Genomic DNA, 115,343 nt, shown 5'->3' with positions numbered 1-115,343 from the left:
ATTTGTTCTGTAGAAACAAATTTTATACTTTCGTGTAATCGATTACATAATTATCGTCAATTTATTGGCTCAAACCATATAAAACTGCGTAAATGATTACAAATAAGTCTTTAGCGTTAAAATCAATCTTATTTTCAGGTATCTTTTCTGTTGTAATTTTATCTTGCGGAAAACAAGTTTCAGGAGTTTCTGAAGCAGATCCTTGGAAAAAGATGGAGTTAATTATAAAAAGTATTCCCGAAGCACATTTTGTAAACAAAACCTATAATATAAATGATTTTGGCGCTATAGCTGATGGGAAGACAATGAATACGCTTGCTTTTGAAAAAGCGATTAAGGAATGTGCGGCAAATGGTGGAGGAAAAGTTTTAGTGCCAAATGGAAAATATTTGACAGGTCCAATTCATTTGGAAAGCAATGTCAATTTGCATTTAGAAGATCAAGCAGAAATTCTTTTTAGCACAAATTCAAAAGATTATCCATTGGTTCACACTTCTTGGGAAGGAACAGAATTGATGAATCATTCACCATTGATTTCTGCAAAGGGTAAAACCAATGTTGCAATCACGGGAAAAGGGATTTTAAATGGACAGGCTAATAATACAAATTGGTGGCCTTGGTGTGGCGACAAAAGATATGGTTGGGACAAAGGACAACCATCACAGCACGACCCATTAAATCGTGATAATTTGGTTGAAATGGTTGAAAAGGGCGTTCCGGTTGCCGAACGTGTTTTTGGTGAAGGACATTATTTGCGTCCTAATTTTATTGAGTTTTTTGAATGTAACACGGTTTTGATAAAAGACATTACAGTAATTAACGCACCGTTTTGGATTTTACATCCTTTAAAATCAAATAATGTAATTGTTGATGGTGTTACTGTAAATAGCCACGGACCAAATAATGATGGTCGCGATCCTGAATATTCACAAAATGTAATTATCAAAAATTGTACTTTCAATACGGGCGATGATTGTATTGCAATTAAATCTGGAAGAGATGCCGATGGAAGAAGAGTCGGAATTCCGAGTAAAAATATTATCGTTCAAAACTGCAAAATGATTGATGGTCATGGCGGTGTTGTAATGGGAAGCGAGATTACAGCTGGCGTCAATAATGTTTATGTTGAAAATTGTGTGATGGATAGTCCAGAACTAGATCGCGCGATCAGAATCAAAACGAATTCGAAACGTGGAGGAACTACAGAAGATATTTATGTACGAAATATTGAAGTTGGAACCGTTAAAGAATGCGTCTTGAGAGTGACAATGTTTTATGATATTTATGGAAGCCAGGTTGGGAATTTTATTCCAGCGATAAAAAATATAAGCCTTGAAAATGTTAAGGTGAAAAATGGAGGAAAATTTGGGATTTTAGCAGATGGCTACAAAGAATCTCCAATTGAAAACATTACATTTAAAAATGTTACAATAGCAAAAGTTGATTCTGTTTATTCGCTGAAAAATGTGAAAACGGTAAATTTTATAAATACCTACATTAACGGTAAAAAAATAGAATCCATTAAAAATTAAACCACTTAATTTACTTTATAACCAAACCAATTGTGAACTTTCAACTAATTATCAAAAAGAAATAAAAAGCAATTTTGTGTTTTTATTTTTCAAAAATCTTGGTTAGTAATAATTTGATGATTTTTTAAGAAAGTTGTTTTTTGAAGTTGTTAAAAAAGGAGTTTGATCGAGAATTGAACTCCTTTCTTAACTAAAAATTAGAAGCGCTGAAATGAAAAGAAAAGTTCTGTTTTTATTGTTGCTTTTAACTGCTGTAAGGGCGCAAAGTCAGTACAGTATTGATACTTCGTATACGGTAAAGAGTACTTACAATAAACTCATTAAAAAATATCCTTTTATTACGATTGTAAAAGAAAAAAGGATTTGAATGTAGGTCAAAGTAATGATTTGATTTATAATACTATCGGAGATAGGAAATTGCATCTTGACGCTTACTTTTATAATAAGAAAAAAGCAAATCCGGTGGTAGTTATGATTCATGGCGGTGGATGGAGATCCGGAAACAAAAGCCAAATGCAGATTCTTGCACAAGAAATTGCTTCAAAAGGTTATTCTTGTTTTCCAGTTGAGTACAGATTGTCATTGGAAGCAAAATATCCAGAAGCAGTTTATGATATTAAAAATGCAATAAAGTTTATAAAAGATAACGCCAAAAGATTCCATGTAGATCCAAATAAAATTACAGTTTTAGGATGTTCTTCGGGAGGGCAAATGGCGGCGCTGATTGGCACGACTAATGGAAATTCGGCTTTTGAGGATTCAAGTTTTAAAAGTAAATCTTCTTCAAAAGTACATGCGATTATTGATGTCGATGGAATTTTAGCTTTTAAGCATCCAGAATCCCAAGAAGGAGAAATGGCATCGTTTTGGTTAAAAGGATCTTATGAAGAGAATCCTGAAAATTGGAGGAATGCTTCGGCTTTAAGTCATACAGATAAAAATACGCCTCCAATTCTTTTTATAAACAGCAGTTTTGACCGATTTCATGCCGGGAGGGATGATATGATTACGATTTTAAATGGGTACAAAATTTACAATGAAGTAAAAACAATCAAGGATTCGCCTCATTCATTTTGGTTTTTTGAACCTTGGTTTACAGAGATGGAAGGATATATTACGCAATTTTTAGATAAGATTTTTAAATAATTTCGAAACAAAGCAAAACTTAAAATATATTTTAAAATGAAAAATAAAAGAAAACTTGGGTATTTCGCATCGGTCGCAATAACTTGTTTGATTGCTTTTACAAGCTCTAAGGCAATTTCTCAAGAAAAAGAGATCGTTGTTCCAAAGAACTCAAAATGGTCAGATAAAATGGCTTTGACTTTAATGAAACGCCATCCAGAAGCTTATATGATTGACGATTCAAAAGCGCCAAAATGGGATTATGTTCATGGATTGGTTTTGCATGGTTTTGAAGAATTATACAAAAAGAATCCTGATCCGAGATATCCAGTTTATGTAAAAGGATATGTTGATGCTTTGGTTCAGAATGATGGAACTATTAAGTCTTATGAATTGGAGAAATACAATATTGATATGATTGTTTCTGGTCGTTTGCTTTTTGATATTTATGCAAAAACCAAAGAAGAAAAATATTTAAAAGCAATGCAATTGTTGCGCAAACAATTATCAGAACAACCAAGAACACCAGAAGGCGGATTTTGGCATAAAAATATTTATCCAAATCAAATGTGGCTAGATGGTTTGTACATGGGTGAGCCATTTTATGCGCAATACACTGTTACTTTTGAAAACGGAAAATATCTAGATGATGTAGCAAAACAATTTGAAGAAATTCAACTTCATGCAACCGATCCCAAAACGGGTTTATTGTATCATGGTTGGGATTCAAGCAAGCAAATGCCGTGGGCAAATAAAGAAACAGGAAATTCGCCAAATTTTTGGTCAAGAGCTTTAGGATGGTATGTTATGGCGCTTGTTGATGTTTTGGATTACATGCCAAAAGAACATCCAAAACAAAAGGAATTAGTAAAATATCTAAACAGTGCTTGCGAGGCTTTAGCTAAATATCAAGATAAATCAGGTTTGTGGTATCAAGTAACGGACAAAGGTGGTAAAGAAGGAAATTATTTAGAAGCTTCAGGATCTTCAATGTTTGCTTATGCTTTCGCAAAAGGAGCAAATAAAGGATATTTGCCTGCGAAATTTAAAAAATTGGCGAACAAAGCTTTTGATGGCTTGACTACAAAATTGATGAAAGTGGATGCTGACGGTACTATTACATTAACTCAAGCGTGTCAAGTTGCTGGTTTGGGCGGGACTCCATACAGAGATGGTTCTTACGAATATTATGTGAAAGAGAAAAAGAAAGACAATGATCCTAAAGCAACTGGACCATTTATTTTAGCCGCTTTAGAATTGAATCGATAATTTATAGATAGAAACCCGATAAGTTTTAAAAAACCTGTCGGGTTGATTATATATGGAAATTGTTATTAAAATGAAAAACATAAAAATCATCCTTTTTATTTCTTCGATTTTTTTCTTTCAAAAAAATACAGCACAAGTTTGGGTACCAGATAATGGAGACGGAACTTATACAAACCCAATCATCCATGCCGATTATTCAGATCCAGATGTTGTTCGCGTAGGCGATGATTTTTACATGACAGCATCGTCTTTTAATTGTATTCCGGGGCTTCCAATTTTGCATTCTAAAGACCTTGTAAACTGGAAAATTTTAAGTTATGCTCTTCCAAAACAGCCTCCATTTGAAACCTTTGATAAAGTACAGCATGGAAACGGAGTTTGGGCACCAAGTATCAATTTCCATAACAATGAATTTTATATTTATTACCCAGATCCAGATTTTGGAATTTATATGATTAAAGCCCAAAAAGCAGAAGGACCTTGGTCAGAACCTGTTTTGGTAAAAGCAGGAAGCGGTCTTATAGATCCTAGTCCGTTATGGGATAATGATGGCAAAGTGTATTTAGTTCATGCTTTTGCAGGAAGTCGCGCAAAAATCAAAAGTTTGCTAGTGGTTTGTAGTATGAATCCAGAAGGAACTGCTACTAACAATGATGAAGTTATGGTAATTGATGGTCATGATGGAGAAGGAACTATTGAAGGGCCAAAGTTTTATAAAAGAAACGGCTTCTATTATATTTTTGCTCCGGCAGGTGGAGTTTCTACGGGCTGGCAAACCGTTCTTAGATCTAAAAATGTTTTTGGACCTTATGAAAAGAAAAAAGTTTTAGAACAAGGAAAAACAAATATTAATGGTCCGCATCAAGGCGCTTGGGTGCAAACTCAAACTGGCGAAGATTGGTTTATACATTTTCAGGATAAAGGAGCTTATGGAAGAATTGTTCATCTTCAGCCAATGAAATGGGAAAATGATTGGCCGGTTATGGGGCAGGATTTTGACAAAAACGGAATTGGAGAGCCAGTAACCACTTTCAAAAAGCCAAACGTCGGCAAGAAATATTCAATTGAAAATCCTGCAACTTCAGATGAATTTAATGAACCAAAACTTGGACTGCAATGGCAATGGCAGGCAAATGCGCAGAATAATTGGGGATTTCCGACAAGTTTAGGTTATTTGAATTTATATTGTCTGCCAACAATTAAAGACAGCAAGAAAATTTTTGAAGCGCCAAATTTGCTTCTTCAAAAATTCCCAGCTGAAGAGTTCACTGCAACTGCAAAAATAACTTTCAATGCCAGATTAAATGGAGAAAGTACAGGTTTGATTATAATGGGATTAGATTATAGTTATTTGAATTTAAAAAATGATAACGGAAAATTATATCTGAATCAGAAAACTGGAACTTTTGATAAAAAGATGGAAGAAACTGAAACTAGTCCGGTTTCGATTTCTAATAACACAATTTATTTGCGAGTGAAAATCAAAAAAGGCGGAATATGTAGTTTCTATTATAGTTTAGATGATAAAAAATATCAGCCAATTGGAAATGACTTTATTTCAAAAGAAGGAAAATGGATTGGCGCCAAAGTCGGTCTTTTTGCTTTGAGCGAAAAAATTACAAATGATTCTGGAAATGTAGCGGTCGATTGGTTTAGATTAACGAAATAAAAAGTCATAAAATACATTTTTTCAGATTTTCAAAAAAACGACTTCTGTAAATTGTTTTTAAGAAAAGAACTTTAAAAAATAATATCAGAACATATTTTGTAAGAAAAAGATTTATTTTAATAACCTTAAAATGATTTTTAGATTTTTTTGTTCTTCAAAAATTAATATTTAGGCATTTCGAATAAAATAATTAAGAGTTAAAACGGATTAACATGATTCAAATAAAAAAATAATTTTGTTTTTTGCGATGGTGTTTAGCATTGGTATGAATGCGCAAAATACCTATAAAAACTGGCCAGATATTATTCGTAAAAATGAATCATCTTGGTTTAGTTCTGATGATGCAAAAAGAATTGCAGAAAATGTTTTGCTTTATCAGAGAAATATTGGCGGATGGCCAAAAAATATTCAAATGCAAAGTGAACTAAATCCAAGTCAAAAAAAGGATTTGATTGCACTTAAAAAAACAGCTATTGAAACTACAACAGATAATGGAGCAACTTGCCAAGAAATGCTTTTTATGTCTAGAATGTATGCACAGGTAAAAGATGAGCGATACAAAGAATCATTTTTAAAAGGCGTGAATTATTTGTTGGAAGCGCAATACGCAAACGGTGGCTGGCCTCAATTTTATCCACTAAAAAAAGGATATTATACACATATCACATACAATGACGATTCGATGGTGAATATCATGAATGTCATGAAACAAATTAGTGAAGAAACTGATTTTTATAGCATTAAGCCATCAAAAGAAATTGTTGAAAAATGTAAAAAAGCATTCGAAAAAGGGATTGATTGTATTTTAAAAACGCAATACAAGCAAAACGGTGTTTTAACGGCTTGGTGCGCGCAACATGATGAAGTGACGCTTGCGCCAGCAAATGCAAGAGCTTTTGAATTAGCATCATTGAGTGGTTACGAATCAACTAAAATTGTATTGCTTTTAATGTCGATTGAAAAACCTTCGAGAGAAATTTTGATTGCTGTAAAAAGTGCAGAGGAATGGTTTGAAAAAACGAAAATCACCAATTTAGAAGAAAAAAGGGTTTTGAATGATCAGGGAAAAATTATTGATAAAAAAATGCTTCCAGCGGTAAATGCAGGACCAATTTGGGCTAGATTTATGGATTTAGAAACCAATGAACCTTTCTTTTGTGACCGCGACGGAATCAAGAAAAAATCATTGGATCAAATAGGTTCTGAAAGACGAAATGGTTACTCTTGGTATTCTGATGCACCAAAAGAAGTACTGAAAAAATATCCAGCATGGGCGATCAAAAATGGAACAAAAGTTTCATCTGCAGATAAAAAAATGTAACCTTAATTACTGTCGCTCAAGATGGTTCGGGAGATTTTACCAAAATTCAGGATGCTGTTTATGCTTGTCCCGCATTTCCTTACGAAAAAGTGACAATTTCAGTAAAAAACGGAATTTATAATGAAAAAGTTAGAATTCCAGAGTGGAATACAAATGTAGTTTTACAAGGAGAAAGCAAGGAAAAAACCATTATTACTTTTGATGACAATTTTTCAAAAATCAATTTAGGAAGAAACAGCACTTTTTATACTTATACAGTTTTGGTTGAAGGTGATGATTTTTCGGCATCAAATCTTACAATAAAAAATGCTTCGGGAGATAACGGACAAGGAATTGCACTTTCGGTTGTAGCAAATCGTGCTAAAATTTCGAATTGCAATATTCTCGGAAATCAAGATACTTTGTATTTATCAGGAAAGGAAGCAAAGCAGTATTTTGTAAATTGTTATATAGAAGGTACAACAGATTTTATTTTTGGAAGCGCAACAGCATTATTTGAAAACTGCGAAATTCATAGTATTAAAAACTCTTATATAACAGTCGCGTCAACGCCAGAAGGAACTTCTTTTGGATTTGTTTTTAAGAATTGTAAGTTAACGGCAGAACCGTCTGCAGATGCAGTTTATTTAGGAAGACCTTGGCGTATTTATGCCAAAACAGTTTTTTTGAATTGTGAATTAGGTAAACAAATCAGAGCAGAAGGTTGGGAAAACTGGTCAAAACCAGAAGCCGAAAGGAATACTTTTTATGCTGAATATAATTGCAGTGGAGAAGGTTTTCGGCCTGCAAAAAGAGTTTCATGGTCACATCAATTAAAAAAGAATGAAGCGGAGAAATATACCATAGAAAATATTCTGAAAGATGATTTATCTGGTTGGTATTCAAAATAAAATATGATTTTTAAATGTAATTGCGATGAATTTAAAGTACCTTATATTTTTACTGATCTCTACATTTTCTTTTGCTCAAAAAGAAAAGTTTCCATCTGAAAGAGTTGACTCGATTATCAAGAGAATTCAATTGCCAATTATTCCTGCTTATCAAGTTAATGTAGTGAAACTTGGTGCAAAAGGAGACTCAGTTTCAAACAACAAACCTGCATTTGACAAAGCAATGGCATTGTGTAAAAAGAATAATGGTGGGACGATTATAGTGCCAAAAGGTACTTATAAACTAAACGGCCCAATCCATTTTGAGAGCAATATTAATCTTAAGATTGAAAAAGGTGCAAAAATAAAATTCAGCGATAATCCAAAAGATTATCCAATGGTTTTGACAAGTTGGGAAGGTACAATGCTGTACAATTACAGTCCGCTTATATATGCTTATGAATGTTCGAATATTGCGATCACAGGAGAAGGAACAATTGATGGGGAAGGTGGAAATGTTTGGAAAAGTTTTAAGAAAAAAGAAGAAGCAGGTAAAAACAGAAGTCGAGACATGAATCATAATAATGTTGCATTGACTGAAAGAAAGTTTGGTGATGGTTATTTTTTGCGTCCGCAGATGATTCAGTTTTTTAACTGCAAAAATATCTTGGTAGAAAACATCAGAATTGAGAATTCTCCATTTTGGTGTCTTCATTTGTTGAAGTCTCAAAGCGTTACAATTAGAGGAATAAGTTATAAATCATTGAATTTTAATAACGACGGAATTGATCCAGAATACTCGAAAGATGTTTTGATTGAAAACGTTGCCTTCAATAATGGAGACGACAATGTGGCTATAAAAGCCGGAAGAGATCATGAAGGAAGAGCTAATGCTAAAACACCAAGCGAAAACATCGTCATAAGGAACTGTAATTTTAAAGGACTACATGGTGTAGTAATAGGAAGTGAAATGTCGGCTGGAGTTCAAAACGTCTTTGTTGAAAATTGCAAAACAATTGGATATTTAAAAAGAGGTATTTATTTGAAGACCAATGCAGATAGAGGCGGTTTTATTAAAAATGTTTTTGTTCGAAATATTGCTTTGGATGAAGTAGAAGATTGCTTGTACATAACTGCAAATTACCATGGAGAAGGAAAGGGCTATCAATCAGAAATATCTAATATTTATTTTTCAGATATCAGCCGCAATAAAGCTTCTGAATCAGGAATTGTTATTCAGGGATTTTCAGATAAAAAAATTCAAAACCTATTTTTTAAAAATATCGAAATAAAAGAGGCAAAAAATGCACTATCAAACGAGAATGCTGAAAATGTTTTGATGACCGATGTTTTTATTGGTAAGCGTGCAACTGTTCCTTCTGCGGCAAAATAATGTAGAGCCGCACCGCAGTGCGTCTAACTTGGTACAAAAATGACAAATCTTTTTTGATTGATAAATATAATATAACAACAACTCAAAATGAAAAAATATATCTTCTTTGCTTTATTACTATCATCAATTTGTTTTGGACAAAAAACAACCCTATACACAATTGGCGATTCAACAATGGCAAATAAAAAAGACCCAGACCGTAATCCAGAACATGGTTGGGCTCAGGTTTTACAGCCTTTTTTTACTGATAATATCACTGTTGTAAATAAAGCTGTAAACGGTAGGAGCACAAAAAGTTTTATTAATGAGAATCGTTGGGATTCTATTTATAAAAAGCTAAAAAAAGGAGATTATGTTTTTATAGAATTTGGGCACAATGACGAGAAAATAGAAGATTCAACCCGTTACACGAATCCGCATACTACATATAGGTATAATTTAATTCGTTTTGTAAATGAAACCCGAGAGAAAGGCGCGATCCCAATATTACTTACTTCTATTGCAAGACGCAATTTTAATGAGAAAGGTGTTTTGGTTCCCACGCATGGAGATTATCCTTTAGAAACTAGATTAGTTGCACAAGAATATAAAGTACCTTTTATAGATTTAGAATATTATACAGAGCTTTTGGAGCAATCTTATGGTCCAGAAAAATCCAAACAACTTCATTTGCATTTCAAAGTTGGAGAAGTACCTTATTATAAGGATGAAAAAAAGACGATACACATCTCTCTTTATTAGGGGCAAATAAAATCGCACAAATTGTAATAAATCAGATTAAAGTTTTAAAAGATTCTTCTCTCAATACACTTCAAAAAGGAATAAAATAATATTCATTCTTTTTACTTTTCTAAAAATTAATAAATTGTTTTGTGATAATTTGCTGGTTTTTAGTAATCTTAATAGGTATGCGGTTTTTTTCTGAATTAAATTTTTCTATCTGCTTATAAACAAACTGTTTTTTTATAAAGAACAGCAATTGGCTATATTCTTTTATAAGCCCGTTTATTTTGTGTCTTTATGAAACAAGATATTTCAATTACTTGTTTTCATTACTAATTGCCTTTATTTTCATTTGAGTTTTAAATAATCAAAAAGTGCTTTCAAAGTTGATTTGATTAGCGATTTTTAAGGTCTAAATTTTACTATTTATAATTTTCAAATAAGTAGTATATGCAAACCCCATCGCAATAAGACCTAATGTATCGTTATTATTAAGTTTCTAATCCATTAAAAACACTTAATGAATAAAGACTGAACTCTTTTCGTATAAATCCAAAACGGCAATTTTGAATCAAAAAATACTTTTAGTTTTGATTTTTCTATATTTTTTCTAATGTTTTGCCCAACAGCAATCGCAGTATCCACAAATATATGTATAATACCATGAGTATAAATCCTGGTTATATAGGCATACGTGGAGTACCAGGTGTGTTTGCAATGTATAGGGCATAATGGGTAAGATTAGATGGGGCGCCTGTAACAGCAAATTTTTCAATCGAGAGTCCCATTGCCCAAAATGGTCAAGGAGTTGGATTATCCGTTATTAATGATCAAATAGGACCATCTTCTGATACAATTTTATCGTTAGGGTATTCTCGTCCTATACAATTATTCGAATCACTTATTATGTCCTTAGGTGTGAGCTTTTCAATTGATTTCATGCAAGTTGATTTTAACAAACTCAATATTTATGATCCAGATGATCCTTATTTTATCGGAGTTTTAAGCGAAGTTTCTCCTAATATAGGAGCTGGAGTTTATTTTCATTCAGTTCACTGGTATTTTGGTGTATCAATTCCTCAAATTATAGAAACAAAGTTTTATGATGATGTGAAGGTCTCTATTGCTTTACAAAATATGCATTTTTATGCTATGGCCGGTTATGTGTTTAAATTGAATGAAAACATTCAATTCAAACCGGCGACAACGGTAAAAGCGGTAAAAGGTCCACTAATAGCGGTAGATTTATCAGCAAACTTTCTTTTTATAGATAAGTTAACATTGGAATTGGCATACAGATGGGATGCTACAGTGAGCGGAATGGCCGGGTTTCAAATTAACCAAGGTCTTACTATTAGGATATGCTTTCGATTATGATGTTACTAACATTGGAAATTATAATGGAGGATCCCATGAAATTTTTCTTCGTTTTGATTTGTTTGCTAAAACAAAGTACAGAATAATAACACCACGATTTTTTTAATTAAAAGCGCCATAAGTTTTATTTATTTCAAAAGCATTCTTAGAATAGTTTTTTATTCAATTGATAAACATTTTTTTCTTTTTTTCTTTCATATGGTTTTAAGTTGTTGATAATAAGTTGTTTGTGAGTGTCAAATCATATATACCCTAATCTATAAGTTTAAAAACTTTTACAGGCAAAAATAAACTCATTTTCAGAGGAACTTTGCACTTTGAAATCTAGTCGTTTGGATTTTAAATACTTAAGAAAATAATTAACACATAAGACTAAAGGTTATGAAAAATAGATTACTCCCTTTATTCATGGTTTTAGGAACTATATCAGCTTATTCTCAGGTTGGTATAGGAACAAAAACTCCCCATGGATCGGCTCAATTAGAGGTCACTACCGAAATTAAAGATAAGGATGGTGGTGATATAAGAGGTGTTTTAATACCTAGGGTTAGATTGACAAACACGGCTACTTATGCACCAATTGTAATTGATCCTCTAAAAGGAAAGGCTGAAAGTTTATTGGTTTTTGCTACTGAGACACTTGGAGACATTGTACCAGGTTACTACTATTGGTATAACAATAAATGGAATAGAATGGCTGTTTCTGGTGAATCAGGTTCTGGGTCAGGAAAAGATGGAAAAGATGGAAAAGATGGAAAAGATGGAAAAGTTGGTGTTGCTGGTGGTGATGGAGCTCCAGGGCCAAAAGGGACTTCTACATATCCTGGTGATGATATAAATATTTATACTGATTATCAGTCTGGTATAGTCTATATTCAAAATGTAGATGGAACTTGGACACCAATTAATGGAAAAAACGGGAAAGACGGAGCAGTTGGTTTGGATGCAGGCCCTAGCGATCCAGGAAAAGACGGAGAGCCGGGCTATCCAGGAAAAGACGTGAACATCTATACCAATACGACTACTGGCGATGTTTTTGTTCAGAACTCCGATGGAACATGGACAAAGATCAACGGCAAGAACGGAAAAGACGGGGTTGACGGGAAAGACGGAGCGGTTGGTCTGGATGCAGGCCCTAGCGATCCAGGAAAAGACGGAGAGCCGGGCTATCCAGGAAAAGACGTGAACATCTACACCAATACGACTACTGGCGATGTTTTTGTTCAGAATTCCGATGGAACATGGACAAAGATCAACGGCAAGAACGGAAAAGACGGGGTTGACGGGAAAGACGGAGCGGTTGGTCTGGATGCAGGCCCTAGCGATCCAGGAAAAGACGGGGAACCGGGCTATCCAGGAAAAGACGTGAACATCTACACCAATACGACTACTGGCGATGTTTTTGTTCAGAATTCCGATGGAACATGGACAAAGATCAACGGCAAGAACGGAAAAGACGGGGTTGACGGGAAAGACGGAGCGGTTGGTCTGGATGCAGGCCCTAGCGATCCAGGAAAAGACGGGGAACCGGGCTATCCAGGAAAAGACGTGAACATCTATACCAATACGACTACTGGCGATGTTTTTGTTCAGAATTCCGATGGAACATGGACAAAGATCAACGGCAAGAACGGAAAAGACGGGGTTGACGGGAAAGACGGAGCGGTTGGTCTGGATGCAGGTCCTAGCGATCCAGGAAAAGACGGAGAGCCGGGCTATCCAGGAAAAGACGTGAACATCTATACCAATACGACTACTGGCGATGTTTTTGTTCAGAATTCCGACGGAACATGGACAAAGATCAACGGCAAGAACGGAAAAGACGGGGTTGACGGGAAAGACGGAGCGGTTGGTCTGGATGCAGGCCCTAGCGATCCAGGAAAAGACGGAGAGCCGGGCTATCCAGGAAAAGACGTGAACATCTATACCAATACGACTACTGGCGATGTTTTTGTTCAGAATTCTGATGGAACATGGACAAAGATCAACGGCAAGAACGGAAAAGACGGGGTTGACGGGAAAGACGGAGCAGTTGGTCTGGATGCAGGCCCTAGCGATCCAGGAAAAGACGGAGAGCCGGGCTATCCAGGAAAAGACGTGAACATCTATACCAATACGACTACTGGCGATGTTTTTGTTCAGAATTCTGATGGAACATGGACAAAGATCAACGGCAAGAACGGAAAAGACGGGGTTGACGGGAAAGACGGAGCGGTTGGTCTGGATGCAGGCCCTAGCGATCCAGGAAAAGACGGAGAGCCGGGCTATCCAGGAAAAGACGTGAACATCTATACCAATACGACTACTGGCGATGTTTTTGTTCAGAATTCTGATGGAACATGGACAAAGATCAACGGCAAGAACGGAAAAGACGGGGTTGACGGGAAAGACGGAGCGGTTGGTCTGGATGCAGGCCCTAGCGATCCAGGAAAAGACGGAGAGCCGGGCTATCCAGGAAAAGACGTGAACATCTATACCAATACGACTACTGGCGATGTTTTTGTTCAGAATTCTGATGGAACATGGACAAAGATCAACGGCAAGAACGGAAAAGACGGGGTTGACGGGAAAGACGGAGCGGTTGGTCTGGATGCAGGCCCTAGCGATCCAGGAAAAGACGGAGAGCCGGGCTATCCAGGAAAAGACGTGAACATCTATACCAATACGACTACTGGCGATGTTTTTGTTCAGAATTCTGATGGAACATGGACAAAGATCAACGGCAAGAACGGAAAAGACGGGGTTGACGGGAAAGACGGAGCGGTTGGTCTGGATGCAGGCCCTAGCGATCCAGGAAAAGACGGAGAGCCGGGCTATCCAGGAAAAGACGTGAACATCTATACCAATACGACTACTGGCGATGTTTTTGTTCAGAATTCTGATGGAACATGGACAAAGATCAACGGCAAGAACGGAAAAGACGGGGTTGACGGGAAAGACGGAGAGGTTGGTCTGGATGCAGGCCCTAGCGATCCAGGAAAAGACGGAGAACCGGGCTATCCAGGAAAAGACGTGAACATCTATACCAATACGACTACTGGCGATGTTTTTGTTCAGAATTCCGACGGAACATGGACAAAGATCAACGGCAAGAACGGAAAAGACGGGGTTGACGGGAAAGACGGAGCGGTTGGTCTGGATGCAGGCCCTAGCGATCCAGGAAAAGACGGAGAACCGGGCTATCCAGGAAAAGACGTGAACATCTATACCAATACGACTACTGGCGATGTTTTTGTTCAGAATTCTGATGGAACATGGACAAAGATCAACGGCAAGAACGGAAAAGACGGAGTTGACGGGAAAGACGGAGCAGTTGGTTTGGATGCAGGTCCTAGCGATCCAGGAAAAGACGGAGAGCCGGGCTATCCAGGAAAAGACGTGAACATCTATACCAATACGACTACTGGCGATGTTTTTGTTCAGAATTCTGATGGAACATGGACAAAGATCAACGGCAAGAACGGAAAAGACGGGGTTGATGGGAAAGACGGAGCAGTTGGTCTGGATGCAGGCCCTAGCGATCCAGGAAAAGACGGAGAACCGGGCTATCCAGGAAAAGACGTGAACATCTACACCAATACGACTACTGGCGATGTTTTTGTTCAGAATTCTGATGGAACATGGACAAAGATCAACGGCAAGAACGGAAAAGACGGGGTTGACGGAGTAGCAGGTCCAGAGGGTCCACAAGGTCCAGCAGGAGCGGCACCAACATCTGGTGCGGGTACAATGACAGGTACAAACTTAATTTCTATTTCTGACGGTGTAAATAATGCATTTAAGGATACAAATATTGGCTTAACACCAGGTACTGATAAACAGATATTACAAACTGTTGGAACAACACCAACATGGGTAGATGCTAAAGATGTTTCTGCAGTTGGAAATCAACAAGTGATAGATGAGATTCCGGTAACAACTGATAATCAAACTATTTTTAATTTAAGCAATACTCCTTCAGATATATCCAAGGTAAAAATGTATATCAATGGAGTTAGAATTAACAAAAATGCATATACAATATCAGGGACTACAGTAAACTACATTCCTGCATCAAATGGTAATTTTGCATTGATGGTAATTGCGGATACTAATTTAGTAACATTTGATTATTCAAAATAATATTAAAAAAAGAAAGGCTGTAAAGTCGCTAATAAATACAGTAAGCGACCTTTCTCTAATATTTTGATTTAAATCTAGTTCGTTGATCCTTAAAAAAATGATTAAGAAATGAAAAAAATAATATGCATGCTGTTATTAATCCAAGGAGGATATATGATGGCGCAAACAGAAACTGTTGTCACTCCAAATGGTAAAAAGGTTCAAGTAGATGCTACTCCTACAACCGCAGATAATGGTTTAACAAAAACAGGAGGCAATATTCAATTAGGAGGTGCTCTTTTACATGCTTCTACAATTGTAGCCACTCCAACAAATACTTTAGCAATAAAAGGATTAGAGGCTGGTGCTTCTACTGATAAAATTTTAGTCGCTGATGCAAGCGGAGTTTTAAAATTAATTGACGGATCTGGAATAGGTGCTGGTGATAACTTAGGTAATCATACTGCGACTGAGGATTTAAAAATGAGTGGTTTTAATATTGTTGGTGCTCGCTAACATAACAGCAAGCGGAACAGTAACAGTTGGAAATGTTATAACCTCTACTGCTCAAATTACAACAGGTGCTGGAGCTGGAAAAATAGCAGTTTCTGATGCAACAGGAAATGTAATATGGACAAATGTGGCGCCAATAATTAGTACAATGAATATTGTACGTAAAACTAGTGCTTATACTTTAAGTGATGTAACAGATAATGTAGTGTTAGTAGATCTTGCTTCTGGAAACGTAGCGATAACAATTCCGTCAGGAGTTGCGAGCAGGTAGAGTATTTACAGTGAAACGTGTAGATAATTCTACCAATACAGTAACAATTGGGTTTTCTGGAGGTACTGTAGATGAAACAGATGCTACTATTACTGTAGGAAACAGAGTTACTTATCAACTTATTACAGAAGGTAGTAATAAATGGCAAACAATTTCAAGATTTTAAAATTTACTTAGTAAAAATTGATACGCTAAAAACATACAGTAATTGTGTTAGCTGAGTAAAATTTTAATAATAAAACAAATTTAAGGAGGCTTTGGCCTCCTTTTTTATGCTAAACAACTTTTAATAGTTTTTTGATGCCGAATATTCTGTGATCGTTCGTTTTGTTAAAACTTTAGGGTTAAAATCTTCAATGACCTATATGTGATCTAAGTGAAAAAAAATTAACAAAAAAAATATTTAATTGATTTACAGTGTTTTGTGATTGTTTTAAGTTGGTGTATTCTGACTTATTTTAATATACTTAAAACTTTTAGAAGACATTTCAGCATTATGCTTGCTATAATTTTGCACTGTTATTTAGTACAATTTGTAAAGTAAATAAAATGATGAAAAAGAATACAATTTTATATAAAATGCATGGAGAAATAGAAAGAACAGAAAATGTTTTGAATTTCAGAAGCAAGTTTTTTTATTGTGCTGGTCGCCTCGCCGCATTCCTTTATTCTGCAAATAGTTATGCTCAATTTGTAAATAGTGGGGATGTAAAGGTTGAAAACGGAACGATATTATCAATCTACATGGATTATGATAATAAGGATACTGGGAATTTCATTAATGACGGTCTAGTACACATTTTTGAAAATTGGACAAATGACGGAGTGGTAAGTTTTACTAGTACCGGTATTGGCAAAACTTTTTTTATTGGAGAAAAAGCGCAACGACTTTTTGGATCTAAAACTTCAAATTTTCAAAATGTTCTTTTTGAAAACTACAGTACGTTAATACCTTTTCGTTTATCGACAGTTATCTCAGTAAATAAAAAAGCAGAATTTTTAAGTGGTATTATTGATGGAGATTCTGACAACGGATTAGTGGTTTTTAATGAAAATGCTACCCATTCTGATGCAAGCGATTTAAGTTTTGTTGATGGTAAAGTCCAAAAGAAAGGGAATGAAATGTTTGAATTTCCTGTGGGAGATGAACTTTATTTTAGACCATCTTACAATGCGACAGGAGGTGAATTAGGAGATATTTATACGACACAATACTTTTTAAAAAATTCTAATCCAACATATCCTCATACTAGTAAAGAGGAAACGATTCAGTTGATAGATAATGCTGAGTATTGGAATGTTACTCGTGATCAAGGTGCAAGCAAAATTGTTTTAAGCCTTACTCTTGATGCAAGAACGACGCCTTCGGAATTTTTTAATCTTAATGATGATACTACAATTGCAATCGTACGTTGGGATCCTGTGTCGTCTAAATGGATAAAAGAAGGAGGGGTGGTTAGTGAGAGAACAAATGAAGGAAGCAAAGGTGCAAGCTATACACAGCTGGTTACAGGAGTGGTAAGTGGTTATGGGATATTTACAGTAGCCCTTGTTAAGAAAGATCTTCCACCACCAGACGACTTGATTGTATATAATGCAGTTTCTCCTAATGATGATGGTATCAATGATACTTTCCATATTAAAGGAATTGATAAGTATCCAGATAATACGGTTGAGATATATAACAGATGGGGTGTGAAAGTATATGAAGCAAAATCATACAATGAAAGTGATGTTATGTTTAGAGGCTATTCAGATGGTCGTGTCACAATCAACAGAAATGAAAAACTTCCTACAGGAACCTATTTTTATATCCTAAAATATAATAATGGCAAAAAAGTAGTTGAGAAAGCAGGTTATCTGTATATCAATAATCAATAATCTTCTTTTCTAAGAATTTAAATCAATTTAGAAGTAATGAAAAATATTTTTCACATAGTAATCATATTGTGTGCAGGGATTTTTAGTGCATCAGCGCAACAGGAGTCACAATATTCACAATATATGTATAATACCATGACTTTTAATCCTGGGTATACTGGATCAAGAGAGGTGTTAAGTGCAATGGCACTTTATAGAACGCAATGGGTAGGTCTTGAAGGAGCGCCAAAAACAATGAATTTTTCAATTCAAAGTCCACTAGGAAGCAGAAATGCTTTAGGATTGAATGTCGTAAGTGATCAGATTGGGCCTGCAAAAACTACGGGCGCAACACTTAATTATTCTTATACAATTTTAGGAAGTACAGATGTTAAGTATTCATTTGGAGTATCTGCGGGCATTGATAATTTTGATGTTGACTATACTAAATTAAATGTAGAAAATCCAGATCAATATTTTAGTGGACAAATATCGCAGTTTTCTCCTAATGTTGGGGTTGGTTTTTATGTTCATTCGTATAATTGGTACGTAGGTTTGTCTAGTCCAAAAATATTAAGAACAAGTTATTTTGATGATGTTAAAGCTACAACGTATTCAACTAGATCACATATTTACTTAATAGGAGGTTATGTTTTTGATCTTAATCCATATCTTAAATTTAAGCCTGCGGCTTTAATTAAAGCAGTTCCGGGTGCGCCAATTGCTGTAGATATCTCTGGAAATTTCTTGATTAATGATAAGCTTACTTTAGGAGCGACGTACCGTTGGGATGCGGCTGTTAGCGGACTGGCAGGTTTCCAGGTTTCAGATGGTATTCAGGTTGGATATGCATATGATTATGATACTACTCACATTGGAAATTACAACTCAGGATCTCATGAACTTTTTTTAAGATTTGAATTAGTAAGTAAATCTAAATCTAGATTAGTTACTCCAAGATTTTTCTAATACTATTTTAATAAAAAACTATAACGATGTACAAAAATATACAGAATGCTTTTATTTTACTGATAGTATGTTTAGCTAGTATTAGTAATGTAATGGGGCAGGATACTAGATTAGAGAAAGCTAATGAAGCTTATAAAAAATTTGCTTTTATTGAAGCTATCAAATTGTATAATGAACAAATTAAGAAAGGAAATAATTCAGTAGAATTATATACTAAATTGGGTGATTCGTATTATTTCAATAGTAATTACCCTGAAGCGGCAAATTGTTATGCTAAAGTTTTAGCAAATTCAAATGACTCTCATTTAGAATATTATTTCAGATATGCACAGGCTTTAAATAATAGCCAAAAATATAAAGAATCAGAAGCTGTAATGAAAGAATATTACAAGAAATCTGGTAAGAAGGATTTAAGCGAAGACTGGAATGAGATAAAATTAATGGAAGGTATTAAAAAGCAATCTGGCCGTTATACTTTTAAACCAGTAGAAATAAATACTCCATTTTCAGACTTTGGCGGAACATTTTACGGTGCAGATAAAGTTATTTATTCATCTGCAAAAGATACTGGTGTAATCATTAAAAGAAAACATAGTTGGAACGAGAAGTCTTTCTTAAAATTATATACTGCAGATATCACTACTGATGGAGGATTACAAAACCCAGTTGCGGTAAAAGGAGATGTAAATACTAGATATCATCAAAGTTCTCCAGCAATTACAAAAGATGGTAAAATTATGTTTTTTACCAGAAACAATTACGTTGATGGAAAATTAGGAGAAGATAAGAATGGTACAACCTATTTAAAAATTTACGTTGCTCATAATATTAATGGAGAATGGAAAGATGTAAAAGAATTAGCATATCCTATTAATAGTGACGGATTTTCTTCTGCGCACCCGGCTTTAAGTCCTGATGAAAGTGAGCTTTATTTTGTCTCTGACAGAGGAAATTCTTTTGGTAATTCTGATATTTACGTAGTGAGCTTAAAGAAAGGTGGATATGTAGGAAATGATGTTACTAAATTAAGTGATGAAATTAATACATTAGGAAGGGAAACATATCCTTTTATGGATTCATCTGGAGTTTTATATTTTTCTTCAGATGGGCATCCGGGACTTGGAGGATTGGACGTCTTTGCGGCAATTAAAGATCTTTCAGGAGTTTACCATGTGGTAACTCTTGGTGATGGAGTTAACAGTAGCAATGATGATTTTGCTTATGCAATTAATGGAAAAAACAAAAAAGGATATTTTTCATCTGACAGAGGTGGTAATGATGATATTTATAGTTTTACTGAAAACAGCCCTCCAATTTTTGATTTTGACATAAATCCAATTGTATTTGGAACTTTAAAATTCACATCAGGAGGTCCAATTGAAGGAGTAGCAGTTGATATTTTTAATGATAAGGATGAGTTAGTGAAAACTGTTTATACAGATGCTCAAGGTAAATATAAAGCAGACTTAGAACCGTTTATTGATTATAAACTGGTATATAAAAAATCTGGAATAGCAGAAAAAATCCAGATCGCACCTCCTTTTAAACCTATGGAAAAAAGAGAATATTCATTTGAGTTTGTAAATGAAATGGAAGTTGTTGTTGACAATGAAACAAAAACAATGAAACCTGGTGATGATTTAAATAAAGTTCTGGATTTAAAACCTATCTATTTTGATTATAACGGATATAATATTCGTGAATCTTCAAAAGTTGAATTGAATAAAATTGTTGATTTGTTAATGACTAGACCTAGCATTTCTTTACAGGTTAACTCTCATACAGATAGTAGAGGACGTGATGAATTTAATATGAAGTTATCTCAGAATAGAGCTAAAGCTACTGTAGATTATATTGTTAAACATGGTATTGCGGCTGATCGTGTTAATGGTACAGGATATGGGGAAACTCGTTTGATCAATAGATGCTCAAATGGTGTACCTTGTAGTGAAGCAGAGCATCAGCAAAACAGACGTTCTGAGTTTATTATAATTGTTAAATAGTTTTAGAAAACTATAATTCAAAGAAAAGGGATTCAAAATTTGAGTCCCTTTTTTATGTTTAATTATTTGCTTGAATATAATTTATTTTTTATGGTGTGGTTTCTTTATAAAATCTTCCATAGGTTTTTTTCCAATAATTTCGAAATATTTAGAGGAAAAATAGCTTAATTTGCTGTAGTTTAATTCGTATATGACTTCAGTAATAGAACTGTATTCTCCGCTTTGTAAAATTTGTTGGGCCAGTTTCATTTTTTCGTGTATGAAGAAATTATTAGGGGTAGTATCATTACATTTTTTAAAAGCCATTTTATATTTTGATTCAGACATTCCAGCCATTGTCGCTAAAAATGTTACAGAAGGGAACGGGCTATGTAAATTGGATAGAAGGAAATTTTTAGTTTTGTCAATTGCATCATTTTCAGCCTCAGTTAGAATGTTTTTTTTATTTTCACTATCATAAAACCTATTAAAAAAATTACCTAAAAGTTTTAAGCTAACACCTTTTATATAGGGGGCAAATGATACGTCACGTATTGATTTTGTTTTAAGTGATTTTAAAAGTAATATACTATTGCTGTCAATATTACCATAATGATAAAACGCATCTTTTTTTTGTATTTTTCCGCTTGATTCTATTTTATGTTTGTATTTTTCTATAAAATCGTTTAGAAGTTTTTTGTCGACGAGTATTCTCAAAGCAAAAGTTCTTTCATTGAGAGTAGGTTTGTATGAGCTTTCAATCTGATTATCAATAATAGCAAGATCTAGTTTGTCATAAGATCCAATCTGATAATCTTCATTGTCAATTTTGATTAAATTAATATGTTCGCTTAAGTCAAAATGAAAAATATACAATTCATGTTCTGATTTTTGACGGCACAATTTTATTGCCTGATGGATTGATATATCAACAAAATAGACAGATATTCCAGCTGTAACTTCTGTAAAATAAGAGTGCCCATGTCCAAATTTTTCCGGAAATACAATTATTTTGTCATCCTCTACGCTAGTGTCTAATTGTTTTGCAAATGGGATTTGCCATTCTGGTGTCAAACTATAATAATGTAAAATTTTTTTCATCCTTAGTTAGATTTTATTACAATGTGAATTATATATTTTACAAATCTTTTACATAAGTCTTAGGTGATAATCCAAAATGCTCTTTAAATTTTGAGGCAAAGTATGAATTGTTGGTAAAATGCAATTTATCAGAGACTTGAGAGATAGATAATTGTTTAGTATCAAGTAAATCTTTAGCTTCTAATAGTTTATTTTCCATAAAAAAAACATTAGGCGTGTCTCCAGTAATTTTATGAAATAGATTTTTGAATTTAGACTCAGACATATTTGCCTTTTCTGCTAATAATTTGATACTCGGAAAGTGATTTTCGATGTTTTCAATAAGATACTTCTGAATGGAAATTATTGAAGCTAAATCATGTTGATTTACCGTTTGTATAATTATTCGTTTTGTCGACATTTTTTTTAAGTAATTTGCAATCAGCATATGTACAGTTGCTGTAAGATTTAGATCAAATATTGGCCCACCAACTTTTAGTTTTTTTAAATCTGCAAGTAAATGAAAACTATCATTTCCCATGCGGTCAAATCGAATTATGGTATTTTTTTGAGGATCAATTATTTCGTCAATATTATTAAATAAGATATTATTCTTTTTAAGATATTCTTTGATAATGGTTTTTTTAATAAAAATACATAGCGCATAGGTTTTACTCCCAACTGTTACGTTATATTCTGACTCTAAAGAGCTGTCTATTGCAGATACATTGTATTGCCATCTGCTCACGTCGTACATAAGATTGTTAACTGAAAGAGTGGCTTCACCATCAGTAAGATTGTAATAAAGTCCTACGAAATCATCTTCAAGATTTTTTTGTATAAGACGAAAGTTTTTCTTGTATTCGACATTGATGTAATATGCCATAATACCTTCTCCGCAGTTAAGAAAATATCTTGTGCCTATTTGTATATCCTCAGGGACAATTATGAAATTGCCTTCAACTTTTCCTCCAAATTGCTTTGCTAAATTTTCTATCCAGTCGAAGTTAGCGCTATAATGATGCTGAATTGTTTTCACAGTAGATGTTTTTTCGTATTAAAGTTACTACTTTTTTTGTTAATGTATTGGTAGTTAGTTTGTTTGGTTGTTTTTTGTTTTTTTTAATAACCACATCAGCTTAATAGTATTTGGTTTTTGATGTATTTTTGAATAAATAATTAAAACATATTTTATTATTTATTTGCCTTGTTGTAGGCAAACAATATGCCTAAATCTGCTTATTTTTGTGGTAACTATTGATATTCAGTGTATTATTTTTTTAAAACTAAAACTGTTCTTTTTTTGGGTAGAAATTTATACTCAATAAAGGAATAATTACTCACTTTTCTTTAAGTTGTGATTACTTTCATTCTTTAAAAAAAAGACAAGATTTTCTCTTCTTTAGGTTTTTTTATGAATATTATTTTGAGAACTAATCAGTGATTTTTTGATTTAAAGTTTTGCGATCTATTTTTAAAATTTTAGCGGCTTTGCTTTTATTATTGTTGACTGCATTTAATATTTTTAAAATATGTTCTTTTTCAAATTCCTTTAATGATTTGTAAAAGTCAGTTGATGCAGGTATTTGATATTTTAAATAGTCGGGCACATTTTGAAGTGTAATGATTTCATCACTCATAATGATCATTCGCTGTATTATGTTTTCTAGTTCTCTGATATTTCCTGGCCAAGAATAACGTGTTAGTATGTTGAATACCTTCTCGTCCATTGTTATATTTGGCTTATTGTATTCGGTCGCATACTTTTTGATGAATTTTTTTGCAAGCAGTACTATATCTTCTTTTTTCGCGCAAAGGCGTAGTGTGAATGTTTATAACATTTATGCGAAAGTATAAATCTTCTCTAAAAGTACCTTTTAAAACCATATCTTGTAAGTTGTAATTAGTGGCGCAAATTATTCTTACGTCTATCTTTTCAGAAGTTCTGCTACCAACTCTAGTGATTTCTTTTTCTTGTATAACTCTCAAAAGTCTGGTTTGAACAGTTAAGGGAGCATTTCCAATTTCGTCCAGAAAAATTGTACCACCAGAAGCGACTTGAAATAACCCGATTTTTGATTCTGTAGCGCCAGTAAAAGATCCTTTAGTATATCCAAACAATTCAGATTCTAATAAATTTTCAGGTAGCCCTCCACAATTTACGGTTACAAATGGCATTTTCGATAATATGCCCTCATAATGGATTGCTTTTGCAATTAATTCTTTACCAGTACCGCTTTCACCTTCAATTAATACATTTACCTTGTTATTTTGTACTCTTTTTATGATGTCCATTAAATTTTTGAACTGCGCTGATTGGCCAATTATTGTAGTGCTATTGTTTGTTTTTTCAGGGATATAGACAGGTGTATTTGTTTTTTTATAAGTGAATTTTTAATGGCTTTAGAAAGCTCCTCACTAGTAAAAGGTTTTATAAGATATTCTAAAGCGCCCGATTTAATTGCATCGACAGCATTATCAATAGAAGGCATTCCTGTTACGACTAATTTTGATATTTCTGGAAAATGTTCCTCAGTATATTTTATTAATTCGATGCCATTAATTTCAGGCATATTCAAATCTGTGATTAATAAGTTGATTGAATTATTTTTTAGAACTTCAATTGCTTCATTGACAGATGAGGCTTTATAGGTTTGATAATTTAGTGCTTTTATGGTGCGTTGAAAAAGAGTCAGCATTTCGTAATTATCATCGACAATAAGTATGTTTTCTTTTAGTGAGTTCATTTATATATTAACTAATTGGTAGACTGATTGTAAAAATGGTACCACGAGGATTATTATTTGTGACGGTTATTTTTCCATTATGATTTTTGACAATTCCGTAAACAACACTTAGTCCTAGGCCTGCTCCGTTTTTTAAGGTTTTCGTTGTAAAAAATGGATCAAATATCTTTTGTTTTGTTTCATCAGGTATTCCGTGCCCTTGATCTTCGATTCTTATGAGAAGATTTTTGTCGTCGTTCTCAATAATGGTTTTAATGGTGCTTTTTTTGGGCGACGCATGGACAGCATTTATTAGTAAATTAAAAAGGAGTTGTGTTATTTGTACGGCATCAACTCTTATAATTGAGATTGCATTATTAAAAATCACTTCACTTTTTATTTCTTTTTTTGAATATTTTGCTTTAAAATTGAAAATGTAAAGTTTATTATAGGATTAATTTCTTGAGCTTTTGATTGATGGGGCATTTCACAAGAAAAAAACATTAGTTTTTTTACAATTTCTCGGGTATAAATTACTGAGTTGATAATTGTTGTGATATCAGGATCAATTTGAGGATCCTTATTGGCAAGTTTGACAAATTCAGCATATCCTAAAATGTTTCCTAGAGGGTTATTAAGTTCGTGTGCTATTCCCGCGATTGTTTCGCTGAGAATTGTCAATCGATCAACATGTTCAAGGGTTCTTCTTAAGGAAGCTTTTCTTTCAAGAATTTGAAATTTTTCGATATAAAAGCTGATTTCAACTGCGGCAGTATCGAGAAGTTTTTGCTCATCGCTTAAAAAATGATTGTGTTTGAATTTGTCGGCGGGATAGTAAACTTTTATAAATCCCGGTTCTGTATAAGGAAGTTTGATTTTGCTTGTTTGAAATATATTATTTTCTGGTATTTGAGATGTTGTGAAGTAATGATTCCCGACTTGTATTTCGACAACAGCATCATCATTGAATTGCCAAGCCTTCTTTATGCTGTGAATTATTTTTTTAAAACTTTCTCTTCAAAGAAATATGATTTTGAAATTGTTTTTGAAATTTCAAAAAGACACGTTAATTCTTTTATCCTCTCTTTAAGTTTTTTTCGACTTGCTCGGGCTTCATTTTATAAGAAATTATTTATGATAAAGTTTTAATGGAGGCCAAAAATAAATAAATTTTCATGAATAAAATATAAAGATTTGTTATAGTTAACTATTTGAAAATAAAATAAATAAGCTTTATTTTTTATGTCTTATTCTGTTGTTTTTAAATCTTTTAAAGGTTTTTGTTTAATAAAAGTTTACTTAATAAATTTTGTGTTTTTTTTAATCACTGTATTATTAAAAATGTCTTATTCTGGTATTTTAATGACTTAATGATTTTAGTTACCAATTAGTGTTGATTTACTTTTGCTAATTCTAATATTGAATCAAAAACAAAAAAATCCTTTATCACTTTTAATTTAGGTCGATATGAATGATACTCAATTTTCTCTTGAATTTGAATTAAATCCCGTTGAAATACGTAAGCTTAATAAAATGTATTTTAAAGCTTTATGGGAGAAAAGAATCCGTCTTCTTGCTGGATTGGCTTTGATAATCGCAGTTTTTTTTAATTTTTTAGTTCTGAATCAAAATACAGATATTTTAATATGGATAATTCAGAATTTAATACTTATAATATTTTTTTTCTGTTTCAATATTCGTTTGTAAAAACAGTCAGTGATCTCATTTTTAGGTTGATAAAAAAACTTCTCAAGTTTGATAAATTTATTTCAAAATATAAACTAAACTTCACCAATTCCTTTATTTATGTGCGTTCGCCAATAGGAGAAGTAAGTCATAAATGGAGTCATATTGAAAAAGCAATTTTGACTAAAGATTTTTTGCTTCTTTATATAAAAGAAAAAAATGGATATATAATATCAATATCCAATAAATACAATACAAATAGAAATTTGGGAAAGCTAATTGCTTTTGTAGAAAGCAATGGTACTCACATCACCAAATTTTGCTAAACATACAAATTTTGTAATAAGAGTAATGAAGCTTTAATGTCATTTTAGCTTGCATATTACTCTTTTTAATATCTGTTTAGATGATTAAATAAAATATATATCCTGATTTAATTATAAAAATATGTTTAAAATAATATTGACATGAATACCATTTTTTCCGACACGAGAAGCTACATTATAGACAAGAAAAGAAGAAAATTTAATTCGGGTCAAAAATTTAGGATTTATAATGATAGGCGAGAGTGTATTGGATTTATTACTCATGAAAGGACTTTTTTCAAAAACTTATCGGATTAAATTCTTTTCCTTTTGCATTTGGAATTAGAAATGTAAATGGCGTTATGACAGTGTTGTTAACTCGAAAACAAGGGGTTTTTTGCACTGAGATTGTTATTAAAGATGCCAGCGGAAAAAAGTTGGAAGTATTGAAAGAAACTGTTCTTTGTTTAGAAGAAATATTAAAATTTTAAATGCGGCTGATAATGTAATAGCTAAAATTTATGGAAATAAAAAAGATTTATGTTTTGATATAACCAATAGTGCAGAAAACAAGATTGGAGAGATAAAACAAAGAGAAGATTCGATCAGATCACGCATTAAATACGATTCGATAATTGATGAAATCTACAGTGAGGTTGATGATAAAATAGCCATTTTAGCAAGTGTTTTTGCTATTAATATGTTTTTCTAGAAAATTTCAATGTTTTTTGAGGAAATTGAAGTGTTTAAATTTAAGTCTTATAATGATTGTTTTTTGTCCTATAGTGTAAATCGCCGTTCTTTTCTGTATTTACCTTTGTAATGTTGTTTAGGTGTTTGATTAATAATTTGATATGTGCTATTGCGGTAGCTAGAAATTACAGAAACAAAATTTTATTGCATTATGGAAAGGGAAAAAGTTTTAGTGCGCGATAATAAGGGCATTTTTTTAAAAATGTTCAAACGAAAGTTTAAGGAAGAATTCGATTTTTCAGAAGAATCATTTTTGCTAAAAAATGAAAATGATTTAAAAATGTATGATCGCTCGATATTTGTTGTTTATGAAAAGAATGAATTATTAGAGTTTTTGAAGCTAGAAAAAAAGGAAGAAATGTTTTAGTTTGTCTGTTTAACAAACAACTGTACAGCAGTTTGTCGTTTTTAGATGAAATCAATAGTTTGATTGTTTTGGATAATGCCAAAACAAGACCAGAAATAGTTAATGAATTGAAACGTCATCTTGCTGGTCGCACTGATGTTAGAGAGAAAAATAAAACTGAAAATTTTGTAAACAGTTCTATTTTTCATACACAATTTCAAAATTTTTATAAAGGAATGTTTTTCTTAATGTAATTTAGAAAAGTAAGTATTAATTCATTTTTAAAAGCAGGATATCGGTTGCTCAATATCCTGCTTTTTTATTTAAAAGAATTATTGTTTTTTTAAGGTATTAATTTCTTCGGCCGAAATTTTTATAACTGTTACGTGACGAGTTCCTGAGGGAAAACTAACTTGTTCTGAAATATCTACCCAGCCTTTGGAAGTTTCTTTTACTGCTCCATATTTTTTTTGTGTGTATTTATCAAAATAAACAACCCAATTTCCGTCAATTTGAATTGCTGTAGGACCTTCTGCCCAATAATCGCCCGTAATCGCTTTGCTTGCTGGACTGTAAGGGCCGGTTAGATTTTTACTATAGGCAACTTTTAGATTTTTCTGAACTGGATTTCGTGTTTCATCTTTTAAATACATAGCAAATTGATTTTCTTGTTTTACTATAGAAGCGTCAATTACATTAAAACCTGGTTCATATAATAATTTTGTTTTGGCAAACTTTTTAAAATCTTTGGTTGTGGTATAATAAATTCGATGGTTATATCCTTTTTCCTCTTCTGATTTTGTTTCAGGAAATTTGCCGTCAATTGTTGAAGCCCAGTAAATCATGTATGTTTTTGATTTTTCGTCATAAGTGATTTCTGGTGCCCAAGTATTTCTGGCTTTTTCTTTATGTGCCATGACCGGAATAAATTCTTGTTTTGACCAATGAATTAAATCTTTTGATGAAGCATAGCCAATTCCTTTATCTGTCCAGCTTACTGTCCAGACCATGTGATACAATCCGTCTCCACCTTTGATAACACAAGGATCACGCATCAATTTGTCTTTTCCAACCTCTGGTGTTAAAAAGGATGTGTCGTTTTTTAAAGTTGTCCATTTATAGCCATCTTCACTGTATGCCAAATGTAGTCCGTCTTCACCATTTCCTTTAAAATAGGTAAAAACATACCCATCTGGTTTTAAAGTATAATTGTTTGCTGTCAACCATTTTTCACAATCTTTTGGCCAGTTTGCATTTGTTCCTTTTACGCCTAATCCAAAACCATGACCTCCATTTTCGTATAAATGCATTTCAGCGAGAACCTTTTCTTTTTTCAACGCCAAATAATAATTGATGCTGTTTTCAACTGGTACCGCTTTATCATCAGTTGCATGAACTAAAAATGTTTTTGGTGTAGATGAAGTTATTTGTTTTTCATTAGAATATTTATCGGTCAATTCAGTGCTCGCATTTTTTCCTAACAAATTATCTTTAGAACCTTGATGCGTAATTCCTTCCTGCATTGAAATTACAGGATAAATCAAAATTGAAAAATTAGGCTTAGCACTTGTTGTATCCGAAGGTGTGTAAACTTTATCGTTATAATGTGTTGAAAGAGTAGAAGCCAAGTGTCCTCCTGCCGAAAATCCCATGATGCCAATTTTATTTGGATTCAGTTTCCATTTTAAAGCATTTCTTCTCACAAGTCTAACAGCTTCCTGCGCATCTTGAAGAGGTGCAACGGTTTTATTTTTCATGATTAGATCACTCGGTAATCTGTATTTCAAGACAAAAGCATTTATTCCTAAACTATTAAACCATTCAGCAACTTTGTAGCCTTCTTTATTAATTGCCAGCATTCCGTAACCGCCTCCGGGACAAATGATAACTGATGTTCCGTTTGATTTTTCTGGATCTGCTAAATAAACAGTTAATGTTGGCAAAGTTACTTTTCGAACTCCTTCAGAAAGTTCATTTTTGTGATCTACTTCTTCAAAATATTCTTTTGATACTATTTCGTCTGGAATTTTATCCCATAATGGAATTTCTTTTTTCTGCGAAAGCGCCGGAATTGCCAACGACAATGAAATGAAAAGCAATGAAGCTTTCAGACGGTTTAAATTATTTGATTTTTTCATAAAATTCTATTTCAACGATGCGCAATTGGCCGGCCGCATCAACCGAGGTTTTATCTTTATATAAATCTAATTCTTTTGTTGGATCTACTTCAACAATTTTCGAAAATCCATCTTTTTCAGTATTAGCTCCAATTAATTCGATCGTAATCTTTTCTGCCAAAACGGGCTCCAATGGAATAGTGATATAACCTAAACTTTGAGTTGTATTGCCTTTAAAAACCTCTTTTCCATCAGCTAAAATTCGGATTGGATAAATTTTTGTTCTCCAGCCAGTAAATTTTATGACAGCTTCATTGACAATTGAAGGCTTTGAAAGCATGTAAGTTATAGACCCGGTTGTGATATTTCCATCATTTCTCCATTCTGTTAATTCATTATCGTCGTAACTTTTGTAAGTATCATTATTATTTGATGGTGAAGCCGCATTTAAAATATTTACTGGAATTCTTTTTTGTGTATAAGAAGGCGTTTTGGGAGTTAATCCGCGTTCTAAATTAGAAGGCAGATTTTTCCCCGGCAATTCTTCAGAAAGACCATTTACAGAATGTATAGCTTTAGTTTCAAAAGATAATTCAGCCGACTTTAGTCCATTTGATGTTGCAGAAATTTTTATTTTTCCTGCTTTCGCCAAAGACTGAATCATCACTCTATTAATGCCATTTTCAACCGGAATTTCTTTTGAAAGAATATAATTTTTGGACCTTGAGCGATTCCGCCAAGCCATAATGCCGAGCCATTTAAATTAAACGAAATCATGTTATTACTAACGGGACAACGATTGCCATCTTTATCAATTACTTCGACTTCGATAAGAGCGGTATCTGCACCATCGGCAATTAACCCTTGTGGTTGTGTTATTAATTTGAGTTTGATTTGATATGGTTCTCCAGCAGTTTTCTTTTCGTCTTGACTTAAAACAGTTCCGTTTTCATCATAACCAATTGCTTTTATAGAACCAGATTTCCAAGCAATATTTTCAAAAGTGAACAAAAAATCACTGCTTCTTTTTCCAAAACCTTGCGAAATTCCGTTTATATAAAGTTCCACTTTTGGTGCTGTAGAAACTACGTAGATATTTTTGACAACAGTGTCAGTATAGTTCCAATGTCCCATAATGTGCGTGCGATGTTTTTCAATATCAACCCAGCCATCCCACATAACTTGATGCGCCCAGTAACCATCTTTAGGAATTCGCATCGCATCGACTTCACCGCTGGTTCTGTAATTTGATTCGCCTCGATGGTGTGTATTTGAATCAGAAAAAATAATATTTACTCCACCAGAATTTACTCGTTTTCCTGTTCCGGGTCTTTCCCTGTAATAATCATACCAGCGAACCACATTCTCAATCGCGTGACGATCTTGATTATGATTGTAATCAGAAGCTGGATTTCCTCGGTATAAAGGACCGTCGCCTTCTTTATGAAATGGAGGAGAAAACTCGTCCCAATATTTACGCATGCCTTCGTCTCTGGAATATTCAGTTGCCCATAATGGTTTTCTAGCACTTTTGTTAATGTAAAGCATTTCTCCACCGTATTCAGCTTCTTGGCTGTCCAGCATTTCGCGAGAACCAATTGCACGTCCGCCAAAAGGATCATAAGTATCTCTCAGGCTTTTCATCTCGTGCATATGTGCTTCGCTTATTGATTCATTACCACTTTCATAAAAAATAATACTAGGATTGTTTCTGTTGTAAATAATGGCGTCTCGCATTAAATTTACACGTTGTTTCCAAGTATCACCTTGTGCGTCTTTTTCGGCATCTCCGGCCGGCATGGCTTGCAACAAGCCAACTCGATCACAAGATTCAATATCTTGTTTCCAAGGCGTAACATGCATCCATCGCACTAAATTTCCATTGCCTCCAACAATTAATTTATTGCTGAAATCACTCATCCAAGCAGGAACAGACATTCCAATTGCCGGCCATTCGTTGCTGGTTCTTTGTGCGTAACCTTTTACTTGTAAAACTCTATCATTCAGCCAAAATTGCCCTTCGGCGAAAGCTGTTTTTCTAAAACCGGTTTTAGTTGAAACTTCATCAATAATTTTCCCGTCAATTTTTAAAGTGGTTTTTACGGTATATAAATAACCATATCCCCAACTCCAAAAATGAAGATTTTTTATTAAAGAATTTGCTTTCAGAATTTTAGTTTCGTTTGGAGCAATTGTTGTTTTTTCGCCAGAAAAAGAAGCAATTTTTTTGCCATCCAAATCTTCTACAATTATATCATATTCAATTGTTTTTGAGGATTCAAATTCGTTTTTTATTTCTGTTTCAGCATTGATAACGGCACTTTCAGCCAGAATGTCAATTTGAGAGGGATAAATATAAACTCCAGTAGTTTTTAAATTGGAATAAAGTGGAAGCGTCTGATATAATTTGCTGGTTATATGAAGAAACACATTTTTAGGAATGCCTCCATAATTTGCATTGAAGTTGATATTATTCCATTGATATGGCGCTCCCGTCAATTGTTCTTTGTATTTCCAGTCATTGTCAATTCTTAGCGCGACAATATTTTCTTGCGGAAAAGGTTTGATTAAATTTGAAATGTCAAAGCCAAAAGCCATTACGCCGTTTTCATGCATTCCAACTTTTTGTCCGTTGACATAAATTATTCCAGCTTGTCGAATGCCCTCAAATTCTAGGAATATTTTTTTGTCTTTAATTCCTTTTGGAAGTTTGAATTTCTTGCGATACCAAACAATTCCAGTAGTGAGATGTTCAATATCTTTTTCAAAAGCTTCTTCCTGATTGTAGGCGTGCGGAAGTGTGACTTTTTTCCACGAATTATCATTAAAACCAAGAGACTCTGCATTTTTAGAGTCTCCTGCTTTTAGTTTCCAATCGGAATTGAAGTTGTATTTTTCTCTCTTAAATTCCTGAGAAAATATCGGGGTTTTAAAAAGAATTAAAACAAGAAATAAGAGTGTTTTTTTCATTATTTCATTTTATAGATTTCTGAACCTGCAAGTAAGAAACAGCCTAATCCGTAATCTTCAAAATCAGGGAATTTATCGTATGAAAGTGGTTGGCCATCTTTTGGTTCTTTTCCTGTTGATTGTAAAAATCCTAATGCACCATTAGTATGCAAACTTTCTTTGATGATCGCATCCCAAGCTTTTTGAACAACTGGTAAGTAGGTTTCTTTTTCAAAATACCGCTGTTGATTCCGTACGCCATTCCATAAATAAATAAAGCTGTTCCAGAAGTTTCTTTCTCACCAAAGTTTGTTGGATCATGCAAACTTACATTCCAGAATCCGTCAGGTCTTTGAATTGGGACTAAAGCCACGCCATTGCTTTTAAATCTTTTACGTATTGCTCTCTGTGTGGTGCGTTTTCCGGAATAATCGTAAGTACTTTTGCCAAAGCTCCAATAACCCAACCATTTCCACGGCTCCAGTAGCAATTTTTTCCATTTGGTTCTTTGTAAGGCGGATCAAAATCAGCATCACGCCACCATAAACCTTCTTTTGCATTAAAAAGTCCGTTGTCGCCATGTTTGTTTCTTGAGTACATGTACATTTCATACATTTTTTCGAAATAGCGATTGTCTTTTTCTAAGACTCCCATTTTTGCAAAAACCGGCATTCCCATTTGAATTGCATCAATCCAAGACCAATCGTCTAATTGAGGCGTATTCAAAAGCATGTTGATATTTGCTTTTGTGTTTTTTAGTTTTTTAGCATCTGGCTCTAAATTGTACAAATCAATATAGGTTTGAGCAACCGCAGTAATTATCGGCATTTCGAGTTGTATTTCCTCCGTTGAATCCCCATTTGTGGAATTCTGACCATGAATAGGCATAATCATAATAAGCTTCTTTTGGGAAAATTTCGTGCAATGCCATTAATCCTTCATAATAGACACCACGTGTCCAAATATTACTTGGACGTTCTTTATTTGTGATGATTGTTTTGCCTGTTTCTGGCCATTTTTGCATGAAATAATCATTGGCCAAAATCATTTGTTTCAAGACTAATTTTTTATCAAATGGCTGTTGCGCGCTTATTGTGCAGGTGTACAAAAAGCATATTGAGAAGAATAGAGATAATTTTTTCATTTTTTATATTCTTAGTTAATAGTTAGTTTTGCTGTTTTAATGGTGTAATAGTGATTGGGCCTAAAAGTCCTGACGGCATTGGAGCCCATTTTGTAGCGTCGAATTTTTTATAATCTTTATCTACCATATTAATTTCATAAAAAATCTTCCATTCTTCGCCATTTAATTCTTTGTTGCGAATGCGGTTTGCAGAAAGATTAGTAACCTGAATTTTTAAGGTGTTTTTTCCTGATTTTAGTTTTCCAATATTTAATTGATAGGGAACTGACCAAGCAGTGCCAATGAATTCCCCATTTAACCAAACTTTTGCGCTTTCGCGGACATCACCCAAGTTTAAACTGCAATTTTCAATTTTAGCATTTGGATTGTCAAATTGCAAAGTATAAGTTGCTGATCCCGAAAATGCTTCGGCTTCTGGACTTAATTTTGTCCAAGATTCTAGATTTGAAACTGTTGCACTTGGAGGCAATTGTGGTCCGCCTTTGTCGAAATTGATTTTCCAGTTTCCTTTTAATGGAACTGCATCAGCGATTGGTTCGTAATAATTCCATTTTTTTGCGAAGCTGTATTTTCTGTTTTCAAGAAATAAGATTCTCCCGGTACAATTTTAATTTTTACCAATGTTGTATTGGCAGATTTTTGTACAATAGCATTTCCAAATTCTTTTGTAAGCGGATTTAAAATGATTACTTCTTTATTTCCTGCTTGAATTGGTACAAATCCATCAATTGTTTTTGTGGTGTGATTTACCAAATAATAGATTTTTTCTCCATCAACATTTCTTCTTGTAAATTTTAAGCCAGTGTTTACAAGTGTTTCAGGGTAGATTTGAGTACTTTCCAAAGTTCTTAAAACATCTGAAGTTGGTTTTACCAATTCATTATTTGCAGATAAAAGATTTTGAAGTTCTTTTTCCTGATTTTTATAGTCATTAAAACCTGGAACAGATTCCGGTAGGCTTTCAAAAATGATGTTTGCTCCCGCTTTTTTCAATTCGATTAATTTCTGCAAAGTAGCAAGAGGCATTTTTTGAGTTGGAGGAATTACTAAAGCTTTAAAAGCAGTTCCGTTAAGGATGATTTTTCCGTCAACAACTTTTGCATCGGCAATAAAATTATCAGAAATAAAATCAACGCCATAACCTTTATTCATTAGCTTTTTGGTAGAAGCATAAAAAGAAGTTGGGTGAAGCCATTCTTGAAGTGAATGTATTTTGAATTCAAAGAATAAAGTTCCTTTTTGGTATTTGTCCCAAGTATCAAAAATTGGCCAATAAAGCAAAAGTTCATTATCTGATTTTCCTTGCCGCAATAGGGATTGGCAGTTTGAAATATAAGAGAATAGAGAAGGAGCATCTTCCCAAATACTGTTATTAGCATTGAAATTTACTGACGCATAAAACTGCCAGCCCGGCCACGCCGCTCTGTCTGGCGAATAAGTAGAACCATGAAGAAAAATATGATTGATGCCACTCAACATCAAATCCTCAGCTTCTGGTTTGCATTGCGATAAAGTCGCTTTGAAATGCTCACGAAGCCAAGTAAAAGTCTCCGATGAAACTAGATTTTTTCCTGAAATATGTGTCGCTGATGATGAAAATTTCAACATAACTGGATCGGCATCGCCTTCGCGAATATCTTCTTTTTCTCTTCTGAATCCCGGAATATCAAATGGCATAGAACCAAAAGTTTCGCATTCAGGAATATCTGCGGCGAGCATATAAATCAATCAGATTTCCTGGAGATCCATGCGCTTGAAGTTTTGTTTTGAAATTTTTCGAATGCGCCCATTCTGTCCATGGTTTGTCGAATTTATTCAATAACAAATCACCAATTGTCTGGCGATAATCACTTCTGATGCGGTTCCCAATTTCACCATCAGTTTCATTTAATAGTATTGGCAATTGCTTTTTTAAGTCGTAACCTCTTAAATTTTGAAATTCTTCGAAAAATTTAGGCGTAAAATCGGTGCCGTAAACTTCGTAACTGTCATTAAAAATGGCTCTAATTTTTCCTTCACGGCCTTTAAATGCATTGTTAAACGGAACTACATAAGCATTTAATGCCTCTGTTGAATAATGATCTAGTGTAAAACCGCTTCCGCCTGGCGCCGCTTCTTTTACCTGCTGTCCCGTTTTTCCGCTAAAAACGGCATATAAAGTATAATCAGTTTTTTTGGCTTTCCATTTTAATTTATTCGGTTCCGTTTGGTTTGGAATTTCAACAGTTTTTCCGTCAATACCTTTATCTTTTGTTTTGGTTTGATTCTTTTTTAACTGATCTGTCAAATTGATGTATGAACCGTCTTTTCCATAAGCGACTACATATAATAGTTCGGCTGGATTTTTTCTTTTTTATTTTCAAGCGAAATATTTCGGTCAAATGTTTCGTCTTTTTTCAGTGGATATTTTTCAATAATTAGTTTTGTTGCCGCATTAGCGACTGTAACATGTGATCCGCCGTAAGGCCAACCTGTCCCTAAAACCATATCGACCTGCATGTGAAGACTGTCTGCTACATGAACGGTATAATCCAACATTTCCATCCATTTTGGAGAAAGATAATCGATGAAATTAGCTTCTTCACCTTTTACACCATATATAGGAGTAATTTCTACACCACCAATTCCCACATTATGAAAATCGATTAGGCTTCTCTTTAAATTGGGTTTGTCAACCGCGCTTCCCATCCACCACCAGCGTGCCCAAGGCTGATTTGTATTAGTTGATTTTGGCCAAGGTGAATTTTTTTCCTGAGCTGTAGTATTAATAATCCAACAAACGGATAATATAATAAGGAAATTTGATTTGGTTATTTTCATTGGTTAAGGTTCAATAGTTTTATGTAGCGGTTACTAATTTACTTACTTCATATAAGTATAGAATCATGCAATAGTAACTTTTTTAATAGTTGCAATAAGGTAAAAGTATATGTAGAAACTCAATTTGCTATCCTGTAGCGTCCTGTTTTATATCTTTTTATTAAAAATCAAATGAGTAATAATTTGTGGTATTTTTTCTCAATTCGCATTTTTGTATTCGAATTACTATGAATTACAAAAAAATATTTCAATAAAATTTTTGATATAATATTTTTGGATTCCACACTTATTCGCCCTTGTAAATCAAGGAGTTGAAACTTTTTAAAGTTAAATAAATTTTAAAAAATGTTATAAAAACCTGAAAGTTAACAGGATACTACAGGATGCTGTGCCATACCGTTCTGGATAAATTTGGATAAACTAATTAATTAACCAAATTTAACTTTTATGAAAAATAGACTTAGTCTTTTGCTTATTTTGGCCTTGTTTGCATTACTGCAGACAACAGGTTATGCGCAAAACAAAGTGGTTAAAGGTACAATCACTGATGCGGCCGGATTACCTATTCCAGGAGCAAATGTACTTATTAAAGGAACAAAGCAGGGAACTAGTACTGATTTTGATGGAAAATATTCTATCAGCGCTAATACTGGACAAGTATTGGTTTTCTCATCAACTGGTTCTAAAACTGTTGAAAGAACTGTGAGTACTTCTTCAGAAATTAATGTAAAACTTGTTGAAGAAGTGTCTCAGCTTAATGAGATTGTAGTTGTTGGTTATGGAACTGCAAAAAAATCTGATGTAACGGGATCAGTTTCTACTATATCTGCTGAGAAATTAATGAATAGACCTGTTGCAAGTGCGACTGAAGCTTTACAAGGTAAAATTGCCGGAGTTGATGTAACAACAAACGAGCGTCCGGGAAGTGTTGGTACCGTACGTATTCGTGGTAACAGATCTTTGACTGCAAGTAATGATCCTTTGTATGTTGTTGATGGAGTGCCATTAATGTCTGCATCTGCAATTGAAACTTTAAATCCAAGAGATATTGAATTCATGGATATTCTTAAAGATGCTTCAGCAACAGCTATTTATGGATCTCGTGGTGCAAATGGGGTTATTATCGTAACAACTAAACAAGGAAAATCTGGTAGATTTACTTTGAATTATACTGGTACGGTAACTACTTCTGAAATTGTTGATAGATCACCATCAATGAGTGCTGAAGATTTTATTACTTACAGACGTTGGGCCGCATACAATCTTGACCCAACTAAATATGCTAATCCAGCAACACCTACGCTTGCAAATGATAAATTGATTTTTGACAGTGCATTAGACGGTCAAACATCAAGAGATAATGTATTGAAAGGATGGGCAAGCGGTACATGGGATGCTTCTAAAGTAACTAACACAGATTGGACTAAATATGTAACTCAAGGTGGAGTTAGTACAGAACATGTTATTAGTGCAAGTGGTGGTTCTGAAAAAGTGAATACATATGGTTCTGTTGGATATTTAGACAATCAAGGTACTCAAAAAGGACAATGGTACAAGCGCTATACTGCAAAATTGACTTCAAATATTACTCCAGTTGATTGGTTTAAAATGACTGCTTCTTTTAATGTTTCATGGAGTGAGCAAGATTATGGTATGTCAACTTTAAGTGCAAGAAGTGGTACAGCACCAGATGCAATTTATGGTGTCGCTAAACAAATTTACAACATTGCTGTTCCTTATGATGCAAATGGCAATTTGATTATCAATCCAGGTGGTGAGTCAGGTGTTTACACGATCATGGATGAGTGGAATAAAAGTACACAACAATCTCAAACAATGCGTGTCTTAGGTAATTTTTCTGCTAATTTAGATTTTGGCAAAATGACAAAATCATTAGAAGGACTTACTTATAAATTAAACTTTGGACCAGATTTCCGTAGCTGGAGAGAAGGTGTTTACATAGATGGAACATCATCTTTGAAAGTGAATTCAAATGGTAGTGCAGGTACAAATTTTGCCCGCCTTTCAAACCGTCGTGATTTTTCATGGACTGTAGATAACATCATTAACTATGATCGTACATTTGCCGCAAAGCATAAAGTTGGTATGACTTTATTGCAGACTGCATCATCTTGGAATATAGAAAACTCTCAAATGAGTGCTAATAATATTCCTAAGCCTTCGTTTTTATGGAATGCAATGGGTTCAGTAGATGCTACAAATGCGGCTAATAATGCACGTATGAGTTCAGGTCTTACAGAACGTGCTATTAGTTCTTATATGGCTCGTGCAAATTATGGTTATGACAATCGTTATTTATTGACAGTATCAGGACGTTGGGATGGAGTTACGCAATTATCTGAAGGACACAAATGGGACTTTTTCCCTTCTGCGGCATTAGCTTGGCGTATCAACAATGAGGAATTCTTGAAAAATGTTGATTGGATTAAAAACTTAAAACTTCGTTTAGGTTTTGGTACTTCTGGTAACTCTTCTGTTGATCCTTATGGAACTTTAGGGAATATTAGCCAAATTTTCCTTCCTTTTAATGGTCAAAGCAATGCTATAGGTTTTACTACTAATGAACCTTATTATACAGCTAATCAAACTGGAATGCCAAATAAAAACTTAGGTTGGGAAAAAACTACTCAATACAATCTTGGTCTTGATTTTAGTTTCTTGAATAACAGAATTAGCGGTGTAATTGATGCATATAAATCTGATACTAAAGATTTATTATTAAGAGTAGATATACCACCAGTATCAGGTTACCCATATATTGTTTCGAACATTGGTGAAACAAAAAATCATGGGGTTGAAGTAACACTTAATCTTATTCCAATTCAAACTGCTACAGGATTTACTTGGGAGACTAATTTGAATGCCGCATTCCAAAAAGATGAAATCGTTTCATTGGCAAATGGTGCACAAGACATGGTAAGCAACTCTTGGTTTATTGGACAATCTATCGCTGTTCGTTACGGTTACGATAATGATGGTCTTTGGCAAAACACACCAGAAGATCTTGCTGAGATGGCTAAATGGAATGCTAACGGTTATAAATTTACACCAGGTAACGTAAGACCTAAAGATCAAAATGGCGATTACAAAATGGATGCTACTGATCGTGTAGTTGTTGGTAACAGCAATCCTCGTTGGACAGGAGGATGGAACAACAGTTTCACTTATAAAGGATTTGATTTAGGAATCAATATTATCGGACGTACAGGTTACACGGCGTCTTTAGGAGGAGAAGCTTTGACAGCACATGCTAACCAACGTGAAACGGATTACTGGACTCCAGATAATCCAGATGCTGAATTCAAAAACCAATTTTAGGTCAGGCAACTTCAGGTTCAGCAGATCCTTTTTCTGGACTACTTGGTTTCCAAAAAGCATCATTCGTGAAAATTCGTAATATTTCTTTGGGTTATAATTTATCTAAAGATGTTGCAAATAAAATTGGATTGGCAAACATGAAATTTTATGTTCAAGCTGTAAATCCAGGAAGTATCTATCAATCTTTGAAGTGGTATGATTTTGATACTGAAAGAACGTATTTCAATCGCGACTATGTAATGGGCATTGAAGTTGGTTTCTAATAAATTATGGCGAATTGAATTATAACATTTAAAAGTAACAAAATGAATAATATAAAAAATATCGGAATCGGTCTTTTGATAATGGCAGGGATAACCTTCTCATCATGTTCAAAAGATTTCTTGGACGAAGAACAAACAAATGCATATTCGACAGCATATTTTGATACGCCTGAAGGTCTTGAGGCATTAACAGTATCTCTATATGGTAATATTCGTTGGCATTTTGGTTTTGAATGGTCTTATGGAACTACATTGTATGGTACAGATGAGTTTACCAATGCAAATGACCTTACAAATGAAATGTGGAATACCTACGACAATCGTTTTGGTCCAGTAGGTGCCTCAACTTCAACAGGAGCGACAAATGGAAATGCAACTAACCCAAATGCGGTTTGGGATGAAATGTATTATGGTATTGCATCTGCTAATACGATAATTGCTAAAGCTGAAAAAGTAATTCCAGATTTAAAAACTAGAAATCGTATTTTGGCTCACGCTTACTTTTTAAGAGGATTCAACTATTATAAACTTGTTGCTCAGTACGGAGGTGTTGTTCTTCAAACTAAACCTATTGAAGGAGTAGTTCGTAACTACGAGCGTGCTACAGAAGAAAAATGTTGGGAACAAGTAATATCTGATTTCCGCGAGGCTTACAAGCTTTTTGAAGGTGAAGTTTTTACTTATGGAAAAGGAGTTACTTGGACAAAAGCAACTGCGGCTCACTTTTTAGCAAAAGCTTTATTGTTCCGTTCATCTGAGCGCAACGATTCTTGGAATGCTTCTTATAAAGATGCTGACCTTAAAGAGGCTATCGATGCTTGTTCTTATGCAATTACAGCTCGCGGTCCTTTAACTGCAAATTATAGTGATTTATATGCAAACTGGACAGGAATTGACTGTCCAAATGAGCAGTTGAATGAAATTTTGATGGCCGCAGGTCACAATGGTGATGCATCTACAGTAGGTCGTTTTGGAAACCGTACTTACAACTATTTTGCTCCTCAGTTTTCAAGTTTTTCTGGTGGATGGGTAAGACGTGGAGTTTGGATCGGAAGCATGGACTTTCAACGTTGTCGTCCAACTGAATATACATACGCAATTTTTGATCACGTAAATGATGCACGTATGTGGAAAACTTTTAGAACTGTTTATGGCGCAAATACTGTTGTTGCTCCTAATCCTTCGGGGGTAAAAGTTGGAGATCCTGGTATTGTGATGATTTTGAATACTAAAAATGACAATACTTATAATGGTGCTAAATTTGGTGCTAGTGCACAGGCGCCAACTTGGACAGATGTGAACGGTCGTCTTCCAGAATGGAATACAGGGGCAAGACAAACTGCTACTACTGGAACTTTAGCGGTTAAAAAGGGACAATTTGTTCCGAACTCTTTAGTGTTGTATCAAAATGGAACTTATGTTGCGCCAACATTCAAAAATCAGCCAATTTGTAACTTCTTTGCTGGTATCAACAAAACCGATGACGGTTCTCGTACAGCTGAAAGAGGTGATGCACACCGTGACGTAATTATGGCTCGTCTTGCTGAAACCTATTTAATACGTGCAGAATGTTATGCTCGTCTTAGCCAATATGGAAATGCAATGACAGATATCAACGTAGTAAGAGCGAGAGCGCAATGGAAAGCTGGAGAAAATAGATCTTATTATAATGACGGTTCTCAAGCATTTAAAGTTAATCCTTTAAATACGGGAACTTCGGCTACAGCCTTTACGGCTTCTAACTTAGATATGAATACGTATTATTTGTCTAATCCAACACTTGCGGTTACAACTGCGGCATCTGATTTAAGATTAACTTCATTCCCTAATAATTTGCCAGCAGAAGATGAGGCAGTTATGTCTAAAATTGGAGCTTCATCTGATAAAGAACGTGCAATCAACTTCATTCTTAACGAGTCTACTCGTGAGCTTTTAGGAGAATGGCAACGTTGGGAAACACTTTCTCGTACAGGAATGCTTATCAAGCGTGCTAAAGCATTTAATGCTGAAGCGACAACTAATATCACAGCGAATAAACATGAACTTCGTCCAATTCCTCAAACATTCATTGATGGATTGTTGAATGATGATGGTACTAATTTATCGCCTTCACAAAAAGCGACTTGGCAAAATCCAGGTTACTAAACTTTTTAAATTTTTGTTTTTGGAAACCGTCTCATTTTGAGGCGGTTTTTTTTTGTTTTTAAGTTCATGAATTAGTATAAAAAATGACACTAAAATGGAAGCTCAAAACATTTTTTTTAAAACAAAAATGCAATCGATTACATTTTTTTATTCAGATTGTCATAATTTTCAGATATTAATCTTATATTCGATAAAAATTTTTGAATAAAATTATGGTATCTGAAAAAAAAATAATGTTTAATTCGGATATTCACATTTAGAGGTTGTTTCTTCAATTCCCCTTGTAAATCAAGCGTTTGAAGGATTTTATGGTTAAAAAAATCTTAAAGAAATTTTGTAAAACTCTGTAGGTTAGAATAGTTATAAATTATTTTGCAGGACACTACAGGACAGTGCGAGATTAACTTCTAAATAAATTTGAGTAACTAATTAATTAACCAAATTTAACTTTTATGAAAAACAAATTGAATGTCTTCTTGCTCATAGCCATTTTTGCATTATTCCATGCATCTGGTTACGCGCAGAACAAAGTAGTCAAAGGTACCATTAAAGATGCTACAGGATTGCCAATTCCGGGTGTCAACGTACTTGTCAAAGGAAGCCAGAATGGTGTAAGTACAGATCTGGATGGAAGTTACTCAATTAATGTTGCCACTGGAAATGTTCTTGTTTACAGTTTTATCGGTTTTAAAAAACAAGAAGTTACTGTTGGCGCCGCAACTGTTTACAATGTGGTATTGAAGGAAGAAGACAATTCTCTTGAGGAGGTAGTCGTAGTAGGTTACGGTACAAAAAAGAAAAAGGATCTTACCGGATCAATTGTGAGTGTAAATGCTGACGAAATTGCATCAAGACCAGTTGTTAATGCAGTGCAAGCAATGCAAGGAAAAGTCGCCGGTGTTGATGTTGCTTCAAGTGAGCGTCCTGGAACTGTAGGGGCTATTACCATTCGTGGTGCTCGTTCTATTTCTGCTTCAAATGCGCCTCTTTATGTAGTTGATGGTATTCCATTAAATACAAGATTAGTGACAGACCCATCAACAGGAAAAATTAGTGTTGATGCCAACTCAGGAGGAATCGATTTCTTGAATCCAACTGATATTGAAACCATCGACGTTTTAAAAGATGCTTCGGCTACTGCGATTTATGGTTCACGTGGTGCAAATGGAGTTGTTATCGTAACGACGAAAAAAGGTAAAAACGGAAAATTTACTTTGAATTATGATACGTCATTGATGACGGAAACAATTCATGAAAATGCGCCTATGATGACGGCAGGTGAATATATTGAATTTCGTCGTTGGGGAAGATATTACTCTAATCCATCTGCTTTTCCAAAAGGAGATGCTCCTACCATTGAAAATGACAAATTGATTTTCTTGGCTTCTGCAGATCCTTCTGCGTGGGCAAATATTGAAAAAGGTTGGAGAGATGCTAACGGAAACCTTACTACAACTTGGGACGGCTCTAAAGTAGCCACTACAGATTGGACAAAATTTGTATCACGTACAGGAATCACGCAACAGCATACAATTGGTGTAAGTGGAGGAACTGAAAAAATGAAAGGTTACGGTTCATTTGGATATTTAGATAATACAGGAACTTTATTTGGGCAAAGTTATGTGCGTTACAGTGGGACTGCTAACGTGGATATTACACCAACAAAATGGTTTTCAATGGGGGTAAGCCTTAATACAAGTTATGGTATTAATGAATACGGACAGTCAAACGTGGGAAGAACTGCGGTTACAAGTTCAACTGGAATTTATGCAACCGCTCGTACAAACCTTCCTTATGCAGTTCCTTATGACAGCAACGGAAACAGAATTGATAGCCCAGGTGGAGATTCAACTATCAGAACTCCTGTTGATGAATATAAATTGTCTCAAGATCAGCGTATAACTTTGCGTGCTTTTGGTAGTTTGTATGCTCAGTTTGATTTAGGTGCAATTTCTTCAAAACTTGATGGATTTAAATACCGTATTAATTTTGGTCCAGATCTTACGTCATACCGTGATGGTGTTTATTTAGATGGTAAATCGGCTATTCGTTCTGGAACTAGTTTTGCTTCTCTAGCTAAAGAGCAAACAATTTCATATACATTGGATAACTTGCTTTTATATAATAAAACATTTGGAAATCATACTTTTGGAGGTACATTGTTAATGAGCCAGACAGAGTATCACAATGAGAATAGTTCAATGTCTGCAAATGACATTAAAAACCCTGAAAATAAATGGAATGCTTTAACGCCTGCAAATGTTACACTTGCCGGATATTCTTCTGGTTTGACAGATACAGGTTTGCTTTCTTATATGGGGCGCGTAAATTATTCATATGCTGACAAATATTTGTTTACTGCTTCTGGACGTTATGATGGAGCTTCACAATTAGCTTCTGAAAACAGATGGGCATTTTTCCCAAGTGCTTCTGCGGCATGGGTTATCAATAGAGAGAAATTCTTGGAAAACGTAACTTGGATCAACCAATTAAAAATGAGAATTGGATATGGTGAGACTGGTAACGCCGCAGTTCCGGCATATGCAACACAACCACCATTGGTAGGTATCGTTTATCCAAACGGTTCTGGAGTTGTAAACAATACTTCTTTAGGAAATGTTGATTTAGGATGGGAAAGAACTGCTCAATTTAACTATGGTATTGACTTTTCGATGTTCAATAACAGAGTTTCAGGTGCTTTGGATTATTTCACGAGCAAGACTACAGATTTATTATTAAAAAGTAGTGTGCCAACAGTTATTGGAGTAAAAGATACTTACCAAAACGTTGGAGAAACTGAAGGACATGGAGTTGAGCTTACATTGAATACCGTAAACGTTACTTCTAAAGATTTTGAATGGACAACGAATATCAGTGCTTCTTATCAGCAAAGCAAAATTGTTTCGCTTCAAAATGGAAAATTTGACGACATCAACAACAACTTGTTCATTGGAAATTCTCAAAACGTAATTTATGGTTTCCAATCTAATGGAATTTGGAAACCTGAAGATGCGACTGAAATGGCAAAATTCAATGCTGCAGACAGGTTCAAATATTTTTTCTTTTGGTAATGCAAGACCAGTAGATCAAAATGGAGATTATAAAATCGATGCAAATAATGACCGTGTAATTATAGGCTCAAAAGATCCAAAATATATTTTTGGTATGACTAATAATTTCAATTACAAAAATTTCGAATTAACATTCTTCGTTTACGGAAAAATGGGCTATTTATATGATACAGGCGGTGAAAATGAAGGAGCAAAAGGAAGCCAAAGATCTATAAATTATTATAATGATAACAACATTAATTCAGAATATCAAAAACCAATTTATTCTGCAGGTACAGGAGATGCTTACTATCCAATTTTAGGATACCGTAATGGTTCATTCTTGAAAATGAGAAATATTTCTCTAGGATATCATTTCGATAAAGATTTAGTACAAAATCTAGGACTTTCAAAATTGAGAATATATTTCCAAGTGAATAACCCAGGTATGGTTTTCACAAAAGTAAAATGGACTGATTTGGATACGCAAACAACAGCGTCAAACAGAGGTATAACTTTAGGGTTAAATGTAGGATTCTAAATTAATTAAAAAACATCATTATGAAAAATTATAAAAAACTATATATCAATTTAATGCTTGTTGCGGCGCTTACTGTAGGCGACTCATGCAACAAAGATTTTCTTGACGAAGAGTTGACAACTGCTTACAGCCAAGACTATTATAAAACCGAGGCAGGAATTCAGGCATTGGCTGTTGGAACATATTATCAAGTATTTGTCGCTGAATTTCAGGGTGAAGTACCGCTTTCGTCAACAGAATCAGGAACAGATGAATTCCATGCTGGAGGAGACCCCTCAAACTGGATTTGGAACTCTTATTCTACTGGTTTTAACGCCTTTGTTACAGTTTCGAATGCAAATACAGTTGCCGCAAATACGCATTGGGATAATTTATATATCGGAATCGGAAATGCAAATACACTAATTGAATCAGCTACAAACATTGTTTCTACAAATGATGCGATCAAGAAAACAGCTTTAGGCGAAGGTTATTTTATGAGAGCTTTCTGTTATCTTCAACTGGTAAGCCAGTATGGAGCAGTTCCTTTAAAATTGAAATCAAGCTCAACAGTGGAATTAGAGTTTACGCGTGCATCTCCGCAAGACGTTTTAAAACAAGTGATTGACGATTTTACTCAAGCTTACAATTTATTAGGAAATGCTGGAGCTCCTGCAAAAATTACAAAAGATCTTCATGACACATTATTTGGCAAAAGCTTATTTGACTCGTGCAAGTGAAATCAATGACAGCTGGAATGGAACCACAAAAACGGCCGATTTACAGCAAGTTGTTACTTTGTCAGATGAGGTAATTTCACACCACCCATTGGTCGCTAATTATGATAATTTATGGTCATACACAACAGCTGATGGAGCAAATGAAAAACTTCCAGAATTAATTTTGTCCGCTCAGTTCAATGCGAGCACATTGACAACTGGAGGAAATCAGCAACATTTGTATTTCCTTTCAACTTACGACCAATTGCCCCAAATGAAGCGTAACCTTGCCGGCGGAAGACCTTTTAGCCGTTTGGCGCCAACTTATTTTGTATATGATGTTTTTGATCACGTGAATGATTCTCGTTTTTGGAAAAGTTTCCAAACAAAAAGTATCGTAAATAACGCATCAGGTGCTGTTTACAAAAATGGAGATATGGGAATTATGTATGTTGTAAATACAGCTTCAGATACTCGTTTTGCAAAAACTAAAAATACAGATGTTATTATTTACCCGAAAACAGGAAAAACAATTCCAAGTGTTTATGTAGCTTATGTCGCTGATAAAGTGGGTTTAATGGCTGATGTAAGATTCCCGTCTTTAAGCAAATATATGGATGGAAACAGAATTGATTTGAGTAATATAAAAGGTTCGCGTGATGTTACTTTGGCTCGTTCTGCAGAAACGTATTTAATGGTCGCTGAGGCAAAAATTCGTTTAGCAAAAGCGGGTGGCGCTACATACGCAGATGCATTGCCTTACATTAATGTTGTTCGTGCACGTGCGGCTTATAAAACAGGTGAAAATCGTGCGGCTTATGCCGATGGTTCTGCTCGCTTATACTACTACAGGTCAAGCCGGAATCCCAATTTCATACATTCCGGAAAATTCATATTATGAATCAAATAATATTGCAGTTTCTACGACAGCAACAAGTTTAGCCATTAGCACAATTAATGCTTTGCCTGCTGAAGATATGGCGGTAATTTCAAAATTAGGATATGCAAGCGATTATGACAGAATGCTATGTTTGGTGCTAAACGAGCGTACTAGAGAATTGTGCGGAGAATTCCACCGTTGGGAAGATTTGAGCAGAACAAAAACTTTGATTGCGAGAGCTAAAGCTTATAATATTGAAGTCGCACCAAATATTCAGGAGTATCATAACCTGCGCCCAATTCCGCAAACTTTCCTTGATGGAGTATATGCAAGTGGAAAACCTTTGACGGCGACAGAAAAAGATGCAATGCAGAATCCAGGATATTAAAAAGAACTTATTTTTTGGTTTTTTCACGTTGGAAACCGTCTCATTTTTGAGACGGTTTTTTTTATAATTGAGCAGGGTACAACAGGATAGTTTTCAGTTATTTAATAAATATATTTGACTAATCATTTTAAGGATATTGGTTTTCGTTAATATGGTAAAGGTAAAATTAAGTGGTTTTGATTTTACGAAGGCAGTAACACTCGTTGTCGCCTTTTTTGTTTTTTATATTTCTGCAGTAAAACAGGGAAGCACAGGATACCGATATCGTTTTAGTGCTTTATCTTTAAAGTTTTAGTATTAAAATTATATTCCGAATGATTTATTTAAAGAAATTATTATTAATATTCATTGTTTTAGGATTAAAACTGACAGCTAGTGCTCAAGTAAAACTGCCTGCATTAGTGGGCGATAATATGGTTTTGCAACAAAATGCTAAAGTGAATTTATGGGGATGGGCCTTTCCAAATGAAAAAATAAAACTGCAGATTGGATGGCAGAATAATCCAGTCGAAATTACTGCAAATGCTGATGGAACTTGGAAAACTTCGGTACAAACCCCAGAAGGAAGTGAGAAACCATACAATATTACCATTGAAGCTTCAAATAAAATCATTCTTAAAAATATTTTAATTGGAGAAGTCTGGATTTGCTCTGGACAATCGAATATGTATTTTCCTGTTGGAAAAGAAGAAGGAACTTGGAAGACAGGAGTGAAAAATTATGAAGAAGAAATTCAAAATGCAAATTTCCCTGCAATTAGATTGTTTACAGTTCAGACAAAAGCGTCGCAAAAACCTTTAGATGATGTTACAGGAAAATGGAGCGAATGTTCTTCATCAACTATTAAAACTTTTTCTGCGGTTGCTTATTTCTTTGGAAGAGATTTGTACCAAAATCTTAAAGTGCCAATTGGATTAATTTCGACTTCTTGGGGAGGAACAAAAGCCGAAGCTTGGACAGCTCAAACTGTTTTAGAAGGAAATCCTGATTTTCTGCCTATTTTGGAAAAAGATGCTAAAAACGAAAAATTGTTTCAGGAAAAATTAGAAACGTATTATGCCGATTTGAAAAAAGAAAGACTTGCAAATAATAACGATCTTTCTAAAACTGAATTAAAAAAGCCTAAAAAAGAAGAAAACAAAACCTCTTATGTACTATATAATGCGATGCTTCATCCAGTAACGAATTATACAATGAAAGGCGTAATTTGGTATCAAGGTGAAAGTAATGCCGAAGGCGCCTTTTTGTACAGAAGTCTTTTTCCAGCGATGGTAAAAAGTTGGAGAAGCGAATGGAATCAAGGTGATTTTCCGTTTTATTTTGTTCAGATAGCACCACACAAAGGCCAAAATCCTGATATTAGAGAAGCACAATTAATAGCTTCAAAAATAATCCCAAACAGCGGAATGGTCGTTACAACTGATATAGGAAATGCAGAGAACATTCATCCAATTGACAAACAAACTGTTGGTTACCGCTTAGCTTTAATTGCAAAAGCCAAAACGTACGGAGAAAACAAATTAGTTTATTCCGGACCAACATATAATCACATGGAAATCAAAAAAGCAAATCAAACTGTTTTTTGATGACGTACAAAACGGATTTAAAAAGTCCAATGAAGATTTAAAAGAATTTGAAATAGCAGGAAATGATAAAGTTTTTTATCCGGCAAAAGCAAAAATCGAAGGTAAAACAATTGTAGTTTCTTCTGAAAAAGTAAAAGATCCAATTGCAGTTCGTTTTGCATGGAAAGCAGTTCCAGAACCAAATTTATTCAGCGCTGAGAATTTGCCTGCTTCGCCTTTTAGAACAGATGATTGGATAAATAAGAACTGAGAAATAAAAATAAAGAATCTGCTAAATCTGCAGAATCTGCGAGAAAAATATAAAATATCAAATGAAAATTAAACTAAAATATCTTCTTCTAAATCTTTCAGCAGTCTTGTTTACCCTAACAATGACAGCACAAAAAGAAACGAAAAAAGATCAAAAACATATCGCACCCAAACCCTTATATCGCGACCCAATTTATGACGGAGCCGCGGATCCCACAATTATTTGGAACGAAAAAGAAAAAAGTGGTTCATGTTTTACACCAATCGAAGAGCCAAAGATTCAACAGCAAAAGGAATTACATGGGTGCATGGAACAAAAATTGGCGTTGCAACTTCTGAAGATGGAGCAAAATGGACGTACAAAGATACTTGTAGCATTAACTATAAATTAAAAGATGTCACGTATTGGGCGCCAGATGTCATAAAATACAAAAATAAATATCACATGTATTTGACCATCGTTCCCGGAATTTTCAATGATTGGTATCACCCGCGTTCGATTATTCATCTGACAAGTTCAAATTTAATGGATTGGAAATTTGAATCGGAGTTGAAATTGGCTTCGGAACGATGTATTGATGCTTCGGTTTTTCAATTGCCAAACGGAACTTGGAGAATGTTTTACAATAATGAAAATGACGGAAAATCAATTTATTATGCAGACAGTAAAGATTTATACAATTGGACAGACAGCGGAACGAAAATTGTAAAAGATAGAGGGGAAGGTCCAAAAGTTTTTGTTTGGAAAGGAAAAAACTGGATGATTTCTGATTCATGGAGAGGTTTAAATGTTTATTCTTCAGAAGATTTTTTAAATTGGAAACGTCAGGAAAAAAATATTCTTCAAACTCCCGGAACTGGTCTTGATGATAAAGTAATTGGAGGTCATCCCGATGTGATTGTGAGCGGAGATAAAGCATATATCTATTATTTTACACATCCTGGAAGAACTCCTGAAAATAAAGGGGTAGATAGCTACGAAACAAAAAGAAGTTCGATACAAGTTGCCGAACTGGAATATATAAATGGTGAAATTGGTTGCAATAGAGACAAGCAGATTCAAGTTAATTTAAAACATTAAAAAATGGCAAATAAAAATACAATTCGAAACGCTTTCAAAATGAAATTAAAACCTGGTTTTGAAGCCGAATACAAAAAGAGACACGACGAAATCTGGCCTGAATTATCAGCTTTGCTTTCAGAAACGGGAATACAGGATTATAGTATTTTTTTAGATGAAGAAACGTTGATTTTATTTGCCGTGCAGAAAATCAGCCCAGATTTTGATTTCGATTATTTGCCAAATCATCCAATTGTAAAGAAATGGTGGGCCTATATGGGCGATATCATGGATACAAATCCAGATAATTCGCCTATATCAATTGGTTTAAAAGAAGTTTTTCACTTGGATTAAAGGATCGTTGTAAACCTGAAACCTGAAACAAAACAAAAATGAAAACAAAATATTATTTGTCAATAGCTTTTGCAACAGCAATTTTATCGGTTTGCAATGCACAAAAAGTTACTTTGAAAAACACTTCTAATCTAGCTGTGCCTCAAAAAGCAATCAGTATAAAAAGAAGTCAGATTGGGGCGAAATATGTTGCAAACAGTTTTCCAATTTTAATCAGTAAAAACGACACAATTCCGGCTCAGCTTAATGATTTAGATGGTGACGGAAAATGGGACGAACTTTTTTAGTAACTGATTTTACGGCTAACGAAAAGAAAACAGCATCATTAAGCTGGTCACTTAAAGATCCTAAATTTCCAATAAAAACAAGCGTTCGATTCGGAAAAAGAGAAGCAAAAGATTTGCCAGTTCAGCCAGCGACAGAAGAAGTTTTAATGGCGAATCAAGTCCATAAAAAATTAGGTTTTCAAAAATATCAAACTGACGGCCCAACTTGGGAAAATGACAAAGTTGGGTTCAGACATTATTTGGACGGAAGAAATTCAAAAGATGTTTTCGGAAAAAAATCCCCGCGATTACACCAGAAAATGTTGGAATAAACAGCAAAGGCGCCGTTGAAGATAATTACCACGTAATGTACGATTGGGGAAGAGATATTTTCCCTGTTGGAAATTCTGCTGGTTTGGGCGGTTATGCTTTATTAATCAATGATAAAATCAATCGTCTTGGAATTTTGACAAACGACACACTGAACAATGTCGAAAAAACAACTTTTAAAATTGTGAGCGAAGGTCCAGTTAATTCGGTTTTAAGTTATAAATATCAAAATTGGAAAGCTTCAGGAAATAATTATCAAGTTCAAGAAACGACTTCAATCTGGCCTGGAATGTATGGTTATGAAAATACGGTTTCAATCAGCGGACTTAAAGGCGGTGAAACATTTTTGGTCGCCATTTCAAACATAAACAATAAAAATCCGCTTAAGGTTGTTGAGGCCGGTGATTGGGTTTGTTTCATTCAGCATGATAATTTGACTTACAACCGAGAATGGATTTTAGGAACTGCAATTTTGGTTCCGAAAAAATCTACAAAGGATATATCGAAGCTCCAAAAACAGGGCAGTTGACAGATTCGTATTTGGCAAAATTATCAATTGAAAACAATAAAAAAATCAGTTACTACGCCATTGCAGGTTGGGAACTGAGTGCCGATAAAAATTTTAAAGACTCTGAATATTTCAGCAATTATGTAACCACTTTGGCCAAACAGCTTTCTGCCAAAATAACGATTGAAATCAGTAAATAAAACTAATACGTAAAACTAACACACTAACCATATGAACTATAAATCAACCCTTTTAGCAATGCTCGTGTTTGCATCATTTACAAATGCAAATGCGCAAAAAACAGATGCCACAGCACCATTGCATTTAATGCGACCTGATTATCCAACGCCGTATATTATTCCGCAAAAAGAAAACATAAAAGCAGTTTTGGACAGAGTTTATAATTTTTTGGATAAAAATTCGGCTTCAAAAATTGTTGATGCAAACACAAAAGCAGAGATCACAAATTATAAAAAAGGAAATCAGGATATTGTTTTTGAACCAGGTGCTTTCAGATTGACGAGTTATGAATGGGGTGTGACATATGCTGGAATGCTTTTGGCATCTAAAGCGACAGGCGAAAAATATTTTGCAGATTACTCGAACAAAAGAATTCAGTTAATCGCAGATATCGCCGAGAATTATAACGAAAAAAACATCAAGGATAAAGACATGCTGAAAACGCTTCACCCTGAAGCATTAGATTTTGCAGGAGCGCTTTGTGCGACATTTATCAAAGCTAAAAAAGAAGGTTTGAAAGCCAATATTGATCCTTTGGTAAACAATTATATCGACTTTATCAGCAACAAACAATTCCGCTTAAAAGATGGAACTCTGGCAAGAAACAGACCGCAGGACAATACACTATGGTTGGATGATATGTTTATGAGTGTTCCCGCTTTGGCACAAATGGGAAGTTATACCGGAAATGCAAAATATTACGATGATGCTGTAAAACAAGTCAATCAATTTTCTGAAAGAATGTTCAACAGCCAAAAAGGAATTTATATGCACGGTTGGGTAGAATCTATGACGGTTCATCCACAGTTTCATTGGGCAAGAGCAAATGGCTGGGCGGTAATGACAATGGTCGAATTGCTTGAAGTTTTGCCAAAAAATCATCCAGGTTACAATCAAGTTTTGACGCAGTTGCAAAAGCATATTGCTGGCTTAGTTCAATATCAAGACGGAACTGGATTTTGGCACCAATTATTAGACAGAAATGATTCTTATTTAGAAACTTCGGCAACGGCAATTTATGCCTATTCTATCGCCAGAGCAATCAATCGCGGTTATGTAGACAAAATGACTTATGCGCCAGCAGTTTTATTGGCTTGGAATGCTGTTTCAACAAAAGTAAATGATAAAGGCCAAGTAGAAGGAACCTGCGTAGGAACCGGAATGGGCTTCGATCCAGCGTTCTATTATTACCGTCCAATAAGTGTTTTTGCCGCGCACGGTTATGGCCCAGTTTTATTGGCTGGAGCCGAAGTGATTATGCTCTTAAAAGACAGTCAATTCCAGATAAATGACAGCTCTATTCAGTTAAAAATCGAAGGGAAAGATAATCTGCATAAATAAAATTATGAGTTATGAGTTTTGAATTATGAGTTTTGAAACACAATCATAACGTTCTGTTTGTCATCCTGACGAAGGAAGGATCACACAAGAAACTCGACAAAGATTGGCGATTCTGATTGCGGAATTTAGAGTGTGATCCTTCCTTCGTCAGGATGACAAAAAACAAAAAAACAGCTATGCCTTTGCGAGATTCATCCACAAAGCAATTCAAAAAAACCTTGTGTCTTAGCGCCTTCGTGGCAAAAACACCAACAACATATGAAATCAACAATCAACATACTTTTTTTATTACTGAGCACAATTGCTTTTGCCCAAATAGGAAAACGTTTTCCATCAGAAAAAAGATAATCAAAGATCCCGTTACAGGTATCGATTTGATCTTTTTAACGACAAAATCAGCAGGAGATTCGAAAACATATCCAACACATCCGCAATGGACAGCAGACGGCGAATGGCTTATTTTTAGAACCAAAAGAGCCAACGGAGAAGGTGTAGCAGTAAATGAAAAGTCGGGTGTTATGGTTCAAGTTACCGAAGGCGGTTATACAGGAACTTTATGCATGGCACAAAAATCAATGAAACTGTATTTTATGAGAAAAGGCGAAGCCGATAAAATGCAGATTATGGAAGTGAATTTAGAAGCTGTTTTTGCTGATAGTGAAAAAGGAAAAATGAAACCCGTCTCGGCTTATGAGCGTGTATGCGGGACAACAAATCCAGAAATGGGTGCTTCGGGAGATATGGCTTTAGATGCAAATGAAGACCGAGTTTATTTCAGAATTGGAAAAGAAGAAGCGGCAAGGCATTTAGATCCGAATATTAAAATTGAAAAAAGTTTCGGACCAAGAAATATGGGGGCTGGACCAGGCGGAATCGGCAGTATGAATATTAAAACAGGGGAATTGAAACATGTAATTTCAGTTCCGTTTCAAGTTGGACATATTCAGTCTAATATATGGAATCCGGGCGAATTGGTTTTTTGCTGGGAAACTGGAGGAAAATCTCCACAACGTACTTGGACAGTAATGGCCGATGGATCTGGTTTGAGGCCGTTATATCCAGAATCTGATTTTGAATGGGTGACGCACGAAGCCGTTATTTCTAAAGATGAGGTTGCGATGGCGATTATGGGGCATAGAAAAATTGATATTGAAAAAGAAACTCCAGTAGAAGTTACTGCTAGTACTGAAGTTAGAAATCCGCAAAATCCTGGGCAAGAAAGCAATTGGGGAAAAGCTGGAACGCGTGAAAAACCGACAGGCTTAGCTATTGTAAATTTAAGAACCAGAGAAATGATTATTGCAGGACAAACCAAAAGCGGTAGCGGTTTATGGCACGTTCACGGTTCTTCTGACGGAAGATGGGCTGTTGGTGATGACTTTTCAAGAAGTTTATATTTGATTGACAGAAAAACGAACGAAATGAAAATGCTGACAACAGGGCATAAAGAAACCGCAAGAGATCACGTTCATCCTACTTTCAACAGAGACGGAACTAAAATTCAGATTCAGTCGGCGATGCTTTCTGAGGATAATAGAACGCTTAATATCTGTATTGTAAATGTGCCGAAAGATTGGTTGAAGCGTAAATAGAGAAAAGTTAGATAAAAGAAGCAAGAAGAAAATAGAATGTTTACTAAGATTTATTCTGATTTAAAAAGTTTAATTATAGAAATGGCTTGTCTGTTTCTTTTGATGAATTCTGCTTTTGTATTTGCTCAACAAGCAGGAAAATATGATGCTATTAATTCTGGAACGCCTTGGCTTGATCAAAACGGAAATATTATAAGTGCGCACGGAGCAAACATTATAAAAGAAAAAGATAAGTTTTATTTATTTGGAGAAGCACACAGTGACACCAGTAATGCATTTGCTGGATTTAATTGTTATTCTTCAAAAGATTTATACAATTGGAAATTTGAAAACGTTGCGCTTCCAATACAGGAATCTGGAAAATTGGGGCCAAATCGTGTTGGAGAAAGGGTAAAAGTGATGAAATGTCCAAAAACCAATGAATTTGTAATGTACATGCATGCCGATACTTTGACTTATAAAGATCAGTTTGTAGGTTATGCCGTTTCAAAAAATATTGAAGGGCCATACACATTCAAAGGTCCAGTTTTATTTGACGGAAAACCTATAAAAAAATGGGATATGGGAACTTTTCAGGATACTGATGGTTCGGGATACATTTTGGTTCACGGAGGTGAAATTTACAAATTGAGTGATGATTATAAATCGGTTACCGAAAAAGTAAACGAGAACATCACAACCGGATTTGAATCGCCAACAATGTTGAAAAAAGATAATTTGTATTATTTTATCGGCTCGCATTTAACAAGTTGGGAGAAAAATGATAATTATTATTACACGTCAAATTCACTAAAAGGCCCTTGGGAATTTCAGGGTTTGATTGCGCCAAAAGAAACCTTGACATGGAATTCGCAATCAACTTTTATTTTGCCAATTAAAGGATCAAAAGAAACAACATACATGTTTATGGGTGATCGCTGGTCGTTTCCTAAGCAAGCTTCTTCTGCAACTTATGTTTGGCAACCTCTTGTAATTTCTGGAAAATCAGTTTCAATGACGGTTTATCAGGAAACTTGGAAAATTGATTTGGAAACCGGAATTGCATCTGTGCCAAAAAACACGAATAAAATTCTGAAAAGTAATAACAAAGAAATTAAATATTCGGGTAATTGGAGTCATACAGATAAAGAAAGCAAATCTGATGATAAAGACGCATCATTTTCAATAAAATTCAAAGGTCAACAAATAGGTTTTTCAAGTTTTGTTGGAACAGAAAATGGCTACGCTAAAGTTGTTTTGACAGATGAAAAAGGAAAAATTGTTACGACTGCAATTGTCGATTTGTACAGTAAAAGTGCAACAGAAACATTGGTTTATAAATCTCCGATTCTGAAAAATGGCAATTATACTTTAAAAGTTTCGACAACTGGAGAAAGACCAAATTGGTCCGATAAAAGAAAATCAAATTACGGAAGTACAGGATATTATATTTCTGTAACTAAGATTGAAATAAAGAAATAATTTGATAATTTATAGTTAATCAAATTTTAGCCACAGATTAAAAGGATTAACACATATTTAAAAAATCCTTAAAATCGTTTTAATCTGTGACTAAAAAAAATAGTCCGCAAAGGACAGTCATAAAAAAATAAAATTAAAATAATTTGCAATGAAAAAGTTTTTCACTTTGATTGTATGTGTTTTGGGAATTTCTCAAAGCACATTTTCACAAAAATACAGTAATGACAAATTTCCTGATGGAACCGAAATTCCAGTTTGGTTTAAAACTTACACAAAACTTGAATTAAAAGATTTAGGAAAAAATACACGATTACTGATTTTGGCGTAAGCAAAGACAGTACAAAAGTTCAAACTAAAGCAATTCAAAAAGTAATTGACAAAGCGGTACGCAAACGGCGGTGGCGTTATTATTATTCCAAAAGGAGTTTTCCTCAGCGGAGCTTTATTTTTTAAGCCAAAAACAGCTTTGTACGTAAGTGAAGGCGGCGTCTTAAAAGGATCTGATAATATTGCCGATTTCCCAATTATGCCATCGAGAATGGAAGGCCAAAATCTGGATTATTTTCCAGCTGTGGTTAATGCTTATGGCGTTGATAATTTTTCGATTTCAGGAAAAGGAACCATCAACGGTAACGGAAGAAAATATTGGGATGCTTTCTGGGCACGCCGTAAAGAAAATCCGAAATGCACCAACCTTGAAGTTTCAAGACCAAGATTGGTTTTTGTTTGGAATTCAAATAATGTGCAATTTCAGGATGTGAAATTCATTAATTCAGGCTTTTGGACGAATCATTTTTATAAATGCAACAACATAAAAATACTAGATGCTTATATCTATTCTCCTCACAAAAAAGGTGACGCTCCAAGTACAGATGCAATTGATCTTGATATTTGTAACAATGTCCTTATAAAAGGATCTAACATGTCTGTAAATGATGATGCTATAGCGCTAAAAGGCGGTAAAGGCCCTTATGCAGACCAAGACAAAAACAATGGAGCGAACACCAATATTATTATTGAAGACTGCAAATTCGGATATTGTCATTCTTCATTGACTAACGGAAGTGAAGCGATTCATAACCGAAATATTATTATGCGCAATTGCGAAGTGGATGGGCCATCAATATTACTGCATCTTAAAATGCGACCTGATACACCGCAACTTTACGAATATATTAGACTAGAAGACATTAAAGGACAAACCAAAAATGGTTTGGCAATTTTAGCATGGAAACAATTCTTTGACATGAAAGGCCGTCCTGATATTCCGCTATCGTATGGAGATAATGTTACTTTAAAAAACATTGACCTTAAATGCGAAGTCTTTTATAAAGTCGAAAATGATCCAAATGTTCGTTTGTCAAATTTCACTTTTGAAAATTTAAAAGTTGAATCTACTAAAGCTGATATTGACAAAAGTTTGATTAAGAATGTGACTTTTAAAAATGTTTATGTGAATAATAAGGTTGTTGAGTAAGCTCAAAGATACAAAGTTACAAAGTTACAGAGTTGCAAAGGTTGATTCTTAGGTTTTGAAGTTTAAGTTCCGAAGGAACGAAATATATTGTAGAGATAGATTTTAATCCATCATTAGCAATTAGAACCCAATCTTGTCATTCCGAGGAACGAGGAATCACACTAGTAACTCCGCAAAGAATATCGCCAATCTTTGTCGATTCTCTGGTGTGATTCCTCGTTCCTCGGAATGACAAAACCAACGGAAACCAGTTTAATCAGTAAAATCCGTGCGCCATCAAATTATGCACAATATAATCCGAAAATGAAAAAAATACTGCTATTAATTTTCTCGATTTCATCCATAAATGTTTTCTGCCAAAACAAAAACGCAAGTGATTTTGTAATCGCAGATTCAAATCATGCAGTAAATATTTTTATTGACAAAAACACAGATCCATTAATCGTCTGGGCGGTAAATGAATTGGCAGATGATGTTAAAGAATTAACAGGAAATCGACCAGAAATACTTCAAGCAAATTCATTTTCAAAAAAGGAATTTACATTGGAAAAGTTTCTGATGCCTTGTTTAAAACCAGAAAAGAGCAAAAAGAACTTTCCAATCAATGGGAAAAATTTTCAATCCAAAAAGAAAAAGAAAATCTTGTAATAGCAGGTTCAGATGTTCGCGGAACCGTTTATGCCATTTTTGAAATATCAGATCGTTTGGGGATTTCTCCTTGGAAATGGTGGGCAGATGTTCATCCCATAAAACAAGAAAAACTTTCATTAGAATTTTCAGATAAAAATATAACTACATCGCCTTCGGTTCAATATCGTGGTATTTTTTTAAACGATGAAGATTGGGCACTTCAGCCTTGGGTCGCCAAAACATTTGAACCAGAAACGGGAGATATCGGTCCAAAGACATATGAGAAAATCTTCCAATTATTATTACGTTTAAAAGCTAATACCATTTGGCCTGCCATGCACCCGTCAACAAAAGGATTTTTTACGATAGCTGGGAATAAAGAAATAGCGCAAAAGTATCATATCGTAATTGGTTCTTCGCATGCTGAACCGATGCTTCGAAATAATGTTGACGAATGGAAAACAAAAATCTACGGCGATTATAATTATTTTACGAATAAAACGCAGGTTGATAAATATTGGCAGGATCGTTTAGACGAACTAAAATCGGCTAAAAATGAAACGATTATGACTTTGGGAATGCGAGGCGTTCACGACAGTAAAATGGAAGGTGCAAAGGATTTGAACGAATCAATTTCTATGGTGGAGAAAATCATTCAAAATCAGCGGGAGATGCTTTCAAATACTTTCAAAAAACCTTTAAAAGACATTCCGCAGGCATTTGTTCCATACAAAGAAGTATTAGAGTTATACGATAACGGACTTAAAGTTCCGAGTGATATTACGCTAGTTTGGCCCGATGATAATTACGGATACATTCGCCGTTTGAGCAATGAAGAAGAGCAAAAAAGAGCAGGAGGAAGCGGTGTTTATTATCATATCAGTTATTGGGGAAGACCTCACGACTATCTTTGGCTGAGTACGATGCAACCGGGTTTGATTTGGTACGAAATGAATAAAGCGTACCAAAACGGAGCCAACAAAATGTGGATTGTAAATGTTGGCGATATAAAACCTGCCGAATATGATACGGAGTTGTTTCTGGACATGGCTTGGAACATCAATAGCATTAAATCTGACGGACTTAATCAGTATTTGAAAGATTGGTCAGCAAGAGAATTTTCGCCTAAAATAAGTGCTTGCCGTTAGTGCTGTTTTTGAAGAATATTATCGTTTGGCATTTCTAAGAAAACCAGAATATATGGGCTGGAGCCAAACGGAGCCAACAACTCAGGTTAAGCTTTCTGATTTTTCGAAGGAAGAAATTTGGAGAAGAATAAAAGCGTATGATTCTTTAATCGAAAAAGTGGACAGTCTTTCGGCATTTATTCCGCAAGAGCGAAAAGATGCTTGGTTTCAGTTGGCAGTTTATCCTATAAAAGGTTCGGCTTATATGAATCATAAGTTTTTGTACTGGAATTTGGCCGCAATGACTTCAGATGAAAAAGAAAAGACAAAATATGAACTTTTGGCTTCAGAAGCTTTTCATAAAATTGAAGTGCTCACAGATTTTTACAATACAAAATTAAGTAACGGAAAATGGAATAAAATGATGTCAATGCGTCCAAGAAACCTGCCTGTTTTTGATTCGGTTAAAAAGCCCGAATCAGTCAAAATTGAGCAAGAGGAAACAGAAAACAGAATCGCAATTCAGGCCAACCAATTTGTATCAAAAAAAGGCTTTAAAAACTACGAATGGAAAACAATCAACGGTTTAGGCTACAGCAACAATGCGATTACTTTATTTCCGTTGAAACAGCAATATTTCAAAACAGAAAAGCCTTTTGTAATATATGAGTTTGAAATTAAGACTTCGGGCGAATATGAAGTAGAAGTTCGTTTGCTTCCAACACATGCTAATAATTTTGATCACCAAATTGGTGTTCAATTGGATAAAAATACCTTACAAAATTTTAAAACAAATACGAGAGACAGAGATAAAACTTGGAAAGAAAATGTTTTAAGAAACGGTGCAATTGTAAAACTTCCTGCTCTGAATTTAGAAAAGGGAAAACACACAATCAAAGTTGAGGTGAACCAGACAGGCATTGTACTAGATCAGCTGGCAATTTATCCGTCAAGCGAAGGAAGTTCTTACGAAATACCTTTAAAATAAGTATTAATTGATGAGTATGAAGCAGTAAGATCTTCAAAAAGTAAAAAAAGTTTAAAAAAAATAAAACTTTAAATTTTTGTAATCCATTGATATAGAGAATTAAAGAAATGAGGTTAAATTATTATTAACTGAAATAGCCTAAACCGTTATAATTTTAACACTAAACGTGCGTTATAGTTCCAGCAAACTTCTATTTTTGCGCCTTAATTTAACAAGTATAAGCATGAAAGATCTATTAGTAAAAATCAACGCCGAAATTGACACATTCAAAGCAGAAGCTGAATCTTTAACTGAAAAAGGTATCAAAGTCGCTGGACCAAGAGCTAGAAAAGCTACTTTAGAAATTGAAAAACTTTTGAAAGAATTCAGAAAAGTTTCTATCGAAGAATCAAAAAAATAATACTTAGGTATTCAAAACAAAAACCTCGCTTATGTAATGTAAGCGAGGTTTTTTGTTTTTAGTCAAAAGTCAAAAGTCAAAAGTCAAAAGTCAAAAGTCGAAAGTCAAAAAGTGAAATTTATAATTAACAATTTACCATTAACCATTATTTTGGGGTTTCAATATAATCTTTCAAGTTGCAATCTTTTAGTTTTTTAAGGCTTTCTGCAACTGTAAGGGCATTAAATGCCGCGCCTTCTGCGCCCGTATGCGTATGATCTTTTGGGAAAAAAGGCTTAACTTTTTCTTTTCCTAAAGCTTCATATTTTGTAGCGACAATATCATTTAAATCTATAAAAGGAACTTTTTCTTGATCAGCGACGATTTTTGACCACGCGACATAAGTATCCGCTCTGCGTTCCGCTTTGTCATTTGGCCATTCGTTTCTTGGTGTTAGACTAATAACAATCGGAATAGCGCCTTTTTCTTTGGCTTCTTTGATGAATTTCACCATATACCACCCAAAAGTATGTACAATCTCTTTTGAGCCGTCTGGACGTGTTACTTCTTGCGTTTCGTCGCCATTTCCTTTTAAAGAACCTCTGAATTTTTCTTTGTCAATATCTCCAGCATCATTATGTCCAAACTGAATAATCACAAAATTTCCTGGTTGTAACTGGCTTTTTACTTCATCCCAAAGACCTTCATATACAAAAGTTCTGGTGCTTCTGCCACCGCGCGCTTTATTGATAACTTCAATTCTGGTTGTATCGCAATATTGCGGAAAAGGAACGCCCCAACCAACAGCATCCGGATTATTGTTGTTGTTCGCCATTGTTGAATCGCCAATTAAAAATAATTTTTTCTTTGGCGGAAGCACAATTTTTGGATTCGGTAAAATGTAATTTTTCAATGAATTTTTACTTGCTTTTAATTCATTTATAATTACAGAAGCCGATAAAACTGCGCCTTTTGCAGATGTATGCGTATGATCTTTTTTGTAGAAATAAGTTCCGGTTACTTTTGCTTCGCCGACTTTCTCCATTTCTACGGCCATTTTTTCATTCAAATTGATGAAAGTAACTTTTTCTTTTTCCGCAATTTGTTTGGCCCATAAACCGTATGATTTATCATTTCTTGGCACTTTTCCTTCTTTCCAATCGTTTCTCGGAATTGGCGAACAAATTATCGGAATAGCGCCTTTTGATTTGGCTTCGCGAACTACTTTCTGAATGTACCAGCCGTAACTGTGAACCGTTTCGTGTTTTTTGGTAATCAAATTATCGATTTCCTGGCTCTCATTTCCGATTCCTTTAATGGTTCCTCTTGCTCGAATGGTGTCATTAATTGGTCCGTCGTCATTATGTCCAAACTGAATCAAAACATAATCGCCTTTTTTTAGTTTGTTCAAAACCTCGATCCATAAACCTTTGTCATGAAAAGTTCGACTGCTGGTTCCTCCTAAAGCATGGTTTTCAATATTGACTTTTGTAGTGTCTAAAAACTGACCAATATAATCACCCCAGCCCCAAAGTCCGCCAGCGCCGTCGCCTTTCCCGTTTTTTACAGTAGAGTCGCCAACCATATAAACAGTTGGTTTGTTGTTTTTGGTGGATGTAAAATTGAAAAATAATATTGCTAAAAGTAATGCAAAAAGTATTTTGAATGATTTCATAATTTGTGAAATGTAAAATGTGTATTTAACCGCAAAGTTCGCAAAGGTTTACGCAAGGCACGCTAAGCTTTGCGAACTTTGCGATTTTTCAGCATAAAGAGATGAAAATCTTAGCGTGCTTTGCGGTTAAAAATGATATAGTTTTTCAACCTGAAACTTGAAACAAAGAAAACCTGAAACTAAATCTTATCTCTAAAATCAAACCACAAATTCATTTTAATTCCGTCGTCACCGCTTTTGATTCTGATATTTGTTGGCTGACTTTGTGGTCCTTGTTGTTCTAAAGGCTTGAAATCTCTCATCGCTGGAATTTCATACATAAACGAAATATCGCCTTCTGGAAATGCCGGTTGCGGATTACTTCCTGGGAAACCATTTTTAGGCAAATCAGGCGTGAATAATCTCAAAAATAAATTATCAGATTCGCTGAAAACTTTAAACGATGAAGTGCCTGCTTTTAAATTTGCTCCCAATAAATTGGCGTGATAACCTTTAAATTCTGGATAAACTAAGTTTTCGAAACTTTCTCCCGTAATCGTATTGTTATAGTCTTTCTCCCAAATGCCGTATGTTGTTCCTTTAATTCTGTTTTTCCAAACATGGTAAGGACCTCTTCCAAACCATTTAATGCCTTTCACATCTTTTTCAGGAAAACTGAAAGTGATTCCGAAAGAATTGATTTTATCCTCGAAAAAAGCACCGTCGAATCCGTCTGCACCGTTTGCTCTTTCATTTTTTAAAACTATCATTTCCATTTTAAATCTTCCATCAGGTTCCATAGTCCATTTGATCGAATAAATTCCACCAACGTATGAAACAGTACAAACAGCTTTATCACCTTCTTGAGAAACCTGAATATCTTTTAGTTTCGCTTTCATTCCAATTGGGCGTGGGCCATTTGTCAATGGAATTATTGAAGTTGCATTTTTAACCGATGTAATTTCTCCGTTTGCCGAATTTAAAATTACCGTAACATCGCCACCTTTTAAAGTTACTTCATTTGCAGTTTTTACAGCCGATGCTTTTGCTTTTGTATTTTGAACTGCTAAGAATTTATTAGCATAAAATAAAGCTTTATGAATAGGCCAAGTCCAAGTATAAATTTCTTTTCCAAACTGATCAAAAGCCGAAATCGATAAAACATCGCCTTCTGCAAAATTGCTCGGAACAGGAAATTTGATTTTATGGGTTTCTCCCGGATCAATACTCGGAATTTCAATTTTTCCTGAAGCAATTTCTTTAGCAGTTCCATTCGTATAAAGCACATTTTTATCCGATTGCAATACTTTGAATTCCATTTTGCAAGTATTCAGATTGCTAAAAAGATAATCATTTGTAATCAAGAAAGAACCGTCAAAATCTGGCGTAACTTGTTTTGGCTGAAACTGAATTGGCGCCCAAACTTCTTTTACAGTATAATAACTTCCTTCTCTTTCACGATGCGGACCTAAAATTCCGTCTGCGGCCAATGAACCTTTTGAATCAAATTTGGCATCTCCTTTCCAATCAGAACGTAAAACAGCTTCATCTAACATCGCCCACATAAATCCTCCTGCAAAAAGCGGACTTTCTTTATAACGATTCCAGAAATCTTCAAGCGCGAGCACCGTGTCCGTTGTCGTAGGTTCCGTGCATAAATTCCGTTGGGAAAAATACATTTTCTCCAGCATTGAAACGGTGCATTCCGGTCAAGTAAGTCGGGTAGTGGTGTGTGTCCCAGCCTTTGAAATCAGCCCAAGGATGAATTACAATTCTTTTTGCGGATCAAGATCTGCGAAGACTTTATCAGTATCATAATTCCATCCACCTTCATTTCCATTATCCCAAATAATTACTGACGGATGATTCACATCTCTAATAATCATTTCTGTTGCTAATTTTTTTCCAGTTTCGGTATCATACGAATTTTGCCATCCAGCCAATTCGTTCAAAACAAAAAGACCAAGAGAATCACAAACTTCCAAGAAATGCGTATCTGGCGGATAATGCCCGCGAACGGCATTCATGTTCATGTCTTTAATTAATTTTCCGTCCAACTCGCTGATGCGTTTGCTAGTACTTCTTCCGCCTTCTGGCCAAAATGAGTGACGGTTAATTCCTTTCATGACGATTTTTGTTCCGTTCATGTAAATTCCGTCTTGTTTTTTAAACTCTAAAGTTCTGAAACCAATTCGCTTGTCATAGTGATGAACTGCAGTTCCATTTTGCTTTAAAACCAATTGCAATTCGTATAAATTTGGATTTTCAGGATTCCACGGTTTTATGTTTTTCCATTGCGCCACAATAGTTTCTTTAGTTGCTTTTGCTTTTATTGGAAATGTAAAAGTTTGGAAATTTTCTCCGTTTAAACCTTTTAAAGTGGCTTCTAAAGTGGCATTTTTAGAAACGTTTTTCAGATTTACATCAACCGTAATAGAGCCATCCATTTTCGGATTTACGGCAATATTTTCAATATGCGTTTTAGGAGAAACTTCCAACCAAACCGGACGATAAATTCCTCCAAAAAGCCACCAATCCGCTCTTCTTTCGGCGGCGTTAACCGATTTGTTAGCTGAATGTTTCCATACATGAACTTCTAAAGTATTTTTTGAACCATATTTCAAAAGCGATGAAATATCGTATTTAAACTCATAAAAACCACCTTGGTGAATTGCTCCGGCCAGTTTTCCGTTTACTTTAACTTCAGTATCCGTCATGGCACCTCCAAAAGCGATTAAAACATCTTTGCCTTTGTAGTCTGCAGGGACTTCAAATTCATATTTGTATAAACCTTCTTCCTTGCTGGGTTCTTTTTGGTTCAATTCTTTGTACCAGCGTCCATAAGTATATTCGCCAAAACCTTCTAATTCCCATTGCGACGGAACATTTATTTTAGACCAAGTTTTGCTGTTGTTTCCATCGGTACAATAAAAATCCCATTGCACAGGATGTTCAAAATCTTTTCCTGAAAGATAGACTTTATCAGTTTGTTGTGCATGGCTGTTTTGGGTCAGAAAAAGTGCAAACGCCGCAAGTGAGAGATTTTGGATAGTGTTTTTTAGTAGCATAGTAAAGTGAATTCTTTGATGGTTAATTGCCATCTGGTTTAACAATTTCGAAGCGTGCGCTCATTGGCAAAGTCCAGCTTGAAATGAAATTTGGTTTCTTCGGATTATAATCTGGTGTTTCTTTTTTGATATTTTTCTTTAGCGGAATATCAAGTTCACGAATGCCTTTCAACACGCAAAGCGCAATTTCGTTGGCTCCAAATCCATTGAAGTGTGTGTTGTCGTCTAAAGCTTTTTCCTGTCCCGGAAAAGTATTGGCAGGATATTGTACAAAAGCTTTTCTTGAAGGTTCGTCGCCCCAAGTTTCATATAACTCAGTTGTCATTTTTGTAACGTCAATTAAAGCGATATTATTTTTTTGGCAACATCGCGCATGGCGGCGGGAAAATCACCGTGTGTTTCTTTTAAAGTTCCATTTTCATTAAAAAAACGGCGTTGTGTTGGCGTTACCAAAACCGGAATTGCACCTTTTTCTTTAGCAGAATTTACAAACTCAGTTAATAATGTCGAGTATGACCCCCACGCGCCATTTCCTTCACCTTTTATTTTTTCGTCATTATGTCCAAATTCCACAAATAAATAATCGCCTTTTTTGATTTCAGAAAGTATTTTTTTCAGACGATTTGCTCCTTTGAATGAACTTAAAGAAGAACCTGAGTAAGCATAATTTGCAACCACAATATTCGAATCAAAATAATTCGTAATAAATTGTCCCCATGATGCCCAAGGTTCTACATCCTGATCCGTAACGGTCGAATCTCCAGCCAGATAAACTACAGTTAAATCGTCTTTTTTTGTTATTTTAATACTTTGAATAGAAACTTCGCCCAAAAATTCAAGTGTCAGTTTGTTGTCCCAATTCAAAATTTCTTTTTCGCGGTCTTTTAAACTGATATTCGTCTGATCGTCTATTTTAGTACTTCGAACATTTACGTTAAAAGTCTGTGTTGTTTTTTGTCCTTTTTCCATAGCAAATTGATTAAGCATTAATCGTCGTGATTCTGCTTTTATTGTCACTTTTGAATCTTTTTCAGCGCTTCCCATTGTAACTTCAACTTGATAATTTCCTTCTGGAACAGCAACAGAAAAATAGGCTGGTTTGCTAACTGAAAAAGAATTTGAATTGATTTTTACATTAGAAGCCGAATTAAAATCAAAGCCGTAACCTTTTGCTTCAGAGTAAATTAATGCATTATTTATTAAGGCGTTTTTTTTGTCTTTTATGGCAGTTCCAAAAACAAAAAGCTGTGATTCGTTTTTGACTGCATCCTTATTTTTATTTTCTGAAGAAGAACAAACCGAATTATTTAAAGTCGTTTTGGAATGCATGGCAAAGAATTGACTTGGCATTGCCAAACAAATAACCATCGATAAGAAAGTACTGATTTTTACCAATTTTTTGAGATTTTAATTTTTTTATTTTCAAACTTAACGGTTCATTTTTGATATAGTATCCTGTACTATGATGTTAAAAAGAATTTAAAAACGCTAAAAATTAATATACTTTTTATATTTCGTAAATCAGGAAGGTACAGGATAGTATACCACAAAAAAACAAAGAAATTGCATCAGAATTATTGAATTGATAAAAAAAAGCGATTTTAATTTTATTTAATTCTTATTTAGTTTCAGCCTTTTTTATTGCTTTATGAACACAAAAAAACATTCTTTTACAACGCTTTTGAGTTTACTTTTTATTTGTTCAATTTCAGTTTTTGGACAAAGTAAAGAAGTGCGCAAACTGCATTATGCGCCAGAGGAAAATGCTTTTGTTTTAAAAAATGGAACACGAAAATTCAATCGTGCTTTATATGGTTCGAACACGGGATTTAGAGTTGAAACGGGCGATTTACCAGAATTCGCAATGTATATGCCGGGAATGGGAGGAAACTTCAAACTCGGAATTACAAATGGAAATGAAAGCAAATGGATTACTGAAGCTTCTAAAATCGAGACAAGATATGTTTTAGGAACGATGCATTATGCAATTGAAGATGCGATTTTAGGAAATGGAAAATTGTTTGTTGACGTTGTCGCTTTAAAAGAAAAAGAAGGTTTTATTGTGAAAGTTTATGGAAAAGGAGTTTCTAAAAACAGTAATATTATTTGGGCTTTTGGAGGCGCAACTGGAAAGAAATTCAGCCGAGATGGTGATATTGGTGCCGATCCGGAATCCGTTTTTTATTTGCGGCCAGAATATTGTCTTGGTAATAAATACACTTTACAAAAACAGTCTTTTTTATTAGAATATGGTTCTGAAAGCAACAAGCAAAAAACAGGAAATAATAAAAGTTTAAATGGATTTTTTCCTGAATCAAAAGTAATTTTGACGAATGCAAAAAATCAAAATTCACCTTTGGAATTGTATAATTCGAAAGTAGAAGAGTTGCCTATTATTTCAGGAAAAATAAAAAGCATTTCAGAAAAAGCTATTTATTGGTTATTTTCTCCAGAAGATTTAAAAATGGCTCTTCCTCAAAAAGAAATCGCACAGCTTTATGAAAAATCGGTTCAGGAAACACAGGTTTTAGCGAATCGAGTAAAAGTAAAAACGCCTGATCCTTATATCAATAATTTGGGTTTTGCACTTTCAATCGCTTCAGACGGAATTTGGGAAAATCCAGCGTATTTACACGGTGCAATTGCTTGGCGTATGTATTTGAATGCTTGGCGTGGCGCTTATACCGCAGATCCTTTGGGCTGGCACGATCGAGCAAAAACGCATTTTGCAAGTTATAGCAATTCGCAAGTAACATCTCCAGAAAGTGGTCCGATTGTTTTGGATGACGAAAAAACTTGGCACGTCAAAAAGAAGAAATTGGAACTTCAATGTTCAGTAGCGGTTATATCAGCCGAAATCCGAATAAAAATACAGTCGCGCATCATTATGACATGAATTTGGTTTTTATTGATCAAATGCTCGCGTCATTTTAAATGGACGGGCGATCTTGCTTTTTTGAAAGAAATGTGGCCCACAATTGAGAGGCATTTGAATTGGGAAAAAGAAACTTTGATCCAGACAACGACGGACTTTATGATGCTTATGCGACAATTTGGGCTAGCGACGCTTTGCAATACAGCGGTGGCGCCGTGATTCATTCTTCGGCGTATAATTATTATGCGAATAAAACGGTTGCTGAATTAGCTAAGAAAATTGGAAAAGATGCAACACCTTATGAAAAAGAAGCGACTAAAATTTTAAAAGCTTCAAATGAACAGCTTTGGATTTCAAAAAAGGAATTTTTGCTGAATACAAAGATGCTTTAGGAAATAAATTATTGCACGATTCTCCGGGAGTTTGGAGCATTTATCACACAGTTGATTCGGAATTGTCGAATCCGTTTGAGAGTTATCAAATGTTGAATTATGTTGATAAACAGATTCCACATATTCCAGTTTCGGCAGAAGGTTTGGATAAAAAAGATCTTTACGTTATTAGCACAACCAATTGGCAACCGTATACTTGGTCGATTAATAATGTGGCTTTGGCAGAACAATTGCATACGTCACTGGCTTTCTGGCAAGGCGGGCAATCCGAAAAAGCTTTTAAAATGTGGGAAAGCGTTTTGATAGAAAGTTTGTATTTGGGCGCTTCTCCAGGTGGTTTTGAACAGCTTTTGTACCAAGATGCCATACGTGGTGAATTGTACCGCGATTTTGCTGATCCGATCGGGATGGCATCGCGAACTTTAGTTGAAGGACTTTTCGGGATTCAGCCGGATGCCATTGCAGAAGTTTTGACGATTCAGCCGGGTTTTCCTAAAGAATGGGAAGAAGCTTCTTTAGAAGTTCCGGATATTTCGATTTCTTATAATAGAGATAATAGAAAAGATAGTTATCATATCGAAAATCGTTTTGCATCAAAAATGAATTTGAAATTGATTCTGAATGCCTATTATGAAGGAATTGAAAATATTACCATAAACGGAAAAAAGCGTCGTGGAAACCAATTCCTGAAAGTATTGGAAATCCAAAAATTAGCATTGAAGTACCGTACAATTCGGTTTATGATATTGTTATAAATTGGAAAGCAGTGACTTTTGCAACTATGTCGCATAAACCGTCATACAATTCTGGCGATGCTTTAAACATGTTGATTTGGAAAGGAGAAATTGTTTCAGTGTATGACCCACAAGCAGTTTTGGGTAAAATTATAAAGTCAGAGAAAGATTTTCAATCTACAGTAAACGGCGAGGGAAATAAAACCTTTTTTATCCAATTAAAACAAGGCGATTTTACTTGGTGGATACCCATTGAATTTGATTTAAAAAGCAAAAAAGAATCAGAAGTTACAAACTTGGATCTTCCATTGGAGAAGTCACAACGTGCAGAAACCATTTCACTTTCGTCTTATTTTAATGCAAAGGTTACAGATATTTTTAATGTTGAATATTTGTCTCCAAGACCGCAAACAGTGACACTACAGCTTCCAAAACAAGGAATTGGAAATTGGTGTTATCCCAATATTTCAGTAAAAATTGATGATAAAGGTTTACGCGAAAAAGCCAAGCAAACGGGAGAAATCAAAACACCAAATGGAATTCCGTTTAAAACACCTTCTGATGAAAATCAGAAAAATATCATCTTTACTTCGATGTGGGATAATTATCCGAAAAGCATTGATATTCCGTTAGATGGAAAATCTTCGCATGCTTATTTCATGCTTGCCGGAAGTACAAACCCAATGCAAAGCCGAATTAAAAATGGAGAAATTAAAGTGAATTATGCTGATGGAACCTCAGAAATTTTGGAATTAAAAAACCCTGAAAACTGGTGGCCAATCGAACAAGATTATTTTGTTGATGGTAAAGCTTTCACAACCGATGCGCCAAAACCGCAAAGAGTGTACCTGAAAACCGGAGAAATATCGAGCGATTTTAAAGATTTTACAACAATAAAAGGCTTTACAAATTATGGCGTTGACGGCGGTGCAGGAACCATTTTGGATTTGCCTTTGGATAAAAATAAAACATTAAAAAGTATGACTTTGAAAACAATTGCTAATGATGTAGTGATTGGTTTGATGAGTGTGACTTTAATTCGATAATAATATGAAACGGCTTGAGATTTAACCACAAAGCACGCAAGGTTTTTGTCATTGCATGATTGTAACAACGCAAAGTTCGCAAAGCTTTGTGTTGATAAAGCTTTGCGAGCTTTGCGTTTTTAAACGTATTGCTTAGTAAAAAAACTTGCGTGCTTTGCGGTTAAATTATCTCATTTCAAGCAAAAACCAAAAAATAACCAAATGAAAAAACAACTTTTAATCATTGCAATTCTATTTTCGGCATCGCTGTCCGCTCAAAAAATAGATCGAAAAGCATTAGTAACTCGTCATAATGTTCAAATTACGGCTATTGATACGTTAGCTTCTTTGACGGTTGGAAATGGCGCTTTTGCCTTTACGGTCGACGCTACAGGATTGCAGACTTTTCCGAAAACCTATCAAAACGGAATTCCATTAGGAACCGAGTCAGAATGGGGTTGGGACAGTTATAAAAATACGGAGAATTTTAAGTTTTCTGAAACCTTGAAAGACTATCAGCAATATGGCAGAAATGTTTCGTATACGGTTCAAATTAAAGAACCAAAGAGAAAAGTTGACGCTATTAATTGGTTCAGACAAAATCCGCATTTGGTGCAATTGGGGAATTTAGGTTTTGAAATTTTGAAGAAAGACGGAAGTTTGGCAAAACCTGCTGACATCAAATCAATTTCTCAAAAACTGAATTTATGGACTGGAGAAATCGAAAGTTATTTTGAAGTTGAAGGAATTCCAGTAACCGTATTAACTGCTTCGCACCAAGAAAAAGATGCGATTGGCGTAAAAGTAAAATCGGATTTATTACAGCAAAAACGACTAAAAATCAGTTTAAGAATTCCGTTTCCAACTGGAGACTGGGCCGATTTTGGAACCAAATATGAAGGAAAACAAAACTATACAAGTACGTTAACTCAAAAATCAAAAACAGAAGCTGTTGTAACACATGTTATGGACAGTATTTCATACAATATTGATTTTATGTGGAAAGGAAATGCTCAAATTAAAAAAACGGGAGATCATTATTTTGTTGTTGAGCCATCAAACACAAATACATTAGAATTAAGTACTCTTTTTGCTTTGACAAGTAATAAAAGTCAGAACGCTTCTTTTGCAGAAATTGAAAATAGCAGTGTAAAAGGATGGGAGCAATTTTGGTTAAGCGGTGCGGCAGTTGATTTTTCTGGAAGTACAGATCCGCGTGCGAAGGAATTGGAACGAAGAGTAATCTTGTCTCAATATTTAACGAAAGTACAATGTACCGGAAAAGTGCCACCACAAGAAACCGGATTAACATATAACAGTTGGTACGGAAAACCGCATTTAGAAATGCATTGGTGGCATGGCGTTCATTTTGCACTTTGGAACAGAGCTGACTTGCTTGAAAAAAGCCTTCCGTGGTACGAAAAAGTTTTTGATAAAGCCAAAAATATTGCCAAAAGACAAGGCTTTGAAGGCGCAAGATGGCAAAAAATGACAGATCCTGATGGTAATGAAAGTCCGTCATCTGTTGGTTCATTTTTGATTTGGCAACAACCACATTTTATTACGTATGCTGAATTGATTTATCGAGCAAAACCTACAGCTGTAGTTCTGAAAAAATACAGCGAGCGTGTTTTTGCAACCGCCGATTTTATTGCTTCGTTTGCAAATTATGATGCCAAAAACGATCGTTATGTTTTAGGCCCAGGCGTGATTCCAGCGCAAGAACGCTTTAAGGCGATGGAAACTTTTAATCCAACTTATGAGTTGGCATATTGGAATTGGGCATTAAAAACGGCAATTTCATGGAAACATGGGATGAACCAAGATGTGCCTGAAAAATGGGAGAAAGTTTTGGCTAAATTATCCAAACTTCCTGTTTCAGGAGATGTCTATCTAGCAACAGAAAGTGCCACAGATTCATACACAAATCCAGAATTCAAAACCGATCATCCATCTGTTTTAGGAACTTTTGGAATGCTTCCTGAGACTTCTCTTTTGGACAAAAAAATCGTGAAAAATACTTTTGATTTGGTTTGGAAAACGTGGTCTTGGGAAAAAACCTGGGGTTGGGATTTCCCGATGACGGCTATGTCGGCGACATGATTGAATATGCCAGAAAAAGCAATTGATGCTTTGTTCATGAACGTAACAACAAATACGTATTTAAAAAACGGACATAATTATCAAGCCGAAAGATTAACATTATATCTTCCTGGAAATGGCGGATTATTAACTGCTGTTGCTATGATGTGTGCCGGCTGGGACGGAACGACAGAAGAAAATCCGGGTTTCCCAAAAGATGGAACTTGGAAAGTGCAAAGCGAGGGATTTAATAAGATGTTTTGATCTCTAAGTTACTAAGATGCTAAGGTTCTAAGTTGCAAAGGTTTTTAGCCTAGTTTGTCATTCCGAGGAACGAGGAATCACACACGAAACTCGACAAAGATTGGTGATTTACTGAATGAAAGTTCAGTTTGTCATTCCGAGGAACGAGGAATCTCCGCAAGAAGCTCGACAAAGATTGAACTCTCGTTGCGGAGTTACTCGTGGAGATTCCTCGTTCCTCGGAATGACAAGAAGACGTGAAAATCAGTGTCAACCCGTCAAAACCCGTATCATCAGTGTTCCACTAACAATCCAAAATAAAAAATAACCAATCATGAAAAAAATAACTCTATTAATATTATCACTTTTATCAGTTTCCATTTTTGCACAAAGGCAAATGGAAAATCTCGACCGAGGCCTTATCGCCGTAAAAGAAAAAGGTCAGTTTTTTATTGGCTGGCGCGTTTTAGGGACTGATCCTGATAATCTTGCTTTTAATTTATATCGAAAAAGCGGTACTAAAAAAGCGGTCAAATTAAATGATAAACCAATTTCTGGAGCGACTAATTTTGCAGATACAAAAGCAAATCCGCAAGAAGAAAACACTTGGTTTGTAAAAACAGTTTTGAAAGGAAAAGAATCAGATGCCAAAGGAAGTTTTACGATTCCAGCTTCAAGTCCTGATAAAGATTATTTAGCGATTCAATTAAAACAAATTGAAGGATATACGGCAAATGATCTTTCAGTTGGAGATTTGGATGGCGACGGAAAATACGATTTGATTGTGCATATGACTGGAAAAGCGCATGATAATTCGCATACGGGAATTACAGATCCACCTATTTTTCAGGCTTATACGTTAGAAGGAAAGTTTCTTTGGCAAATCAATTTAGGGAAAAACATTCGCGAAGGCGCACATTATACACAGTTTATGGTGTACGATCTGGACGGCGACGGAATTGCTGAATTGGTTTGCAAAACTGCCGATGGAACTACAGATAGTCAAAACAATGTTGTTGGCGATGCCACAAAAGACTGGGTGGATCGAGAACCTAATTCCGGAACGTATGGAAAAATTTTGAAAGGACCAGAATATCTTTCTGTTTTTGATGGAAGAACTGGAAAGCTTGTTACAACAGTCAATTATATTGCTGAAAGAGGCGATCTTGCTGGCTGGGGCGGACATGGTGGAAGCGGTGGAAATGATACAAAAGGAAATAGAATTGATCGTTTTACTGCTTGCGTTGCGTATTTAGATGGCGTACATCCGAGTGTAGTAATGTGTCGAGGTTATTATGGAAGAACGGTTCTAGCCGCTTGGGATTTTAAAAACGGCAAATTGACTTCGAAATGGGTTTTTGATAGTAAAGATTCTGAAAATCCGTATTCTGGAATGGGGAATCATAATCTTACAGTGGCTGATGTTGATAACGATGGTAAAGATGAAATCATTTACGGATCAATGTGTGTGGATGATAACGGAAAAGGTTTATATACAACGGGTTTCAGACATGGCGACGCAATTCATGTTTCCGATTTAGATCTTGATCTTCCGGGTCTTGAAGTTTTTGGGATTCATGAAATTGAAAATGGTACGACAGGCCCAGGAGTTACAATTTTTGCGACAAAAGACGGAAAAGTATTGTTTACAGGTTCTATGAATGAGGATGTTGGAAGGGGAGTTGCAGATAATATTGATCCAGAGCTTAAAGGAGCGCAGTTTTGGTATTCTGGTTCTCCAGATTTATATGATATGAAAGGAAAAGTTGTCGGAAAAGCACCAAGTTCAATCAATTTTTTGATTTATTGGGATGATGATACTTCACGAGAATTGCTAGATTCTAATCATATTGATAAATACAACAAAGGAAGATTGTTTACCGCAACTGGCGCAGTTTCGAATAACGGAACAAAATCGACTCCGGCACTTTCTGCTGATATTTTGGGTGACTGGCGTGAAGAACTAATTTTAAGATCTGAGGATAATAAAGAACTGAGAATTTATTCGACCACAATTCCAACCAATGTTCGACAATATACTTTAATGCACGATCCGCAATATCGATTGAGTATTGCATGGCAAAATGTTGGTTACAATCAGCCTCCGCATACTAGTTTTTATATGGGAAAAGATATGAAACCGGCGCCTAAACCGAGTATAATTTTGGTTAAAGTTTCAAAGTAACAAAGTGACAAAGTGACAAAGAAGCAAAGGTTTTTAAATTTTGTAATCTCGCAAAGACGCCAAGTCGCAAAGTTTTTTATGAATAGCGTCCAGCTTTAGCTGGATGAAATTATGTATTTGCAAAAATGGCTTTAGCTAAAATGTTTTTTTCGGCTAAAGCCATTCAAAATTGACTTTATGAAACCTCCAGCTAAAGCTGGAGGCAATTAATATTTGAAATTAAAACTTTGCGACTTGGCGTCTTTGCGAGATTAAAACATACAATTTTAAAAAACTTAGAATCTTAGTATCTTAGCAACTTAGCACCTTAAATAGAATTCCGATCAATAAAATTAAAAGGTACTTTGTATTCTCCTTTTTCCTGATTCAAAATCATTCTGGCGGCGGTTTCTCCCATAACATTGAAGTCGGTTGACATAACAGTGATTCCTAATAATTCTTTTAAAGGGGTATCGTTATATGAGATTACGCCGATTTCTTTTCCTAAAATAAATTCTTCATCACGAATTTGCTTCATTAAATTCACCAAGTCTGATTCTTCAATAGTGATAAACAAATCGCCTTTTTTCAGAATCATATCATCGTAAACTTCACTCAGAATCTCAAAATTGATTTCGTGTTCGACACAAAACTTTCTGAATCCGTGTAAAATTCTTCTCGGATAAGGATAAACCGCCTTTTCAGGATAAACCAAAATCAGCCTTTTATATTTGGTGATTTTTGATAAACCTTCTTTCAGTGCATTATAAATATCATTCTCAAAATCTTGATAAATTTTAATGATTTCGCCTTCCATTTTTAGCTTAATATTGTCCATGATGACAAGCTTTTCTTTCGGAATTCTTTCAATTGCTTTTACAACATCATCAGTAAAACTTAAATGCTTTAATTCATCTGTTTTAAAATGCGTTGTAATGACATAATAGTCATAGGCGCCTTCAAATTTATCTAGTAAGTTTAAAAATAAAGTTTCATCACAGTGATAAATATGCAAATCCGTATGTGCATTTGCACCTACGGTGTTGATGAAAGAATTATAAGTTTTCATCTTGTAGGCACTCAGTTTATTAAATAAAAAGAGAATATTTACTTTCGATTCGAGTTTTGTACGAGTAATATAATAGCCTTTTCCTCGGATAGAAGAAATGATTTTTCGCTCTTTTAAGATATTATAAGCCTTTTCAACCGTATCACGAGACATATAAAATTCTTCGCTAAAGCTATTTATTGAAGGGATTTTTTGGTTTATTTTTAGATTTCCGTTCGCAATATTCTGCAAAATTGAATCTACAATTTGCTTGTATTTTGGAACCCTAGAATCTTCGTCTATTTTGATAAGTTTAATCATTTTGTGGCTTTGTTGATTATGGCGATTACTTAATAGGTTTAATTTTGAATTATAAATTGTGTAGAATATTTTGGGTCTAAAGCTTTCAAATAGGCTTAATTGTTATTTTTCTCACAAAAGAATCAGAATTAAATAAGGCTAGTTTTATATTTTTTGAGATTTCATTGTTTATCGATGTTTGAGGATATAATAATTACGAAATCGATTGCTAAAATAGAAATTTTAAATTTATTTTTCTACTTAAAAAGTGTTCTTCTTCGCAATATTCTTCGGTTTTAACATAATTCCTAAAACCATAAAGGATAGTACAGGACAGTTTTCTTTTTTACATTCTCTTATTTTACAAAACCAGATTAACTATCAATAACCACAAACTAAATTTAATTAATGGAATCATTACTAGGTATTATTTTTCACTCCATTGGAGGTTTCTCTTCGGGCAGTTTTTATATGCCATTCAAAAAAGTAAAAAATTGGGCTTGGGAAAGCTACTGGCTTGTAGGAGGTTTTTTCTCTTGGTTAATTGTACCGCCTATTGCCGCTTATTTGACTATTCCAAATTTTACCGAAATTATCGCTACGGCCGCACCACAAGTTAAAGCATTAGCCTTTACAATGGGATTAATTTGGGGAATCGGTGGACTTACTTATGGTCTTGGTGTTCGCTATTTAGGAATGTCATTAGGAAACTCGATCACTTTAGGATTCTGTTCTGCTTTTGGAGCTTTGATTCCGCCAATTTATTATCATTTTAATGCAGTAGAAGGAAAAGAATCAATTAGTGATATGTTTTCGAATTCTGGTGGACAAATGGTTTTGGCTGGAGTATTAATATGTATTATTGGTATTGCTATTTTAGGAAAAGCAGGAACACTGAAAGAAAAAGATTTTGCTACAGGTCACGAAGACAAAGATAAAGATTTCAGTCTGGTAAAAGGGTTGATTATTGCCATTGTATCAGGTATTTTGAGCTCGTTTTTTAACTTCGGAATTGAAGCGGCTAAACCAATGGCTGATGTTGCAAATGAAGCTTGGAAATTGGCAAACCCAAATCAAGGCGAATTTTTGTTCCAAAACAATGTAAGCTACATTATTATATTATGGGGTGGACTAACGACCAATTTTATCTGGTGTATCTATCTGAATTTCAGAAATAAAAGTTTTTCAGATTATACAAATACAAATACGCCAATTGCTAAAAACGTTCTGTTTTCTGCAATTGCGGGAACAATGTGGTTTTTGCAGTTTTTCTTTTATGGTATGGGAGAAAGCAAACTTGGCAATGGCGCAAGTTCATGGATTCTGCACATGGCAACCATTATTTTAACGGCTAATTTATGGGGATTCTATCTAAAAGAATGGACAGGAGTTTCTAAGAAAACAATTCGAACTTTTTCGTGGGGAATTGCATTAATGATGCTTTCGATTGTGGTAGTCGGAATCGGTAATTCATTATAAAATATAAACTAAAAATCAAACAACCAAATGTCGAATATAAATACAACTAATATGAATTTTAAGCACGTAAGCTATCTTTGGGATGACTCTAAAGCAAAAGAATTAGCTGGGGATGAAGTAGCGCTTTTTATTTATCGCTCTAACTTACTTGGAGCCGATTTAAGATTGACAAACTACGGAGGAGGAAATACTTCTGTAAAAATAACAGATAAAGATCCATTAACGGGCGAAAGCTCTGAGGTCATGTGGATTAAAGGTTCTGGTGGAGATATCGGAACATTGACAAAATCAGGCTGTGCGGCACTTTATTTAGACAGATTACGCAATCTTGAAAATGTGTACAGAGGAATTGAATTTGAAGATGAAATGGTAGAATTGTTCAATCACTGTATTTTTGACTTGGCTTCTAAAGCGCCTTCAATCGATACACCTTTACACGGATTTTTGCCTTTCAAACATATCGATCACTTGCATCCAGATGCTTGCAATTGCAATCGCCATGCACTAAAGATGGTAAAAAAATCACAGAAGAATTATTTAATGGTGAAATTGGATGGGTCGGCTGGCAACGTCCTGGTTTTGACCTTGGTCTTCAATTAAGAAGCTGTCTGGAAGAAGCTGAGAAAAACGGAAAAAAACTTAAAGGAATCATGTTAGGTTCTCATGGTTTATTCACTTGGGGAGACACTGCATACGAAAGTTATATTAATACGCTGGAAGTAATCGAGAAATGTGCTGAATACTTAGAAAGCAACTACGGAAAAACACGTCCAGTTTTTGGAGGTCAGAAAATTGAAAGCCTTCCAGAAGCCGATCGTAAATTGAAAGCGGCAAAAATAGCTCCGATTTTAAGAGGTTTCTGTTCGTCTGAGCGTCATATGATTGGACATTATACGGATGATGCAAGAGTTTTGGAATTCATTAATTCTAATGATCTTTCAAAATTAGCACCGTTAGGAACTTCTTGTCCAGATCACTTTTTAAGAACAAAAATCAGTCCGCTGGTTTTAGAATTAGATCCAAACGAAGATTTGTCTGATGTTGCTACAATCAAAACAAAATTAACGCCTGCATTTGAAGCATACCGTGCAATGTACAAAGACTATTACAATGCATGCAAAAAATCAAATTCACCAGCAATGCGTGACCCAAATCCGGTTGTGATTTTATATCCTGGAGTTGGAATGTTCACTTTTGCAAAAGATAAAACAATGGCGCGTTTGGCGTCAGAATATTATATCAATGCGGTAAACGTAATGAAAGGTGCTGAAGCAGTTTCAGAATATACTTCATTGCCTCACCAAGAAGCATTTGATATTGAATACTGGTTATTGGAAGAAGCAAAATTACAGCGTATGCCAAAACCAAAAGCATTGTCTGGCAGAGTAGCTTTAATTACAGGTTCTGCTGGCGGAATTGGTAAAGCTATCGCTAAGAAATTTGCTCAAGAAGGCGCTTGTGTGGTAATCAATGATATCAATGAAGAGCGTTTAGAATCAGCTACAGCTGAGTTTGTGAAATTATTTGGTAAAGATGCCGTTTCAAGCACTTTATTGAATGTTACTGATTCTGACAGTACTGAAAAAGCGTTTGATCAAGCTTCTCTAGCTTTTGGTGGTGCAGATATTATTGTGAACAATGCGGGTATCAGTATTTCTAAATCTATTGCAGAACACACTTTAGAAGAGTGGGACAGATTATATGATATTTTGGTAAAAGGACAATTTATTGTTTCTAAAGCCGGAATCGAAGTAATGCGTAAACAAGGTTTTGGAGGTGATATCGTAAATATCGTTTCTAAAAATGCAGTGGTTGCGGGTCCAAACAATCCTGGTTACGGTTCTGCAAAAGCGGCTCAAGCACACTTGACACGTTTAATGGTCGCCGAATTAGGTGCAGATAAAATCCGTGTAAATACGGTAAATCCAGACGCTGTAATCTCAGATTCAAATATCTGGTCTGGCGGATGGGCAGAAGGACGTGCAAAAGCATATGGCGTAACAGTTGAAGAATTGCCAGCTTATTATGCAAAACGTACCTTATTAAATGAAATTATATTGCCAGATGATATCGCAAATGCATGTTTTGCTTTCGTTGGCGGTTTATTAGGTAAATCTACAGGAAACGCTCTAAATGTTGATGGCGGTGTCGGAATGGGCTTTTACAGATAGATTGTTTAGTTTTTTTAAAGTTTGTTAAAACAAAGGTGGTTTTTTGTAATCTAACGTTCGGAACTTTTTGAACGTTAGATTTTTTAAAATTAAAGAACTAAAAAAACAAATAAGATTAAGGGAAATATGCGAAGTAAAGTTAGTTTAGTATAACTGATTTTTTAAATTAAGCTTAATTTTCTTTTCACCATTAAGATATTAAGTAATTTAAGCCAATCTTTACGAACTTAATCTCTTAATGGTAAAACAAACAAGCAAACTTGTTTTGAAATAAATAATAACCAAGAGCGCAATCGATATAATGTGGTAAATTGTGCGCTATTAAAATAAAATGCTATGTTAATTGAATCAAACAATATTGCATCTCATAATGAGGGATTGCTGAAAAAACATCAGAATAAATTTGCTTTTACAGCATCAGAAATAGAAAATGCAGAATCAATAATTCAAAAATTAATTGATTTTCAAATTGCAATTCCGTCTTGGGCTTTAGGAACTGGAGGAACTAGATTTGGACGTTTTGCAGGTGGAGGAGAACCTCGTTCTTTAGAAGAAAAAATTGAAGATGTAGGTTTGCTTCATAAATTAAATAATGCTTCTGGAGCTATTTCGCTTCACATTCCGTGGGATATTCCAACAGATTATAAAGCGATCAAAACGTTAGCAAGCACAGCACGGATTAAAGTTTGATGCCATGAACTCAAATACGTTTCAAGATCAAGCCAATGCAGAACATACTTATAGATATGGTTCGCTTCAAAATGTAAACAAAGCAGTTCGTAAACAAGCAATTGCACACAATATTGAAGTTATCAAACACGGAATCGAATTAGGTTCTGACTCGTTAACCGTTTGGTTGGCTGATGGATCAAACTTTCCAGGACAGTTAAACTTCAGAAAAGCATATCAAAATACATTAGAAAGTTTAGAGGAAATCTACGATGCATTGCCTTCAAACTGGAAATTATTCTTAGAATACAAATGTGCTGAACCAAACTTTTACTCTACAACAGTTGCTGATTGGGGGCAATCATATTCATACGTTCAAAAATTAGGAGATAAAGCAAAAACCCTTGTTGATTTAGGACATCATTTGCCAAATGCAAACATTGAGCAAATTGTTTCTATTTTATTAATGGATAATAAATTAGGTGGATTCCACTTTAATGATTCAAAATACGGAGATGATGATTTAACAGCTGGAGCTTTGAAACCGTATCAATTGTTTTTAATTTTCAATGAATTAGTAGAAGGAATGGATGCAAGAGGAATGAATCACGCCAAAGATTTAGGCTGGATGATCGACGCTTCGCACAATATCAAAGATCCTTTAGAAGATTTATTGCAATCTGTTGAAGCAATTATGATCGCTTACGCACAAGCACTTTCTGTTGATAGAAAAGCTTTAGAGCAGGCTCAGGAAGAAAATGATGTGGTTAAAGCACAGGAAATTCTTCAAAATGCTTTCCGCACAGATGTTCGCGCATTAGTGGCTGAAGCTCGTTTGCGCTCTGGAGCCGCTTTAAATCCAGTTGAATTGTATCGTTCGCTTGCTGTTAGAAGCAATTTAATTGGAGAAAGAGGATTAAAAACAATGGCAACGGGATTATAATTATAAATTATTAATTGTTAATTATAAGTTATGAATCCAAAATTAACAATTGATAATTAACAATTTACAATTAAAAAAAATGAATGTAGTTGCAATTTTTGATATTGGTAAAACAAACAAAAAGGTTTTTTTATTTGATGAAAATTACAAGATTGTCTGGGAAAAATCAGTAAATCTTGACGAAACGACTGATGAAGATGGTTTTCCTTGTGAAGATATTGACGTTCTGAAAAACTGGATACTCGATCGATTATCAGAAATAAAAGAGCTGACCAGCTATGTTTTAAAAGCAATAAATTTCAGTACATACGGCGCTAGTTTTGTGTACATTGATGAAAACGGAAAAGTTTTAACTCCTCTGTATAATTATTTGAAAGATTATCCAGAGGAATTAAAAAAAGCGTTTTATAGCAAATACAAAGGCGAAGAGATATTTGCAGTCAAAACGGCTTCTCCGGTTTTAGGAAGCTTGAATTCTGGAATGCAGATTTACAGACTTAAAGAAGAAAAACCAGAACTTTTTGAAAAAGTAAAATATTGCCTGCATTTACCGCAATATTTGAGTTTTCTGCTAACAAATGAGGCTTTCGCAGATATTACAAGCATTGGCTGTCATACCAATTTGTGGAATTTCAAAAAAATGAAATACCATAAATGGCTTCAAAACGAAGGTATTTCAGAGAAAATTCCGCCGTTGCATTACGGAAAAGATGTTTTGAAAAAAGGTGATTTGTCAATAGGAGTTGGCCTTCACGATAGTTCATCTGCAATTATTCCATACACAATCAACTTTACAGAACCATTTGTTTTATTATCGACCGGAACTTGGAGTATTTCTTTGAATCCTTTCAATAATAAACCGTTGACTTTTGAGGAACTGGAAAAAGACTGTTTGTGCTATATGCAGTACACTGAAAAACCTGTAAAAGCGACAAGATTGTTTTCGGGCAACGAGCATGAAGTACAAGCTAAAAGATTAGCGGCTCATTTTAATGTTCCGTTTGATACTTTCAAAGATGTTTATTTTGATAAAAATATTGTAGCAAACTTAAGAGCACTTCATTTTCAGATTCTTTATCCAAAGAAATACGATTTTGATATTCTGAAAGAATGTCCTTTTCAAAAAAGAGACCTTTCTACTTTCAAGAATTACGAAACCGCTTATCATCAATTGATGTTGGATTTAGTCGAACAACAGGTTTTTTCGACTAACTTATTGATACACAATAGTCCTGTTAAGAAAATTTTTGTGGATGGAGGTTTCAGCAAGAATTCTATTTTCATGAATTTATTGGCAGAAGCATATCCTGATGTTGAAGTATATGCGAGCATCGATGGCGCAGGCAAGCGCTTTAGGTGCGGCGTTGGCCATTCACGAAAACTGGAATCCAAAACCAATTCAAAATGATTTAATCGATTTGAAGTTTTATAAACATTAATAATTGATAATTTCCAATTAATAATTGACAATTGATAATTATCAATTAAAAATTAATAAACTGTATTTTGCAACGCAAGTTTGTTATTTCAAATCTCCCTTCGGTCGAAGTGACAAAAAATGAGAATAAATCCGCTTGATCTGCTAAATCTGCGGGCAAAAAATAAAAGAATAAAAAATGAAAATCGGACTTTTTATACCGTGTTATGTCGATCAGTTTTATCCAAAAGTTGGAATTGCAACCTATGAGCTTTTGCAGAAATTAGGCTGTGATGTTCATTTTCCAATGGGGCAAACCTGCTGTGGTCAGCCAATGGCAAACAGCGGTTACGAGCACTTAACGAAAGGTTGCAACGCTAATTTTATTTCCAATTTTGCAGGATTTGATTATATCGTTTGCCCATCAGGGAGCTGTGTTTTGCATGTAAAAGAGCACTTGCATGATGACAAATTAGAAGTTGTCGCGACAGAAATGCGTAAAAAAGTTTTCGAATTAACAGAGTTTATTACTGATATTTTAAAAGTAGATCATATACAAGGAAGTTTTCCATACAGAGTCGGGATGCATCAAAGTTGTCACGGTCAACGAGGTTTAAAGCTTTCGCAGATGTCGGAACTAAACGCACATTTTTTCTCAAAACCACAGCAATTGCTTTATAAAATAAAAGGTTTGGATTTAGTTTCTTTATCCAGAAAAGACGAATGTTGTGGTTTTGGAGGAACTTTCTGCGTTACCGAAGAAGCCGTTTCTGTAAAAATGGGACAAGACCGAATAAAAGATCATGAAAATCAAAATGTCGATTATATCACCGGTGGAGACATGTCTTGTTTGATGCATTTGGAAGGTATTTTAAGAAGACAAAATAGTCGAGTAAAAACCATTCATATTGCCGAAATATTAAATACAATGACCTAGAAATATTGGCCACAAATTTTACGGATTAAACTGGTTTACGCTGGTTTAATTTTATCAGTTGATTAAAAAAATCTGTAAAAATCGGTTTAATCCGTAAAATCTGTGAGCCATTTTTAAAAACATATTCATGAAGAAAATTGCACTTTGTTTCATCTTATTTCTTTCCATCATCTTTTTTTCATTCAAAAAAGATCCGTCTTCTGTGACGCAAACAGAAGTTGTGGTAAAAGCACCTTTTGAAATGCCGGCAATCAAGATTCCTGATTTCAGCAAATGCAAGAAATTTTCGATTGTTGATTTTGGAGCAGTAAAAGGCGATAAAGAAAAAACTTCTGAAGCAATTTCTAAAGCCATTTCAAAAGCCAATAGATCAGGTGGAGGAATTGTAGTAATTCCGGAAGGCGAATGGCTGACTAAGAAAATCCATTTTAAAAGCAATGTAAATCTGCATTTAGAAAAAGGTGCGGTTTTGCTTTTTTCTGAAGATCCAAAAGATTATCTGCCAGCAGTTCGATCCACTTGGGAAGGTTATGAATGCTACAATTATTCACCCTTGGTTTATGCCTATCAGTGTAAAAATATTGCCATTACAGGTGAAGGCGAATTGAAAGCAAAAATGGATGTTTGGACAAAATGGTTCGCACGCCCAAAAGCGCATATGGAAAGTCTGAAAAGATTATATTATTTGGCTTCTTACCAAAAACCTGTGGAAGAAAGGCAAATGGTAAATGATACGGCAAATTTGCGTCCGCATTTTATTCAGTTCAATCGTTGTCAAAATATTTTAATGGATGGCGTTAAGATAACGAATAGCCCATTTTGGACGATTCATCCGTTTTTGTCAAAAGATGTTGTGATCAGAAATCTTCAGGTTTATGCACACGGACATAATAATGACGGTGTTGATCCTGAAATGTCTCAAAATGTATTGATCGAAAATTGCGTTTTTGACCAAGGAGATGACGCGATCGCAATTAAATCGGGTTGTGGAATAGATGCTTGGACACTAAACACGCCTTCAAAAAACATTGTAATGCGAAATTGCACCGTAAAAAATGGACATCAATTAGTGGCAATTGGAAGTGAACTTTCAGGTGGAATTGAAAATGTTTTTATTGATAATTGTACGGTCGTTGATGGTGCAAAACTAAATCATCTTTTATACATCAAAACTAATGAAAGAAGAGGCGGTTTTGTAAATAATATTCACATGACAAATATCAAATCAGGGAAAATTGATGCCGGAATTTTAGGCATAGAAACTGATGTCTTGTACCAATGGCGCGATTTGGTTCCGACAATTCAACGCCGACTTACGCCAATAAAAAATGTATATCTGGAAAATATAAAAGCCACAAATGTGAAGTTTATTTCAAGAATTCAAGGACAGAAAGAACTTCCGGTAGAAAATATTTTCTTGACTAATGTAACTGCTGAAAATGTTCAAGGTGAAAAAGCAATTCATGAAAATGTAGTGAATTTTGTCAGCAAAAATTAATTAAGCATTTTAAACTCTAAAAAATGTCTTCAAAAAAAACAATAGAACATAGTGAAGCAGCAGCGCGTTTTAATAAAGATGTTGCCCGAGTAAACTGGCATGACGAGACGCTTTGGTTTGTTAGAGAAAAGCGCGACAAATCAGCGCATCAGATCGCGGATTGGGAATTATTGCGTGAAACAGCTTCTGGCATTAAAAACAATGTACTTTCAAATATTCATGATTATTTAATTGAATTTGAAGCAAATGCTCAGAAAAACGGCATAAAAGTACATTGGGCGACCGATGCCAAAGAACATAATGAAATTGTGCATTCTATCTTAGTAAAACACGATGTTAAGCAGATGGTGAAATCAAAATCAATGCTTACAGAAGAATGTCATTTAAATGAATATTTAGCTGAAAATGGCGTAGAAGTTATCGATTCTGATTTAGGAGAATATATTGTCCAGCTTCGTAAAGAACCGCCAAGCCATATTGTTTTGCCGGCAATCCATCTTAAAAAAGAAGATGTAAGCGAAACTTTTCATGAACATTTGGGCACAGAAAAAGGTAATTTTGATCCGCAGTATTTAACCGAATCGGCGCGACAACAACTTCGTGATACATTTTTGACTCGAAAAGCGACTTTGACTGGAGTTAACTTTGCCATTGCTGAAACGGGTGAATTTGTAGTTTGTACCAATGAAGGAAATGCTGATATGGGCGCGCATTTAGCCGATGTTCATATTGCTTGCATGGGTTTTGAAAAGCTGATTCCGAAAAGAGAACATTTAGGCGTTTTCTTGAGATTGTTAGCTAGAAGCGCAACAGGGCAACCAATCACGACTTTTTCAAGCCATTTTAAAAAGCCAAGAGACGGAAAAGAAATTCATATTGTAATCGTTGATAACGGCCGAAGCACACAATTAGGCAGAGAAGATTTCAGAAATTCGTTAAAATGTATTCGTTGTGGCGCGTGTATGAATACGTGCCCAGTTTATAGAAGAAGCGGTGGACATAGTTATCATAATGCCGTCGCAGGTCCAATTGGTTCTATTTTGGCTCCAAATCTCGATATGAAAAAGAATGCCGATTTGCCATTTGCAAGTACACTTTGTGGTTCGTGTACCAATGTTTGTCCGGTAAAAATCGATATTCACGATCAATTGTATAAATGGCGTCAGGTTTTGGTTAAAGATGGTTATACACCAACAGCCAAAACAATTGCAATGAAAACAATGGCGACCGTTTTGGCAAATCCGACGGTTTTTAATATCGCAGGAAAATCGGGCCGATTTGTAATGAAAAACATTCCAGGTTTAGTGAATAACAAAATGAATAAATGGTACGATCAGCGCGAAATGCCTGCAGTTCCAGAAGAATCGTTTAGAGAGTGGTACAAGAAAAATTCAAGAGAAGCAAAAGAAAAAACAATGAGCAGTAAAGCCGATATATTACGTAAAATAAAACAGAATCAGCCTGATTCTGTAACCGCTTTGCCAGACTTAAAAGTTTTAGGTTCTGAAAATTTTGATGTTTTAGAAACGTACAAAACGGTGCTAAAAAACATAGGCGGAAATCCTATTGAAGTTTCAAATTATGAGGAAGTGATTTCGTATGTTAAAAAGCATTACGATCTTCAAAAACGCATTGTAACAACACTTCCAGAACTTTCAGAAATAGCCTCTTTAGATTGGACAAATGACGATCCGCATTCGCTTAAAAACATTGAATTGACAATTGTGAAAGCGCATTTCGGTGTTGCTGAAAACAGTGCACTTTGGGTTACGGATGATATTCTAGGACAACGTGTTTCTCCTTTTATAGCGCAATATTTGGCCATTATAGTAGATAAAAATAATATTTATCCAACGATGCATCAAGCATATGAAAAAATAGGAAATCAAGAATATGGTTTCGGAACTTTCATCGCCGGACCTTCAAAAACAGCTGATATTGAGCAGTCTTTGGTTTTGGGTGCGCATGGCGCTAGAGGATTGATTGTTTTTTTGTTGGGTTAAATTTAGATTTTAATAATATAAACTGTGTAAAGGTTTTTTGGCTTTTATGCAGTTTTTTTGTTTTAGTAATTTGAGATTTTTCTGAAACCTTTTGAAGTTTTATTTTATATTTGATTAAAGTACTATCTGTTTATTAGCAAAATGCTGTCAGTGAAATGAGTAAGATTAAATTACCGAAAAGGATGGGAATTAAAAGAATAATTTTATTAATAATTGTATGCTTTTATTTTGGAAGTTGCTTCCAATTTAATGGAGAAAAGATAGAAATAAATTACAGAGATAAAACTATTAAAGTCTTGTCGGATGATTATATAATCGAATCTATATTGATGAAAAATCATCAATCAAAATATTATCTTTTGGAGTTGAAGGATACGTTAAAAGGAAGTAATACCATTAATTTAAAAGATAAATCTCCTGGTTATAATATTGTTGTTGATAGTTTGGATTACTATTGCTCAATAAAACCTGATATAGATTCGCCTGGTGTATGGGTTACAATTATAAAAAAGGGGTTTAAAAATGATGGTGATCATTTTAAAGAAATGCAATATTTTAATTTTAATAAATTGCCTTGTAACTCAAACATAATTGATACAATTGTAGCAAGCAATCCTTATAAATAAAGATAGTGATTATGCCAAATGATTATTCTTTTAATTCGATACGAAATTATTCAGGTCTAGAAAATGATTTAGAAGTGGTTTTGTTAGATTTGTTTTGAGAATAAACTTTATTCTTTTTATAGAACATCAAAAACAATTGAAGGCTTTTGATTTACGTTGTGTCCAATCTTTGTGGGCACAGATTGCAAATCTGCGCTAACGGTTGTATAACAAAATATACACGCAATAAACATGAAAAAAATAATTCTATTAACAGGATTTCTGATGATGTTAACTTCTTGTAGTAAAGATGTTTATGGGAAATATAATACTAGTTACTCAAAAGATAAAAGTGCTTTTTTTCAAATAATTTTAAATTCTGACTATACTGTTGAAAAGACTGAAATTCATACAATAAGTATTTTTGCTAAAGGAAAATATATTTTAAAAGATAATCAAATTATATGTTTTTTGGATTCAACAAAAAATGGTTTTCCTTCAGACACTCTTATGTTTAAAATAAAAAGAAATAGACTTTATTTTACAAAAAACGGAATTACCAATACAAATTTTTATTTAAAGAAAGAATAAATATACGTTTGCGCAGATTTGCAATTTGTGCTCGTGCAGTAAGACCATTGCTATTCAGAACACTTTGTAGACCGCAGTTAATAAAAGTTGCTAAAAAAACTTTTTATAAGCAAACCTTTATTAAAACTAAAAACGTAAGATTTACTCTTACACATCAGCCATAAAATCAAAATTTTATGAATTGATTTTTGCAAAATACCCCAGCTCTCCGAAGAGTTCTAAACTTCAATTGAAAAGTCTGCGCAAATGTCTCTGACTTTGCGCAATTTTTTTGTTATTTAGAAATTATAGTCTTCTTAAAAGTCTCCTGACTTTTTTCTATATCTTATTTAATGCCTGATGTAATATTATTTAAGATATGGAAATTATAATTTGGTTTTAATTTATATTTGGTTAAAAGTCGGAGACTTTGAGAAGTTTTACGTTTTGATACTGATTTAAATGTCGGCGCAAAGTCGGAGACATTTGCGCGCCGGTGGAGTTGAATACTTTGTGGAGCTGGGTAATAGTGCAGGGGACGCATTTGTAGGCGAATATTTCAAATGGCAAGTAGAAACAGTTTCTAATGTAGTACCAAATACAATTAAATAAAATGAAAAAAAATCAAAAATACTAGCAATACTAATCATTTTTTCCATTATAATTTTTATCATATTTGGGCAACTAAAAAGTTATAGATATGAAAAAGAATTACTAAAAGATGGAAAAGTAACAATTGGAAAACTTGATAGTATTGAAGAACATCCTAAAAGAACTTATTTGCATGTATCATATTATATTGGCAAAAAAAATTATTTCTTTTGAAAGTGGCTTACACAAAAAAGTATCTCCAAAAGACATCGGCAAATTTTATAAAATAAAATATCTATTAAATTCTCCTGAAATAATTAGGGGAATTTACTCTGAACAGATTATCGATAGCACGGCAATATTAAAAGCAGGTTTTTCAAAAAAGGATATTGAAAAATAAGCTTATGTATTATTTGATAACACAATATCAGATTCACAATCCCCCGCTCTCCGAAGAGTTCTAAACTTCAATTGAAAAGTCGCGCAAATGTCTCTGACTTTGCGCAATTTTTTTGTTATTTAGAAATTGTAGTCTTCTTAAAAGTCTCCTGACTTTTTTCTATATCTTAATTAATGCCTGATGTAATATTATTTAAGATATGGAAATTATAATTTGGTTTTAATTTATATTTGGTTAAAAGTCGGAGACTTTGAGAAGTTTTACGTTTTGATACTGATTTAAATATCGGCGCAAAGTCGGAGACATTTGCGCGCTGTTGCAGTTGAATACTTTGTGGAGCTGGTTCTTGATAAAGTAAACGATATTTATCCAATCTTTGCAGGTACAGATTGCAAATCTGCGCTAACGATTGTGAAAAGAAGAACTGCGCGATCGGGATAGAATTTTAGATTAAAAATATACTAAACTGTGTAAAGGTCTTTTTTTGACTTTTATGCAGTTTTTTTGTTTTGTGAAATTTGAAGCTAATAAATTTTATATTTGAGTGGATTTATTTGAATTCGTTAAAAAAATATGACAAAACTAATTATTCGTTTTTTTCTAATATTGACAACAAGTGTTATTTTATTTAAGTTTAATTATTTGAATTATTATGACCTTATAATTGCAACTTTACTGCTGATAGGTTTAATTTTAAACTACAGAAAAAATGAAAATGTTGCTGAAGTGATTTCTAATTATTTTTATTGGCCAATAATGATGTATGTAATTTTTTTGCATACCAAGATTAGTCTTTTCAGTTTTATTGATGCTTTTTTAATTCTTTTGTGCTTTAAAACACTTGTTTTATTTTTGAATTATTTCAAGTATAAAAAAGTAGCTGTTGTTAGTTCATATTTAAGTAAGATTTGGATTTTTGTTTTTTATTTGTATTTAACTGAAATCATCATTAATAGTACTCATGGTTTTAAAAGTTTATTTTATGATATCGGAATAATTTCGTCAATTGAAACGATTTTAATTATTCTAAAAAATAGAGAATGGAAATTAAACACTTTCAGTATTTGGGACGTTAAACTGAAACATAAATGAGAGATGAAAATTTAGTTTGCACGATCGGGGCGTTCGTACCAGCTGAGGATATATACACAAATAGATAAAGAATAAATCATGATACTAAATATAATTTTACCATTAGCAAGTATAATTATTGGTTTTGTTTATTCAAAATGGTTATATAAAGTAAACAATGGTTTTTTCAGGAAAAATGTTGGTTTGTTTTCCAATTCAAAAGATTTGCAGGGTTGGTCTGCGGCTCTAATACTTATTATAGCAGGCATTTTATTTCTCTTAAAAGGCATTTTAAGTTATATGTGATGATATTACTATTTAATGCCAGCGCCAGTAGAGGCAAGCTCGGAAAAAGTAAATTAACTTAATAAATAAAATAGATGTTTTTTAGAATTTTGTTTTTGGTTCTACTAAGTCTTTTTTCATGCCAGCAAAGAGAAACTTTTACTAAAGAAAAATTGATTGGGAAATGGAAAACTATAGATGAAGAACAGTCACCTATATTCCTTGAAGTCAATGAAAAAAATGTTTTCAGAATAGAAAATGAAAAAAAATAATTTATAGTAATTATTTGATTTCTGGAGATACTTTAATATTAGTAAATTCTAAATTTAAAGAAAAACATTTAATTGTAATTTTAACTGAAAGTAAGTTGAGATTTGGCGCAGTCAATCCTTATGAAAAAGACATTGAATTGATTGATGCAGTTGAATTTGAAAAGAAATAATAGTGAATTGAGCCTGAGTTGACAAGAGATTCTCGCTCTTGAAAAGAAATTACCAATTAAAAACTTTGAAACAGTATTAGAATAAAAAAAGCAAAATAGATATACTATTTTGCTTTTTTTATTTCAAAATCTTAATAAAGCATTTGTGCCAATGCCGATGCAGAAGAAGCTGATTTGGGCAACAAAGAAGTCAATGTTGTAAATTGTGCGGGAGTGATGTTCTTTTTCATTTTGGTAAGGAAAGATTCTCTGTTTGCTGTCATTTTTGAGGTGTAGCCAGCTTTATCAGTCGCCATTGTTGGCAAAATATTTTTCTTTTTGTTCAGCGTTTCATTTACCAATGAATTTACAATCGGTTTTTGAGCATCGGTTAATTTCAACTTCGGATTCAATAATCCCATAACTTGATTAGAAATACTGGCAACATCAAACGAAGGAACTGCTGTCTGAGATGCCTTGTTTGTCGCTTTCGTAAGATCTCCTACACTTTGCGCATTTGCGAGCGTAATGGTTCCAAACAAAACCATTACAAGTAATACTCTTCTTTTCATAATATTATTTTTAAGTTGTTGGAATATATTAAAGGTAAAAAAATATTGATTCAGAAAGTAGTTTTTTGATTTAAGTATTTGAAAGTATGTTGTTTATGTTTTTTTTTAAATGCTTTTAGAATAGCGTTTTCAAAGGTTTAATATTTATGTAAAAATATCCTCAAAGTTTGTCATTACATGACAATATTGTGTGAAAAAGAATGTTTCAGTACTAAAAAAAATATAAGCAAACCTTTACTAAAAATAAAAACGTAAGATTTACTCTTACACATCAGCCATAAAATCAAAATTTTATGAATTGATTTTTGCAAAATTGCCATAAATAGGCTTATAATTGTGGTTTCTACACAAATTCCAAAAAAAGCATACTATTTTGAAGCATTTTGTTCTGTATTTTATACTGTTATTTGGTTTCACTTCGCTGAGTTTTGCGCAGGATAATCCGGTGAAATTTCTTGATATTTCTGACGGTTTGTCGAACAATTCGGTGACGACTATTTTTCAGGACAGCGACGGTTATCTCTGGTTTGGGACTTACGATGGATTGAATCGTTACGACGGTTACAATTTTAAAGTTTTTAGAAACCGAATCAACGACAAAAAATCACTTTCATTTAATGCCGTTTATAATATCGAAGGCGATTTCAGAAAAAATATTTGGGTTGGAGGCGCAAACGGAATCAGTATTTACAATAAATCGACTGTTGCTTTTCATCCAGCGGAATATCTTTCATCCAATAAAAAGAAAATTCTAAACGATATTATTCATCAGATGCGCTCGGTTTCTGAAAATCTGTTTTTGATTGCTTCGCAGAGTTTAGGTTTAGTTAGTTTTGAAAATGGCTCTTTTGTTGGAAAACAAATTCCGCTTACGGTTTTGGGCAATAAAATCAACATCAATAATTACGATGCCATTGCCATTCAGGAAGATAAAAAAATAATCATTCGTGGGTGTATGTTCGTAATGTTGGAATTTGCAGTTACAGTTATTCGGCTAAAACTTTAAAAGCCGTTTTTTCGCTTGCGAAAGAAGTAAAAGCCATGAAATTAGCTTCTGACGGAAATCTTTGGTTGGGAACAGATGAAGGTCTTTTTCTGTTCAATACCAAAACAGGCATTATTTCAGCTAATTATTTTTCGAATAAATGTAGTGTCACCGATCTGTTGGTAGACAAGAAAAAGAACTCTGGATCACGACTGATGGCTGTGGCATTTACAAAGTCATCGGAACAAATAAAAAAGCCATTCCGTTCAATAGCGTAAATGAAAACCAGCTGGCAAAAAGCAACTCGGTTTGGAGCTTATATGAAGACAAAGACGGCAATAAATGGTTTGGTTCGCTTCGTGGTGGCATTAGTATGTTGAGCAATACTCCAAAGTATTTTAAAAACATTCGTTACAATGCTAAAAATCCTGCCGAGAACTTTATTTTATCTTTTTGCGAAGATGAAAAAAGAATCTTTGGGTAGGAACAGACGGCGCCGGATTAAAATATTGGAACAGAAAAAACAATACTTATATAAACTACGGAAACAAACTTTCGAGTCCGTTTATTACAGGAATTGTTCGAGATAATAATAACGAAATCTGGCTTTCGACCTGGGCCGGTGGTATCAATAAAATTAACCCAAAGAACAATTCGATTACACAATATTCGTGTTATAATCCATTTACAAAACAAGTTGAAAAGAATATTTGGTTTGTTTACAAAGATTCGAAAGCTAATATTTGGGCAAGTGCGACAAATGAAGGTGCGCTGTATTTTTTTGACCGAGTTAAAAACAGTTTTCAACTTTTAGATAAATCAATAACCAATTTGCAATCGCTGACTGAAACCAGTGACGGAAAACTTTGGGGCGGAAATTATACTAGTTTATTTTCAATTGAAAAAAGCACCAAGAAAATCAAAAAGACTTTCATCGGAAATACAGTTCGATGTATTCATGAAGATAAAGACAAAAATCTTTGGCTAGGAACACAGGAGGGCGGACTTTTATTATTTGATCGAAAAAGAAATAAATTTAAAAGATTGACTACAGACGACGGTTTGCCATCGAATACCATTTTAAGATTGCTTGAAGATAAAGAAGGCAATTTGTGGATGAGTACGTATAATGGAGTCTGCAGATTTGATAAAAAACAACAAACTTTTAGAAATTTCTCTGTCAATGATGGTTTACAGAGCAATCAGTTTAGTTTTAATGCCGGAGTTGAATTGTCAACTGGAGAGTTTCTTTTTGGCGGAATCAACGGTTTCAACATCTTTTTTCCAGAAGCCATCAAAGGATTTAATCAGAAGAATAATCTATTGCTTTCTGATTTTTCTGTGAACAATCAGTCTATTGAAGAAAGCAAAGTTGAAGTTTCAGAAACGGATTCGGGTAATTTGAAAAAGTTAGTCTCGATTACGATCAAACGGCTTTATCGCTTGAATTTGTTGCACTTGATTACAATAATGCCGACAAGATAAATTATGCCTATTTTTTAGAAGGCTGGGACGAGCAATGGAATTATGTGGGTCAAGCCCGAAAAGCAAATTATTCAAGATTACCAGAAGGGAATTATACTTTCAAGGTTAAAACAACCAATTTTAAAGGAGGCTGGAATAAAGAGGTCAGTTTGGTTTCTATTCAAGTTTTACCGCCTTGGTACAGAACTTGGTGGGCTTACACCTTGTATTTGTTTGCAATTGCAGGTGTACTTTTTGTGTATTTGGATTACCAAAAAAACAAAGAAAAACTTAAATATAAAGTCAAAATTGCCGAATTAGAAAGCAAGAAAGAAAAAGAAATTGCCGAGAAACAGTCGTCAATGTTTACGTATATCTCGCATGAGTTCAGAACGCCGCTTTCGCTGATTATAAATCCGCTGAAAAAAGCCGTTCAGAAAGAACGTGTTGAAAACGGATCTTCAGGAAGCGATTTGGCCATTGCGCATCGAAATGCTAGACGACTTTTGAGTTTGGTCGACCAGCTTTTGCTTTTTAGAAAAGCTGAAAATGATGCCGATTCACTCCGATTATCTCCTATAAATGTCAATAAACTTTGCAATGAAGTGTATCAATGTTTTGTAAATCAAGCGAAAGACAAGAACATCAATTACAATTTTGAAATTCCTGAAAATGAAATCGAGATAATTGGCGATTATGAAAAAATCGAAATTTCGTTATTCAATTTAATGTCAAATGCTTTTAAATACACGCCAATTGGTGGCGAAATAAATTTGAAGTTGACCGAAACCAATTCTGATGTTGAAATGGAAATTTCAGACAGTGGAGAAGGAATCGATAAAGCAGATATTGAAGTAATATTCGAAAAATTCAAGCAAATCAATTCTAAAGTTTCGATAAGTACAGGTTTTGGAATTGGTCTTTTTATTGTGAAATATTTTGTCGATAAACACAAAGGAAAAGTGAGCTGTAGTAGTGAAATTGGAAAAGGAAGTATATTTAAACTAACATTTCTGAAAGGAAGCAGTCATTTTGAAAATGCTGTGATCACAAATGATGTCCAGCAAAGAAGCCAGCTTTTTGATGAATTGAATATTGACGATACTGAGGAGAATAATGCGGTAAATACTCAAGTTTCTGAAAGTGATTTCCAGACTGTAATGCTTACCGAAAAACGAACCATTTTAATTATTGACGATAATGATGATATCAGAAATTATCTAATTAAAATGTTTTCGGAAAATTATATGGTTTACAGCGCTGAAAATGGAGAAGAAGGCTTAAAACTGACGAAAAAACACATGCCAGATTTAGTAATAAGCGATATTACTATGGAACAAATGGATGGCTTGGAATTGTGCCGAAAAATAAAAGAAAGCAATGACCTATCACATATTCCAGTTATTTTATTGACAGCTTCCAAAAATCCTGAAACGCATTTGCAAGGAATCAATGATGGTGCTGATGATTATATCATGAAACCTTTTGATGATGAAATTCTGGTTGCACGCGTAGAATCGTTATTAAAAAACAGAAGCAATCTGCGAACTTATTTCTTAGACAGCATTACGCTAAAAGAAAATACACAGAAAGTTCCGGCAGAATATCAATTCATCTTGAAAAAGTGTATTGATATTGTAGAAGCCAATATTCATAAAAAAGATTTTACAATAAAGACTTTCGCTCAGGAAATGGGAATGAGCCATAGAACACTTTATACCAAAATCAAGATTATTTCGGGGCAGACTTTAAATGCTTTTATTCGATCACTCCGGATTCGAAGAGCGACTGATGTTAATGCTTACCGAAGACATGAATATTGCACAGGCAAGTGCCGAAGTTGGTTTTGAAGATCCTAAATATTTTAGACAACAGTTTGTGAAACTTTTTGGAATGACGCCTTCGGAGTATATTAAAAAATACAAGAGCTCTTTTAATTCCGATTTGAATATTATCGGTTAAAAATCATTTTCAGACTTTACATTTTCTTAACGACTCAATTGCATTTTGCGAATGAGAGTGTGTTTTTTTGAAAAATTTCAAACGTTTTAGTCCTAAAACAAAGAATATTTTAATGATTGCAGATTATGTAAAAATATTCGGTTATTTTTTAATACTCTGTAAATTTTAATACGAAATAATAATTAATTACAATTTTGACCTCCTTTTTTTCCATTTTACCCCTCCTTAGAAGTATGATTTAAACATTTCTTTGCACCGATAGTAATAGATTAAGTTGTATTACTGTGTAAAATTATAAGTGTTATTTTTTTGATAAGTTTTTTAATCAGTTTAAAGAATTGAGCCTTCTTTAAAATACGATTGTAAGAGTTGGTTTTACGTATTACTTATCTGGCCCAGGCATGAAAATCGCGGGTCAAAAAATAAAAACTTAACTGTTTAGAAAAAGAAAAAAAAGGAAATATTAATCAAACTTTACTAACATGACAAAAACCAAACCACCGATTTTTCAGTGTCATTTTCTTTCTCCAAAAAGGAAAGGACAATTTGGATCTTCAAAAATGAGTCTGACTCATTTATCTAAACAATCACTTTACGCTTAAAAAAACAAACTAACCTAACCTTAAAATTAAAGAAATGAAAAAGAATAAATTTTTATTTTTTCTTGCCGTTTTTGCCATCTTCTTTGCAGGATGTCAAAGCAATGATTCAGATTTTGCTCCCTCTGATGATCCCACAGTAGTAGTCGCTACAAAGGAAATTTATGGCGCGCCAAACAGAAAATTCGAAATCAAAGCGGCTCTTGCTGACGATTTAGGATTAAAAAGTGTTGAAATCCAAATTCCGGAATTATCACTTGACAAAGTAATTACATTCGCAACAGATCCTTTATTGAAATCATATGATCTAAGTTACTTTTTTGAAGTTCCAGCAAACAGAGGAACTTCTGAAGCTTTTAAAATCAAATTAACAATTACAGACGTTTCTGGAAATGCAGTTAATGAAGAAATCAATTTGCGTTTGGATGGTGAATTTGTCGCGCCGTCAATCAATATGATTACACCAAAAGAAGGTGCAGTAATCTTGTTGTCAACAAGCAACCAAATGCCATTGAATTTTACAGTAAATGATGATTCAGGTATTGATTATGTACAAGTTCAGTGTGCTTGCATTAGGAATCAACGAAATGATTCAGTTGACGGGATCACCTCAATCTTATACTTTCAACAAAACGTATACATTACCTGTAACTGTCGCCGATTATGTTTTGACAATTACGGCTAAAGACAAATTTGCAATTCCAAATACAGGATCATTAAATGTAAATATCGTCGCAACAAACGAATATCCGGCAATCTATTTATGTGATCAGCCAAAAGGTACAAACTTGACAACTGATGCAGTTGGAGTTCCAATGTATTTCCACGAAAAAAGCGGACAGGATTTCGAATTCAAATATTACGCAGACAAAGACAATAAAGAAGTTTATTTCTTAGGTCAGGAATCAGATTTTGCGCCACATTGTTTTGGTTTAAATACTGCTGGAGAATTAGTTGATGATGTTGCTTCAACACCAATTATTTTACCAACAAAAGGATATTATAAAATTAAAGTGAATCCGAATACTTTAAAATATACAGTTGAGAAATACACGCCAACAAGCAAAGTATGGGCTGATGTTGCTAACGGATTATGGCATGATGATGCTTGCTTTAAGAAAACCTTTCGTAAGTGTTTGCGGTGGCGGAATCAAAGATGCAAACTGGGATACTTGGAACGCTTGGGTTATGACAGGATTACACTTGACTAACAATTCGGCAAATCCTTATCAATTAGTTGGAGAATATACTTTAACCGGAACTATAGAGGCAACTTTTACAGGCCAATGGTGGGATCCTTCTTGGAGGTTAATCAAAAACGGAATCTGTACAATGTCGCCAGGAGAGAACGGAAATGCTAAATATCCAGTCAGCGCAGGAGTTTACAAAGTAGTTCTTGATACCGAGTTGGAAAGAGTATTTATCACAAAAAAATAGTTGCGGCCTTGTTTGTAACATTTAATTAATAAAACAGCTTAATATGAAATTAAAATATATAGGATTTTTTATTGCCCTAATGTGTACTGCGGTATCATTTGGACAAATAAAAATAACAGGTACTGTTAAGGATAAAGCGACAGTGCCAATTCCGGGAGTTAATATAGTTGTAAAAGGAACTTCAACAAACACATCAACAGATTTTGATGGAAAGTTCGCAATCGAGGTTCCGAATAAAAATGCTCAAATTGAATTGTCTTTTGTTGGTTTTACTAATAAAATAGTTCCAGTTGGCGATAAAACTAATTTTGATATTGTTTTGGAAGAAGCCAGCCAAGCTTTAGATGAAATCGTGGTTGTAGGTTATCGTTGCCGTAAAAAAGAGCGATGTAACGAGTTCGATTTCTTCTGTAAAAGGAAAAGAATTGCAGACAATGACAGTTGGTAACGTAGCTGAATCTTTGCAAGGAAAAGTTTCTGGAGTTCAGGTTACTGGAGCTGGTGGGCCCGGCGCACAACCTAGAGTTTTGATTCGTGGTATTTCTACGGTAAACTTAAGTACAGATCCGCTTTATGTAGTTGACGGAATTCCGATGGGAACAAGCATCAACTTTTTGAGCAACAACGAAATTGAATCGATGGAAGTTTTAAAAGATGCTTCTGCGAGTGCAATTTATGGTTCTAGAGCATCAAACGGTGTTATCTTGATTACGACTAAAAAAGGAAAAGCAGGAAAAACCAGATTCAATTTTGACATGAGTTCTGGTATGCAGATGATGAATAATCCTTATAATATGGCTGATGCCGAAGGTTATGCAACGATGATGAATACGGCATACAACAATTCTGGTTATGCTGATTATTTGCCAAATCCATCTCAATATAGAGGAAAAACAACGGATTGGTGGGATGCCGGAATTAGAAAAGCTTCTCCTGTAACAAATGCTTCTCTTGGAGTAACTGGAGGTTCAGATAAACATACTTTCGCAGTTAGCTTAAACTATTACAACTCAGAATCAATGTATGAAGTTGGAGGATGGGAAAGAATTACGATGAGAATTGCAAATGATTTTAAATTCTCGGATAAATTCTCTGCAGGAATTACTTTAAATCCTCGTTACGAAACGTATCGTTCACCAGGAAACTGGGCCGATTTTGATAAAATTGACCCGATTACGCCAATTTACAAGCCAGCAGATCAATTAAACGGAACAGAAAACGAATACAGCATTTATGCACGTTCTCCATCATACATTTGGAATCCGGTTGCGGCTGTAAAACGTTATGATGATTTTACAGATCAGTACAATTTAAATACAAATGGTTATTTGCAATACACGCCAATCAAAGGTTTAGTGATTCGCTCACAAGCTTCTATTGAAGTTGGTGATATCGTAAGAAATAAATTCAGTCCAGATTTTGTGATTGATGCCGCACACGAAAAAGCAGAAATCAACAGTGTTGAAAAATGGAACACAACTGATGTCAATTGGACTTGGCAAAATACAATTACTTATAATAGAACATTTGCAGAAAAACACAATGCGTCTTTGATGATAGGTAATACAATGGAAGAGTACAACCAAAGCAAACTTTGGGGATATGGAGAAGGAATTCCAAACAACTCTGATTCTATGAGAGAATTAGATGCGGCGACTAAAAACCGCAACAGCAGTGGTACCAGAACGTCAAATTCTTTGATATCTTATATTTCTCGTTTTTCATATAATTATGACGGAAAATATTATTTCACAGGTACTTTCAGACGTGACGGTTCTTCAAAATTTATGGAAAACAACAAATGGGCAAATTTCCCTTCTGCATCGGTTTCTTGGAGAATTTTGAACGAAGATTTTATGGAGTCTACAAAAGATGTTTTGAGCGATTTAAGATTCAGAGCAGGTTGGGGTAAAGTGGGTAATCAAAACTTGAAAGATGCTGTTTATCAGTCAAATATAGGGACAGGTTTTTATCCTATCGGAGATAATATTGCTGATACTTCTTATCCTTCTACAATGGCAAATAAAGACATTAAATGGGAAACGGTTGAAGATATCTCTTTCGGACTTGATTTCGGATTATGGAAAAACAAGCTTTCTGGGTCTTTGGAATATTACCAAAAGAAAACAAACGATATGCTTTTCTTAAAACAATTTCCAACTTACAGTGGCTTCCCTGGATATTCTACAATGTGGACAAACGTTGGTTCTATGAAATCAAATGGTGTTGATTTATTAGTTTCATTTAAAGATAAAAAAGGAGATTTCTCGTACGGTGCCGATTTGACTTTTACAACTGTAAATGTAAAAATGGTGAATTTATCTGCTGATGGTGAAAAATTATACGGTGCAAGCAACAGAACCTTGACTGTTGAAGGCAATGAACCTGGATATTTTTACGGATATGTTGCTGATGGATTGTTCCAAAACCAAACTGAATTAAACTCTCATACTGATGAGCACGGAACAAAATTACAGCCGTATGCACAAGTTGGAGATGTTCGTTTTAAAGATATCAACGGCGATGGAAAAATTGATGACAAAGACAGAACTAAAATTGGTACGCCTTGGGCTGATTATAATGTTGGTTTGAATTTGACTTTTACTTACAAACAATTTGATTTAGTAGCAAATTTCTACTCAAGTATTGGAAATGATTTGGTTAACCAAAATATTTCAGATTTATACAATGGTGCAAGTTTGACAAATAAGGTAAGCAACTTATCAGAAATGGCTTGGCACGGAGAAGGAACTTCAAACTCTATTCCTCGTTTGGCTAAAGATGACAATAACGAAAACTTCACGAAATTCTCTTCTCTTTATGTTGAAGACGCTTCGTATGTACGTATGAAAAACTTACAGGTAGGATTTTCATTTTATAACAAATTTGGTTTAGATAAATTAAGAATCTCATTGTCTGGACAAAATTTATGGACATGGACAAAGTTTACAGGTGTTGATCCAGAAGTAGGTGGAGATGTTTTAGGATCTGGTTTTGCAGGATGGAATTACCCTGTACAACCAACAATCTTGATGGGACTTAATGTAGCATTTTAATAAAAACGATCATGAAAAAAATAATAGTATCAATAATCACTTTTTCTCTATTGGCAGTTTCTTGCGGCGATTTTATTGAAAAAGAGCAAAGAGGAACACAAACCTTAGAAAACTACTTTCAAACAGCACAAGAGTGCGAGAATTATACAAACGAATTAACTCGCAGATTGTTAATTCCAAATGATTGGTGGACTTTGCTTGCACCAAGAGTTACAAACGAAATGTCGACTGATGACGCTTGGATGGGTAATACGGGACAGGACAGCGGCGCGCACAGGCCATGTTCGCAATACATCATTACACCTGATAATATGGGTGACATGAATAGTATTTATACCGCACATTATTACACGATTCAATCGGCAAATATTGGTCTGGAGAAAATGGCGAGCATCGCCACTTACAGAGTCGCAAAAAAATCAATATATGGGAGAATCTCTTTTTGTGAGAGCATATTGCTATTACGAATTGGTGAATCTTTTTGGCGATGTTCCTTTGTACACCACTTCTTTAGGAACTGGTGATTTGAAATTACAACGTAGCCCAAAAGCAGACGTTTATGCTCAAATTGAAAAAGATCTTAAAGATTCTGCGACGAAATTAGAAACGATTCCGGTAAACAGAGAAGGAAGAATCAACAAATGGGCGACTTATGCATTGTTGGCTCGTGTAACATTGTTTCAAGAAAAATGGGCTGATGCAAAAACGTATTCAAACAAAGTGATTACTGAAGGTCCTTATGCACTTGAAGCTGATTTCTTAAATATATGGAATGTAAACAATCATAATGGAGTGGAGTCAATTCTTGAAGCGCAGTCTTCATCAGTTCAAGACAAAAGTTTGGGATCTATGCTTCCAACTTTATCGGGAGCAAGAGGAGAAGACAAAAAGAATTTTCCAAGCAATGATGTCGCTGATGTTCTTGACGGTTGGGGATGGTGTATGCCAACAAGTGATTTAGAAAATGCTTATTTATCTGAAAATGACGTAATCCGTCGCAGAAGTACAATCACAAAATGGGGTGAAGCGGCTTATGGTGATGAGGTTTTAAATCCAACACACAAATTCAGCTTAAATGATAACAAATCAGGTCGTATTTGCCGTAAATATTATATTCCAGTTGCAACGCGTCGTTCATTAGATAAAAAAGATGGTCACTTGCCGTTAAATATCCCGTTGATTCGTTTGGCTGAAATGTATTTGACAAGAGCAGAAGCAAGCTATCATACTGGCGGAGATGCTTTAGCAGATATCAACATTATTAGAGCGCGTGTAAAATTAGATCCAAAAACTGGAATTTCTGGACCAACTTTATTGAGACAAATCTACAAAGAGCGTCGTTTAGAATTGGCTTTCGAAGGATTACGTTTATACGATATTCGTCGTGAAAAAGATCCAACAACAGGAAGACCAGTGATCGAATCTTTGATGGGACCAAATGGAACTTTCGTCAAATACAACTTGAGTTCAACTGATCCTTATGAAACTACAAACTTGAGAGAACCTCAAGATAAAGGAATCAATTTTAATCCTGCGAAAAACTTGTTATGGCCAATTCCGCAATTGGAAATTGACTTAAGTGGCGGATTAATTACACAAAATCCAGGTTATTAAAATGAGGCTTAATAATCAAAATAAAGTAAGTCTGCTGTGTGCAGGCTTGCTTTTCGCGAGTTCGCTTTTTGTGAGTCGCGACTCTGAAAAATCGGAAAATTCAGGTTCAGAAAATATAGTTGCCGAATTGAATGTAAATCTGGATATGAACCTTCAGACAATGGAAAGTTTTGGAGCTTCTGATGCCTGGCAAGCTAATTTTATTGGAAAAAATTGGCCTTCTGAAAAAAGAAATAAAATAGCTGATTTATTATTCAGCAAAGAAGTCGATGCTGATGGAAATCCAAAAGGAATCGGGCTTTCATTATGGCGTTTTAATCTTGGCGCTGGAAGTACAGAACAAGGCGACGCAAGTGATATTACAGATGAATGGAGACGCACAGAATGTTTTACAACAGACGGCGTTAGCTATAATATGAACAAACAAGCGGGTCAAGTTTGGTTTATGAAAGCGGCAAGACAGCGTGGTGTTGAAAAACTTTTGGCTTTCGCCAATAGCGCACCGGTTTACTTGACGCAAAACGGAAAAGCGCATGCGAGCATCAAAGAATTTTATAATTTGAAAGACGGAAAAATGCCAGAACTGGCTGATTTCTGGGTGAATTCTTTAGATAAATTAAAAACAGAACACGGCTTGACAATTGATTATGTGAGTCCGTTTAACGAACCACAATACGAGTGGGACGGTTCTGGTCAAGAAGGTTCTCCAGCAACGAATGCTAATATCTACAGTTTTGTAAATATTTTGTCTCCAAAATTACAGTCAAAAGGACTTGCCGCTCAAATTGTTGTTGGAGAAGCTGGAGCTTATGAACCGCTTTATAAAACAGTTTCTGGAAAGGAAAGCAGATCAAACCAAATTGATTATTTCTTCTCAGCAAATTCGGCTAAGAAAATTACAGGATTAAGCAATGTTAAGAAAACCATTTCTGGACACAGTTATTGGCAAGCTTGGCCGTTGAGCGAAATGGTTTCATCAAGACAGCAAGCGACTTCAAGAATTCAGTCAGTTGGTGGTGTGAGTCTTTGGTCTTCTGAATATTGTGTTTTAGAAAGTCCGGGAACGGCTGAATTACCTGGTGGTGCAGGAGCAGGAAGAGATTTAGGAATGCCACTTGCACTTTGGACAGCACGTATTATCAGTACCGATATTGCGCTTGGAGGTGTAACTTCATGGCAGTGGTGGACAGCTATTAGCCGTGGGGATTATAAAGATGGTTTAATTCATGTTGATGACAATGCAAGCAACGGAGCTGGAAATGCGGATTACTGTAAAAACGATGGCTACATCAGAGATTCAAAAACATTATGGGCGTTAGGAAACTTTTCATTTTTCGTAAAACCGGGAATGGTGAGAGTTCAAATTCCAAGTGTTGACAATACAACCACTTTAAACGATGTCATGGTAACGGCTTACAAAGATGCTTGCTACTAAAAAATTGGTAATTGTTGCAGTAAACATCAGCAAATCGACGAAAGCCTATAAATTGAATTTGGCAGGAGGCGCTTTGACAGCCGGCAAATTAACACCTTATACAACTTCAGAAACTTTAAGTTTAAAGAAAGGAAGTGCTGTTGATATGGGTAGTTTAGAAATTCCGGCAAGATCGATTGTGACCTTTGTGGGGAATTATAAGTAAGAATAAAAAATTTAACCGCAAAGGTCGCAAAGAAAAAACGCAAGGGTTCGCAAAGCTTGTTTAAACTTAGCGCACCTTGTGAATAACCTTGCGTCTTTGCGGTTAAAAAAATAAAATAATAAATGAAAAAAGTATATATCTCACTTTTTCTGGTAATGAGTTCATTGTCATTTGCACAGCGAACTGCCCTTATCAGCACTGATAAAGTCGTTCAGACGATGGACGGTTTTGGAGGTTCTGATGCGTGGCGAACTCAGTTTGTGGGAAAAAATTGGCCAGAACAAAAAAAGAATGCCATTGCCGATTTGCTTTTTAGCAAAGAGTTTGATGCACAAGGAAATCCAAAAGGAATTGGACTTTCGATTTGGAGATTTAATCTTGGCGCTGGAAGTGCTGAACAAGGCGAAAATAGCAAAGTTTCAGATGAATGGAGAAGAAGCGAGTGTTTCTTAAACGCAGACGGAACTTATGATTTTTCAAAACAAGAAGGACAAAGATGGTTTTTGCAGGCCGCTAAAAAACGTGGTGTTGAAAAATTCCTGATTTTTACAAATAGTCCGCCGGTTTTTATGACCAGTAACGGATTGTCTTTTGCCTCTCAAAAGAATAAACTGAATCTAAAAGATGGTGCAATTCCAAAATTTGCCGATTTCTTAGTTCAAAGTATTAAAGGATTGGAGAAAAAGAAGGAATCAAATTCGATTATGTAAGTCCAATAAATGAACCACAATGGGAATGGATGCCAAAACATGGCGACACAAACAGTCAGGAAGGAACTCCGGCAACGAATCAGGAAATTTATGATTTGACCAAATCACTTTCAGAAAAACTGAAAGCTAACAAAATGAACACTGAAATCGTAATTGCCGAAGCCGCTCAAATCGATTATTTGTATGAAAATGTAAACAAGGAAAACCGCGATAATCAGATTGAGTATTTCTTTGGAAAAACAAAAACAAACGTTTCGAAATTCTCCAATGTAAAAAATGTGATTCTTGGTCATAGTTATTTTACCACGTGGCCAGTTGAAAGACAAGTTTTAAGCAGAAAATTGATTGCTTCAGAAATAAAAAGAAATCCAGGTTTGAAATATTGGCAATCGGAATATTGTATTCTGGAAAATCCGGGTGAGAATGAAATTCCAGGTGGTTCAGGAGGAGGAAGAGATTTAGGAATGCAGACCGCTTTATTTGTAGCACGTTTGATTCATAATGACATTGCTGTAGCAAATGCCGCTTCATGGCAATGGTGGACATCAATTACTCGTGTTGATTATAAAGATGGTTTGATTTATTTGGATGATGGGAAAAGCAATGGCGGAACCGACCCAAATTACGTGAGAAACGATGGAGAATTCCATGATTCAAAATTGCTTTGGGCTCTCGGAAACTATTCGCTTTTTGTACGTCCCGGAATGCAAAGAGTTGATGTTCCAAATCAAAACGAATTGGACGCGACAAATGATGTAATGCTAACAGCGTACAAAGATGCTCAAAACAAAAAACTGATTGTAGTTGCCGTAAATTGCGGAAAATCGGCTCAAAAATACAAGTTCGATTTATCAAAAGGAACGCTAAAAAACAATGAGTTTACGCCTTATATAACTTCGGATACATCAAATTTAAAAAGAGCAAATACACAAAAAATTGATAATCTAGAAATCCCTGCGAAGTCAGTTGTGACATTTGTGGGAGAATTGCAATATTAAAAAATTGTTTCAAGTTTCAGGTTTCACGTTTGAGAGGAACCTGAAACTTGAAACCTGAAACCTGAAACAAAAAATAACTAAAAAACATGTTAACTAAGAAAACCTTAATTCCCGTTTTACTCTTTTCGTGTCTGTCGGCTAGCAGTCAGGTATCGTTTGGAGATTCAAAAAAATCAATGATAGCTGGAAATTCAATCTTCAGGAAACTCCAGATGCAAAAAATACTGTTTTTGACGACAGCAAATGGCAAATTGTAAATGTGCCTCATGATTGGAGCGTTAAAGGACAATTGAGCCCAACTTTAGCGAGTTGTCAAGGATACTTGCCAGGCGGCATTGCTTGGTACAGAAAATCAATCAATATTCCGCAAAGCAAATCAGGCAAAAAAGTGTATTTGTATTTTGAAGGAGTTTACAACAGAAGCGAAGTTTTCATCAACGGACATTCGTTAGGGAAACGCCCAAACGGTTATATTTCATTTGCTTATGATGCAACTGAGTTTGTAAAATTTGGTGGAGAAAACACAATTTCTGTTCGCGTTGACCACAGCCAAAGCGCCGATTCAAGATGGTACACAGGTTCTGGTATTTATAGAAATGTTTGGGTAGTATATGCAAATCCGGTTCATATTGCACAATGGGGCGTTTACGCTTATCCAGAAGTAAAAAAGGAGCAGGTACTTTGAATGTTGAGGTTGATGTAGAAAACGGATCTTCATCAAAATCAACATTAACAGTTGTAAACGAATTGTTTTCAAAAGATGGAAAATCAGTAGCAAAAGCAACTTCTAAAATTGAGGTTGCGACAAAACAAAACGGAAAAATTTCGGCTAAAATAAATGTCAAAAATCCGCAATTGTGGGATTTAGAAAATCCAAATTTATATGAATTGAAAACAACCGTTTTAAAAGACGGAAAAGAAATTGACAAAACAGTAACGAAAACTGGTTTTAGAGATTTCACTTTTGATCCAAATAATGGTTTTGCGCTTAACGGAAAATGGATGAAAATGAAAGGTGTTTGTTTGCATCATGATGCAGGAGTTTTAGGATCAGCAGTTCCAAGAGAAGTTTGGAAAACAAGACTAAAAACATTGAAAGAAATTGGTGTAAATGCTATCCGTACAAGTCATAATCCGCAAGCTCCAGATTTCTACGAACTTTGCGATGAATTAGGCTTATTGGTTTTAAACGAAGCATATGACGAATGGGAATTCCCAAAACGTAAATGGTTAGAAGGCTGGAATTATGGAACTCCAGGTTTTGAAGGTTCGTTTGACATTTTCGCAGATTACGCTGAAAAAGATTTGGAAGATTTTGTACGCCGTGACAGAAACCATCTTTCGGTTTTTGCATGGAGCATAGGAAATGAGGTTGATTATCCGAATGATCCATATTCACACCCAGTTTTAGATAAAGGAAAAGACGGATTTGGTCAAGCGACTTACGGCGGTTATAAGCCAGATGCTCCAGATGCAATGCGCCTTGGAGTAATTGCAAAACGTTTGGTTGCGGCAGTTAAAAAATATGATAAATCACGTCCTACAACGGCTGGTTTAGCTGGAGTTGCAATGTCTAACGAAACAGAATATCCGGGAGCTTTAGATATTACAGGTTACAATTATACCGAAAGTAAATATCTGACCGATCATAAAAAATACCCAAACCGTGTTATCTACGGAAGTGAGAATGTTCACGACATGGATCCTTGGTTGGCGGTAAAAAACAACAAACATATTTTCGGACAGTTCTTATGGACAGGAATCGATTATTTGGGTGAATCTGGAAGATGGCCTTCAAGAGGATTTTACTCAGGTCTAGTTGATTTTGCAGGCGTTATCAAGCCTCGCGGTTATTTCCGTCAGTCATTATGGTCAGATAAACCAATGGCTTATATTGGAACTTATCCATTAACTAATGAAAAAGAGGTTTCTAAAGATGCATGGGCAATCTGGAATTATGAAGCAGGACAAAAAATCCGTGTGGTTTGTTATACAAATGCGAGCAAAAGCACGTTTGGAATTAAACGGAAAAGTAGTTGGCGAAACTAAAGCATACGACGAAAAAAACGGAATTATTTATTGGGATATTCCATTTGCTTCAGGAAAATTAGAAGCAATTGGTTTAGATGCAAATGATAAAGAAGTGAGCCGTTATGCAATCAATTCGACTCAACAACCAGTTGAATTGACAATTGCTGAAAAAGATATTACAATCAGCAAAGATAGAGGTGTGGCTAAAATCATGGTTCAGGTAAAAGATCAAAATGGTCTTCCGGTTATGCTTTCAGACAATGAAGTGACATGTACAATCAGCGGTCCCGGAACTTTATTAGGACTGGAAGCAGGAAATAACAGCGACATGACCGATTATACAGATAATATTCAAAGAGTTTTTCACGGACATATTGCGGCTTACATTCAGGCAAATGGTGAGGCACAGCCTATCAAAGTTACTTTTACTAGTCAATGGTTAAAGCCGGTTGAAGTGACGATTAACGTGAAATAAGGCATTTTCTAAGTTAGAAAATATTAGTTAGTTATTTTAAATTTTCAATTAACCTGTCTGCTTTTTTGGTTAGCAGGCAGGTTAATTGTGTATTATGTCAAAAAGTTTTATATATTTACAAGTGTAATATTTACATTTAATAACATCTAACCACATTATAATGAAAATTAAGAATAAAATTACTCTGGTTTTAGGAGTTGTTTTGGTGTCAATTTGTTCAAATGCTCAAAACAAAACATTCGCTAAAGAAGAGTTTAAGCAATGGGCGCAAACACCGCCAATGGGCTGGAACAGCTGGGATTGTTACGGGCCAACTGTTGAAGAACACGAAGTAAAAGCCAATGCCGATTATATGGCGAAAGAGCTTAAAAAATATGGATGGGAATATATAATTGTTGACATCAGATGGTTTGTTGAAAATGACAAGGCAGGCGGTTACAACCAGACTGATCCTCGTTATGTGATGGATAAATTTGGAAGATATTTGCCAGCCGTAAACCGTTTTCCTTCTGCAAAAGACGGAAAAGGTTTTAAGCCTTTGGCCGATTATATTCACAAAAAAGGATTGAAATTCGGGATTCATATTATGCGTGGCGTTCCTAAAAAAGCCGTTGAAGAAAAAATGCTAATTAAAGGTACAAACGGAATCACGGCAGATCAAATCTATTCGACAGCTTTGCAATGCGAATGGTTGAGAGACAATTATACTGTTATTGCTGACAAACCGGGAGCACAAGAATATTACAATTCGATTTTCGAATTATACGCACAATGGGGAGTTGATTTTATTAAAATTGATGATTTGTCAAGACCGTATCATGAAGGTGAAATCAATTTGATCAGAAATGCTATCGACAACTGCGGACGCAAAATTGTATTAAGTACTTCGCCAGGTGAAACTCCAATTTCGGCCGCACCTCACGTAAGCACGCATGCAAATATGTGGAGAATGGTTGATGACGTTTGGGACACTTGGCCACACATTACACATTTGATGGATGTGGCTCAAAAATGGTATCCGTACATTGCGCCGGGAACTTGGCCAGATTGCGATATGATTCCGCTTGGACGTATTTCAGTGCGTGGCGAACGTGGTGAGGACAGAATGACTCGTTTGACAAAAGATGAGCAATATACTTTAATTACATTCTTCAATATTTTCAAATCACCATTATTTTTTGGTGGAGATTTGCCAAGCAATGATGCATTCACTTTGTCATTATTGACGAATAAAGATGTCGTAAAAATGCACAACGAAAGCACAGCAGTAAAACAACTTTTTCAGAAAGACGGAAAAATTGCAGTGACTTCAAAAAATGCAAAAGACGGCAGTGTTTATCTAGCCTTATTTAATGTTTCAGATAAAGCTTCAGAAAAAGTTTCAGTAAATCTTTCGGATCTTGGGCTTTCTGGTTCAGTTGAAGTTCTAAATATGTGGACAGGCGAAAAATCTAAATTATCTTCAAAAGAAATTTCGGCAGATTTAAAAGCGCATGCTTCGGTTTTGTATCAATTAAAAGGTAAAAAATAATGGTGCGATTTTTAAAAAATAGTCTTTTAGCATTAGCCCTCCTTTTTTCGATTCTTTTTATATTTTCTGCATTTGGGGTAAAATCCTCTGAAGAAAAACCAGATAAAGTATATTTATTTGCCTATTCGACTTTAAAAAATAATGGAAAAAACGGACTTCATTTTGCATGGAGTACTGATCAGAAAAACTGGTTTTCAATTGGTCCGGAATATAGCTTTCTAAAATCAGATTTTGGAAGCTGGGGACCAATAGGAAAAAGCATGTCAGAACCTTTTGTGATTCGTGATAATGTTGGAATTTTTCATTGTTTTTGGAGTGTGAAAGACAATGTTTTTGCACATTCTGAAAGTAAAGATTTAGTGAATTGGGGAAGGCAAAATTACATTCAAGGAATGAAGAATTTTGTTGGAAAAGGCCAAGACAAATCGGTGATTACAAATGTACAGATCAGTCAGAAAGAAGGACAATATTTGGTTCATTTCAGCGAAAGCGGAAAAAATTATTACAGCGCGACTAAAGATTTTAAAAATTACGGTCCGTCAGTAATTGAAGCCAATTCTACTTTAAAATTAAGAAACGAAATTACGATTCAAGGGGAAGTTGTGCAAGGAAGCTTATTTCATGTAGATTGGAGTTTGGTGGATAATATGATTCGCAATATGGAATCGGCTAAATTTAGAGATAAACAAGATAGTTCTACTCCTAAAACTGATAGTTTGCTTTTTGCGAATTTGAAACCGGTAAAAGCTCAAATTTCGGTAAACGGACAGCAGTCAAAAAAATCAGCAATATGTTAACAGGTGTTTTCTTTGAAGATATCAATTATGCTCGCAGATGGCGGTTTGTATGGAGAACTTATTCAGAATCGCGATTTCGAATATGCGCTTCACGACAAAAAAGAAAGAGACGAAAAATGGAACGCAACAATGGCTTGGAGTGGTGATTTTAAAATTGCGAAAGAAAATCCAATTCATCCAAACAATCCAAATTATGCTGTAATTTCAAAAGGAAATATCAGTAATTCTGGTTTTGACGGAATTGCCATAAAAGCGAACGAGAAATATGATTTTAGTGTTTTTGCAAAAGGATCGAAAGCAGTCGTTCGTTTGAAATCGACAAGTGGAGAAATTTTGGCAGAAGCTATATTTACACCTTCAGCTTCTTGGAAGAAAATAAATTTGGTTTTGAAATCGTCTAAAACGGTTAAAGATGCACATTTAGAAATCAGTACCAATGGTGAAATTGCTGTTGATATGGTTTCGCTTTTTCCGCAGAAAACATTCAAAAACCGCAAAAACGGACTTCGTTTGGATCTTGCTGAAGCAATTGCAGATATGCATCCAAAATTCGTTAGATTCCCAGGCGGATGCGTGGCACACGGTGATGGATTGCATAATATTTACAAATGGAAAAATACAGTTGGCTCATTGGAAAGCAGAATCCCGATGCGAAATATTTGGGGCTATCATCAATCAATGGGATTGGGTTATTTTGAGTATTTTCAGTTCTGCGAAGATTTAGGTGCCGAGGCGGTTCCGGTTTTAGCGGCGGGAGTTCCGTGCCAAAATTCATCTGACGGAGGTTCAGGGCGACAATTCGGAATTCCGATAGAAGATATGGACGAATATGTTCAGGATGTTTTGGATTTGATCGAATATGCCAATGGAAGCGTAAATACAACTTGGGGTAAAAAACGTGCCGAAGCAGGTCATCCAAAACCTTTCAATTTAAAATATATCGGAATCGGAAATGAAGATTTAATCAGCGATGTTTTTGAAGAACGTTACCGAATGATTGTAAAAGCGGTTCAGCAAAAATATCCTGAAATTATTGTAATTGGAACTGTTGGGCCCTTTTTTGAAGGAACAGATTATAATGAAGGTTGGAAATTAGCAGATGATATGAAATTGCCAATTGTTGACGAACATTATTATCAAACGCCGGGTTGGTTCATCAATAATCAGGATTTTTACGATAGTTATGATCGTTCAAAATCAAAAGTGTATTTAGGAGAATATGCTTCGCGTGGCAATAAATTTTACAACGCATTAGCCGAAGCATTATATTTAACTGGTGTAGAACGAAATGGAGACGTTGTTGAAATGGCTTCTTATGCACCGCTTTTGGCAAAAGAAAAGCACACGCAATGGAATCCCGATTTGATTTATTTTAATAATGACGAAGTAAAGCCAACAGTAAATTATTTTGTTCAAAAGCTTTATGGACAGAATCCAGGAAACCAATATATCGAAAGTTCAATTAAGTTATCAGATGGAAATCCTGAAGTAAATAAACGTATTGGCGTTTCTGTTGTAAAAGATGATGCTTCTGGAGATTTGATTATCAAATTAGTAAATGTGCTTCCAGTTGCGGTTACGCCTTCAATTGAAGCTTCAAATTTTTCTCTGCTAGAAAATGCTGATTATATTTTATTAACGGGCACTCCAGAAAATACTTCGGCAAGACCAGTTTCACAGAAAATTACGATTAAAGAAGCTTTTTCAAAAGAATTGCCTTCCTATTCATTTGTAGTTATACGCGCCAAAATAAAATAAACCGAAAGAAAAAAATGAAAAAATTACAATTAAGTCTTGTTGCACTAGTATCATTTTTTAGTGTTATTCAAGCTCAAAATAATCAAAAAAGAACGCCTCCAGTTATTGCTGAGAAGGATTTGACTGCTTATTTATTTGTTTATTTCACAGGAAACAAAGTCGAAGAAGAAGCGGTTCGTTATGCCGTAAGTACCGATGGTTATCATTATTATCATTTAAATGAAAACAAACCTGTTTTAGACAGCAAAGTAATTAGTTCGACTGGCGGTGTTCGTGATCCGCATATTTTGCGTGGCGATGACGGCAAAACTTTTTATATGGTTTTGACTGATATGACTTCGTCAAAAGGCTGGGACAGTAACCGTGCCATGGTTTTATTAAAAAGCACAGATCTTGTAAATTGGACGAGCAATGTTGTCAATATTCAAACCGCTTTTCCAGGAAATGAAAACCTAAAAAGAGTTTGGGCGCCTCAAACAATTTATGATGCAAAAGCGGGAAAATATTTAATTTACTTTAGTTTACAATATGCTGGAGGACCAGATAAAATTTATTACGCTTACGCGAATAAGGATTTTACAGCTTTAGAAGGAGCTCCAAAATTATTGTTTGTTCCAAAATCAGAAAGAGCTTGTATCGATGGTGATATTATCGAAAAAGATGGTGTTTACCATTTATTTTATAAAACCGAAGGCGGAAAAGCAGGAATTAAAGTGGCTACAACAACTGATTTGACTTCAGGGAATTGGACAGAAAACGATAATTATTTGCAACAAACAAACGACGGAGTTGAAGGATCAAGTGTTTTCAAACTAAACAATTCTGACGATTATATTTTGATGTATGATGTTTATACAAAAGGAAGGTATGAGTTTACTAAAACTAAAGATCTAGAAAATTTTGCGGTTATCAATAATGATATTTCGATGGATTTTAATCCGCGTCACGGAACGATTTTGCCAATTACTCGTTCTGAATTGAAGAGATTGACCGCAAAATGGGGAACGCCAGTACAACTTCCAAAAGTAAATAACAATCCGGTTTTAGAAGGCTATTATGCCGATCCTGAAATTTTGTATTCAAACAAAACCAAAAAATATTATATCTACCCAACAAGCGACGGTTTTGATGGCTGGTCAGGATATTATTTCAAAACATTTTCATCAGATAATTTGACAGATTGGAAAGACGAAGGAATTATTATCGATCTTAAAAAAGATGTTACGTGGGCAAACAGAAATGCCTGGGCGCCATGTATTGTGGAGAAAAAGATAAAA

General features: G+C 34.7%; 104 protein-coding genes and 7 pseudogenes (1 of these 111 cut by a window edge). 88 read left to right on the top strand and 23 right to left on the bottom strand.

All coding sequences use genetic code 11. The annotated features are described in order from the left end of the window. The first annotated feature begins 92 nt into the window (after window positions 1-92). The 18 genes and pseudogenes from ACQ9BO_RS19340 (at window position 93) to ACQ9BO_RS19255 (ending at window position 20,995) form a co-directional block, all read left to right on the top strand. On the top strand, window positions 93-1,532 hold the full coding sequence (locus ACQ9BO_RS19340) for a glycoside hydrolase family 28 protein (protein ID WP_431242076.1): 1,440 nt from the start codon (window positions 93-95) through the stop codon (window positions 1,530-1,532). A 211-nt stretch (window positions 1,533-1,743) separates the two neighbouring features. Then, complete coding sequence (locus ACQ9BO_RS19335; RefSeq protein WP_431242075.1) at window positions 1,744-1,899, top strand: hypothetical protein; 156 nt, start codon at window positions 1,744-1,746, stop codon at window positions 1,897-1,899. After that, on the top strand, window positions 1,896-2,678 hold the full coding sequence (locus ACQ9BO_RS19330) for an alpha/beta hydrolase fold domain-containing protein (protein ID WP_431242074.1): 783 nt from the start codon (window positions 1,896-1,898) through the stop codon (window positions 2,676-2,678). Before ACQ9BO_RS19335 ends, ACQ9BO_RS19330 begins: the two co-directional genes overlap by 4 nt. 36 nt (window positions 2,679-2,714) lie before the next feature. Next, window positions 2,715-3,926 carry a glycoside hydrolase family 88/105 protein gene (locus ACQ9BO_RS19325; RefSeq protein WP_431242073.1) on the top strand — a complete coding sequence of 404 codons (1,212 nt, stop codon included), beginning with the start codon at window positions 2,715-2,717 and terminating at the stop codon, window positions 3,924-3,926. Between the two features lie 70 nt (window positions 3,927-3,996). Beyond that, window positions 3,997-5,595: a glycoside hydrolase family 43 protein gene (locus ACQ9BO_RS19320; RefSeq protein WP_431242072.1), complete on the top strand. Its 1,599-nt coding sequence runs from the start codon at window positions 3,997-3,999 to the stop codon at window positions 5,593-5,595. A gap of 265 nt (window positions 5,596-5,860) precedes the next feature. Beyond that, window positions 5,861-6,916 carry a pectate lyase gene (gene pelA / locus ACQ9BO_RS19315; RefSeq protein ID WP_431242071.1) on the top strand — a complete coding sequence of 352 codons (1,056 nt, stop codon included), beginning with the start codon at window positions 5,861-5,863 and terminating at the stop codon, window positions 6,914-6,916. A gap of 5 nt (window positions 6,917-6,921) precedes the next feature. After that, entirely contained in the window at window positions 6,922-7,806 is an 885-nt protein-coding gene (locus tag ACQ9BO_RS19310; RefSeq protein ID WP_431245165.1) for a pectinesterase family protein, read from the top strand. A gap of 25 nt (window positions 7,807-7,831) precedes the next feature. Beyond that, complete coding sequence (locus ACQ9BO_RS19305) at window positions 7,832-9,178, top strand: glycoside hydrolase family 28 protein (RefSeq protein WP_431242070.1); 1,347 nt, start codon at window positions 7,832-7,834, stop codon at window positions 9,176-9,178. A 174-nt stretch (window positions 9,179-9,352) separates the two neighbouring features. Beyond that, window positions 9,353-10,008, top strand: a pseudogene (locus ACQ9BO_RS19300) (rhamnogalacturonan acetylesterase). A gap of 667 nt (window positions 10,009-10,675) precedes the next feature. Continuing rightward, a complete protein-coding gene (locus tag ACQ9BO_RS19295) occupies window positions 10,676-11,278 on the top strand; it encodes a PorP/SprF family type IX secretion system membrane protein (RefSeq protein ID WP_431245164.1) in 603 nt (200 codons plus the stop codon). Between the two features lie 10 nt (window positions 11,279-11,288). Next, the gene (locus ACQ9BO_RS19290; protein ID WP_431245163.1) at window positions 11,289-11,384 is read left to right on the top strand and encodes a hypothetical protein; all 96 of its coding nucleotides are present in this window, start codon (window positions 11,289-11,291) and stop codon (window positions 11,382-11,384) included. Between the two features lie 275 nt (window positions 11,385-11,659). After that, window positions 11,660-15,400, top strand: coding sequence for a hypothetical protein (locus ACQ9BO_RS19285; RefSeq protein WP_431242069.1), 3,741 nt, complete (start codon window positions 11,660-11,662; stop codon window positions 15,398-15,400). 108 nt (window positions 15,401-15,508) lie between these two features. Beyond that, window positions 15,509-15,895, top strand: coding sequence for a hypothetical protein (locus tag ACQ9BO_RS19280; protein WP_431242068.1), 387 nt, complete (start codon window positions 15,509-15,511; stop codon window positions 15,893-15,895). Further along, on the top strand, window positions 15,885-16,163 hold the full coding sequence (locus ACQ9BO_RS19275; RefSeq protein ID WP_431242067.1) for a hypothetical protein: 279 nt from the start codon (window positions 15,885-15,887) through the stop codon (window positions 16,161-16,163). Before ACQ9BO_RS19280 ends, ACQ9BO_RS19275 begins: the two co-directional genes overlap by 11 nt. Beyond that, window positions 16,150-16,329 (top strand): hypothetical protein, encoded by a 180-nt coding sequence (locus ACQ9BO_RS19270; protein WP_431242066.1) that lies wholly within the window; start codon window positions 16,150-16,152, stop codon window positions 16,327-16,329. Before ACQ9BO_RS19275 ends, ACQ9BO_RS19270 begins: the two co-directional genes overlap by 14 nt. Window positions 16,330-16,715: 386 nt before the next feature. Further along, on the top strand, window positions 16,716-18,044 hold the full coding sequence (locus tag ACQ9BO_RS19265; protein ID WP_431242065.1) for a gliding motility-associated C-terminal domain-containing protein: 1,329 nt from the start codon (window positions 16,716-16,718) through the stop codon (window positions 18,042-18,044). Window positions 18,045-18,080: 36 nt separating this feature from the next. Then, window positions 18,081-18,992: a PorP/SprF family type IX secretion system membrane protein gene (locus ACQ9BO_RS19260; RefSeq protein ID WP_431242064.1), complete on the top strand. Its 912-nt coding sequence runs from the start codon at window positions 18,081-18,083 to the stop codon at window positions 18,990-18,992. Window positions 18,993-19,084: 92 nt separating this feature from the next. Next, window positions 19,085-20,995 carry an OmpA family protein gene (locus tag ACQ9BO_RS19255; protein ID WP_431242063.1) on the top strand — a complete coding sequence of 637 codons (1,911 nt, stop codon included), beginning with the start codon at window positions 19,085-19,087 and terminating at the stop codon, window positions 20,993-20,995. Window positions 20,996-21,076: 81 nt separating this feature from the next. On the opposite strand, the gene ACQ9BO_RS19250 is transcribed toward ACQ9BO_RS19255, so the two are convergent. The 7 genes from ACQ9BO_RS19250 to ACQ9BO_RS19220 form a co-directional block, all read right to left on the bottom strand. Further along, window positions 21,077-22,075, bottom strand: a complete 999-nt coding sequence (locus tag ACQ9BO_RS19250) for a helix-turn-helix domain-containing protein (protein WP_431242062.1) — start codon at window positions 22,073-22,075, stop codon at window positions 21,077-21,079. Window positions 22,076-22,112: 37 nt separating this feature from the next. Next, complete coding sequence (locus ACQ9BO_RS19245; RefSeq protein ID WP_431242061.1) at window positions 22,113-23,093, bottom strand: helix-turn-helix domain-containing protein; 981 nt, start codon at window positions 23,091-23,093, stop codon at window positions 22,113-22,115. Between the two features lie 394 nt (window positions 23,094-23,487). After that, a complete protein-coding gene (locus tag ACQ9BO_RS19240; protein WP_431242060.1) occupies window positions 23,488-23,784 on the bottom strand; it encodes a helix-turn-helix domain-containing protein in 297 nt (98 codons plus the stop codon). Window positions 23,785-23,797: 13 nt separating this feature from the next. Then, on the bottom strand, window positions 23,798-24,349 hold the full coding sequence (locus ACQ9BO_RS19235; RefSeq protein WP_431242059.1) for a sigma-54 factor interaction domain-containing protein: 552 nt from the start codon (window positions 24,347-24,349) through the stop codon (window positions 23,798-23,800). A gap of 29 nt (window positions 24,350-24,378) precedes the next feature. After that, complete coding sequence (locus tag ACQ9BO_RS19230) at window positions 24,379-24,801, bottom strand: response regulator (protein ID WP_431242058.1); 423 nt, start codon at window positions 24,799-24,801, stop codon at window positions 24,379-24,381. A 7-nt stretch (window positions 24,802-24,808) separates the two neighbouring features. Continuing rightward, window positions 24,809-25,168: a sensor histidine kinase gene (locus tag ACQ9BO_RS19225; RefSeq protein ID WP_431242057.1), complete on the bottom strand. Its 360-nt coding sequence runs from the start codon at window positions 25,166-25,168 to the stop codon at window positions 24,809-24,811. 8 nt (window positions 25,169-25,176) lie between these two features. Then, window positions 25,177-25,461, bottom strand: coding sequence for a histidine kinase dimerization/phospho-acceptor domain-containing protein (locus tag ACQ9BO_RS19220; RefSeq protein WP_431242056.1), 285 nt, complete (start codon window positions 25,459-25,461; stop codon window positions 25,177-25,179). A gap of 965 nt (window positions 25,462-26,426) precedes the next feature. On the opposite strand from ACQ9BO_RS19220, the gene ACQ9BO_RS19215 reads away from it, so the two are divergent. The 4 genes from ACQ9BO_RS19215 to ACQ9BO_RS19200 all read left to right on the top strand — a co-directional run bounded on the left by ACQ9BO_RS19215 (window position 26,427) and on the right by ACQ9BO_RS19200 (window position 28,124). Then, window positions 26,427-26,792 carry a YcxB family protein gene (locus ACQ9BO_RS19215; protein WP_431242055.1) on the top strand — a complete coding sequence of 122 codons (366 nt, stop codon included), beginning with the start codon at window positions 26,427-26,429 and terminating at the stop codon, window positions 26,790-26,792. Window positions 26,793-27,234: 442 nt separating this feature from the next. After that, window positions 27,235-27,483, top strand: a complete 249-nt coding sequence (locus ACQ9BO_RS19210; RefSeq protein ID WP_431242054.1) for a hypothetical protein — start codon at window positions 27,235-27,237, stop codon at window positions 27,481-27,483. 192 nt (window positions 27,484-27,675) lie between these two features. Further along, entirely contained in the window at window positions 27,676-27,891 is a 216-nt protein-coding gene (locus tag ACQ9BO_RS19205) for a hypothetical protein (protein WP_431242053.1), read from the top strand. A gap of 32 nt (window positions 27,892-27,923) precedes the next feature. Continuing rightward, complete coding sequence (locus ACQ9BO_RS19200; RefSeq protein ID WP_431242052.1) at window positions 27,924-28,124, top strand: hypothetical protein; 201 nt, start codon at window positions 27,924-27,926, stop codon at window positions 28,122-28,124. 78 nt (window positions 28,125-28,202) lie between these two features. Here the strand turns inward: ACQ9BO_RS19200 and ACQ9BO_RS19195 are convergent, their stop codons facing one another. The 9 genes and pseudogenes from ACQ9BO_RS19195 to ACQ9BO_RS19155 form a co-directional block, all read right to left on the bottom strand. Continuing rightward, window positions 28,203-30,008, bottom strand: a complete 1,806-nt coding sequence (locus ACQ9BO_RS19195; protein ID WP_431242051.1) for an alpha/beta hydrolase fold domain-containing protein — start codon at window positions 30,006-30,008, stop codon at window positions 28,203-28,205. Continuing rightward, window positions 29,992-30,732 (bottom strand): hypothetical protein, encoded by a 741-nt coding sequence (locus tag ACQ9BO_RS19190; protein ID WP_431242050.1) that lies wholly within the window; start codon window positions 30,730-30,732, stop codon window positions 29,992-29,994. Before ACQ9BO_RS19190 ends, ACQ9BO_RS19195 begins: the two co-directional genes overlap by 17 nt. Continuing rightward, window positions 30,651-32,957: a sugar-binding domain-containing protein gene (locus ACQ9BO_RS19185; RefSeq protein ID WP_431242049.1), complete on the bottom strand. Its 2,307-nt coding sequence runs from the start codon at window positions 32,955-32,957 to the stop codon at window positions 30,651-30,653. The genes ACQ9BO_RS19190 and ACQ9BO_RS19185 overlap by 82 nt, the downstream gene beginning before the upstream one ends. Continuing rightward, a pseudogene (locus tag ACQ9BO_RS19180) lies at window positions 32,957-33,764 on the bottom strand (glycoside hydrolase family 88 protein). Before ACQ9BO_RS19180 ends, ACQ9BO_RS19185 begins: the two are co-directional and overlap by 1 nt. Next, window positions 33,727-34,080, bottom strand: coding sequence for a glycoside hydrolase family 88 protein (locus ACQ9BO_RS19175; protein ID WP_431242048.1), 354 nt, complete (start codon window positions 34,078-34,080; stop codon window positions 33,727-33,729). Before ACQ9BO_RS19175 ends, ACQ9BO_RS19180 begins: the two are co-directional and overlap by 38 nt. Window positions 34,081-34,102: 22 nt before the next feature. Then, complete coding sequence (locus ACQ9BO_RS19170) at window positions 34,103-34,549, bottom strand: glycosylhydrolase-like jelly roll fold domain-containing protein (RefSeq protein ID WP_431242047.1); 447 nt, start codon at window positions 34,547-34,549, stop codon at window positions 34,103-34,105. A gap of 41 nt (window positions 34,550-34,590) precedes the next feature. Further along, window positions 34,591-35,799, bottom strand: coding sequence for a glycosyl hydrolase (locus ACQ9BO_RS19165; protein WP_431242046.1), 1,209 nt, complete (start codon window positions 35,797-35,799; stop codon window positions 34,591-34,593). Then, on the bottom strand, window positions 35,777-36,367 hold the full coding sequence (locus ACQ9BO_RS19160; protein ID WP_431242045.1) for a glycosyl hydrolase: 591 nt from the start codon (window positions 36,365-36,367) through the stop codon (window positions 35,777-35,779). Before ACQ9BO_RS19160 ends, ACQ9BO_RS19165 begins: the two co-directional genes overlap by 23 nt. A gap of 32 nt (window positions 36,368-36,399) precedes the next feature. Continuing rightward, complete coding sequence (locus ACQ9BO_RS19155; protein ID WP_431242044.1) at window positions 36,400-36,900, bottom strand: glycosyl hydrolase; 501 nt, start codon at window positions 36,898-36,900, stop codon at window positions 36,400-36,402. Between the two features lie 447 nt (window positions 36,901-37,347). Between ACQ9BO_RS19155 and ACQ9BO_RS19150 the strand changes: the two genes are divergently transcribed. From ACQ9BO_RS19150 to ACQ9BO_RS19045, 22 genes and pseudogenes are all read left to right on the top strand, one after another. After that, window positions 37,348-40,239, top strand: a complete 2,892-nt coding sequence (locus ACQ9BO_RS19150; protein ID WP_431242043.1) for a SusC/RagA family TonB-linked outer membrane protein — start codon at window positions 37,348-37,350, stop codon at window positions 40,237-40,239. A gap of 65 nt (window positions 40,240-40,304) precedes the next feature. Continuing rightward, on the top strand, window positions 40,305-40,502 hold the full coding sequence (locus tag ACQ9BO_RS19145; protein WP_431242042.1) for a hypothetical protein: 198 nt from the start codon (window positions 40,305-40,307) through the stop codon (window positions 40,500-40,502). Between the two features lie 42 nt (window positions 40,503-40,544). Continuing rightward, window positions 40,545-42,647, top strand: a complete 2,103-nt coding sequence (locus ACQ9BO_RS19140; protein ID WP_431242041.1) for a RagB/SusD family nutrient uptake outer membrane protein — start codon at window positions 40,545-40,547, stop codon at window positions 42,645-42,647. Between the two features lie 452 nt (window positions 42,648-43,099). Beyond that, window positions 43,100-45,718: a SusC/RagA family TonB-linked outer membrane protein gene (locus tag ACQ9BO_RS19135; RefSeq protein ID WP_431242040.1), complete on the top strand. Its 2,619-nt coding sequence runs from the start codon at window positions 43,100-43,102 to the stop codon at window positions 45,716-45,718. Next, entirely contained in the window at window positions 45,681-46,238 is a 558-nt protein-coding gene (locus ACQ9BO_RS19130; RefSeq protein WP_431242039.1) for a hypothetical protein, read from the top strand. Before ACQ9BO_RS19135 ends, ACQ9BO_RS19130 begins: the two co-directional genes overlap by 38 nt. Before the next feature lie 20 nt (window positions 46,239-46,258). Beyond that, window positions 46,259-46,957, top strand: coding sequence for a RagB/SusD family nutrient uptake outer membrane protein (locus tag ACQ9BO_RS19125; RefSeq protein ID WP_431242038.1), 699 nt, complete (start codon window positions 46,259-46,261; stop codon window positions 46,955-46,957). Then, on the top strand, window positions 46,914-47,837 hold the full coding sequence (locus tag ACQ9BO_RS19120; protein WP_431242037.1) for a RagB/SusD family nutrient uptake outer membrane protein: 924 nt from the start codon (window positions 46,914-46,916) through the stop codon (window positions 47,835-47,837). The genes ACQ9BO_RS19125 and ACQ9BO_RS19120 overlap by 44 nt, the downstream gene beginning before the upstream one ends. Further along, a complete protein-coding gene (locus tag ACQ9BO_RS19115) occupies window positions 47,755-48,204 on the top strand; it encodes a RagB/SusD family nutrient uptake outer membrane protein (RefSeq protein ID WP_431242036.1) in 450 nt (149 codons plus the stop codon). Before ACQ9BO_RS19120 ends, ACQ9BO_RS19115 begins: the two co-directional genes overlap by 83 nt. Window positions 48,205-48,518: 314 nt before the next feature. Next, complete coding sequence (locus ACQ9BO_RS19110; protein WP_431242035.1) at window positions 48,519-49,790, top strand: sialate O-acetylesterase; 1,272 nt, start codon at window positions 48,519-48,521, stop codon at window positions 49,788-49,790. Between the two features lie 499 nt (window positions 49,791-50,289). Beyond that, the gene (locus ACQ9BO_RS19105; RefSeq protein WP_431242034.1) at window positions 50,290-51,120 is read left to right on the top strand and encodes a family 43 glycosylhydrolase; all 831 of its coding nucleotides are present in this window, start codon (window positions 50,290-50,292) and stop codon (window positions 51,118-51,120) included. A gap of 3 nt (window positions 51,121-51,123) precedes the next feature. Continuing rightward, window positions 51,124-51,453, top strand: a complete 330-nt coding sequence (gene rhaM, locus ACQ9BO_RS19100; protein ID WP_431242033.1) for an L-rhamnose mutarotase — start codon at window positions 51,124-51,126, stop codon at window positions 51,451-51,453. Between the two features lie 38 nt (window positions 51,454-51,491). Continuing rightward, a pseudogene (locus tag ACQ9BO_RS19095) lies at window positions 51,492-52,578 on the top strand (DUF4861 family protein). Further along, the gene (locus ACQ9BO_RS19090) at window positions 52,575-52,757 is read left to right on the top strand and encodes a DUF4861 family protein (protein WP_431242032.1); all 183 of its coding nucleotides are present in this window, start codon (window positions 52,575-52,577) and stop codon (window positions 52,755-52,757) included. Before ACQ9BO_RS19095 ends, ACQ9BO_RS19090 begins: the two are co-directional and overlap by 4 nt. A gap of 58 nt (window positions 52,758-52,815) precedes the next feature. Next, the gene (locus tag ACQ9BO_RS19085; protein WP_431242031.1) at window positions 52,816-54,138 is read left to right on the top strand and encodes a glycoside hydrolase family 88/105 protein; all 1,323 of its coding nucleotides are present in this window, start codon (window positions 52,816-52,818) and stop codon (window positions 54,136-54,138) included. A 176-nt stretch (window positions 54,139-54,314) separates the two neighbouring features. Then, window positions 54,315-55,730, top strand: a complete 1,416-nt coding sequence (locus ACQ9BO_RS19080) for a hypothetical protein (protein WP_431242030.1) — start codon at window positions 54,315-54,317, stop codon at window positions 55,728-55,730. Window positions 55,731-55,766: 36 nt separating this feature from the next. Beyond that, window positions 55,767-57,191: a family 43 glycosylhydrolase gene (locus ACQ9BO_RS19075; RefSeq protein WP_431242029.1), complete on the top strand. Its 1,425-nt coding sequence runs from the start codon at window positions 55,767-55,769 to the stop codon at window positions 57,189-57,191. A 148-nt stretch (window positions 57,192-57,339) separates the two neighbouring features. Further along, window positions 57,340-57,519 carry a hypothetical protein gene (locus tag ACQ9BO_RS19070; RefSeq protein WP_431242028.1) on the top strand — a complete coding sequence of 60 codons (180 nt, stop codon included), beginning with the start codon at window positions 57,340-57,342 and terminating at the stop codon, window positions 57,517-57,519. Window positions 57,520-57,564: 45 nt separating this feature from the next. Continuing rightward, on the top strand, window positions 57,565-58,668 hold the full coding sequence (locus ACQ9BO_RS19065) for a glycoside hydrolase family 28 protein (protein ID WP_431242027.1): 1,104 nt from the start codon (window positions 57,565-57,567) through the stop codon (window positions 58,666-58,668). Between the two features lie 228 nt (window positions 58,669-58,896). Beyond that, entirely contained in the window at window positions 58,897-59,316 is a 420-nt protein-coding gene (locus ACQ9BO_RS19060) for a hypothetical protein (RefSeq protein WP_431242026.1), read from the top strand. Continuing rightward, a complete protein-coding gene (locus tag ACQ9BO_RS19055; protein WP_431242025.1) occupies window positions 59,232-60,446 on the top strand; it encodes a glycosyl hydrolase 115 family protein in 1,215 nt (404 codons plus the stop codon). The genes ACQ9BO_RS19060 and ACQ9BO_RS19055 overlap by 85 nt, the downstream gene beginning before the upstream one ends. Continuing rightward, entirely contained in the window at window positions 60,433-61,413 is a 981-nt protein-coding gene (locus ACQ9BO_RS19050) for a hypothetical protein (RefSeq protein ID WP_431242024.1), read from the top strand. Before ACQ9BO_RS19055 ends, ACQ9BO_RS19050 begins: the two co-directional genes overlap by 14 nt. A gap of 223 nt (window positions 61,414-61,636) precedes the next feature. Then, window positions 61,637-61,813: a histone H1 gene (locus ACQ9BO_RS19045; RefSeq protein ID WP_431242023.1), complete on the top strand. Its 177-nt coding sequence runs from the start codon at window positions 61,637-61,639 to the stop codon at window positions 61,811-61,813. Between the two features lie 145 nt (window positions 61,814-61,958). Here ACQ9BO_RS19045 and ACQ9BO_RS19040 read toward each other — a convergent pair whose 3' ends face one another. From ACQ9BO_RS19040 to ACQ9BO_RS19020, 5 genes are all read right to left on the bottom strand, one after another. Next, window positions 61,959-63,467 carry a rhamnogalacturonan acetylesterase gene (locus tag ACQ9BO_RS19040; protein WP_431242022.1) on the bottom strand — a complete coding sequence of 503 codons (1,509 nt, stop codon included), beginning with the start codon at window positions 63,465-63,467 and terminating at the stop codon, window positions 61,959-61,961. A 179-nt stretch (window positions 63,468-63,646) separates the two neighbouring features. After that, window positions 63,647-65,074 carry a beta-galactosidase domain 4-containing protein gene (locus tag ACQ9BO_RS19035; protein ID WP_431242021.1) on the bottom strand — a complete coding sequence of 476 codons (1,428 nt, stop codon included), beginning with the start codon at window positions 65,072-65,074 and terminating at the stop codon, window positions 63,647-63,649. 138 nt (window positions 65,075-65,212) lie between these two features. Beyond that, entirely contained in the window at window positions 65,213-66,514 is a 1,302-nt protein-coding gene (locus ACQ9BO_RS19030; RefSeq protein ID WP_431242020.1) for a glycoside hydrolase family 2 protein, read from the bottom strand. Window positions 66,515-66,536: 22 nt separating this feature from the next. Continuing rightward, a complete protein-coding gene (locus tag ACQ9BO_RS19025) occupies window positions 66,537-66,839 on the bottom strand; it encodes a hypothetical protein (protein ID WP_431242019.1) in 303 nt (100 codons plus the stop codon). A gap of 14 nt (window positions 66,840-66,853) precedes the next feature. After that, window positions 66,854-67,909: a rhamnogalacturonan acetylesterase gene (locus ACQ9BO_RS19020; protein WP_431242018.1), complete on the bottom strand. Its 1,056-nt coding sequence runs from the start codon at window positions 67,907-67,909 to the stop codon at window positions 66,854-66,856. Between the two features lie 253 nt (window positions 67,910-68,162). Between ACQ9BO_RS19020 and ACQ9BO_RS19015 the strand changes: the two genes are divergently transcribed. From ACQ9BO_RS19015 to ACQ9BO_RS18985, 7 genes are all read left to right on the top strand, one after another. Beyond that, the gene (locus ACQ9BO_RS19015) at window positions 68,163-69,410 is read left to right on the top strand and encodes a DUF4450 domain-containing protein (protein WP_431242017.1); all 1,248 of its coding nucleotides are present in this window, start codon (window positions 68,163-68,165) and stop codon (window positions 69,408-69,410) included. 98 nt (window positions 69,411-69,508) lie between these two features. Then, window positions 69,509-69,781: a hypothetical protein gene (locus ACQ9BO_RS19010; RefSeq protein ID WP_431242016.1), complete on the top strand. Its 273-nt coding sequence runs from the start codon at window positions 69,509-69,511 to the stop codon at window positions 69,779-69,781. After that, complete coding sequence (locus ACQ9BO_RS19005) at window positions 69,736-70,536, top strand: hypothetical protein (RefSeq protein ID WP_431242015.1); 801 nt, start codon at window positions 69,736-69,738, stop codon at window positions 70,534-70,536. Before ACQ9BO_RS19010 ends, ACQ9BO_RS19005 begins: the two co-directional genes overlap by 46 nt. An 11-nt stretch (window positions 70,537-70,547) precedes the next feature. Beyond that, window positions 70,548-71,561: a hypothetical protein gene (locus ACQ9BO_RS19000; protein ID WP_431242014.1), complete on the top strand. Its 1,014-nt coding sequence runs from the start codon at window positions 70,548-70,550 to the stop codon at window positions 71,559-71,561. A gap of 201 nt (window positions 71,562-71,762) precedes the next feature. Continuing rightward, window positions 71,763-73,643 carry a hypothetical protein gene (locus ACQ9BO_RS18995; RefSeq protein WP_431242013.1) on the top strand — a complete coding sequence of 627 codons (1,881 nt, stop codon included), beginning with the start codon at window positions 71,763-71,765 and terminating at the stop codon, window positions 73,641-73,643. 6 nt (window positions 73,644-73,649) lie between these two features. Then, window positions 73,650-73,886 carry a hypothetical protein gene (locus ACQ9BO_RS18990; RefSeq protein ID WP_431242012.1) on the top strand — a complete coding sequence of 79 codons (237 nt, stop codon included), beginning with the start codon at window positions 73,650-73,652 and terminating at the stop codon, window positions 73,884-73,886. Between the two features lie 313 nt (window positions 73,887-74,199). After that, the gene (locus ACQ9BO_RS18985; protein WP_431242011.1) at window positions 74,200-76,050 is read left to right on the top strand and encodes a rhamnogalacturonan lyase; all 1,851 of its coding nucleotides are present in this window, start codon (window positions 74,200-74,202) and stop codon (window positions 76,048-76,050) included. A 307-nt stretch (window positions 76,051-76,357) separates the two neighbouring features. Here the strand turns inward: ACQ9BO_RS18985 and ACQ9BO_RS18980 are convergent, their stop codons facing one another. After that, window positions 76,358-77,398 (bottom strand): GntR family transcriptional regulator, encoded by a 1,041-nt coding sequence (locus ACQ9BO_RS18980; protein WP_431242010.1) that lies wholly within the window; start codon window positions 77,396-77,398, stop codon window positions 76,358-76,360. A 387-nt stretch (window positions 77,399-77,785) separates the two neighbouring features. Here ACQ9BO_RS18980 and rhaT point away from each other — a divergent pair, with 387 nt between their 5' ends. From rhaT to ACQ9BO_RS18915, 13 genes and pseudogenes are all read left to right on the top strand, one after another. Next, on the top strand, window positions 77,786-78,856 hold the full coding sequence (rhaT, locus tag ACQ9BO_RS18975) for an L-rhamnose/proton symporter RhaT (protein ID WP_431242009.1): 1,071 nt from the start codon (window positions 77,786-77,788) through the stop codon (window positions 78,854-78,856). Between the two features lie 27 nt (window positions 78,857-78,883). Next, window positions 78,884-81,027: pseudogene (locus ACQ9BO_RS18970) on the top strand (bifunctional aldolase/short-chain dehydrogenase). A gap of 336 nt (window positions 81,028-81,363) precedes the next feature. Next, a pseudogene (locus ACQ9BO_RS18965) lies at window positions 81,364-82,639 on the top strand (TIM barrel protein). A gap of 79 nt (window positions 82,640-82,718) precedes the next feature. After that, window positions 82,719-84,047, top strand: coding sequence for an FGGY-family carbohydrate kinase (locus tag ACQ9BO_RS18960; protein WP_431242008.1), 1,329 nt, complete (start codon window positions 82,719-82,721; stop codon window positions 84,045-84,047). A 208-nt stretch (window positions 84,048-84,255) separates the two neighbouring features. Continuing rightward, window positions 84,256-84,993, top strand: coding sequence for a (Fe-S)-binding protein (locus ACQ9BO_RS18955; protein ID WP_431242007.1), 738 nt, complete (start codon window positions 84,256-84,258; stop codon window positions 84,991-84,993). Between the two features lie 127 nt (window positions 84,994-85,120). Next, the gene (locus tag ACQ9BO_RS18950) at window positions 85,121-86,491 is read left to right on the top strand and encodes a glycoside hydrolase family 28 protein (protein ID WP_431242006.1); all 1,371 of its coding nucleotides are present in this window, start codon (window positions 85,121-85,123) and stop codon (window positions 86,489-86,491) included. A gap of 23 nt (window positions 86,492-86,514) precedes the next feature. Next, a pseudogene (locus ACQ9BO_RS18945) lies at window positions 86,515-87,900 on the top strand (lactate utilization protein B); the annotation flags it as partial. A 6-nt stretch (window positions 87,901-87,906) separates the two neighbouring features. Continuing rightward, window positions 87,907-88,494: a LutC/YkgG family protein gene (locus ACQ9BO_RS18940; protein WP_431245162.1), complete on the top strand. Its 588-nt coding sequence runs from the start codon at window positions 87,907-87,909 to the stop codon at window positions 88,492-88,494. 155 nt (window positions 88,495-88,649) lie between these two features. Further along, window positions 88,650-89,120, top strand: a complete 471-nt coding sequence (locus tag ACQ9BO_RS18935) for a hypothetical protein (protein WP_431242005.1) — start codon at window positions 88,650-88,652, stop codon at window positions 89,118-89,120. A 231-nt stretch (window positions 89,121-89,351) separates the two neighbouring features. Then, on the top strand, window positions 89,352-89,690 hold the full coding sequence (locus ACQ9BO_RS18930; RefSeq protein WP_431242004.1) for a hypothetical protein: 339 nt from the start codon (window positions 89,352-89,354) through the stop codon (window positions 89,688-89,690). A 763-nt stretch (window positions 89,691-90,453) separates the two neighbouring features. Then, on the top strand, window positions 90,454-90,660 hold the full coding sequence (locus ACQ9BO_RS18925; RefSeq protein WP_431242003.1) for a hypothetical protein: 207 nt from the start codon (window positions 90,454-90,456) through the stop codon (window positions 90,658-90,660). Window positions 90,661-91,233: 573 nt separating this feature from the next. After that, window positions 91,234-91,752 (top strand): hypothetical protein, encoded by a 519-nt coding sequence (locus tag ACQ9BO_RS18920; protein ID WP_431242002.1) that lies wholly within the window; start codon window positions 91,234-91,236, stop codon window positions 91,750-91,752. 550 nt (window positions 91,753-92,302) lie between these two features. Continuing rightward, window positions 92,303-92,458: a hypothetical protein gene (locus tag ACQ9BO_RS18915; RefSeq protein WP_431242001.1), complete on the top strand. Its 156-nt coding sequence runs from the start codon at window positions 92,303-92,305 to the stop codon at window positions 92,456-92,458. A 131-nt stretch (window positions 92,459-92,589) separates the two neighbouring features. On the opposite strand, the gene ACQ9BO_RS18910 is transcribed toward ACQ9BO_RS18915, so the two are convergent. Continuing rightward, a complete protein-coding gene (locus ACQ9BO_RS18910; RefSeq protein WP_431242000.1) occupies window positions 92,590-93,009 on the bottom strand; it encodes a hypothetical protein in 420 nt (139 codons plus the stop codon). A gap of 373 nt (window positions 93,010-93,382) precedes the next feature. Here ACQ9BO_RS18910 and ACQ9BO_RS18905 point away from each other — a divergent pair, with 373 nt between their 5' ends. The 24 genes and pseudogenes from ACQ9BO_RS18905 to ACQ9BO_RS18790 all read left to right on the top strand — a co-directional run. Continuing rightward, window positions 93,383-94,015 (top strand): ligand-binding sensor domain-containing protein, encoded by a 633-nt coding sequence (locus ACQ9BO_RS18905; RefSeq protein WP_431241999.1) that lies wholly within the window; start codon window positions 93,383-93,385, stop codon window positions 94,013-94,015. Further along, on the top strand, window positions 93,961-94,272 hold the full coding sequence (locus ACQ9BO_RS18900) for a hypothetical protein (RefSeq protein ID WP_431241998.1): 312 nt from the start codon (window positions 93,961-93,963) through the stop codon (window positions 94,270-94,272). The genes ACQ9BO_RS18905 and ACQ9BO_RS18900 overlap by 55 nt, the downstream gene beginning before the upstream one ends. After that, on the top strand, window positions 94,200-94,478 hold the full coding sequence (locus ACQ9BO_RS18895) for a two-component regulator propeller domain-containing protein (RefSeq protein WP_431245161.1): 279 nt from the start codon (window positions 94,200-94,202) through the stop codon (window positions 94,476-94,478). Before ACQ9BO_RS18900 ends, ACQ9BO_RS18895 begins: the two co-directional genes overlap by 73 nt. A gap of 50 nt (window positions 94,479-94,528) precedes the next feature. Beyond that, window positions 94,529-94,582 (top strand): annotated as a pseudogene (locus tag ACQ9BO_RS18890) (hypothetical protein); the annotation flags it as partial. 243 nt (window positions 94,583-94,825) lie between these two features. Next, a complete protein-coding gene (locus ACQ9BO_RS18885) occupies window positions 94,826-95,479 on the top strand; it encodes a two-component regulator propeller domain-containing protein (protein WP_431241997.1) in 654 nt (217 codons plus the stop codon). Next, window positions 95,476-97,308, top strand: a complete 1,833-nt coding sequence (locus ACQ9BO_RS18880; protein ID WP_431245160.1) for a response regulator — start codon at window positions 95,476-95,478, stop codon at window positions 97,306-97,308. The genes ACQ9BO_RS18885 and ACQ9BO_RS18880 overlap by 4 nt, the downstream gene beginning before the upstream one ends. Next, window positions 97,211-97,420: a helix-turn-helix domain-containing protein gene (locus tag ACQ9BO_RS18875; protein ID WP_431241996.1), complete on the top strand. Its 210-nt coding sequence runs from the start codon at window positions 97,211-97,213 to the stop codon at window positions 97,418-97,420. The genes ACQ9BO_RS18880 and ACQ9BO_RS18875 overlap by 98 nt, the downstream gene beginning before the upstream one ends. A gap of 1,147 nt (window positions 97,421-98,567) precedes the next feature. Beyond that, on the top strand, window positions 98,568-99,230 hold the full coding sequence (locus tag ACQ9BO_RS18870) for a hypothetical protein (RefSeq protein ID WP_431241995.1): 663 nt from the start codon (window positions 98,568-98,570) through the stop codon (window positions 99,228-99,230). Next, window positions 99,208-99,456 (top strand): hypothetical protein, encoded by a 249-nt coding sequence (locus ACQ9BO_RS18865; protein WP_431241994.1) that lies wholly within the window; start codon window positions 99,208-99,210, stop codon window positions 99,454-99,456. Before ACQ9BO_RS18870 ends, ACQ9BO_RS18865 begins: the two co-directional genes overlap by 23 nt. A 43-nt stretch (window positions 99,457-99,499) precedes the next feature. Then, entirely contained in the window at window positions 99,500-99,904 is a 405-nt protein-coding gene (locus ACQ9BO_RS18860; protein ID WP_431241993.1) for a carboxypeptidase-like regulatory domain-containing protein, read from the top strand. Then, window positions 99,891-102,512, top strand: coding sequence for a SusC/RagA family TonB-linked outer membrane protein (locus tag ACQ9BO_RS18855; RefSeq protein WP_431241992.1), 2,622 nt, complete (start codon window positions 99,891-99,893; stop codon window positions 102,510-102,512). Before ACQ9BO_RS18860 ends, ACQ9BO_RS18855 begins: the two co-directional genes overlap by 14 nt. A gap of 11 nt (window positions 102,513-102,523) precedes the next feature. Beyond that, window positions 102,524-103,036 carry a hypothetical protein gene (locus ACQ9BO_RS18850; protein WP_431241991.1) on the top strand — a complete coding sequence of 171 codons (513 nt, stop codon included), beginning with the start codon at window positions 102,524-102,526 and terminating at the stop codon, window positions 103,034-103,036. Next, entirely contained in the window at window positions 102,939-104,126 is a 1,188-nt protein-coding gene (locus tag ACQ9BO_RS18845; RefSeq protein WP_431241990.1) for a RagB/SusD family nutrient uptake outer membrane protein, read from the top strand. Before ACQ9BO_RS18850 ends, ACQ9BO_RS18845 begins: the two co-directional genes overlap by 98 nt. A 1-nt stretch (window position 104,127) precedes the next feature. Further along, window positions 104,128-105,561 carry a glycoside hydrolase gene (locus ACQ9BO_RS18840; protein WP_431241989.1) on the top strand — a complete coding sequence of 478 codons (1,434 nt, stop codon included), beginning with the start codon at window positions 104,128-104,130 and terminating at the stop codon, window positions 105,559-105,561. Then, window positions 105,548-105,766, top strand: a complete 219-nt coding sequence (locus ACQ9BO_RS18835; protein ID WP_431241988.1) for a hypothetical protein — start codon at window positions 105,548-105,550, stop codon at window positions 105,764-105,766. The genes ACQ9BO_RS18840 and ACQ9BO_RS18835 overlap by 14 nt, the downstream gene beginning before the upstream one ends. Before the next feature lie 122 nt (window positions 105,767-105,888). Beyond that, entirely contained in the window at window positions 105,889-106,476 is a 588-nt protein-coding gene (locus ACQ9BO_RS18830; protein ID WP_431241987.1) for a glycoside hydrolase, read from the top strand. Window positions 106,477-106,505: 29 nt separating this feature from the next. Beyond that, a complete protein-coding gene (locus ACQ9BO_RS18825; RefSeq protein ID WP_431241986.1) occupies window positions 106,506-107,474 on the top strand; it encodes a glycoside hydrolase in 969 nt (322 codons plus the stop codon). A gap of 151 nt (window positions 107,475-107,625) precedes the next feature. Then, window positions 107,626-108,159 (top strand): sugar-binding domain-containing protein, encoded by a 534-nt coding sequence (locus ACQ9BO_RS18820; protein WP_431245159.1) that lies wholly within the window; start codon window positions 107,626-107,628, stop codon window positions 108,157-108,159. Then, entirely contained in the window at window positions 108,111-109,523 is a 1,413-nt protein-coding gene (locus ACQ9BO_RS18815) for a glycoside hydrolase family 2 protein (protein ID WP_431241985.1), read from the top strand. Before ACQ9BO_RS18820 ends, ACQ9BO_RS18815 begins: the two co-directional genes overlap by 49 nt. Beyond that, window positions 109,471-109,980 (top strand): DUF4982 domain-containing protein, encoded by a 510-nt coding sequence (locus ACQ9BO_RS18810; RefSeq protein WP_431241984.1) that lies wholly within the window; start codon window positions 109,471-109,473, stop codon window positions 109,978-109,980. Before ACQ9BO_RS18815 ends, ACQ9BO_RS18810 begins: the two co-directional genes overlap by 53 nt. Before the next feature lie 160 nt (window positions 109,981-110,140). Further along, complete coding sequence (locus ACQ9BO_RS18805; RefSeq protein WP_431241983.1) at window positions 110,141-111,511, top strand: glycoside hydrolase family 27 protein; 1,371 nt, start codon at window positions 110,141-110,143, stop codon at window positions 111,509-111,511. Next, a complete protein-coding gene (locus ACQ9BO_RS18800) occupies window positions 111,511-112,308 on the top strand; it encodes a hypothetical protein (RefSeq protein ID WP_431241982.1) in 798 nt (265 codons plus the stop codon). Before ACQ9BO_RS18805 ends, ACQ9BO_RS18800 begins: the two co-directional genes overlap by 1 nt. 27 nt (window positions 112,309-112,335) lie before the next feature. Beyond that, window positions 112,336-114,066, top strand: coding sequence for an alpha-L-arabinofuranosidase C-terminal domain-containing protein (locus ACQ9BO_RS18795; protein ID WP_431241981.1), 1,731 nt, complete (start codon window positions 112,336-112,338; stop codon window positions 114,064-114,066). A 14-nt stretch (window positions 114,067-114,080) separates the two neighbouring features. Continuing rightward, on the top strand, window positions 114,081-115,343 hold the 5' portion of the coding sequence (locus ACQ9BO_RS18790; protein WP_431241980.1) for a family 43 glycosylhydrolase. Its footprint extends 669 nt past the window's final position; the window shows 1,263 of its 1,932 coding nt (coding positions 1-1,263); the start codon lies at window positions 114,081-114,083; its stop codon lies beyond the right edge, outside the window.

This window comes from Flavobacterium sp. P21, assembly GCF_050632225.1.
Lineage (GTDB): Bacteria > Bacteroidota > Bacteroidia > Flavobacteriales > Flavobacteriaceae > Flavobacterium.
This window is presented reverse-complemented; position numbering and strand designations above follow the sequence as displayed.

What these genes read in the sequence shown, in the direction of transcription:
- ACQ9BO_RS18870 (WP_431241995.1), top strand. Translation starts at nt 98,568, where the DNA reads ATGTACAAGTTCAGTGTGCTTGCATTAGGAATCAACGAAATGATTCAG.
- ACQ9BO_RS19085 (WP_431242031.1), top strand. Translation starts at nt 52,816, where the DNA reads ATGCTCGTGTTTGCATCATTTACAAATGCAAATGCGCAAAAAACAGAT.
- ACQ9BO_RS19045 (WP_431242023.1), top strand. Translation starts at nt 61,637, where the DNA reads ATGAAAGATCTATTAGTAAAAATCAACGCCGAAATTGACACATTCAAA.
- ACQ9BO_RS19285 (WP_431242069.1), top strand. Translation starts at nt 11,660, where the DNA reads ATGAAAAATAGATTACTCCCTTTATTCATGGTTTTAGGAACTATATCA.
- ACQ9BO_RS19305 (WP_431242070.1), top strand. Translation starts at nt 7,832, where the DNA reads ATGAATTTAAAGTACCTTATATTTTTACTGATCTCTACATTTTCTTTT.
- ACQ9BO_RS19340 (WP_431242076.1), top strand. Translation starts at nt 93, where the DNA reads ATGATTACAAATAAGTCTTTAGCGTTAAAATCAATCTTATTTTCAGGT.
- ACQ9BO_RS19260 (WP_431242064.1), top strand. Translation starts at nt 18,081, where the DNA reads ATGAAAAATATTTTTCACATAGTAATCATATTGTGTGCAGGGATTTTT.
- ACQ9BO_RS18930 (WP_431242004.1), top strand. Translation starts at nt 89,352, where the DNA reads ATGAAAAAAATAATTCTATTAACAGGATTTCTGATGATGTTAACTTCT.
- ACQ9BO_RS18980 (WP_431242010.1), bottom strand. Translation starts at nt 77,398, where the DNA reads ATGATTAAACTTATCAAAATAGACGAAGATTCTAGGGTTCCAAAATAC.
- ACQ9BO_RS18825 (WP_431241986.1), top strand. Translation starts at nt 106,506, where the DNA reads ATGCCAAAACATGGCGACACAAACAGTCAGGAAGGAACTCCGGCAACG.
- ACQ9BO_RS19150 (WP_431242043.1), top strand. Translation starts at nt 37,348, where the DNA reads ATGAAAAATAGACTTAGTCTTTTGCTTATTTTGGCCTTGTTTGCATTA.
- ACQ9BO_RS18920 (WP_431242002.1), top strand. Translation starts at nt 91,234, where the DNA reads ATGACAAAACTAATTATTCGTTTTTTTCTAATATTGACAACAAGTGTT.
- ACQ9BO_RS18855 (WP_431241992.1), top strand. Translation starts at nt 99,891, where the DNA reads ATGACAGTTGGTAACGTAGCTGAATCTTTGCAAGGAAAAGTTTCTGGA.
- ACQ9BO_RS19130 (WP_431242039.1), top strand. Translation starts at nt 45,681, where the DNA reads ATGCTGCAGACAGGTTCAAATATTTTTTCTTTTGGTAATGCAAGACCA.
- ACQ9BO_RS18950 (WP_431242006.1), top strand. Translation starts at nt 85,121, where the DNA reads ATGAAGAAAATTGCACTTTGTTTCATCTTATTTCTTTCCATCATCTTT.
- ACQ9BO_RS18865 (WP_431241994.1), top strand. Translation starts at nt 99,208, where the DNA reads ATGACAGGATTACACTTGACTAACAATTCGGCAAATCCTTATCAATTA.
- ACQ9BO_RS18985 (WP_431242011.1), top strand. Translation starts at nt 74,200, where the DNA reads ATGAAAAAAATAACTCTATTAATATTATCACTTTTATCAGTTTCCATT.
- ACQ9BO_RS19040 (WP_431242022.1), bottom strand. Translation starts at nt 63,467, where the DNA reads ATGAAATCATTCAAAATACTTTTTGCATTACTTTTAGCAATATTATTT.
- ACQ9BO_RS19075 (WP_431242029.1), top strand. Translation starts at nt 55,767, where the DNA reads ATGTTTACTAAGATTTATTCTGATTTAAAAAGTTTAATTATAGAAATG.
- ACQ9BO_RS18840 (WP_431241989.1), top strand. Translation starts at nt 104,128, where the DNA reads ATGAGGCTTAATAATCAAAATAAAGTAAGTCTGCTGTGTGCAGGCTTG.
- ACQ9BO_RS19140 (WP_431242041.1), top strand. Translation starts at nt 40,545, where the DNA reads ATGAATAATATAAAAAATATCGGAATCGGTCTTTTGATAATGGCAGGG.
- ACQ9BO_RS19080 (WP_431242030.1), top strand. Translation starts at nt 54,315, where the DNA reads ATGCCTTTGCGAGATTCATCCACAAAGCAATTCAAAAAAACCTTGTGT.
- ACQ9BO_RS18990 (WP_431242012.1), top strand. Translation starts at nt 73,650, where the DNA reads ATGCCAGAAAAAGCAATTGATGCTTTGTTCATGAACGTAACAACAAAT.
- ACQ9BO_RS19265 (WP_431242065.1), top strand. Translation starts at nt 16,716, where the DNA reads ATGAAAAAGAATACAATTTTATATAAAATGCATGGAGAAATAGAAAGA.
- ACQ9BO_RS19135 (WP_431242040.1), top strand. Translation starts at nt 43,100, where the DNA reads ATGAAAAACAAATTGAATGTCTTCTTGCTCATAGCCATTTTTGCATTA.
- ACQ9BO_RS19115 (WP_431242036.1), top strand. Translation starts at nt 47,755, where the DNA reads ATGCCGATGGTTCTGCTCGCTTATACTACTACAGGTCAAGCCGGAATC.
- ACQ9BO_RS18935 (WP_431242005.1), top strand. Translation starts at nt 88,650, where the DNA reads ATGAGTAAGATTAAATTACCGAAAAGGATGGGAATTAAAAGAATAATT.
- ACQ9BO_RS19165 (WP_431242046.1), bottom strand. Translation starts at nt 35,799, where the DNA reads ATGCTCGCCGCAGATATTCCTGAATGCGAAACTTTTGGTTCTATGCCA.
- ACQ9BO_RS19030 (WP_431242020.1), bottom strand. Translation starts at nt 66,514, where the DNA reads ATGCTACTAAAAAACACTATCCAAAATCTCTCACTTGCGGCGTTTGCA.
- rhaT (WP_431242009.1), top strand. Translation starts at nt 77,786, where the DNA reads ATGGAATCATTACTAGGTATTATTTTTCACTCCATTGGAGGTTTCTCT.
- ACQ9BO_RS18860 (WP_431241993.1), top strand. Translation starts at nt 99,500, where the DNA reads ATGAAATTAAAATATATAGGATTTTTTATTGCCCTAATGTGTACTGCG.
- ACQ9BO_RS19240 (WP_431242060.1), bottom strand. Translation starts at nt 23,784, where the DNA reads ATGGACGAGAAGGTATTCAACATACTAACACGTTATTCTTGGCCAGGA.
- ACQ9BO_RS19255 (WP_431242063.1), top strand. Translation starts at nt 19,085, where the DNA reads ATGGGGCAGGATACTAGATTAGAGAAAGCTAATGAAGCTTATAAAAAA.
- ACQ9BO_RS19325 (WP_431242073.1), top strand. Translation starts at nt 2,715, where the DNA reads ATGAAAAATAAAAGAAAACTTGGGTATTTCGCATCGGTCGCAATAACT.
- pelA (WP_431242071.1), top strand. Translation starts at nt 5,861, where the DNA reads ATGAATGCGCAAAATACCTATAAAAACTGGCCAGATATTATTCGTAAA.
- ACQ9BO_RS18805 (WP_431241983.1), top strand. Translation starts at nt 110,141, where the DNA reads ATGAAAATTAAGAATAAAATTACTCTGGTTTTAGGAGTTGTTTTGGTG.
- ACQ9BO_RS19335 (WP_431242075.1), top strand. Translation starts at nt 1,744, where the DNA reads ATGAAAAGAAAAGTTCTGTTTTTATTGTTGCTTTTAACTGCTGTAAGG.
- ACQ9BO_RS18815 (WP_431241985.1), top strand. Translation starts at nt 108,111, where the DNA reads ATGGGGCGTTTACGCTTATCCAGAAGTAAAAAAGGAGCAGGTACTTTG.
- ACQ9BO_RS19175 (WP_431242048.1), bottom strand. Translation starts at nt 34,080, where the DNA reads ATGAAAAAATTATCTCTATTCTTCTCAATATGCTTTTTGTACACCTGC.
- ACQ9BO_RS18875 (WP_431241996.1), top strand. Translation starts at nt 97,211, where the DNA reads ATGCTTTTATTCGATCACTCCGGATTCGAAGAGCGACTGATGTTAATG.
- ACQ9BO_RS18845 (WP_431241990.1), top strand. Translation starts at nt 102,939, where the DNA reads ATGGGAGAATCTCTTTTTGTGAGAGCATATTGCTATTACGAATTGGTG.
- ACQ9BO_RS18795 (WP_431241981.1), top strand. Translation starts at nt 112,336, where the DNA reads ATGCTCGCAGATGGCGGTTTGTATGGAGAACTTATTCAGAATCGCGAT.
- ACQ9BO_RS18960 (WP_431242008.1), top strand. Translation starts at nt 82,719, where the DNA reads ATGAATGTAGTTGCAATTTTTGATATTGGTAAAACAAACAAAAAGGTT.
- ACQ9BO_RS19070 (WP_431242028.1), top strand. Translation starts at nt 57,340, where the DNA reads ATGAAAAAGTTTTTCACTTTGATTGTATGTGTTTTGGGAATTTCTCAA.
- ACQ9BO_RS18810 (WP_431241984.1), top strand. Translation starts at nt 109,471, where the DNA reads ATGCGAGCAAAAGCACGTTTGGAATTAAACGGAAAAGTAGTTGGCGAA.
- ACQ9BO_RS18955 (WP_431242007.1), top strand. Translation starts at nt 84,256, where the DNA reads ATGAAAATCGGACTTTTTATACCGTGTTATGTCGATCAGTTTTATCCA.
- ACQ9BO_RS18850 (WP_431241991.1), top strand. Translation starts at nt 102,524, where the DNA reads ATGAAAAAAATAATAGTATCAATAATCACTTTTTCTCTATTGGCAGTT.
- ACQ9BO_RS19230 (WP_431242058.1), bottom strand. Translation starts at nt 24,801, where the DNA reads ATGAACTCACTAAAAGAAAACATACTTATTGTCGATGATAATTACGAA.
- ACQ9BO_RS19190 (WP_431242050.1), bottom strand. Translation starts at nt 30,732, where the DNA reads ATGGCTTGGCGGAATCGCTCAAGGTCCAAAAATTATATTCTTTCAAAA.
- ACQ9BO_RS19155 (WP_431242044.1), bottom strand. Translation starts at nt 36,900, where the DNA reads ATGAAAATAACCAAATCAAATTTCCTTATTATATTATCCGTTTGTTGG.
- ACQ9BO_RS19215 (WP_431242055.1), top strand. Translation starts at nt 26,427, where the DNA reads ATGGATAATTCAGAATTTAATACTTATAATATTTTTTTTCTGTTTCAA.
- ACQ9BO_RS19280 (WP_431242068.1), top strand. Translation starts at nt 15,509, where the DNA reads ATGAAAAAAATAATATGCATGCTGTTATTAATCCAAGGAGGATATATG.
- ACQ9BO_RS19025 (WP_431242019.1), bottom strand. Translation starts at nt 66,839, where the DNA reads ATGACAACTGAGTTATATGAAACTTGGGGCGACGAACCTTCAAGAAAA.
- ACQ9BO_RS18835 (WP_431241988.1), top strand. Translation starts at nt 105,548, where the DNA reads ATGCTTGCTACTAAAAAATTGGTAATTGTTGCAGTAAACATCAGCAAA.
- ACQ9BO_RS19060 (WP_431242026.1), top strand. Translation starts at nt 58,897, where the DNA reads ATGACAAAACCAACGGAAACCAGTTTAATCAGTAAAATCCGTGCGCCA.
- ACQ9BO_RS19185 (WP_431242049.1), bottom strand. Translation starts at nt 32,957, where the DNA reads ATGAAAAAAACACTCTTATTTCTTGTTTTAATTCTTTTTAAAACCCCG.
- ACQ9BO_RS18830 (WP_431241987.1), top strand. Translation starts at nt 105,889, where the DNA reads ATGAAAAAAGTATATATCTCACTTTTTCTGGTAATGAGTTCATTGTCA.
- ACQ9BO_RS19125 (WP_431242038.1), top strand. Translation starts at nt 46,259, where the DNA reads ATGAAAAATTATAAAAAACTATATATCAATTTAATGCTTGTTGCGGCG.
- ACQ9BO_RS19015 (WP_431242017.1), top strand. Translation starts at nt 68,163, where the DNA reads ATGAACACAAAAAAACATTCTTTTACAACGCTTTTGAGTTTACTTTTT.
- ACQ9BO_RS18925 (WP_431242003.1), top strand. Translation starts at nt 90,454, where the DNA reads ATGTATCATATTATATTGGCAAAAAAAATTATTTCTTTTGAAAGTGGC.
- ACQ9BO_RS18910 (WP_431242000.1), bottom strand. Translation starts at nt 93,009, where the DNA reads ATGAAAAGAAGAGTATTACTTGTAATGGTTTTGTTTGGAACCATTACG.
- ACQ9BO_RS19205 (WP_431242053.1), top strand. Translation starts at nt 27,676, where the DNA reads ATGGAAAGGGAAAAAGTTTTAGTGCGCGATAATAAGGGCATTTTTTTA.
- ACQ9BO_RS18800 (WP_431241982.1), top strand. Translation starts at nt 111,511, where the DNA reads ATGGTGCGATTTTTAAAAAATAGTCTTTTAGCATTAGCCCTCCTTTTT.
- ACQ9BO_RS19320 (WP_431242072.1), top strand. Translation starts at nt 3,997, where the DNA reads ATGAAAAACATAAAAATCATCCTTTTTATTTCTTCGATTTTTTTCTTT.
- ACQ9BO_RS19110 (WP_431242035.1), top strand. Translation starts at nt 48,519, where the DNA reads ATGATTTATTTAAAGAAATTATTATTAATATTCATTGTTTTAGGATTA.
- ACQ9BO_RS19250 (WP_431242062.1), bottom strand. Translation starts at nt 22,075, where the DNA reads ATGAAAAAAATTTTACATTATTATAGTTTGACACCAGAATGGCAAATC.
- ACQ9BO_RS19105 (WP_431242034.1), top strand. Translation starts at nt 50,290, where the DNA reads ATGTTTTACACCAATCGAAGAGCCAAAGATTCAACAGCAAAAGGAATT.
- ACQ9BO_RS18995 (WP_431242013.1), top strand. Translation starts at nt 71,763, where the DNA reads ATGAAAAAACAACTTTTAATCATTGCAATTCTATTTTCGGCATCGCTG.
- rhaM (WP_431242033.1), top strand. Translation starts at nt 51,124, where the DNA reads ATGGCAAATAAAAATACAATTCGAAACGCTTTCAAAATGAAATTAAAA.
- ACQ9BO_RS18940 (WP_431245162.1), top strand. Translation starts at nt 87,907, where the DNA reads ATGAGCAGTAAAGCCGATATATTACGTAAAATAAAACAGAATCAGCCT.
- ACQ9BO_RS19195 (WP_431242051.1), bottom strand. Translation starts at nt 30,008, where the DNA reads ATGAAAAAATCAAATAATTTAAACCGTCTGAAAGCTTCATTGCTTTTC.
- ACQ9BO_RS19120 (WP_431242037.1), top strand. Translation starts at nt 46,914, where the DNA reads ATGACACATTATTTGGCAAAAGCTTATTTGACTCGTGCAAGTGAAATC.
- ACQ9BO_RS19235 (WP_431242059.1), bottom strand. Translation starts at nt 24,349, where the DNA reads ATGGACATCATAAAAAGAGTACAAAATAACAAGGTAAATGTATTAATT.